The sequence below is a fragment of the Kitasatospora sp. NBC_01560 genome (assembly GCF_045208415.1).
GTDB lineage: Bacteria > Actinomycetota > Actinomycetes > Streptomycetales > Streptomycetaceae > Kitasatospora.
Genome location: NZ_CP109364.1, coordinates 2,519,496 through 2,631,953, shown reverse-complemented (window position 1 = coordinate 2,631,953; position 112,458 = coordinate 2,519,496). Strand labels below are relative to the sequence as shown.

At 73.5% G+C, this 112,458-nt stretch carries 113 protein-coding genes and 1 tRNA gene (2 of these 114 running past the window's edge); 76 read left to right on the top strand and 38 right to left on the bottom strand.

Annotated features, from left to right (window positions below; genetic code table 11):
* On the top strand, positions 1-280 hold the 3' portion of the coding sequence (locus OH807_RS11120) for an EamA family transporter (RefSeq protein WP_406197035.1). 695 nt of this gene lie to the left of the window's left edge; 280 of the gene's 975 nt are visible here — the last part of the coding sequence; its start codon lies beyond the left edge, outside the window; the stop codon is at positions 278-280.
* 30 nt (positions 281-310) lie between these two features.
* On the opposite strand, the gene OH807_RS11115 is transcribed toward OH807_RS11120, so the two are convergent.
* From OH807_RS11115 to OH807_RS11070, 10 genes are all read right to left on the bottom strand, one after another.
* The gene (locus OH807_RS11115; RefSeq protein WP_406197032.1) at positions 311-1,096 is read right to left on the bottom strand and encodes a GNAT family N-acetyltransferase; all 786 of its coding nucleotides are present in this window, start codon (positions 1,094-1,096) and stop codon (positions 311-313) included.
* A gap of 167 nt (positions 1,097-1,263) precedes the next feature.
* Positions 1,264-1,398 (bottom strand): hypothetical protein, encoded by a 135-nt coding sequence (locus tag OH807_RS11110; RefSeq protein ID WP_406197030.1) that lies wholly within the window; start codon positions 1,396-1,398, stop codon positions 1,264-1,266.
* A 207-nt stretch (positions 1,399-1,605) separates the two neighbouring features.
* Complete coding sequence (locus OH807_RS11105) at positions 1,606-2,388, bottom strand: thiopeptide-type bacteriocin biosynthesis protein (RefSeq protein WP_406197028.1); 783 nt, start codon at positions 2,386-2,388, stop codon at positions 1,606-1,608.
* Between the two features lie 334 nt (positions 2,389-2,722).
* Positions 2,723-2,926, bottom strand: coding sequence for a hypothetical protein (locus tag OH807_RS11100; protein WP_406197026.1), 204 nt, complete (start codon positions 2,924-2,926; stop codon positions 2,723-2,725).
* 93 nt (positions 2,927-3,019) lie between these two features.
* The gene (locus OH807_RS11095; protein ID WP_406197023.1) at positions 3,020-3,391 is read right to left on the bottom strand and encodes a helix-turn-helix domain-containing protein; all 372 of its coding nucleotides are present in this window, start codon (positions 3,389-3,391) and stop codon (positions 3,020-3,022) included.
* A gap of 113 nt (positions 3,392-3,504) precedes the next feature.
* Positions 3,505-4,164 carry an HAD-IA family hydrolase gene (locus OH807_RS11090; protein WP_406197020.1) on the bottom strand — a complete coding sequence of 220 codons (660 nt, stop codon included), beginning with the start codon at positions 4,162-4,164 and terminating at the stop codon, positions 3,505-3,507.
* A gap of 340 nt (positions 4,165-4,504) precedes the next feature.
* Positions 4,505-5,038 (bottom strand): GNAT family N-acetyltransferase, encoded by a 534-nt coding sequence (locus OH807_RS11085; RefSeq protein ID WP_406197017.1) that lies wholly within the window; start codon positions 5,036-5,038, stop codon positions 4,505-4,507.
* 93 nt (positions 5,039-5,131) lie between these two features.
* Positions 5,132-6,226 carry a WD40/YVTN/BNR-like repeat-containing protein gene (locus tag OH807_RS11080; RefSeq protein WP_406197015.1) on the bottom strand — a complete coding sequence of 365 codons (1,095 nt, stop codon included), beginning with the start codon at positions 6,224-6,226 and terminating at the stop codon, positions 5,132-5,134.
* Positions 6,227-6,395: 169 nt separating this feature from the next.
* Positions 6,396-7,835 carry a dihydrolipoyl dehydrogenase family protein gene (locus OH807_RS11075; protein ID WP_406197013.1) on the bottom strand — a complete coding sequence of 480 codons (1,440 nt, stop codon included), beginning with the start codon at positions 7,833-7,835 and terminating at the stop codon, positions 6,396-6,398.
* 166 nt (positions 7,836-8,001) lie between these two features.
* A complete protein-coding gene (locus OH807_RS11070) occupies positions 8,002-8,751 on the bottom strand; it encodes an alpha/beta fold hydrolase (RefSeq protein WP_406197010.1) in 750 nt (249 codons plus the stop codon).
* A 123-nt stretch (positions 8,752-8,874) separates the two neighbouring features.
* On the opposite strand from OH807_RS11070, the gene OH807_RS11065 reads away from it, so the two are divergent.
* Positions 8,875-9,837, top strand: a complete 963-nt coding sequence (locus tag OH807_RS11065) for a helix-turn-helix transcriptional regulator (protein WP_406197008.1) — start codon at positions 8,875-8,877, stop codon at positions 9,835-9,837.
* 94 nt (positions 9,838-9,931) lie between these two features.
* On the opposite strand, the gene OH807_RS11060 is transcribed toward OH807_RS11065, so the two are convergent.
* Positions 9,932-11,578, bottom strand: a complete 1,647-nt coding sequence (locus tag OH807_RS11060; RefSeq protein WP_406197006.1) for an APC family permease — start codon at positions 11,576-11,578, stop codon at positions 9,932-9,934.
* Positions 11,579-11,755: 177 nt separating this feature from the next.
* Here OH807_RS11060 and OH807_RS11055 point away from each other — a divergent pair, with 177 nt between their 5' ends.
* The gene (locus tag OH807_RS11055; protein WP_406197003.1) at positions 11,756-12,433 is read left to right on the top strand and encodes a TetR/AcrR family transcriptional regulator C-terminal domain-containing protein; all 678 of its coding nucleotides are present in this window, start codon (positions 11,756-11,758) and stop codon (positions 12,431-12,433) included.
* Positions 12,434-12,650: 217 nt separating this feature from the next.
* Here OH807_RS11055 and OH807_RS11050 read toward each other — a convergent pair whose 3' ends face one another.
* Positions 12,651-13,037, bottom strand: a complete 387-nt coding sequence (locus tag OH807_RS11050) for a thioredoxin family protein (protein ID WP_406197001.1) — start codon at positions 13,035-13,037, stop codon at positions 12,651-12,653.
* A 197-nt stretch (positions 13,038-13,234) separates the two neighbouring features.
* On the opposite strand from OH807_RS11050, the gene OH807_RS11045 reads away from it, so the two are divergent.
* Genes OH807_RS11045 through OH807_RS11035 form a run of 3 tightly spaced genes read left to right on the top strand, consistent with a single transcriptional unit; the run spans position 13,235 to position 15,435 of the window.
* Positions 13,235-13,909, top strand: coding sequence for a hypothetical protein (locus tag OH807_RS11045; RefSeq protein ID WP_406196999.1), 675 nt, complete (start codon positions 13,235-13,237; stop codon positions 13,907-13,909).
* Between the two features lie 21 nt (positions 13,910-13,930).
* Positions 13,931-14,542, top strand: a complete 612-nt coding sequence (locus OH807_RS11040; RefSeq protein WP_406196996.1) for a sigma-70 family RNA polymerase sigma factor — start codon at positions 13,931-13,933, stop codon at positions 14,540-14,542.
* Positions 14,539-15,435: an anti-sigma factor family protein gene (locus OH807_RS11035; RefSeq protein WP_406196993.1), complete on the top strand. Its 897-nt coding sequence runs from the start codon at positions 14,539-14,541 to the stop codon at positions 15,433-15,435. The genes OH807_RS11040 and OH807_RS11035 overlap by 4 nt, the downstream gene beginning before the upstream one ends.
* Before the next feature lie 46 nt (positions 15,436-15,481).
* Here the strand turns inward: OH807_RS11035 and OH807_RS11030 are convergent, their stop codons facing one another.
* The 4 genes from OH807_RS11030 to OH807_RS11015 all read right to left on the bottom strand — a co-directional run bounded on the left by OH807_RS11030 (position 15,482) and on the right by OH807_RS11015 (position 18,619).
* The gene (locus OH807_RS11030) at positions 15,482-16,162 is read right to left on the bottom strand and encodes a hypothetical protein (protein WP_406196991.1); all 681 of its coding nucleotides are present in this window, start codon (positions 16,160-16,162) and stop codon (positions 15,482-15,484) included.
* A gap of 75 nt (positions 16,163-16,237) precedes the next feature.
* Positions 16,238-17,005 carry a hypothetical protein gene (locus OH807_RS11025; RefSeq protein ID WP_406196988.1) on the bottom strand — a complete coding sequence of 256 codons (768 nt, stop codon included), beginning with the start codon at positions 17,003-17,005 and terminating at the stop codon, positions 16,238-16,240.
* A gap of 76 nt (positions 17,006-17,081) precedes the next feature.
* Positions 17,082-17,699 (bottom strand): DUF1990 family protein, encoded by a 618-nt coding sequence (locus tag OH807_RS11020; RefSeq protein ID WP_406196985.1) that lies wholly within the window; start codon positions 17,697-17,699, stop codon positions 17,082-17,084.
* The gene (locus OH807_RS11015) at positions 17,696-18,619 is read right to left on the bottom strand and encodes a YndJ family protein (protein WP_406196983.1); all 924 of its coding nucleotides are present in this window, start codon (positions 18,617-18,619) and stop codon (positions 17,696-17,698) included. Before OH807_RS11015 ends, OH807_RS11020 begins: the two co-directional genes overlap by 4 nt.
* A gap of 191 nt (positions 18,620-18,810) precedes the next feature.
* On the opposite strand from OH807_RS11015, the gene OH807_RS11010 reads away from it, so the two are divergent.
* Positions 18,811-19,080, top strand: coding sequence for a DUF1876 domain-containing protein (locus tag OH807_RS11010; RefSeq protein ID WP_406196980.1), 270 nt, complete (start codon positions 18,811-18,813; stop codon positions 19,078-19,080).
* Entirely contained in the window at positions 19,077-19,295 is a 219-nt protein-coding gene (locus OH807_RS11005) for a hypothetical protein (RefSeq protein ID WP_406196977.1), read from the top strand. The genes OH807_RS11010 and OH807_RS11005 overlap by 4 nt, the downstream gene beginning before the upstream one ends.
* 164 nt (positions 19,296-19,459) lie before the next feature.
* Here the strand turns inward: OH807_RS11005 and OH807_RS11000 are convergent, their stop codons facing one another.
* The 4 genes from OH807_RS11000 to OH807_RS10985 all read right to left on the bottom strand — a co-directional run bounded on the left by OH807_RS11000 (position 19,460) and on the right by OH807_RS10985 (position 23,293).
* Positions 19,460-20,173 (bottom strand): PPOX class F420-dependent oxidoreductase, encoded by a 714-nt coding sequence (locus tag OH807_RS11000; RefSeq protein WP_406196975.1) that lies wholly within the window; start codon positions 20,171-20,173, stop codon positions 19,460-19,462.
* A gap of 191 nt (positions 20,174-20,364) precedes the next feature.
* On the bottom strand, positions 20,365-21,885 hold the full coding sequence (locus OH807_RS10995) for an MFS transporter (RefSeq protein ID WP_406196972.1): 1,521 nt from the start codon (positions 21,883-21,885) through the stop codon (positions 20,365-20,367).
* 172 nt (positions 21,886-22,057) lie between these two features.
* Positions 22,058-22,726 (bottom strand): TetR/AcrR family transcriptional regulator, encoded by a 669-nt coding sequence (locus OH807_RS10990; RefSeq protein WP_406196969.1) that lies wholly within the window; start codon positions 22,724-22,726, stop codon positions 22,058-22,060.
* Between the two features lie 105 nt (positions 22,727-22,831).
* Positions 22,832-23,293 carry a MarR family winged helix-turn-helix transcriptional regulator gene (locus OH807_RS10985; protein ID WP_406196967.1) on the bottom strand — a complete coding sequence of 154 codons (462 nt, stop codon included), beginning with the start codon at positions 23,291-23,293 and terminating at the stop codon, positions 22,832-22,834.
* 161 nt (positions 23,294-23,454) lie between these two features.
* Here OH807_RS10985 and OH807_RS10980 point away from each other — a divergent pair, with 161 nt between their 5' ends.
* Positions 23,455-23,910, top strand: coding sequence for an SRPBCC family protein (locus tag OH807_RS10980; protein WP_406196964.1), 456 nt, complete (start codon positions 23,455-23,457; stop codon positions 23,908-23,910).
* 109 nt (positions 23,911-24,019) lie between these two features.
* On the opposite strand, the gene OH807_RS10975 is transcribed toward OH807_RS10980, so the two are convergent.
* A complete protein-coding gene (locus tag OH807_RS10975; RefSeq protein ID WP_406196962.1) occupies positions 24,020-24,595 on the bottom strand; it encodes a GNAT family N-acetyltransferase in 576 nt (191 codons plus the stop codon).
* A 180-nt stretch (positions 24,596-24,775) separates the two neighbouring features.
* On the opposite strand from OH807_RS10975, the gene OH807_RS10970 reads away from it, so the two are divergent.
* The 7 genes from OH807_RS10970 (at position 24,776) to OH807_RS10940 (ending at position 32,135) form a co-directional block, all read left to right on the top strand.
* A complete protein-coding gene (locus OH807_RS10970) occupies positions 24,776-26,110 on the top strand; it encodes an ATP-grasp domain-containing protein (RefSeq protein ID WP_406196960.1) in 1,335 nt (444 codons plus the stop codon).
* Between the two features lie 98 nt (positions 26,111-26,208).
* The gene (locus OH807_RS10965) at positions 26,209-27,039 is read left to right on the top strand and encodes a Rossmann-like domain-containing protein (protein ID WP_406210891.1); all 831 of its coding nucleotides are present in this window, start codon (positions 26,209-26,211) and stop codon (positions 27,037-27,039) included.
* Positions 27,036-28,187 (top strand): PLP-dependent cysteine synthase family protein, encoded by a 1,152-nt coding sequence (locus OH807_RS10960; RefSeq protein ID WP_406196958.1) that lies wholly within the window; start codon positions 27,036-27,038, stop codon positions 28,185-28,187. The genes OH807_RS10965 and OH807_RS10960 overlap by 4 nt, the downstream gene beginning before the upstream one ends.
* Positions 28,184-29,284 carry a dipeptide epimerase gene (locus tag OH807_RS10955; RefSeq protein ID WP_406196955.1) on the top strand — a complete coding sequence of 367 codons (1,101 nt, stop codon included), beginning with the start codon at positions 28,184-28,186 and terminating at the stop codon, positions 29,282-29,284. The genes OH807_RS10960 and OH807_RS10955 overlap by 4 nt, the downstream gene beginning before the upstream one ends.
* A 14-nt stretch (positions 29,285-29,298) precedes the next feature.
* The gene (locus OH807_RS10950) at positions 29,299-30,120 is read left to right on the top strand and encodes a class I SAM-dependent methyltransferase (protein WP_406196953.1); all 822 of its coding nucleotides are present in this window, start codon (positions 29,299-29,301) and stop codon (positions 30,118-30,120) included.
* Between the two features lie 159 nt (positions 30,121-30,279).
* Entirely contained in the window at positions 30,280-31,068 is a 789-nt protein-coding gene (locus tag OH807_RS10945) for a hypothetical protein (RefSeq protein ID WP_406196951.1), read from the top strand.
* Positions 31,069-31,346: 278 nt separating this feature from the next.
* Positions 31,347-32,135, top strand: coding sequence for a VOC family protein (locus OH807_RS10940; protein ID WP_406196948.1), 789 nt, complete (start codon positions 31,347-31,349; stop codon positions 32,133-32,135).
* A 61-nt stretch (positions 32,136-32,196) separates the two neighbouring features.
* Here OH807_RS10940 and OH807_RS10935 read toward each other — a convergent pair whose 3' ends face one another.
* On the bottom strand, positions 32,197-32,655 hold the full coding sequence (locus OH807_RS10935) for a hemerythrin domain-containing protein (protein WP_406196945.1): 459 nt from the start codon (positions 32,653-32,655) through the stop codon (positions 32,197-32,199).
* A 94-nt stretch (positions 32,656-32,749) separates the two neighbouring features.
* On the bottom strand, positions 32,750-33,379 hold the full coding sequence (locus tag OH807_RS10930; protein ID WP_406196943.1) for a TIGR03086 family metal-binding protein: 630 nt from the start codon (positions 33,377-33,379) through the stop codon (positions 32,750-32,752).
* Positions 33,380-33,625: 246 nt separating this feature from the next.
* Here OH807_RS10930 and OH807_RS10925 point away from each other — a divergent pair, with 246 nt between their 5' ends.
* Both OH807_RS10925 and OH807_RS10920 read left to right on the top strand, forming a co-directional pair.
* Positions 33,626-34,201, top strand: a complete 576-nt coding sequence (locus OH807_RS10925) for a DoxX family membrane protein (RefSeq protein ID WP_406196940.1) — start codon at positions 33,626-33,628, stop codon at positions 34,199-34,201.
* Between the two features lie 479 nt (positions 34,202-34,680).
* Positions 34,681-37,173 (top strand): collagenase, encoded by a 2,493-nt coding sequence (locus OH807_RS10920; protein WP_406210888.1) that lies wholly within the window; start codon positions 34,681-34,683, stop codon positions 37,171-37,173.
* A 169-nt stretch (positions 37,174-37,342) separates the two neighbouring features.
* Here OH807_RS10920 and OH807_RS10915 read toward each other — a convergent pair whose 3' ends face one another.
* Positions 37,343-38,119, bottom strand: a complete 777-nt coding sequence (locus tag OH807_RS10915) for a PP2C family protein-serine/threonine phosphatase (RefSeq protein WP_406196938.1) — start codon at positions 38,117-38,119, stop codon at positions 37,343-37,345.
* A gap of 206 nt (positions 38,120-38,325) precedes the next feature.
* On the opposite strand from OH807_RS10915, the gene OH807_RS10910 reads away from it, so the two are divergent.
* Positions 38,326-39,450, top strand: a complete 1,125-nt coding sequence (locus OH807_RS10910; RefSeq protein ID WP_406196935.1) for an LLM class flavin-dependent oxidoreductase — start codon at positions 38,326-38,328, stop codon at positions 39,448-39,450.
* Positions 39,447-40,070, top strand: a complete 624-nt coding sequence (locus OH807_RS10905) for an FMN reductase (protein WP_406196933.1) — start codon at positions 39,447-39,449, stop codon at positions 40,068-40,070. Before OH807_RS10910 ends, OH807_RS10905 begins: the two co-directional genes overlap by 4 nt.
* Before the next feature lie 67 nt (positions 40,071-40,137).
* Here OH807_RS10905 and OH807_RS10900 read toward each other — a convergent pair whose 3' ends face one another.
* Positions 40,138-40,557 carry a winged helix-turn-helix transcriptional regulator gene (locus OH807_RS10900; RefSeq protein ID WP_406196931.1) on the bottom strand — a complete coding sequence of 140 codons (420 nt, stop codon included), beginning with the start codon at positions 40,555-40,557 and terminating at the stop codon, positions 40,138-40,140.
* A 112-nt stretch (positions 40,558-40,669) separates the two neighbouring features.
* Here OH807_RS10900 and OH807_RS10895 point away from each other — a divergent pair, with 112 nt between their 5' ends.
* From OH807_RS10895 to OH807_RS10875, 5 genes are all read left to right on the top strand, one after another.
* Positions 40,670-42,127 (top strand): MFS transporter, encoded by a 1,458-nt coding sequence (locus OH807_RS10895; protein ID WP_406196929.1) that lies wholly within the window; start codon positions 40,670-40,672, stop codon positions 42,125-42,127.
* A gap of 189 nt (positions 42,128-42,316) precedes the next feature.
* A complete protein-coding gene (locus OH807_RS10890) occupies positions 42,317-43,477 on the top strand; it encodes a Dyp-type peroxidase (RefSeq protein WP_406196927.1) in 1,161 nt (386 codons plus the stop codon).
* Positions 43,474-44,271: a family 1 encapsulin nanocompartment shell protein gene (locus tag OH807_RS10885; RefSeq protein ID WP_406196925.1), complete on the top strand. Its 798-nt coding sequence runs from the start codon at positions 43,474-43,476 to the stop codon at positions 44,269-44,271. Before OH807_RS10890 ends, OH807_RS10885 begins: the two co-directional genes overlap by 4 nt.
* A gap of 224 nt (positions 44,272-44,495) precedes the next feature.
* A complete protein-coding gene (locus tag OH807_RS10880) occupies positions 44,496-45,281 on the top strand; it encodes an electron transfer flavoprotein subunit beta/FixA family protein (protein WP_406196922.1) in 786 nt (261 codons plus the stop codon).
* A 60-nt stretch (positions 45,282-45,341) separates the two neighbouring features.
* Positions 45,342-46,304 (top strand): electron transfer flavoprotein subunit alpha/FixB family protein, encoded by a 963-nt coding sequence (locus tag OH807_RS10875; protein ID WP_406196920.1) that lies wholly within the window; start codon positions 45,342-45,344, stop codon positions 46,302-46,304.
* 102 nt (positions 46,305-46,406) lie between these two features.
* Here OH807_RS10875 and OH807_RS10870 read toward each other — a convergent pair whose 3' ends face one another.
* Complete coding sequence (locus OH807_RS10870; protein WP_406196918.1) at positions 46,407-46,841, bottom strand: hypothetical protein; 435 nt, start codon at positions 46,839-46,841, stop codon at positions 46,407-46,409.
* Between the two features lie 152 nt (positions 46,842-46,993).
* On the opposite strand from OH807_RS10870, the gene OH807_RS10865 reads away from it, so the two are divergent.
* The 3 genes from OH807_RS10865 to OH807_RS10855 all read left to right on the top strand — a co-directional run bounded on the left by OH807_RS10865 (position 46,994) and on the right by OH807_RS10855 (position 50,597).
* On the top strand, positions 46,994-48,145 hold the full coding sequence (locus tag OH807_RS10865) for an acyl-CoA dehydrogenase family protein (RefSeq protein ID WP_406196916.1): 1,152 nt from the start codon (positions 46,994-46,996) through the stop codon (positions 48,143-48,145).
* A 157-nt stretch (positions 48,146-48,302) separates the two neighbouring features.
* The gene (locus OH807_RS10860) at positions 48,303-49,001 is read left to right on the top strand and encodes a TetR family transcriptional regulator (RefSeq protein WP_406210886.1); all 699 of its coding nucleotides are present in this window, start codon (positions 48,303-48,305) and stop codon (positions 48,999-49,001) included.
* Between the two features lie 204 nt (positions 49,002-49,205).
* On the top strand, positions 49,206-50,597 hold the full coding sequence (locus OH807_RS10855; RefSeq protein ID WP_406196914.1) for a chloride channel protein: 1,392 nt from the start codon (positions 49,206-49,208) through the stop codon (positions 50,595-50,597).
* A 132-nt stretch (positions 50,598-50,729) separates the two neighbouring features.
* Here the strand turns inward: OH807_RS10855 and OH807_RS10850 are convergent, their stop codons facing one another.
* Positions 50,730-51,275, bottom strand: a complete 546-nt coding sequence (locus OH807_RS10850; protein WP_406196911.1) for a MarR family winged helix-turn-helix transcriptional regulator — start codon at positions 51,273-51,275, stop codon at positions 50,730-50,732.
* 309 nt (positions 51,276-51,584) lie between these two features.
* On the opposite strand from OH807_RS10850, the gene OH807_RS10845 reads away from it, so the two are divergent.
* From OH807_RS10845 to OH807_RS10835, 3 genes are all read left to right on the top strand, one after another.
* Positions 51,585-52,637, top strand: a complete 1,053-nt coding sequence (locus OH807_RS10845) for a DUF2278 family protein (protein WP_406196909.1) — start codon at positions 51,585-51,587, stop codon at positions 52,635-52,637.
* A 129-nt stretch (positions 52,638-52,766) separates the two neighbouring features.
* On the top strand, positions 52,767-53,021 hold the full coding sequence (locus OH807_RS10840; protein WP_406196907.1) for a hypothetical protein: 255 nt from the start codon (positions 52,767-52,769) through the stop codon (positions 53,019-53,021).
* Between the two features lie 138 nt (positions 53,022-53,159).
* Positions 53,160-53,918 (top strand): methyltransferase domain-containing protein, encoded by a 759-nt coding sequence (locus OH807_RS10835; protein WP_406196905.1) that lies wholly within the window; start codon positions 53,160-53,162, stop codon positions 53,916-53,918.
* Positions 53,919-54,108: 190 nt separating this feature from the next.
* Here the strand turns inward: OH807_RS10835 and OH807_RS10830 are convergent.
* A tRNA-Leu gene (locus OH807_RS10830) sits at positions 54,109-54,196 on the bottom strand.
* 293 nt (positions 54,197-54,489) lie between these two features.
* Here OH807_RS10830 and OH807_RS10825 point away from each other — a divergent pair.
* From OH807_RS10825 to OH807_RS10815, 3 genes are all read left to right on the top strand, one after another.
* Positions 54,490-55,830, top strand: coding sequence for a M20/M25/M40 family metallo-hydrolase (locus OH807_RS10825; protein WP_406196903.1), 1,341 nt, complete (start codon positions 54,490-54,492; stop codon positions 55,828-55,830).
* A gap of 278 nt (positions 55,831-56,108) precedes the next feature.
* Positions 56,109-56,354 carry a chaplin gene (locus OH807_RS10820; protein WP_406196900.1) on the top strand — a complete coding sequence of 82 codons (246 nt, stop codon included), beginning with the start codon at positions 56,109-56,111 and terminating at the stop codon, positions 56,352-56,354.
* 393 nt (positions 56,355-56,747) lie between these two features.
* On the top strand, positions 56,748-57,590 hold the full coding sequence (locus tag OH807_RS10815) for a chaplin (protein WP_406196898.1): 843 nt from the start codon (positions 56,748-56,750) through the stop codon (positions 57,588-57,590).
* A gap of 161 nt (positions 57,591-57,751) precedes the next feature.
* Here OH807_RS10815 and OH807_RS10810 read toward each other — a convergent pair whose 3' ends face one another.
* On the bottom strand, positions 57,752-57,961 hold the full coding sequence (locus tag OH807_RS10810; RefSeq protein ID WP_380578867.1) for a DUF5703 family protein: 210 nt from the start codon (positions 57,959-57,961) through the stop codon (positions 57,752-57,754).
* Between the two features lie 411 nt (positions 57,962-58,372).
* Between OH807_RS10810 and OH807_RS10805 the strand changes: the two genes are divergently transcribed.
* Entirely contained in the window at positions 58,373-58,975 is a 603-nt protein-coding gene (locus OH807_RS10805) for a hypothetical protein (protein ID WP_406196895.1), read from the top strand.
* Between the two features lie 289 nt (positions 58,976-59,264).
* Here the strand turns inward: OH807_RS10805 and OH807_RS10800 are convergent, their stop codons facing one another.
* The 3 genes from OH807_RS10800 to OH807_RS10790 form a co-directional block, all read right to left on the bottom strand.
* A complete protein-coding gene (locus OH807_RS10800; RefSeq protein ID WP_406196892.1) occupies positions 59,265-59,825 on the bottom strand; it encodes an isochorismatase family protein in 561 nt (186 codons plus the stop codon).
* A 162-nt stretch (positions 59,826-59,987) separates the two neighbouring features.
* Positions 59,988-62,306, bottom strand: a complete 2,319-nt coding sequence (locus OH807_RS10795) for an ATP-binding domain-containing protein (RefSeq protein ID WP_406196889.1) — start codon at positions 62,304-62,306, stop codon at positions 59,988-59,990.
* Between the two features lie 336 nt (positions 62,307-62,642).
* On the bottom strand, positions 62,643-63,623 hold the full coding sequence (locus tag OH807_RS10790) for an aldo/keto reductase (RefSeq protein ID WP_406196886.1): 981 nt from the start codon (positions 63,621-63,623) through the stop codon (positions 62,643-62,645).
* A 415-nt stretch (positions 63,624-64,038) separates the two neighbouring features.
* Here OH807_RS10790 and OH807_RS10785 point away from each other — a divergent pair, with 415 nt between their 5' ends.
* From OH807_RS10785 to OH807_RS10755, 7 genes are all read left to right on the top strand, one after another.
* Positions 64,039-65,091, top strand: coding sequence for an LLM class F420-dependent oxidoreductase (locus OH807_RS10785; protein WP_406196883.1), 1,053 nt, complete (start codon positions 64,039-64,041; stop codon positions 65,089-65,091).
* 348 nt (positions 65,092-65,439) lie between these two features.
* Complete coding sequence (locus OH807_RS10780) at positions 65,440-65,661, top strand: hypothetical protein (RefSeq protein ID WP_406196880.1); 222 nt, start codon at positions 65,440-65,442, stop codon at positions 65,659-65,661.
* Positions 65,645-66,166, top strand: a complete 522-nt coding sequence (locus OH807_RS10775; RefSeq protein ID WP_406196878.1) for a DUF6879 family protein — start codon at positions 65,645-65,647, stop codon at positions 66,164-66,166. Before OH807_RS10780 ends, OH807_RS10775 begins: the two co-directional genes overlap by 17 nt.
* Entirely contained in the window at positions 66,156-67,004 is an 849-nt protein-coding gene (locus OH807_RS10770) for a Scr1 family TA system antitoxin-like transcriptional regulator (RefSeq protein ID WP_406196876.1), read from the top strand. The genes OH807_RS10775 and OH807_RS10770 overlap by 11 nt, the downstream gene beginning before the upstream one ends.
* Positions 67,005-67,270: 266 nt before the next feature.
* Positions 67,271-67,690 (top strand): hypothetical protein, encoded by a 420-nt coding sequence (locus OH807_RS10765; RefSeq protein WP_406196874.1) that lies wholly within the window; start codon positions 67,271-67,273, stop codon positions 67,688-67,690.
* 116 nt (positions 67,691-67,806) lie between these two features.
* Positions 67,807-68,259: an NUDIX domain-containing protein gene (locus OH807_RS10760; RefSeq protein WP_406196872.1), complete on the top strand. Its 453-nt coding sequence runs from the start codon at positions 67,807-67,809 to the stop codon at positions 68,257-68,259.
* A gap of 29 nt (positions 68,260-68,288) precedes the next feature.
* Entirely contained in the window at positions 68,289-69,266 is a 978-nt protein-coding gene (locus OH807_RS10755; protein ID WP_406196870.1) for a hypothetical protein, read from the top strand.
* 316 nt (positions 69,267-69,582) lie between these two features.
* Here the strand turns inward: OH807_RS10755 and OH807_RS10750 are convergent, their stop codons facing one another.
* Entirely contained in the window at positions 69,583-70,575 is a 993-nt protein-coding gene (locus OH807_RS10750) for a magnesium and cobalt transport protein CorA (RefSeq protein ID WP_406196868.1), read from the bottom strand.
* 185 nt (positions 70,576-70,760) lie between these two features.
* On the opposite strand from OH807_RS10750, the gene OH807_RS10745 reads away from it, so the two are divergent.
* The 6 genes from OH807_RS10745 (at position 70,761) to mshC (ending at position 76,660) form a co-directional block, all read left to right on the top strand.
* Entirely contained in the window at positions 70,761-71,486 is a 726-nt protein-coding gene (locus OH807_RS10745) for an MSMEG_4193 family putative phosphomutase (protein WP_406196866.1), read from the top strand.
* A gap of 221 nt (positions 71,487-71,707) precedes the next feature.
* On the top strand, positions 71,708-72,277 hold the full coding sequence (locus tag OH807_RS10740; protein WP_406196864.1) for a DUF3090 domain-containing protein: 570 nt from the start codon (positions 71,708-71,710) through the stop codon (positions 72,275-72,277).
* A 44-nt stretch (positions 72,278-72,321) separates the two neighbouring features.
* A complete protein-coding gene (locus tag OH807_RS10735) occupies positions 72,322-73,119 on the top strand; it encodes an SCO1664 family protein (RefSeq protein WP_406210883.1) in 798 nt (265 codons plus the stop codon).
* 171 nt (positions 73,120-73,290) lie between these two features.
* Positions 73,291-74,208 (top strand): AraC family transcriptional regulator, encoded by a 918-nt coding sequence (locus OH807_RS10730; protein ID WP_406196861.1) that lies wholly within the window; start codon positions 73,291-73,293, stop codon positions 74,206-74,208.
* A 131-nt stretch (positions 74,209-74,339) separates the two neighbouring features.
* On the top strand, positions 74,340-75,212 hold the full coding sequence (locus OH807_RS10725; protein WP_406196858.1) for a carbohydrate-binding protein: 873 nt from the start codon (positions 74,340-74,342) through the stop codon (positions 75,210-75,212).
* Between the two features lie 218 nt (positions 75,213-75,430).
* Complete coding sequence (gene mshC / locus OH807_RS10720) at positions 75,431-76,660, top strand: cysteine--1-D-myo-inosityl 2-amino-2-deoxy-alpha-D-glucopyranoside ligase (protein WP_406196856.1); 1,230 nt, start codon at positions 75,431-75,433, stop codon at positions 76,658-76,660.
* A 94-nt stretch (positions 76,661-76,754) separates the two neighbouring features.
* Here the strand turns inward: mshC and OH807_RS10715 are convergent, their stop codons facing one another.
* Complete coding sequence (locus OH807_RS10715) at positions 76,755-77,705, bottom strand: PAC2 family protein (protein WP_406196853.1); 951 nt, start codon at positions 77,703-77,705, stop codon at positions 76,755-76,757.
* A 359-nt stretch (positions 77,706-78,064) separates the two neighbouring features.
* Between OH807_RS10715 and OH807_RS10710 the strand changes: the two genes are divergently transcribed.
* Positions 78,065-78,580 carry an SRPBCC domain-containing protein gene (locus tag OH807_RS10710; RefSeq protein WP_406196850.1) on the top strand — a complete coding sequence of 172 codons (516 nt, stop codon included), beginning with the start codon at positions 78,065-78,067 and terminating at the stop codon, positions 78,578-78,580.
* Positions 78,581-78,610: 30 nt separating this feature from the next.
* Here OH807_RS10710 and OH807_RS10705 read toward each other — a convergent pair whose 3' ends face one another.
* A complete protein-coding gene (locus OH807_RS10705) occupies positions 78,611-79,588 on the bottom strand; it encodes a hypothetical protein (protein WP_406196848.1) in 978 nt (325 codons plus the stop codon).
* 254 nt (positions 79,589-79,842) lie between these two features.
* Here OH807_RS10705 and metH point away from each other — a divergent pair, with 254 nt between their 5' ends.
* The 3 genes from metH to OH807_RS10690 all read left to right on the top strand — a co-directional run bounded on the left by metH (position 79,843) and on the right by OH807_RS10690 (position 86,179).
* Complete coding sequence (gene metH / locus OH807_RS10700) at positions 79,843-83,349, top strand: methionine synthase (protein WP_406196846.1); 3,507 nt, start codon at positions 79,843-79,845, stop codon at positions 83,347-83,349.
* Between the two features lie 158 nt (positions 83,350-83,507).
* Positions 83,508-84,209, top strand: a complete 702-nt coding sequence (locus OH807_RS10695; RefSeq protein WP_406196844.1) for an HAD family hydrolase — start codon at positions 83,508-83,510, stop codon at positions 84,207-84,209.
* Positions 84,210-84,565: 356 nt separating this feature from the next.
* Positions 84,566-86,179 (top strand): ABC transporter substrate-binding protein, encoded by a 1,614-nt coding sequence (locus OH807_RS10690; protein WP_406196841.1) that lies wholly within the window; start codon positions 84,566-84,568, stop codon positions 86,177-86,179.
* A gap of 106 nt (positions 86,180-86,285) precedes the next feature.
* On the opposite strand, the gene OH807_RS10685 is transcribed toward OH807_RS10690, so the two are convergent.
* The gene (locus OH807_RS10685; protein WP_030299918.1) at positions 86,286-86,957 is read right to left on the bottom strand and encodes a response regulator transcription factor; all 672 of its coding nucleotides are present in this window, start codon (positions 86,955-86,957) and stop codon (positions 86,286-86,288) included.
* Positions 86,958-87,875 (bottom strand): RecB family exonuclease, encoded by a 918-nt coding sequence (locus OH807_RS10680; RefSeq protein ID WP_406196839.1) that lies wholly within the window; start codon positions 87,873-87,875, stop codon positions 86,958-86,960.
* A gap of 173 nt (positions 87,876-88,048) precedes the next feature.
* Between OH807_RS10680 and OH807_RS10675 the strand changes: the two genes are divergently transcribed.
* The 3 genes from OH807_RS10675 to OH807_RS10665 all read left to right on the top strand — a co-directional run bounded on the left by OH807_RS10675 (position 88,049) and on the right by OH807_RS10665 (position 91,038).
* Positions 88,049-89,272: a site-2 protease family protein gene (locus OH807_RS10675; RefSeq protein ID WP_406196837.1), complete on the top strand. Its 1,224-nt coding sequence runs from the start codon at positions 88,049-88,051 to the stop codon at positions 89,270-89,272.
* 45 nt (positions 89,273-89,317) lie between these two features.
* Positions 89,318-90,277 (top strand): tRNA (adenine-N1)-methyltransferase, encoded by a 960-nt coding sequence (locus tag OH807_RS10670; RefSeq protein WP_406196834.1) that lies wholly within the window; start codon positions 89,318-89,320, stop codon positions 90,275-90,277.
* Between the two features lie 155 nt (positions 90,278-90,432).
* On the top strand, positions 90,433-91,038 hold the full coding sequence (locus OH807_RS10665; RefSeq protein ID WP_406196832.1) for a hypothetical protein: 606 nt from the start codon (positions 90,433-90,435) through the stop codon (positions 91,036-91,038).
* A 66-nt stretch (positions 91,039-91,104) separates the two neighbouring features.
* Here the strand turns inward: OH807_RS10665 and OH807_RS10660 are convergent, their stop codons facing one another.
* Positions 91,105-91,407, bottom strand: coding sequence for a ferredoxin (locus OH807_RS10660; protein WP_406196828.1), 303 nt, complete (start codon positions 91,405-91,407; stop codon positions 91,105-91,107).
* A 284-nt stretch (positions 91,408-91,691) separates the two neighbouring features.
* Between OH807_RS10660 and arc the strand changes: the two genes are divergently transcribed.
* The 21 genes from arc to OH807_RS10555 form a co-directional block, all read left to right on the top strand.
* On the top strand, positions 91,692-93,458 hold the full coding sequence (gene arc / locus OH807_RS10655; protein ID WP_406196826.1) for a proteasome ATPase: 1,767 nt from the start codon (positions 91,692-91,694) through the stop codon (positions 93,456-93,458).
* Between the two features lie 248 nt (positions 93,459-93,706).
* Entirely contained in the window at positions 93,707-95,218 is a 1,512-nt protein-coding gene (dop, locus tag OH807_RS10650; protein WP_406196822.1) for a depupylase/deamidase Dop, read from the top strand.
* A gap of 176 nt (positions 95,219-95,394) precedes the next feature.
* Positions 95,395-95,613: a ubiquitin-like protein Pup gene (locus tag OH807_RS10645; RefSeq protein ID WP_406196818.1), complete on the top strand. Its 219-nt coding sequence runs from the start codon at positions 95,395-95,397 to the stop codon at positions 95,611-95,613.
* Between the two features lie 161 nt (positions 95,614-95,774).
* Complete coding sequence (gene prcB, locus OH807_RS10640) at positions 95,775-96,617, top strand: proteasome subunit beta (RefSeq protein ID WP_406196816.1); 843 nt, start codon at positions 95,775-95,777, stop codon at positions 96,615-96,617.
* Positions 96,618-96,647: 30 nt separating this feature from the next.
* Complete coding sequence (gene prcA, locus OH807_RS10635) at positions 96,648-97,433, top strand: proteasome subunit alpha (RefSeq protein WP_406196813.1); 786 nt, start codon at positions 96,648-96,650, stop codon at positions 97,431-97,433.
* A gap of 127 nt (positions 97,434-97,560) precedes the next feature.
* The gene (gene pafA / locus OH807_RS10630) at positions 97,561-98,922 is read left to right on the top strand and encodes a Pup--protein ligase (RefSeq protein ID WP_406196810.1); all 1,362 of its coding nucleotides are present in this window, start codon (positions 97,561-97,563) and stop codon (positions 98,920-98,922) included.
* A 150-nt stretch (positions 98,923-99,072) separates the two neighbouring features.
* Positions 99,073-100,059, top strand: a complete 987-nt coding sequence (locus OH807_RS10625) for an FKBP-type peptidyl-prolyl cis-trans isomerase (RefSeq protein ID WP_406196808.1) — start codon at positions 99,073-99,075, stop codon at positions 100,057-100,059.
* Between the two features lie 273 nt (positions 100,060-100,332).
* Positions 100,333-101,640: an FKBP-type peptidyl-prolyl cis-trans isomerase gene (locus OH807_RS10620; protein ID WP_406196806.1), complete on the top strand. Its 1,308-nt coding sequence runs from the start codon at positions 100,333-100,335 to the stop codon at positions 101,638-101,640.
* A 160-nt stretch (positions 101,641-101,800) separates the two neighbouring features.
* On the top strand, positions 101,801-102,175 hold the full coding sequence (locus tag OH807_RS10615; protein WP_406196804.1) for an FKBP-type peptidyl-prolyl cis-trans isomerase: 375 nt from the start codon (positions 101,801-101,803) through the stop codon (positions 102,173-102,175).
* Positions 102,176-102,364: 189 nt separating this feature from the next.
* Entirely contained in the window at positions 102,365-103,381 is a 1,017-nt protein-coding gene (locus OH807_RS10610) for a helix-turn-helix transcriptional regulator (RefSeq protein WP_406196802.1), read from the top strand.
* Positions 103,378-104,352 (top strand): helix-turn-helix transcriptional regulator, encoded by a 975-nt coding sequence (locus tag OH807_RS10605; RefSeq protein WP_406196800.1) that lies wholly within the window; start codon positions 103,378-103,380, stop codon positions 104,350-104,352. Before OH807_RS10610 ends, OH807_RS10605 begins: the two co-directional genes overlap by 4 nt.
* Positions 104,353-104,355: 3 nt before the next feature.
* Complete coding sequence (locus OH807_RS10600; RefSeq protein WP_406196797.1) at positions 104,356-104,586, top strand: hypothetical protein; 231 nt, start codon at positions 104,356-104,358, stop codon at positions 104,584-104,586.
* A 108-nt stretch (positions 104,587-104,694) separates the two neighbouring features.
* Positions 104,695-104,871: a hypothetical protein gene (locus tag OH807_RS10595; protein WP_406196794.1), complete on the top strand. Its 177-nt coding sequence runs from the start codon at positions 104,695-104,697 to the stop codon at positions 104,869-104,871.
* Positions 104,872-105,076: 205 nt separating this feature from the next.
* Complete coding sequence (gene tatA, locus OH807_RS10590; protein WP_406196793.1) at positions 105,077-105,382, top strand: Sec-independent protein translocase subunit TatA; 306 nt, start codon at positions 105,077-105,079, stop codon at positions 105,380-105,382.
* A gap of 150 nt (positions 105,383-105,532) precedes the next feature.
* Entirely contained in the window at positions 105,533-106,423 is an 891-nt protein-coding gene (gene tatC / locus OH807_RS10585) for a twin-arginine translocase subunit TatC (protein WP_406210880.1), read from the top strand.
* Between the two features lie 127 nt (positions 106,424-106,550).
* Positions 106,551-107,744: an NAD(P)/FAD-dependent oxidoreductase gene (locus OH807_RS10580; RefSeq protein WP_406196790.1), complete on the top strand. Its 1,194-nt coding sequence runs from the start codon at positions 106,551-106,553 to the stop codon at positions 107,742-107,744.
* A 94-nt stretch (positions 107,745-107,838) separates the two neighbouring features.
* On the top strand, positions 107,839-108,153 hold the full coding sequence (locus OH807_RS10575) for a (2Fe-2S)-binding protein (protein ID WP_360197601.1): 315 nt from the start codon (positions 107,839-107,841) through the stop codon (positions 108,151-108,153).
* The gene (locus OH807_RS10570; protein WP_406196788.1) at positions 108,134-109,648 is read left to right on the top strand and encodes an NAD(P)/FAD-dependent oxidoreductase; all 1,515 of its coding nucleotides are present in this window, start codon (positions 108,134-108,136) and stop codon (positions 109,646-109,648) included. The genes OH807_RS10575 and OH807_RS10570 overlap by 20 nt, the downstream gene beginning before the upstream one ends.
* 145 nt (positions 109,649-109,793) lie before the next feature.
* Positions 109,794-110,657: a dihydrodipicolinate synthase family protein gene (locus OH807_RS10565; RefSeq protein ID WP_406210877.1), complete on the top strand. Its 864-nt coding sequence runs from the start codon at positions 109,794-109,796 to the stop codon at positions 110,655-110,657.
* A 144-nt stretch (positions 110,658-110,801) separates the two neighbouring features.
* The gene (locus OH807_RS10560) at positions 110,802-111,806 is read left to right on the top strand and encodes a proline racemase family protein (RefSeq protein WP_406210875.1); all 1,005 of its coding nucleotides are present in this window, start codon (positions 110,802-110,804) and stop codon (positions 111,804-111,806) included.
* A 53-nt stretch (positions 111,807-111,859) separates the two neighbouring features.
* Positions 111,860-112,458 carry the start of an aldehyde dehydrogenase family protein gene (locus tag OH807_RS10555; protein ID WP_406196787.1) on the top strand. 766 nt of this gene lie beyond the right edge of the window, so 599 of the gene's 1,365 nt are visible here — the first part of the coding sequence; its start codon is at positions 111,860-111,862; its stop codon lies off the right edge, out of view.

Sequence of the window (112,458 nt, the reverse complement as noted above, 5' to 3'; positions counted from 1 at the left end):
CCGGCTCCGTCGCGGTCCGGGCCTGCTCACCGGTCTCGACGGCTCGGTGGTGCGGGTCGGGATCGTCGGCGGGGTCCTCTCGCTCACCGCCTACGGTCTGGTGGTCTGGGCGCAGTCCCGGGGCAACCTGGCGACGATCGCCGCCCTGCGCGAGACGAGCATCGTCATCGCCGCCCTGATGGCGACGGTGGTCTTCCGCGAGCGGCTCGGCCGGCTGCGGATGACCGCGAGCGCCACGGTGCTGGCCGGAATCGCCGTCCTGGAACTCGCCCGGCCGTGACCGCTGCCGAGGGGCTCAGCACAAGGGGGCTCAGGGGACGATGACCGACAGCGTGGAGTGGTGCAGCCGGAATCCGAGCGCCTCGTAGAGCCGGCGGGCCGGGTTGCCCTCGGTGACGGCCAGGCCGACCCGGGCCGATCCGTGGCCGGCGAGGTCGCCGAGGGTGCGGTGCAGCAGGTCGCGGCCGAGGCCGGGGTAGCCGTGCTCGGAATGCCGGAAGACGTTCGCGATCCAGGGCGTGCCCCGGTGGTCGGTCAGTACGAGCCCGCCGACGACCTGGTCGTCGGCGTCCACGACCAGGGAGCTGGCCGGCAGGACCGGTCCGATGGCCCGCCCGGAGAGGAGGACGTCCAGTCGTTCCCTTATCAACTCGTCGTCCTCCGGGTAGCGGTCGGGGTGGCCGGCGCCGTACGCGGAGAGGCAGGCCGGTACGAGCTCCTCGGCGTCCCGGTCGCAGGGCACCGCCCGGTAGCCCTCCCGCAGGGCGGTCCGCTCCCAGGCGTCCCAGCCGGGCGGAGGCGGATCGCCGGCGAGGTCGCGATACATGGTGTGACCGTGCCGGAGTTCGGTCGCCCCGTGGTCGAGCAGCCGGCGGCCGAGGTCGACGGGGGCGGAGACGACCCAGCCGGCCATCGACGAGAGCACGAACTCCACCGGATCGGTGGTGCTGACGGCCGCTCCGCCGGCGCCGTCCGCCCCGGCCGCCGTGAGCCGTTCGGCCCAGGGCCGGCCCTCCCGCTCACCCCGGACGTACCGCACCACGGGAAGGCCGTCGATGTCGCGTCCGAACTCCCAGTCCGCTTCCGTCGCCGCCACGTTGTCCGTCCGATCGCCGAGGGGAGGCCTGCGACCGCCATTCTCGGCCCCGTCCACCGGGCGATCAAGGAGGCCGCCGTCGGTGCCGCCGGCCCGGCCCTGCCGAGTGGTCGCGCAGGGTCCCGGCCGGCGGACCGGGTGGGCTCCCGGCGTCGGCGGGCCGGGTGTCACCGCGCTCGCGGGCGGATCATCGCCGTCAGCCGGGGCGAGTCCCAGGACGGCGGCTGGGCGTTGAACGCCACGTATCCCCATGTCTCGTAGAGCCGTTGGACTTTGCCGTCGCCGGCGAGCGGGTTGACCATCAGCGTGACCCGGTCCTCGGTGCGGGCGGCCAGCAGGGCGTCGTGGATGCGGCGGGCGGTGCCGGTGCCGCGCCACGGGGTGCGGACGCCTGGCGGGCGCGAGGCTACCCGCCCGGTCCTAGGACGACTTCCCTTGCGGCGGTGGGTGCAGCAGGGCGGCGCCGATCGTCCCCTTCGCCAAGGACTGGCCTCGGTCCTGATCGGTGATCACCGGCGGGTTCCTTCGCGTCGGGCGGTCCACGACAGGGCGGCGGCGCGGGCGAGCCGCTGGCAGGCCCGTTCGGAGTCCTCATCGGGGCCGTGCATCCGGATGTGGTGCATGTGCAGCAGGGACGCGAGGACGGCGTCTGTGGGCAGTGCGGAGGCGGCGACGTGGTCGCGGTAGGCGGCGAGTGCTGTGCAGCGGGCGGCCCACGCGGCGGCGGTCCGGTCGCCGCCCGGCAGGGAGCGCAGGGCAGCGCCGTCTGGGCCGGTGAGGCGGAGCGTCTCGCCGGTCAGGTGCTGATTTGCGGCCGGTACCGGGAGCTTCGGGATTCGGTCGATCAGCCACCGCGCGCCAGCGCCGGTGCCGCCGGTGAACGATGCGGCGATGTCCACGAAGCTCGCCGCCGTGACCGTCTGCGGGTGCGGGTGCGGGTGCGGGTGCGGGTGCGGGGCGCCGGCGGCCGTGAGCGCGAGCTGTGCGAGGGCGGCGGCGGAGTCGGCGGCGAACACGGCTTCTGCCGCCGCCATGGCCGCGCCGGTCCCGTACCGGCCGGTCTCCGGCCGGTAGGTGTCCCACTGCAAGCCGCTGACCAGGCCGGCCCGGCGAAGCCCGTCGGCCCACGCTCCGACCCGGCCGGCGCCGTCCCCGAGGTCGGCCAGCAGCTCGGGCAGGTGGCGCGTCAGGATCGCGGCCTGCCGGTCCGGGTGCCCGTACACCTTCGCGAACGCCCAGCCGGACGCGCCCGGTAGGTGTCCGTGGTCGCGGCCGACCACCGGCCCGCGCACGACCGGCGGCGCGGGTGGCCTGCGGCATGTCCGGATCGAGATGAGTGGTGTCGATCAGCCGCAGCGCTCCCCCGGTGTCGCCGAGCGCCATCGCAACCGACATGGCCTGCGTCGCCGTGTAGGACGGCCCGAACGGCTGCCCCTGGCCGCCTCGGGCATGCTCGCGGCCGATCCGGGCGGCGACGGCGTGAGCCTGGCTCAGGTAGTCGCGGGCCGTTTCCTGACGCGCTCCGCCGCGCGACGCGGCGACGGCGGCGTTCGTGACCAGCTGTCCGTAGACCGACAGCCGGTCCGGGTCGCTCTCGGTCATGCGCGGTTCGATCCGCTCGGCGGCCTACTCGGCGACGTTCACGCCCTTCGCGGTGTGGCCGTCGCGAAGGTAGATCCAGGACAAGGACGCCATCAGGTGAGCCGCCCGCAAGTCGTCCCCGACCTGACCGGCGACGTTGCGGCCATGGGTGATCGCGGCGTATCCGAGATCGCGGGCACCGAGGATGTTCGCCATGACGGCGGCGGTCTGGAACGCGTCGGTCAACACCCCGCCGGCCGCCTCCCGGCGGTCTGGCTCGGTGGCGTCGTACAGGGCGCGGGCCTCCGGCAGTAACCCCGACAGGATCGCGCCGAGCTCCGCCTACCGGCCGGACCAGAACGCGGCGTCAGCGCGCCGTGCGGCGCCTTGAAGCTCTTCGAGCGTCCCCGGCTCCACATCGGTCCCGATTCCGAGGCCGGTGTCATGGACGGCCGCCGACACCGCCCGCAGGGCAGAGCGTTCGTCCAGCTCCATCCCCCGGCGCGGGGACTGCTGGCCGACCAGTACGGACACGTCCGTACCGAGGCCGGCGGCGACCTTCAACAGGTAGGGCAGTGAAAGGTTTCCGCCCTGTTCGAGCTTGCGGATCGTGCCGACGGATACCCCCGACTTCTCCGCCAGCCCTTCCTGCGTCGCGCTGCCGCGCAGGATCTTGGCTCGTTCCGCCGTAGTACGTTCCGCCCACTGCGTCATAGGCTGACTCCATCTCAGGTAGTGACCTTCCGGGGGTGGTACCCCCGCCGGGTGAGGGTGCAACAGACGGTGGTCGTGGCCCGGTTCGCTCGGGGGCACGGCCGCTTCCCGTGTCAGGCCACCGGGGCGGCGAGGCCGAGCAGGGATTCCAGCCGGGCGACGGTGCCGGGCCGGCCGTCGGCGAGAACCGTGGTGATGCCGAGCGCTTCGGCCGGCGGCAAGTTCGCCGGGTGGTCGTCGACGAACACGCACGCCTCGCCGGGCAGGCCCATCCGATCGAGTGTCATCCGGTAGATCGCCGGGTCCGGCTTGGCGATGCCCTCCCGTTCGGAGACCACGGTGACGTCGAACAACTCCCAGACCCCGCAAGCGGCGTACGGGTCGTAGGGATCCAAGCCGAAGCTGTTGGACAGCATCGCGACCGCGTAGCCGGCGTGTCGCGCGGCCCTGGCGAGAGCGACCATGTCCAGGGCCGGCCCGACACCGGCCCATGCCCGGCCCATCAGGTTCACGTGGTCGGTGACGCCGAGGAACGGCGCGGTCTTCTCGTTCCACTCGGCCTGACCGATCCGGCCGGCTTCAAGGTCCGCGTACAGCTTCCGTACGACGGGGTGGGTGTTCAGGGTGCGGCGCCACGCTTCGGGGTCGAGTCCCTGGTTGACGCACCATTCGCGGTGCACCGCCAAGGCATCCACGGTGAGGACGCCGGCGAAGTCCAGGATCAGGCCCCGGTACGTGGACGGGGGCGTGCCGGTGTCGGCGGGTTGGTACATCGTGGGTTCCCTTCCGGTTCGTCGCTGTACCGGGAAGCTACCCCGCACTGTGCGGGGGCGCGAAGGCGGGCGTTCGGCCTGCCAGTTGGCACACGGGGCGGCCTCCTCTCGCGTGAGGTGACCGCCTTGCGGGGTTCGGCCCTTCACGACCCGCAGGCCGCCGGATTCCTCGGTACTGTCCGTCCGATCGCCGAGGGGAGGCCTGCGAGCGCCATTCTCGGCCCCGTCCACCGGGCGATCAAGGAGGCAGTCGTCGGTGCCGCCGGCCCGGCCTGCTGAGTGGTCGCGCAGGGTCCCGGCCGGCGGACCGGGTGGGCTCCCGGCGTCGGCGGGCCGGGTGTCACCGCGCTCGCGGGCGGATCATCGCCGTCAGCCGGGGCGAGTCCGGGGACGGCGGCTGGGCGTTGAACGCCACGTATCCCCATGTCTCGTAGAGCCGTTGGACTTTGCCGTCGCCGGCGAGCGGGTTGACCATCAGCGTGACCCGGTCCTCGGTGCGGGCGGCCAGCAGGGCGTCGTGGATGCGGCGGGCGGTGCCGGTGCCGCGCCAGGCGGTGCGGACGCCGATCTCCCTGAGGGCCAGCACCGGGGTGTCGGTGCAGCCGTCGGGCAGGGGATCGGCCATGCGGCTCCAGTACCGGTCGCCGGCGTCGACGGTGTTGCCGTAGGAGTACCCGGCCGGCGTGTCGCCGTCGAAGGCGAGGACGAGCTCGAAGCCGGGCTCGGTGGCGTGCCGGTCGAGGCGCTCGGCGAACGCCTCGACGCGGTAGTTCGGCAGGTGCAGCAGCGGCGCGCGGACATCGGCGTACACGTCCAGCAAGTCCCGCCGGACGTGGTCGGTCAGGGTGGTGTGGTGGCGCAGCTCGACGGTCACGCGGCGGTCCCCCAGGTGTCGTGGACGTACGCCGTCCCAGTGTGGTCCGCCGCGTTGCTGCCGGCCAGGCCGTCCCGTCGTCGGGCGGCCGCGTCAGCCGACGACTGCCGCGCGGACGCAGAGCACGTCGGGCAGGTGGGAGATGAGCAGGGACCAGGTCTCGCCCTCGTCGGGGCTGCCGTGGACGTCGCCGTTGCGGTTGCCGAAGTAGATGCCGGCCGGGTCGGCGTCGTCGGTGCGGAGGGCGTCGCGCAGCACGACACCGTAGTGGTCGCCCCCAGGGAGGCCCTTGCTGAGCGGGTGCCAGCTGTCGCCGCCGTCGTCGGTGCGGTAGACCCGGCAGCGCCGGCCCGGCGGGATCCGGTCGTCGGCCCCGCCGAGCGGGAAGAGGTAGGCGGTGTCGGCCCGGCGCGGGTGCGCGGCGACGGCGAAGCCGAAGTCGGCGGGCAGGCCGTCGGTGACGAACGTCCACCCGGCGCCCGCGTCGTCGCTGCGGTACACGCCGCCGTGGTTCTGCAGGTAGAGACGGTCGGGGTTGACGGCGTCCCGGGCGATCTTGTGCACGCACTGGCCGAACTCGGGGTACTGGCTCTCCTCGGGGAGGAACTCCGCCCGCAGGCCCTGGTTGGACGGCTCCCAGCTGCCGCCGCCGTCCTTGCTGCGGTAGACGCCGCCGCTGGAGACGGCGACCAGCAGCCGTTCCGCGTCGCGCGGGTCGGTGAGGACGGTGTGCAGGCCCTGGCCGCCGTACCCGGCGCCCCACTGCGGGCGCTGCGGGTGGGCCCAGAGCGACTCGACCAGGGCGAAGGTCCCGCCGCCGTCCTCCGAACGGAACAGCGCGGCCGGCTCGGTGCCCGCGTAGACGACCCCGGGCGCCTCGTCGCCGGCCGGCTGCAGCTGCCAGACCCGGGTGAGCGAGGCGCCGGTGTGCTCGGGGAAGCGGATCGCCGGCACCGGTGGCTCGTACCAGCTCGCGCCGAGGTCGTCCGAGCGCCAGACCGACGGGCCCCAGTGGCTGCTGTCGGCACCGACCAGCAGCCGGACCGACCCGCCGCGGCGGTCGATCGAGACGGAGTAGATCGCGTTCATCGGGAAGTGCGGCCCGCTGAACTCCCAGCTCAGCCGGTCGCGACTGCGGCCGAGAAAGAGGCCTTTCTCGGTCCCGACGGCCAACAGCACCTCGGTCATTGCCCTGCACCACCTGGTCGGTCGGAACGGCCCCGCCCGGACACCCCTCCACCGGCCAGTGTCCCGCCCTCCGGCGGGGAGGACATCTCGCCGCGCCGACGGAGCCGGACGTGCCGGTGGACCCCCGGGGGCTCCGGGAGCTCCCGGAGCCGCCTCGGGAGCTCCCCGGTCAGCCCCGGCAGCCCTCCAGCAGCCGCAGCCAGACCTCGCTGATCGTCGGGTAGGCCGGAACGGCGTGCCAGAGCCGGCCGATCGGCACCTCGCCCACCACCGCGAGGGTGGCCGAGTGCAGCAGCTCGGAGACCCCCGGGCCGACGAAGCAGGCGCCGATCAGGATCTCCCGGTCGAGGTCGAAGACCACCCGCGCCCGGCCCCGGTACCCGTCGGCGTACAGCGAGGCCCCCGCGACGGCGCCGAGGTCGTGGTCGACGGCCTTGACCCGCAGACCGGCCCGTTCGGCGGCGTCCAGGGTGAGGCCGACGGCCGCCACCTCCGGTTCGGTGAAGACGACCTGCGGCGCACCGGCGCTGTCGGCCGAGGCGGCGTGCGCGCCCCAGCGTTCGGAGTCCAGCGGCCGCCCCTGGGCGCGTGCCGCGATCGTCGCGCCGGTGATCCGCGCCTGGTACTTGCCCTGGTGGGTGAGGAGCGCCCGGTGGTTGACGTCCCCGGCCGCGTAGAGCCAGTCACCGTCCACCCCGAGGACGGTGCAGCTGTCGTCCACGTCGAGCCAGGCGCCCGGCTTCAGGCCGACCTGCTCCAGGCCGACGTCGGCGGTGCGCGGTGCCCGGCCGGTGGCGTACAGCACCTCGTCGGCGGCCAGCCGTTCGCCGTCCTCCAGCACCAGGGTGACGCCGGCGCCGTCCACCTTCTCCAGCGCCGCCACCGAGACGCCGAACCGCACGTCCACCCCGGCCGCCCGGAGGCCCTCGGCGACCAGCTCGCCCGCGAACGGCTCCATCCGCGGCAGCAGCCCGTTGCCGCGCACCAGCAGCACCACCTCGGCGCCGAGCGCCCGCCAGGCGGTGGCCATCTCCACGCCGACCACCCCGCCGCCGACCACGGCCAGCCGGCCGGGCACCGTCGGCGAGCCGGTCGCCTCGCGGTTGGTCCACGGGTGGGCCTCGGCCAGTCCGGGCACGCCCTGCGGCAGCACCGGGCGGCTGCCGGTGCAGACGGCGACGGCGTGCCGGGCGGTCAGCACCCGCTCGCTGCCGTCCTCCGACTCGACGGTGACCGTCCGCACGCCGGCCAGCCGGCCGTGGCCGCGGACCAGCTCGATGCCGGTGTCGCGCAGCCACTGCACCTGGCCGTCGTCCTTCCAGTGCGAGGCGAACGCGTCGCGCCGGGCCAGCACGGCGGCCGCGTCCAGCACCGCGTCGCCGACGGCCTCGCGGGATCCGGCCACCGCCCGGGCCGCGGCCAGTGCGGCCACCGGTCGGAGCAGCGCCTTGCTCGGCATGCAGGCCCAGTAGGAGCACTCGCCGCCGACCAGTTCGGCCTCCACGACGACGGTGCGCAGGCCGGCGGCGGCCGTCCGGTCGGCCACGTTCTCACCGGTGGGGCCGGCGCCCACCACGATGACGTCGTACTCCTCGGGGGTGGTCGTCATGCGTCGTCCTCCGTCGTGTCGATGGCCGACCCGGCGCGCGGGGCGCGGGTGGCGGGTGCCCGTGCCCATCCTGCTCCGCCCGCCGCCGTCCGTGCAGGCGTACACGCGGACGCGGGCCCGGCCGGTCGGCCGGGCCCGCCGCCGCCCGGCGTCGGGACCGGTGCCGTCACCGCCCGGGCAGCTCCGCGAGCTTCGCCAGCACCGCCGCGGTGTCCGCCGGGCGGGAGAACATCGGCCAGTGCCCGGTCGTCAGCTCGCGCAGCTCCCACTCGGGCCCGCCGAGTGCGGCGAAGTAGGGGTGCCCGGACGCGATCATGGCACGCACCTGCTCCAACGGGAAGGAGCACGAGACCAGCGCCTTCGCCGTCCCGGCCCCGCCGCCGGTCAGCCGCAGCGGGTCGGTGACCGTCCGGAACGGCTGGTCGGTGGCCCGCTCGCGGAACCGGGCGAGCGCGGCCCCGTCCAGGCCGTCCAGGCTGGTGCCGGCCGCGAGGAACTCCTCGAACGAGGGCAGCGGCAGCCGGTAGCCGTCCACCACCGAGGCCTCCAGCGGGGCCCGGAACCCGGGCTCCCAGAGGTCCCGCAGGGCCAGGCCGTCGGCGATCGGGCCGCTGTCGAGGTAGACCACGCGCCGGATACGCTCGGGCACCCGGTCGGCGGCGCCGGTGACGGCGACGGCCCCGCCGCTGTGCGCGACCAGCACGACGTCCCGGAGGTCCGCACGGACGAGCAGGTCGGTCAGGTCGGTGATGTGGGTCTCCACGCCGACCTCCGGCCCGGCCTCGCCGGACCGCTCGGCCAGGCCGGTGAGGCTCACCGCGTGGACGGTGTGCCCGGCAGCGCGGAGCGGCTCGGCGACCGCCTCCCACGCCCAGGCACCGAGCCAGAGTCCGGGGACGAGTACGAACGTGCTCATGGCGGATCACTCCTTCTCCGGACGGCCCGCTCCCGGGGCCGCCCGCGGGTGGCGCAGACGCTGTCGGTCCCGACCCTAGGATTGGATCCGGACAGTTGTCGCCCGGATTTGTCGGGAGAATCCATGGACCACCCGGTCAGCCGGGTACTCGCCCTGCTGGAGCTGCTCCAGGCCCGGCCCGGCCTCACCGGGGCCGAACTCGCCGACCGGCTGGGCGTGGACGAACGGACCGTCCGCCGCTACGTGGCCAGGCTGGCCGACCTGGGGATCCCGGTCCGCGCCGACCGCGGCCGCTACGGCGGGTACCGCCTGCTGCCCGGCTTCCGGCTGCCGCCGCTGATGCTCACCGGGGACGAGGCCGCGTCCGTGGTGCTCGGTCTGCTGGCAGGGCAGCGGTCGGGGCTGTCCGTCGGCGAGCAGGCCGCGGAGTCGGCGCTCGCCAAGATCCAGCGGGTGCTGCCGCAGCCGCTGCGCGAACGCGTCGACGCGGTGGAGCAGACCCTCGGGCTGACCTCGGCACCGGCCGCCGGCCCGAGCCCGGCGGCCGCCGCGCTGTTCACCCTCGCGGAGGCGGCCCGGCGGCGGCGGCGCGTCCACCTCGCCTACCGGGACCGCCGGGGCGAACCCACCGAGCGCGAGTTCGACCCGTACGGGCTGGTCTTCCACGGGGCCCGCTGGTACACCACCGGGCTGGACCACCGCAGCGGCGAGCAGCGGACGTTCCGGCTGGACCGGATCGGCGCGGCCGAGCTCCGCGAAGCCCGCTTCGATCCGCCGGAGGGCTTCGACCCCGTCCGGCAGGTGGTGGAGTCACTGGCCGCGGCGCCATGGACGCACGAGGTGGAGGTCCTCCTCACCACCACGCTCGCCGAGGCCCGGCAGCGCATCCCGCCGAGTGCCGGGACGGTCACGGCGGCCGCGGACGGCCGTGTGCTGCTGCGGGCCCGGGCGCAGAACCTCGACGGGATGGCGGTGATGCTGGCCGGCCTCGGCCACCCGTTCACCGTGCTGCGCCCGGACGCGCTGCGGGACGAGCTGCGGGCACTCGCCGCACGGCTCACCACGTGGAGCGGGGGCTCCTCCTGAGGTATTGCGGGCGCGTCCGCGGGACCACGCCCGGACCGGCCGGCACCGAATGGTCACTCGCACCGCCGCCCCCACCGGTGCCGCCGGGCGTTCCTCAGTGCACGGCCGGCGCCGGCTCGTCCGCGTCGCCGGTGTGCTTTTCACGCGTGCGCCCGCCGCCCGTGCGCTGCCCGGCGGGCTCCTCGTGGGCCGGCCCGGGGGAGCGCATCAGGCGCTGCGGACGGCGGACGAGGAGGTAGCCGAGACCGGCGAGGGTGACCAGCCCGACGCCGAGGACGGCCGCCCACACCTGGTACCAGGGGGCGCCGGGCGGCGCGAGGATGGTGCGCGGCCAGCAGATGTTGACCACCTCGAAGCCGGTCCAGAGCACCGCGAGGGCGTTGACGACGGTGCCGGTGCGCCCGTACGCGACCGGGCCGGACGGCCGCCAGGTGCCGCGCAGCCGGGCGAGCAGGGCGGCCAGGCTGAGCAGGAAGAACGGGAGGAAGGTCGCGGCGGTGCCGAAGGTGATCAGGCTGCCCATCGCGGTGGACTCCAGCCCGAGCGGCAGCGCGGCGGCGCTGACCAGGGTGGCGGCGACCAGCCCGCCGATCGGTGCCTGGTGCCGGTTGACCCGGCGGACCTTGGCGGCGAAGGGGAAGACGCCGTCGCGGGCCAGCGAGTAGAGGCCGCGGGCGGCGCCGCCCTGCGAGGCCATCAGGCAGGCGGTGAACGAGACCAGGACGACCACCACGAACGGCTTGGCCGACCAGTCGCCGAACGCGGTGGTGACGGCCGTGGTGACGGGGTCGAGGTCCTCGCCGCGGACCACGGCGGCCGGATCCGGGTGGGCGAGTTCGACGGCCAGGGCGTTCAGGACGACGACCACGCCGACGCTGAGCAGCGCCCACCACATGGCCCGCGGCACCTGCCGGCCGGCGTCCTTGGTCTCCTCGGCGGTGGAGACGCAGGCGTCGAAGCCGATGAACGCCCAGCCGCCGACGGCGATCACGGCCAGCAGGGCCCCGCCGGTGGAGACGCCGGCGGTGGCGGGGGCGTCCAGCAGGTCGGTCACCAGGCCGAAGCCGTGCTGCCGGAAGAAGAGCAGCAGCGCGAAGCCGACCAGGACGGAGGCGACCGCCTCGGCGGCGATGCCCAGGGAGACGAACCAGCGCAGCAGGTTGATGCCGTAGGCGTTGACCAGCGTGCAGGCCAGCATGAACGCGGCCGAGACCAGGACGAGTTGCGCGGGTGTCGGGGTCAGCCCGAAGAGGGCGAAGAACCAGGGCGAGGCCAGGTAGGCGACGGTGGTGTTGGCGAACATCACCGCGAACTGCCACATCCAGCCGGTCAGCCAGGCGAAGGTCGGGCCGGCCAGCCGGCGGCTCCACTGGTAGGCGCCGCCGGCCAGCGGCCACTGGGAGGCCAGCTCGGAGTAGACCGCGACGACCAGCATCTGGCCGAGCAGGCAGACCGGGAGAGCCCAGACCCAGGCGCCGCCGGCCACGCCCAGACCGACCTGGCCGACCGCGTAGAGGCCGACCACGGGGGAGACGACGGCGAAGCCCATCGAGATGTTGCCGAGGATGCCGAGGCTGCGGCGCAGTTCCTGTCGGTAGCCGAGGGCGGCGAGCCGGTCGGCGTCGGCGGCGGCGCCCGGGCCGGCCGCGCTGGCCGGGCCGGTGGCGGTCGGGCCGGCCGCGGTGGCCGGACCGGATCCGGGGGCCGGGGCGCTCTGCGGTCTTGGGGCGTGCTCGGTCATGGGGCGTCCACCTTGCCGTCGTCCGCGGCGGGTCCGGAGGGGCCCGCCGCAGAAAACTAACTTTGTTAGTCAGGGACGGTAACCCGCCACCCCGGGGCAGCGGAAGGGCCGAGACCGCCCTGTAATAACGTGAGCCCGACGCCGTGGGTGACGCGGCCGGCAGGGAGGGCGACGAGCGTGGGACGACCGAGCAGGGCGCTGCTGAGCAGGGAGATCATCGCCGGGGCGGCCCTCGACGTGGTCGACGCACACGGCTCGGACGGCCTCACCATGCGCGCGGTGGCCGAGCGGCTGGGCGTGAAGGCCGCCTCGTTGTACAACCACGTGAGCGGCAAGGACGAGCTGATCGACGGGCTGGCCGAGCTGGTCAATGCCGAGATCGACCTGAGCCCGCTGGCGCCGGCCGGCCCGGACTGGCGCTCCGGTGTCGCCCGCTACGCGCGCGGCTACCGCGCGGCCTTCCTGCGCCACCCCCACACCATCGCGCTGCTCGCCCGCCGCCGGGTCGGAGCCGAACGCCAGCTGCTCGGCTACGACACCCTGCTCGCCGCCCTCGGCCGGGCGGGCCTCGCGCCCGCCGACGCCGCCGAGGCGGCGGCCGCGCTCGACTACCTGGTGCTCGGCTCGGCGCTGGAGACCTTCGCCGCGGGCTTCACCAGCCCCTCGGACGACTACCGCCCGCGGTACCCGGCCCTCGCCGGTGCGCTGGTGGCCTCCGCCGAGCGCGGCACCAGCGGCCCGGGTGCGCCCGGGCTCGACGAGCGGGGCTTCGAGCTCGCCCTGGGCCTGCTCCTCGACGGCCTCGCGGCCCGCCTGGCGGGGTCGGCGGAGCCGCCGGAGGCTGCGCGGGCCTGATCGACCGGCGCGGGTCGGCCCTCGGCAGCGCCGGGCCGCCCGGACTGCGCGGGTCGGCCAGGCTGCGCGGGCACGCCGAAGGGCCCGGGGGTTCCGTCACCCCGGGCCCACCGCCGTCGTGGCCCTGCCGTCCCGGCTCTGCCGTTCCGCAGGTTGTTCCGTCGGCCGCTCCGTCAGCCGCCCCGCCTGTCCGAGTGGTGCGCCGTCGGGCGGACCGTCAGACCTCGCCGTCGCCGTTCTGCTCGGCCGCGACCTTGCGCTTCACCTCGGTCATGTCCAGCTTGCGGGCCTGGCCGATCAAGTCCTCGAACACCGTCTCCGGCAGTGCGCCCGCCTGGGAGAAGACGAGCACGCCCTCGCGGATGATCGCCAGCGTCGGGATGGACTGGATGCCGAAGGCGGCGGCCAGCTCCTGCTGCGCCTCGGTGTCGACCTTGGCGAAGACGAGGTCGGGGTGGCGCGCGGCCGCCTTCTCGTACACCGGGGCGAACTGCCGGCACGGGCCGCACCAACCCGCCCAGAAATCGATGAAGACGAAGTCCTCGCCCGCCGGGCCGGGGACGATCTCGTCGAAGTTCTCCTTGGTCAGCTCGACCGTGCTCATCTTGCGGTTCCTGCCCTTCCGGGGGTGGCGGTTCAGGCCATGTGCCCGCGACAACCGCGCCCGCCCGCGCGCTATTCCGAAGAATCCCCGCCGCCCGTTGAGTGCTTCGCGGCTCCCGTCCGTACAGCTGGGTGTCCGCACCAGCGCGGCGCGCCGACCGAGGCACCCGCGCGAGTCCACCGGGGAGAGCACCCACCATGCGCAGCAACAGCCGTACCAGCCGGATCGCCGTACTCGCCGCGTCCGGGATCGCCGCGGCGGCGCTGGTCGCCGGCTGCGGGTCGTCCGGCGGCGGCTCCACGGCCTCGTCGTCCGGCTCCGGGCCGAGCGCCGCCGCCACCGCACCCGCGGCCCCGAGCAGTCCGAGCAGTCCGAGTACGGGCAGTCCGAGCAGCCCGTCCGGCGCCGCCACCCTGAACACCGCCACCGACCCCGAGCTCGGCACCATCGTCACCGACAGTGCCGGCTTCACCCTCTACCGCTTCGACCAGGACACCGCCGATCCGTCGGCCTCCCACTGCAACGGTGCCTGCGCCTCGACCTGGCCGCCCGCCCCGGCCAACGGCACGGTCTCCGTCAAGGGCATCGACAGCAAGCTGGTCGGCACCGTCGTCCGTGCCGACGGCAGCAAGCAGCTCACCCTGAACGGCTGGCCCGCCTACCGTTACGCGCCCGACCAGAAGCCCGGCGACACCAAGGGCCAGGGCGTCGGCGGCACCTGGTTCGCGCTGACCCCGACCGGCGGCAAGGCCGGCGTCCACGCGAGCAGCCCCTCCGGCGGCACGATGCCGAGCAGCCCGAGCAGCCCGTCCGGCGGCATGATGCCAAGCAGCCCCCGAAGCCCCAGCAGCGGCGGCTACGGCGGTTACTGAGCGGGTGGGGCGAGCCTGGCGATGGTCCGGACCGGACGTGGAACTCTCGACCCGGAGGTACGGGTGCGCGAAGATGGCGTGGTGACCGAGGAGCACCCCGGGGGTGCTGCGTCCGCCCCCGGCGGGGTGCCGGACGAGGACCTCATGCGTGCGCTCTACCGGGACCACGCCGGGCCGCTGTTCGGCTTCGTCCTGCACCTGGTCGCGGGCGACCGCCAGCGCGCCGAGGACGTCGTGCAGGAGACGCTCGTCCGGGCCTGGCGCAACATCCACCGGCTCGACCCGGCGGCCGGCTCACTGCGGCCCTGGCTGGTCACGGTGGCGCGGCGGATCGTCATCGACGGCCACCGCAGCAGCCTGGCCCGCCCCCGCGAGGTAGGCCCTTCGCCGCTGGAGCTGCTGCCCGCCGAGGACGAACTCGACCGCGCGTTGCGGCTGATGACGATCTCGGAGGCGCTCGGAGACCTCTCGGAGGCCCACCGCCGGGTGATCGCCGAGACGTACCTGATGGGCCGCACGGTCAACGAGGCGGCCGCCGAACTGGGCATTCCGGCCGGTACCGTACGGTCGCGGGTGTTCTACGCGCTGCGGTCGCTCAGGCTCGCGCTGGAGGAACGGGGAGTGACATCGTGACCACGTCCAGGCCCGGACCGACCGGCCCCGAGCACCACGGTCCCGAGCAGCACGGCCCGGAGCGCCACGGCCCGGAACAGCACGGCCCCGAGCACCACGGTCCCGAGCAGCACAACGCCGACCGGCGCAACGCCGAGCACCGCGACCCCGGGCAACCGGACCCCGGGCACGCCGACCCCGGACACCAGGGCCCCGTCGACCGTACCGACGTCGGCGCCTACGTCCTCGGCCTGCTCGAACCGGCGGACCGCGCCGCGTTCGAGGAGCACCTCGCCGGCTGCCCGCAGTGCGCCGAGCAGGTCCGCGAACTCGGTTTCATGGAGCCGCTGTTGGCCGAGTACGCAGCCTCCGCCGAAGCCGCCGGGCTAGACCCGGCCGCGCCGCCTCCCGAGCCGGACGGGGCGTTGCTGGACCGCTTGGTCGCCGAGGTGGCCGCGCGCCGGCGCCGGGGCCGGATCCGCCGGCTGGTGCTGGTCGGGGCGGCGGCGGCGATGCTGGTGGCCGGGCCGGCGATCACGGCCGCGGTGGTCACGGACTCCGCGCCCGGTGTCGTCGCCGTCGCCCAGCAGTTCTCCGCCACCGACCCGGCCAGCGGCGCCCGCGCCGTCGTCGGTGTCGACGGCAAGCCGTGGGGCACCCAGGTGAGCCTCGAACTCTCCAACGTCCGCGGGCCGTTGAGCTGTGACCTGGTCGCCGTCTCGCACACCGGCGAGCGGCAGACCGTGACCACCTGGAGCGTGCCCGCGGCCGGCTACGGCCCGTCCGGGACGGGCCCGGCCACCCTGCACACGAGCGGCGGCACCGGGCTGAGGCCCGGCGACATCGACCACTTCGAGGTGCGGACCCTGGACGGAGCCACCGTGCTGGTCAGCGTTCCGGCGCGCACCGTCTGAAGCGCGGTACCGGCTCCGGCCGGTACCGCGACTGCTGTCCGGCCCGTCAGCTCTCGGTGCCGGGCCCGGCTGCCGAGGCCCGGAGCCAGTACGGATCCGGGGTGCCCGCATCGGTCATGTGCTCCCGGCGCCAGACCGCGGGCCAGCTCACCCCGGCGACCGGGTCGACGCGGTGCCGCTCCCCGCACGGGCACAGTCGCCGCACCCGCCCGCACCCCGGGCACAGCTCGACGAACCCGTGCCCGGTCGACCGCTGCGCCGCCGGGCGCCCGTCCCCGCAGGCCGGGCAGCCGGGCAGCACCGCACCGTCGAGCAGGGCAGCCTGCCGCCGGACGTACTCCGGCAGTCGCAGCGGCGGGTGGCAGGCCGGGTCGTGCAGCCAGGCGCTGTTCGGCGACTCCGGCCAGTAGGGCCCGTACACGTCCGGGGCCCCGGTGGCCGCCCGCAGCCCGGCGGCCTTCTCCGTACGCCGCCGCGCCACGTAGCGCTCCTGCTGCGCCAGCCACAGCAGCCGTGCCTCGTGCAGCTCCTCGACCGCGCGCACCAGCGCGCCGGGGTCGGCGTCGAGCCGGCGGGGGATCCGGGCGCTCAGCGTCAGGTGGTGGTAGGTGGCCCGCAGTCCGTAGGGCGCGAACAGGGTGAGGCAGGTCCGCAGGGCGGAGTGCCGCCGGTGGACGGGCCGCGCGTCGTCGTGGACGCGCCCGCGGTGGGTGAGGAAGCTGGGCACCCGCCGATGGTGCCGGGCCGGCGGGCCGTGCGTCGACCGGATTCCCGCGGCGCGCAGCCCGGGGGCCGGTCGGTCCTACCGCTCCGCCGACACCTCTGCCGGGCCGAGGCCCAGGGCGCGGGCGAGGGCGGCCGTGAGGAGTGCGCGGTGGTGGGGCGCGTGCCGCGCGGCCCAGACGTCGGCCAGGGCGACGAAGCCGGCGAGGTCGCGTTCGGCCCGCGCGACCAGGCGGCGCAGCTCTTCGACGGGCAGCTCGATCACCGGCCCGCCGGGCACCGCTTCGTCGGGGGTGAGCCGCACGGCCGCGCCCTCGCGGCGGGCGCTCGCGGTGGGGTCGTGACCGAGCCAGACGTAGCCGTCGCCGTCCAGCACCTGCTGCCACTCCCGCCAGTCCTCCAGGCCCGAGCAGCAGCCGGGGAGCAGGGTGACGCCGGTGGCCGTGTCGGTCACGCGGAAGCCGCCGGGCGCGATGACGTCCTCCGCGGTGAGCAGCCCGTGCAGGAAGGCGCCGACGGGATCGGCGGGCCGGGCCGGAGCCTCCGCCATCCCGCTCCCGACCTCCTCGACCTCGCCGTCCTCCTCGTCCTCCCCGACCTCCCCGACCTCGCCGTCCTCCTCGTCCTCGCCCAAGGCATCGTCGCCGGAGTCGCCGGAGTCGCCGGAGTCGTCCGAGTCGTCCCCGGTGTCGTTGCAGACGGCGAGTCGCGCGACCGCCGCGCCGACGTCGGCCGGGCTCATCGCCCCGCCGAGCGGGAGGAAGCCGAACGGCTCGTGCGTGCCGACGGGCCAGAGGGTGAAGTCGTCGGGGGTCAGGATCTCCAGGACGGGCCGCAGTTCGATCACCCGGTGAGTCTGCCGGGCGCGCGGCCCGCTCCGCCGGTGGTTTTCCCCCGCGGGGCGCCGGCCCGGCCGTCGGACGCTACGAGCCTGCGGCTGCGGTGGCGGCCGCGGCGATCCGGGTCAGGGCGCGGGCGCAGAGGCGGGCGAACAGGCGCTGGCCGAGCGGGAGCAGCGGACCGGCCAGGTGGGCGTACCAGCTGCGTGGCCGGCTGAAGGCGTTGACGGTGAACCAGACCGCCTTGTCGGCACCCATCTCGACCAGGAAGGTCTCCTCGCCGACGGCGAGGTGGCCGCGCCGGGTGCCGTACGTGAAGCCGTAGCGGTCGGGGCGGCCGGTGCCGTCGGTGGTGCCGTCGGCGGTGTCGTCGGCCTCGGTGGTCCGGACGACCCGGCAGGGGGCGGCGGCGCGCAGCGGGCCGAGGCCGATCGCGCACCGGACGGCCGCGCCGGGGGTGGCCCGCTCCGCGTCGGTGCTGATCCGGACGCCGGCGGCGCGGTGCATGCGCCAGCCGAGTACGGCCTCCCCGGCCGCGTCCAGGGCGGCGCGGCCGTGGCCGATCAGCGCGCGGTGGCGGAGGTGGTTGTAGCCGGCGGGCAGGGGCTGGCCGGGGGTGGTGCTGGCGCCGACCTCCGCGTAGTTGAGGTCGCCGGGGCCGGCGAGCTGGTGGGGGGCGGCGGCGGGCCGGGGCGAGGTCATCGTGCTGACTCCATCGGGCGGGGCTGCGGGAGGGGCTGCGGGCGGGGCCGAGTGGGCCGGCGCGGGTGGTTGCGGGGGAGCGGGCGGCCGGCCGGGGGCGGCGCGATCCGGCGCCAGGCGAGCAGCGAGCAGAGCGCGAAGCCGAGCGCGTTGCCGACGCCGTGGGTGGCGGCCATCCAGGCGAGGGTGGGGTGCGGGAGCCCGGAGGCCTCGCCGAGCGCCCACCAGAGGGCGAGCAGCATGGTGGCGGCGAGGACGGCGGAGGCGGTGCCGAGCAGGGCGGCGGTGGTCCGGTCGGTGCTGCGCGGGCGCAGGTCCCGCCAGGTGACGAGGCCGGTCAGCCACATGCCGGTGGTGAGGACGACGGCGCCGGCGAGTTCGGCCCAGTCGTCGATGAAGTACCCGGCCAGCACCAGCAGGGTGCCGAGCGGCACACTGAGCGCGGCGAACCGGGCGGCGGCGCTCGTCGGCCGGGCCCGGCAGACCAGCCCGGCGACGAGGGCGGCGGTGAACCCGGCGAAGTGGAAGTGCGGCACGGTGAGGGCCAGGATGTCGAGGTCGAAGCCGAACAGCTGGTGTCCGGAGCGCTCCGCGACCAGGGCCGTTCCGGCCACCGACGGGGTGACGAGCGCGGTCAGGACGGCGGCCTCGGCGGGCGCGAGCGACCGTGTGCGGGCGAGCCGGCGCGGTGCGTGGGCGGCCACGGCGAGGGTGCCGAGCGCGTAGAGGACGGCGCAGCCGGTGGCGAGGCCGCCGCGCGGCAGCCAGAGCGAGAGGGCGCCGGGGACGGCGGCCAGCGGCCAGAACCGGCGGACGCGGGCCAGGCCGGGTTCGCCGATCAGCGCGAGGCCGAGGGGGATCACGGCTCCCATACCGAGCAGGACCAGGAGGTCCACCAGTTCTGTGGTGACCTTGCCCATGGCGGCCGCCCCACTCTCTTGAACGCGTTCAAACCCTTGCGGCGCCGACTGTACGCGCTGGGTTGAACGCGTTCAAGTCAACTCCGGTCAGCTGCGGAACGCCGTCCCGCCGGGCCGCCCCGGCCGTCCGGCCTGGTGTTCGCGCCGGGTGCGGCGCACTCTGGAGGAGTAACCGCCGGAGGTGACCCGCCATGCAGACTCTTGTCGGTTGGCACATCGAGATGGAGTTCCGGGAGGAGGGGGCCCGAACGGCCGCCGCCGCCCTGCTGAGACTCGGCGACGGCTCCGAGCTGCGCGCCCACGGCTACACCAGCCGTCACCCGTCCGATCCGGAACAGCTGCGGGTCGGCGAGGAGATCGCCGCGGCCCGCGCGCTCAACGACCTCGCCTCGCAACTGCTGACCAAGGCCCACGGCGAGATCCAGGACGTGAGCCCGATCCCGACCCACCCGCTGACGTGACGACGCCGGAGCAGGGCGCCGGGAGCGGCGCGGGCCAGCACTTCGCCCAGGAGCACCGCAGCCCGCGCATCCCGCTGCTCTGCCCGCGCTGCGGGCACGAGCAGCAGGTGGTGCCGGGCGGCCCCGGACGGGCGGTGAAGGTCGTGCACGTCGGCACCGGCCAGGAGGCCTGCGAGCCGGCGGACCTCGCGACGGCCCCGGAGGACGGGATCTGAGACCGGCGCCGGCCGGCCCGGTCGGGCCTCCTTCCGGCTGCGGGGCCCGCACCGGTCCGGCCGGCGTCCCCTTCGCGCGCGTCGGGCCTGTCGTGGTCTCCGGCTGCCGCGGTGCGCGCGTGCCCCGGTCCGCGCGTGCCTGGGTGCGAGCGCAGTGCCGTCCGTCAGTTCGGGCAGTACGCCGTGGGTGGTGGCCACTCCGGCCCGATCAGCCGCTGCTCCGGCCCGGTGAGCGTGATCCGGATGCCCACCGTCCCGGCCAGGCCGAGCCGGAGGCGGCTGCGGGCCAGCACGATCAGTGCCGTCATGCCGTACTTGTTGATCAGCGAGATGCGGTAGCGGGCGGTGGCGTCCTCGTCGCAGACCGCCGCCCGGGCCGGGAGCTGCCGTCCGGTCGGGCGCCCGTGCGCGTCGCAGGGGCCGACCAGCACCCGGGGGTGGCGGCGGACGCGTTCGGCCTCGCCCGAGTGCACGGGGGTCCAGATGCCGAGCGCGGCGCCGTCGGCGACCACCCAGCTCGGTGACGCCACCCGGCCGCCGCTCGCGGTGAAGGTGGTGAGCAGGAGGTACCTGCTGTCGGCGAGTTCGTCCGTACGGTGGTGCACGATGTCCTCCCGTTCCGGATCGGTCGGGGCCGGGTCGAGCAGCGGCGGTGCCAGGTCGGTCCGGTGCGGCGAGCGGCCTCGGCGCCTGCCGGTGCCCCTGCGGTGCTCCGCGGTGTCGGGCCCGGTGGTGCGGGAGCCCTCGTCGTACCGCCCGAGGGCCGGCGGCACCCGGGTGCGGGTGGGCGATCCGACCGGGCGGGTGGCTCCATTCTCGTCCACCGCGGCCGGCAGTTCGAGGGGGTGCGGCCACTCGGGTGCGGTGGGCCGGTGCACTTCGGCCGGCGTGAGCGGGGCGCGTACCTCGCCGCACACTTGCCGCACTTGCCGTACTTGCCGCGCTCGCCGCGCGGCAGCCGCTCGGCGACACCGGTCTCCCGGCCGCGCACCCCCGGAACGACGAGCGGCCCGCCCGGTGACGAATCACCGGACGGGCCGCTGTGCACCCTTGTGTGTACCCCCGGGGGTCAGTGCACCAGCACCGGCACCTCGTTGTTGTCCGCCGCGCCCGAGGCGGCCTTCGCGCCGTCGGGGCGGCCGGCGTTGATCAGGACGAAGGCGATCGCGGCCGCCGTCACCAGGATCCCGAAGGACCACCAGATCGCGGTCGAGAAGCCGTGCACCATGCCCTCGAACTGCACCGCCTTGGCCGCGGCGGGGCTGGTCGCGGCGCCCATGTGGGCGGCCAGCCAGGTGGTGGTGGCGCTGGCGGCGATGGTGTTCAGCAGCGCGGTGCCGATGGCGCCGCCGACCTGCTGCGAGGTGTTGACCATGGCGGAGGCCACACCGGCGTCGCGCGGCTCGACGCCGTGCGTGGCCAGGCTCATCGCGGGCATGAAGGCGGTGCCCATGCCCAGGCCCATCAGGATCAGGCCGGGCAGGATCAGCGCCGGGTAGGACGTGTCCAGGCCGATCTGGGTGAGCAGCAGCATGCCGATCGAGGCGACCAGGAAGCCGGGCGCCATCAGGTAGCGCGCCGGGACCCGGGTCATCAGCCGGGCGCCGATCTGGGTCGAGCCGGTGATCATGCCCGCCACCATCGGCAGGAAGGCGACGCCGGTCAGCACCGGGCTGTAGCCGAGCACGATCTGCAGGTAGTAGGTGAGGAACAGGAAGAGTCCGAACATGCCGATCACGGCCAGGCCCAGCGACAGGTAGACCCCGCCGCGGTTGCGGTCCAGGACGACCCGCAGCGGCAGCAGCGGCGCCTTCACCTTGCGCTCGACCACGACGAACGCGGCCAGCAGGACGGCGGCGGCGACGAACAGGCCGATCGTGGTGCCGGAGGACCAGCCGTCCGACTCGGCGCGGGTGAAGCCGTAGACCAGGGCGACCAGGCCGGTGGTGACGAGCAGCACGCCGGGGATGTCCAGGCGGTTGCGGTTGCGGCCCTCGGCGGGCTCGCGGATCACCATCACCGCGCCGATCGCGGCCACGATGGCGAACGGGATGTTGACGAAGAAGGTCCAGCGCCAGTTCATGTACTCGGTCAGCAGGCCGCCGAGGATCAGGCCGATCGCGCCGCCACCGCCGGCGATGGCGCCGTAGATGCCGAACGCCTTGGCGCGCTCCTTGGCCTCGGTGAACGTCACGGCCAGCAGCGAGAGTGCGGCGGGCGCGAGCAGCGCGCCGAACACGCCCTGGAGGGCACGGGCGCCGAGCAGCATGGCGGTGTTGGCGGCGGCGCCGCCCAGGGCGGAGGCCAGCGCGAAGCCGGTCAGGCCGACCACGAAGGTGCGCTTGCGGCCCCACAGGTCGGCCAGCCGGCCGCCGAACAGCAGCAGACCGCCGAAGGCCAGCGCGTAGGCGGTGATCACCCACTGGCGGTTGCCGTCGGTGATGCCGAGGTCCTTCTGGGCGGACGGCAGGGCGATGTTCACGATGGTGGCGTCGAGGACGACCATCAGCTGGGCGAGCCCGATGAATATCAGGGCCTTCCAGCGCCGCGGATCGGGCTGGGTGGCGGGCAGGGCGTCGGTTTTTGGCATGGAGGTACTCACTTCGGGGTGCGTTGCCGATGCGGGTCAGGTGCAGTCGACGGGCGGGAGGCGTACGGCGCCGCGGGCCGGACCGGCACGGACCAGGTCGGGTCGGTGCGGGTCGGGGCCGGTCGGACCGGTTCGGCCGGAGCGGTCGGCGGCGGTCGGTGCGGCCGCGGGGTCAGTGGTCGGTGTGGAAGTCCTCGAAGGTCGCGGCCCGGCCGGGCAGGGTCGAGCGGGCGGGCGCCCGCAGGCCGTCCAGGAACAGCTGCAGGTGCCGGTGGACGAAGTCGTCCAGGATGTGGCAGGAGGTACCGGGGAGCGGACGGGTCAGCTGGCTCATCGCGATGAACAGATCGCCGTGGTCGACGTCGGTCCGCAGTTCGCCGGCCTGTCGGGCCCGCTCCATCAGCTCGCCGACGGCGGCGATGAGGCGGTCCCGGGCGTCGGTGAGCTCCGGGTCGTGCGGGTCGATGCGGTGGGTGAGGATCGGGCACAGGGCGCCGATCTTCTCCGCGACCGTCGCGTGCACGAACCGCTGGAGGGCGTCGAACGGTCCGTCGCTCTCCGCCGGTGTCGTTTCGGCGAGGGCCAGCACGCGGTTCTTGACGAGCAGCGCCACCTCACGGATCAGTGCGGTGCGGTCCGGGAAGTTCCGGTACAGCGTCGCGTTGCCGACGCCCGCCCGCTTCGCGATCTCGTCCAGCGGCGCGTCCGCACCGTACTCGACGAAGGCGTCCCGCGCCGCCAGCACGATCCGCTCACGGTTGCGGGTCGCGTCCGCGCGCAGCTTGGGCGTGCGGACGGGCTCCGCGGTGCGGACCGGCGTGGTGACGGCGGTGCTGCTCACTGCGTGCTCCTCCCAGCATACCGGGGAAGATTTCCCCGCTTAGGCCTACGACAGGGCAAACGGGGATTCTGTCCCCGGAAATTTCACTTCAGACTGTGACCTGCGTCACATTCCTCCGGCCGGGCGGCCGAGGTTCTCCTCCAGTCGGCCCAGCAGCCTGGCCAGCTCGGCCTGTTCGGCCTCGTCCAGCCCGGCGAGGGTGACCCGCTCCAGCTCCTGCCAGGTCTGCGCGACCCGGTCGCGCAGCGCGCAGGCCGCCGCCGTCGCCTCGACCACGACGGCCCGCCGGTCGTCCTCGCTGCGCCGCCGGCGGACGAACCCGGCCTGCTCCAGGCGCTGCACCATGCGCGTGACGGTGGACGCGTCGATGCCCAGCTGTTCGATCAGCTGCGCCTGCGGCTGGGGGCCGCCGTCCCAGAGCAGCATCATCAGCAGCTCCTGTCCGGCGTGCAGGCCGTGCGGGCGGAGCAGCCGCTCGGCGGTGGCCCGGTGCAGCCGGGAGACCCGGGCGATGGCCTGGCTGGTGCCGCCGGCGGCGGTGACGGGCTGGTTCTGGTGAGCGCGCACGCGGTGATTGTACGGGCAAGTGGTGGGTCCGGGTCGGCCCGGATCCCTTCCGGGGTGGCCCTTGCGCAGCAGGGGGTCGAGGCGTTTACTTGGCCGCGCAAGCAAATGCTTGGCCGCGCAAGCAGTACCGAGGCCCGGGCGGGCCGACGAGGGGATCGGACATGCGAGTCATCAGCCAGACCGTGCGCGTCAACGACCCGGCCGAGCCGGTCCGGCTCACCCGGGACGACGTCTGGGCTGCGCTGGAGCGGAAGGCCGCCGACGCGGTGCCGTTCGTCGCCGGGATGGACGCGTGCACGGTGTTGGAGCGGACGGCGGACGGCCTGGTCCGCGAGGTCGTCTTCCACGGCGAGCGGGTCCGCGAGCGGGTGGTGTTCCGGCCGAAGGCGCGGGTCACCTTCACCCGTGACGACGAGCAGGGCGCCTGGGTGATCCACAACGACATCGACGAGGACGAGGACGGCCTGACCCTCACCTTCCGCGCCGAGCGGGACTTCGGCGAGGGCGCGGAGGGGGAGGCGGCCGCCGGGCGGATGCGCGCCGGCTACCTGCTCGCGCTGCGGGCCACCCTGGAGCTGGCCCGCGAGGCGGTCCGGGCGGCCGGGCCGTCCGCCTGACCGTCCCGCACGCCTGCACTCCTGTCCGTCGGGATGCCGGGATGCCCGGGTGTAGGGGCGTAGCGGTGTAGGGGTGCCGGAATGCCCGGACGGCCGGTGCCGGGGCGGCTCAGACCGTGACCGGGCCGCGGACGGCGGCCGGCCGGCGCAGCGGGATCTCGAAGTGGACGGTGGCCACGCCCGGGCCGTGCTCGCCGCTCGGGCGCGCGTCGTGGACCTCCTCGGCCAGGCTGCGCCAGAACGCCTCGGCGCCCGGGACGGTGGTGTTGGTGTGCAGGTAGAGCCGCCGGTAGCCGCCCTCGGTGGCGGCGAAGTCGCAGGCCCGGCGGACGAGTTCGCGGGCCAGCCCGTGCCGGCGGTGCTCGGCCCGGACGTACACCCGGACGAGCTGGGCGGTGCTGCCGGACGGGTAGCGCTCCACCAGCTCGCGCGGGTGCGGCGGGTGGGCCGGGCCGGTGGAGTGCAGCGCGGTGGTGGCGACCACCTCGCCGCGGTGGGTGGCGACCAGCAGCGTGTGCCGGGGGTGGTCGAGGTAGTGGCCCTGGAGGTCGACCACGTCGGCGTGCCACTCGGGGACGTAGCCGTAGCCGAACTCCCGGTAGAAGGTGTCCAGGATCAGCCGGCGTGCGCCCGGGACGTCGACCGGCAGGGCCTTCCTGATGCGGTAAACGGTCTGACGGTTCATCAGAAGAACTCCATCGGTCATGGCGGGACGGTCCGGGCGGCAGCGTACATGAAAATCAGTTTCATCTGACGCTTCGGCAGGCAGACCGTCACGGCGCGTTGAAAATGAAAACGAATACCGTTACGTTCTCCCTCGGCGGGCCGGTCCGGTCCGCCGTCCTTGTCGTCGAGAGGGAGACCCGTGGCGCATCTGCTGGTGATCGAGAGCTGGGTCGGCTCCATGAGCAGGCTGCTGCCGCGGGCACTGGGGGAGGGCGGCCACCGCTTCACGTTCCTCACCCGCGACCTGCACCACTACCTGCGGTCCGCCCCCGCCGACGGCCCGCACCCGCTGCTCGCCGCGGAGAACGTCCTCACCGCCGACACCAACGACCCGGCGGTCCTCCTGCCGTACGCCGAGCGCGCGCACCGGCTGCTGGGCTTCGACGGCGTGCTCTCCTCCTGCGACTACTACCTGCCCCTGGTCGCCCGGGTCGCCCACCGGCTGGGCCTGCCCGGCCCGGCCCCGGAGGCCGTCGAAGCCGCCTGCCGCAAGGACCTCACCCGTCGCGCGCTCGCCGGGGCCGGCGTCCCCGGGCCCGCCCACGCACTCTGCGCCGACCGCGAGCAGGCCCGCGCCGCCGCGCGGACGATCGGCTACCCGCTGGTGGTCAAGCCGGTCGACCTCTGCGCCGGAATGTTCGTCCGCGCCGTCGCCGACGAGGACGGTCTCGACGCCGCGCTACGGGCGCTGGAGGCCTTCCCGGTCAATGCGCGAGGCCAGCGCCGGGCTCCCGTCGTCCTGCTGGAGGAGCTGCTCACCGGGCCCGAGGTGAGCGTCGAGACCGTCTCCGCCGGCGGCGTCGCGCACGTCGTCGGGATCACCGACAAGAGCGTCGGCGGTGCGCCCGCGTTCATCGAGACCGGCCACATGTTCCCCGCCGCGCTCGGCCCCGCCGACGCGGCCGCCGCCGCCGGGACGGCCGTCGCCGCGCTGGCCGCGCTCGGGCTGGACCAGGTCGTGGCGCACACCGAGATCAAGCTGACCCCGGCCGGGCCCCGGGTGGTGGAGGTCAATCCGCGGCCGGCCGGCAACCGGATCACCGAACTCGTCCGGCGGGTCACCGGGATCGACCTCGCGGCCGCCTGTGTGGACGTCGCCCTCGGCCGCCGGCCCGATCTCACGGCCCACCCGACCGGGGTGAGCAGTGCGGCCATCGCCTTCCTCGTCCCGGGGGAGGAGCAGGAAGGCCTGCTCGACGGCTTCGACGGCGAGGCGGCCGTCCGGCGGGACCCGGCCGTGGTCGAACTCGGCCTGGCCGAGGCCGGCTGGGCCGTCCGCCCCGCCACCAGCAACAACGAGTACCTCGGGCATGTGATGACCGCCGACGCCGCCGGGGCCGGGGCCCGCCGCGAGGCCGAGCGGCTGCTCGCCGGGCTGGCACCCCGGTACGCGGTCTCCACGGCCTCCTCGGTCTCCGTGGCCTCCGCAGCGACCGGCCCGGCGGGCGCCGACGCCGGGGCGGTCCGCACGTGACCGCCACCGTTACCGCGACTGCCACCGCCACCGCCACTGCCACCGCCACCGCCGCCGTCCGCGGCGTCGCCCCCGCTCCGGTCGGCACCCCCGCCCCGGTGGAGGCCCCCGGCGCGGCGCTGGAGCTGATCGCCGGGCGGGCCCGCGCCGGCGCCTACGGGCCCGACCCGGCCGGGCAGCGGATCACCCTCGCCTTCACCACCGCCCAGGCCGTCCGCCACCCCGGCCGGGCCCGCGGCTACCGCAACGAGGTGCTCAGCCTGCGGCTCGGCGCCGCCGTCGGCTCCTGCGCCGTCGAGCCCGGGGGCCTGCCCGCCGACACCCTCACCGACTGCGTCGGCGGCACCGTCGCCGAGCTGCTCGACCACCCGCTCGTCCCCGTCCGGGTCGCCGCTCTCGACGCCTACCTGATGCACTGCCGCCCGCACACCCCGGCCCACGGCGCCCGCCCGGTCGCCGTCCCGGCCGGCGGCTCGCTGGAGAAGTCCCGGGCCCGGGCCCGCGCCGTGGCCGGGCTGCTCCCGCTCGGCCGGGTGCGCCGGGTGCTGGTCGTCGGCGTGGTCAACTCGCTGCTGGAGGAGCTGCGTTCGCACGGCGTCGGCTACCTGCCCTGCGACCTCAAGGGCGGCACCACCGAATGGGGCGAGCCGGTGGCGCTCGACGCCCTCGCCGGGCTGCCCGACTGCGACGCCGTCCTCGCCTCCGGCATGACGCTCGGCAACGGCACCCTCGACCCGCTGCTCGCGCACGCCCGGGCCACCGGAAAGCCGCTGGTGCTCTTCGCGCAGACCGGCAGTGCCGTGCTGCCCCGGCTGCTCGGCCACGGGGTGAGCGGCGTCAGTGCCGAGCCCTACCCCTTCTTCTGGCTGGACGGCGGCCCCGGCGTGCTCCACCTCTACGGCGGCCCGGCGGGCGGTGGCGCGCGGTGACGACACTGCTCGCCCCGGCCGCCGTCGGCAACCCCGACCTGCTGCCCCTGCTCGGCCGCACCCCGCTGGCCCGGATCAGCACCCCGCTGCCGCACCCGCAACCCGGCTTCTGGGCCAAGCTGGAGGGGCTCGCGGCCGGCGGCATGAAGGCCCGCTCCGCAGTCGCCATGCTGCGCGGCGCCCACGCCCGCGGCGAACTGCGGCCCGGCGCCACGGTGGTGGAGTCCACCTCGGGCACCCTGGGCATCGGGCTGGCCTTCGCCGGGCAGGCGCTGGGCCACCCGGTCGTGCTGGTCGGCGACGCCGAACTCGAACCGTCCGTGCGGCAGTTGCTGCACGCCTACGGTGCGCGCCTGGAGCTGGCCGACCGGCCGGCCCGGCACGGCGGCTGGCAGGCCGCCCGGCTCGCCCGACTGCGCGCGGTGCTCGCCGAACTGCCCGACGCCTACTGGCCGGACCAGTACAACAACCCCGACAACGCGGCCGGTTACCGGTCCCTGGCGGACGAGCTGACCGCCGAACTCGACCACCTGGACGTACTGGTGTGCAGCGTCGGCACCGGCGGCCACAGCGCCGGGCTGGCCGGGCCGCTGCGGCGGCGCTGGCCGGGGCTGCGGGTCATCGGTGTCGACTCGGTCGGCTCCACCATCTTCGGCCAGCCGGCCCGCCCCCGGCTGATGCGCGGCCTCGGCAGCTCCATCCACCCGCGCAACGTCGCCCACCAGGCCTTCGACGAGATCCACTGGGTCGGCCCGGCCGAGGCGGTGGACGCCTGCCGCCGCCTGGCCCGCGGGGCCTTCGTCAGCGGCGGCTGGAGCACCGGCGCGGTCGCCCTGGTGTCCGCCTGGGCCGCCCGCGCCCAGCCGGGCGCGGCCGTCGCCACCGTCTTCCCCGACGGCCCGCACCGCTACCTGGGCACCGTGTACGACGACGCGTTCTGCGACCGCCACCGGCTCGGGCCCGAGCACGCCGCGGCGCGGCCGGTCGAGATCCCGCACCCGGCCGCGGTCGAAGTCACCGGGTGGGCCCGCTGCCGCACCGACCGCACCGACCGCACCGACCGCACCGACAGGCCCGATCACGCTGTCGGCAGCGCCGCGACCCACCGCGCCGCCCGGCGGGCCGGCCGTCCCGAGGGGGACCGATGAGGCTCGACGTCCGCACCGTCCGACTCCGGTTCGCCGAGCCCCTACGGATCTCCCGCTCGGTCACCCACGAACGGGACGCCGTCCAGCTCGCCCTGCGGCACGACGGGCTGACCGGTCACGGCGAGGCCGTCAGCAGCGGCTACCTGCGGCTGCCCGCCGAGCTGATCCGGCGCACCCTCGACGGACTGCGGCCCGGCCTGGAACGCCACCCGGACCCGGAGACCGCACTGACCGAACTCCGGCTCGGGGCAGCCCCGTTCGAGGCGCTGCCGGCCAGTGTGCTGGCCGCCGTCGAGGCCGCCCTGCTCGACCTGGCCGGCAAGCGGGCCGGCCGGCCCGTCCACCGGCTCCTCGGCCGGCCGGCCCCGGTGGCCGCCGCCACCGCCCGCACCATCGGCATCGAGCCGCCCGCCCGCGCCGCCGCGCAGGCCGCCCGGCTCGCCGCCGCCGGCTTCGCCGTGCTCAAACTCAAGGCCGGGGCGGCCGACCCCGCCGAGGACCTCGCCCGGGTCCGGGCCGTCCGGGAGAGCGCGCCCGGCGCCCGGCTGATGCTCGACCCCAACGGCGCCTGGACGCCGGAGCAGGCGCTCCGGCTGCTGCCGGCGTTCGCCGCGGCCGGGATCGGGGCCGTGGAGCAGCCGATCGCGCCGGGCCGCCCCGCCGACCTCGCCGCCGTCGCCGAACGCTCCCCGGTCCCGGTGATCGCGGACGAGGACGCCGTCGGCTACGAGGACGCCTGCCGGCTCGCCGGGCAGGTGCACGGCGTCAACCTCAAGCTCGCCCAGTGCGGCGGCGTCCACCAGGTGCTGAGGATCCGGGCGGCGCTGCAGGGCAGCGGCACCGAGTTGATGCTCGGCTGCCTGGCCGCCAGCTCGCTCGGCATCGCCCCCGCCGTCCACCTCGCCGACCTGGCCCGCTGGGTCGATCTGGACGGCCACCTGCTGCTCGCCCACGACCCGTGGCAGGGCATCGGCGGCGCCGACGGCACCGTCCGCACCGCCGACCGGGCCGGCCTCGGCGTGCTCCCGGTCGCCGCCGCCGCGGTGCCCGCCCCGGCCCCTGCCGGCCCGCTCCCGCTCCCCGGCGAGGCCCGATGAACGGGCCGGGCCCGATGAACGGCTGCCGCCCCAGCAGCACCGGCAACCTGCTGACCGACACCCCCGAGCTGTACGAACTCCGCTTCCCCGATCCGGGGTTCACCGCCGCCCGGTGGGCCGAGTCGGTCCTGCGCGCGTACGCCGCCGGGCCCGACCTGCTCGACCTCGGCTGCGGGACGGGCCGGGACGCCGGGTGGCTGCACCGCGCCGCCGGACGCACCGTCACCGGCCTCGACAGCTCGGAGGCGATGATCGCGCACGCCCGGGCCCGCCACCCCGGGCCCGCGTACCACGTCGGCGACATGCGGGACTTCCGGCTGGCCGGCCGGTTCGACGCCGCGCTCTGCCTGGACAGCGCGCTGCTCCACTGCCACACCAACGACGACCTGGACGCCGTGCTCGGGCGGCTCCGGCGCCACCTGCGCCCCGGCGGGCTGCTCGTCGCCGAGATGCGCAACGGCGCCTTCTTCCTCGGCCGCACCGAACTCCTCGACGCCCCGCGTACCGACACCGTCGCGCGGGGCGGCACCACCTTCACCTCGCACACCACGCTGCGGATCGACCATGCGGCCCAACTGCTGCGCCGCACCAGGATCTGGACCGGCGACGACGGCGCCCCGGCCGTCGAGCAGCACTCCGCCTGGCGGCTGCTCTTCCCGCAGGAGCTGCGCCACCTGCTCGCGGCCAACGGCTTCACCGTGCTCGCCCTGTACGACCGGCCGGGCCCGCGCACCGAACCGCCCTGGAGCGAGGGCGACCGGCCCGCCGACACCGCCGACGACGACCGGATCCACCTGGTCGCCCGGCTGGACGCCGCGGCCCGCAGGCGGAGTTGACGTCATGACCAGCCCCTCGCCCGACGCCCCCCGCCCCCGCCGACGCCGCCGTCACGGTGACCGGCGTCCCCCTGGGACCGGTCCCGTCCGGACGGGCGGCACCCGGTCGGGCCGCCGCGCCGGCCCCGGCCGTCGGAGGGGTGCTCTAGGGTCGTGCTCATGACCACCGTGACCGACCAGCCCGATCCCGAGGCCCTCGCCACCCTGGTGGACGTCCTGCTCGCCGAGCCCGCCCCCGCCCCCGCCGACACCGCAGCCGACGGCCCGGACCGGGCGGCCCTGGCGGAGGCCGCCCGCCTGGCGTTCGCCGCCGAGCGGCCCGGGCCGCTGCCCGACCACTGGTGGCTGGCCGTGCCCGGCGCCACGTACGAGGCGGCCTTCGAGGTGCTCGGCCTGCACGACCGGATACCCGTCACCGTGCGCTACGGGCTGGCCGCCCAGGAGGAGGACGAGAAGCACACCCCGGAGGAGGTGCACCGGGTCTTCGTGACGCCCGAGTACGCCGGCTGGCGCCTGATCTACGCCGAGAGCCCGCTGCGGGAGACGACCTGGTGGCCGCACGAGGTGGTCGAGCGGCTCAGTGCGGCCTGCGGTTCGGCCCAGGTGTACTTCCAGGATCCGCACGCCGACTCGGTGATCTGGGCCGTCGCCGAGCACGGCGCCCTGGTCCGCGGCTACTGGCGCTACGGCGAGCCCGAATGGACGGGCGAGCCGCTGCCGTGGGAGGAGGTGCTCACGGCAGCCGACTTCGCGGAGCCGGAGGACTACGAGGACGCCTACGCCGAGCCCAACACCTCCGAGGTGCAGAGCATCGGCGCGGCGGCCTCCCGTCTCTCGCTGGACCCCGGGGCGGTCTCCGCCGGGACTCCGGTCCGCGGCCACGGCTGGCTCGCCCTCACGGTGGCCGGCGCCGGGCACGGCGGGTTCGGGCCGACGCCGCAGCTCTGAGGTCGACGCCGCGACTCCGCCCGGGCGCCGCGGCCGCACACGGCCGGCGAGCCCGCCCGCCGGTCCGCCGCGCCCGGGCAGCGCACCCGTTCGCGGGTCCCGGCCGCCCAAGTCCCTCCGGTACCAAGGCGATCCGGGCGCCCGCCCGGCCCGGCGCCGGACGCCGCGCGCTGATCCGACGGGATCGACCGGACAGGGCCTAGGCTGAACCCGCCCGGGCGGCCGGTCGGCCGTGGGAGTCGGGAGGGGCCCGGCGGCCGGGGGCGAGGAGGTGCGCGATGGTCAGCGGTGAGACGGCCAGGGTGCGCTGCGTGGCGGCCGTTCCGTGCTGGGTGAGCCTGATGGCGCGCGATCTCGATGTGGCCAAGGCCTTCTACGGTCCGCTGCTGGGCTGGGAGTTCGAGCCCGGGCCGGACCGCTTCGGCCCGTACGTGCACGCGGTGGCGGGCGGCGAGGCGGTGGCCGGGCTGGGCGTCGCGAGCGGTGGCTTGGCGATCCCGGTGTCCTGGACGGCGTACTTCGGCACGGAGAGCGCCGATGCCGCGGCCGACGCGGTGCGCGAGCGCGGCGCGACGCTGGCGGTCGGCCCGCTGGCCTTCGACGCCGGCCGGGTGGCGTTCGCGGCCGATCCGGTGGGGGCGGTGTTCGGCATCTGGGAGGGCCCGTTGGGCCGGGCCCGGCGGCTGGACCTGCCGGGTGCGCCGGTCTGGATCGAGCTCCGCACGCCGGATCCGTTCGCGGCGGCGCTCTTCTACGGCGAGGTGTTCCGCTGGGACGGCCGCGATCCGGAGCGGTTCGAGGTGCGCTGGGAGCACGACCGCGTGGTGCTGCGGGCCGAGGGGCACAGCGTGGCCGCCCTCGCCCGGGAGCAGGCGGGCGGCCCGACGGGGCTGCCCCCGCACTGGGAGGTGTCGTTCTCGGTGCCGGACACCGACGCGGCGCTGGCCCGGGCCGAGGCACTGGGCGGTGCGGCGCTCGGCCCGGCCTTCGACTCGCCCTACGGACGGGTGGCCCGGCTCCAGGATCCGGAGGGCGGTCGCTTCGCGGTGATCAGCCCGAAGAACTGAGCAGCGCCCTCCCCGGGGCGGCTCCGTGACCGTCGCAACGCGCGGCCGGGCGCCCTGCCCGTCAGGGGGGCTCCGCGGTCGTCGCGCGGTCGGCCCGCAGCCGGTCGCCGAGTGCGGCGCGGGCACCGGCGGGCAGGGCCTTGCGCGCCGCCGGGAAGACCAGCTTCTCCTCCGTCTCCAGATGCCGCCGGACGCGCTCGGCCAGCCCCCGGTAGAGCGTGTCGAAGGCCGGTGAGGCGTCGCCGACGCCCTGGAGGTCGGCGAGGTACTGGCCGATCGCCAGGTGGTCGTGAATGCTCGCGAACACCAGCGCACCGCCGTCCGGCACGTCGTGCTGGACGAGCGGGAAGAGGTGTTCCTCCTCGGCGGCGCAGTGGCTGAACAGCAGGTCGGTCAGCTGTCCGAGGAGCTCGCCCCGCCCGGGTGCGCCGTCCGGGGCGGCGTCGATCCGGTCGAGCAGCTCCGTCACCGCCCGGTGGTCGGCGGTGAACTCCCCGAGGATGTCCGGCCTACGGCTCATGGCGGGTCCGCCTCTCGTCCGGTACGGCCCCCCGACACCTCCAGTATCCGGCGTCGGGTGCGCATGACGGCGGTCGAGGGGTTGTCTTCGCAGGTCAGCGTGGTTTTCCGGGCGCCTCCGGAGTGCTCGGGGAGGGCTCCCGGCGACCGGTGAGGGCGAGCAGCCGGGCCTGCGGCTCCGCGTCGTCCGCCACCGGCAGCGGCGGGTCGAACAGGCCGCTGCCCGAGAGGTCCCCGTACCCGGCGATCTCGCCGAGTGCGAAGCGGACGAGGGCCTCCGGCAGCCGGGCGCGGTGGCCGATGCCCTCGGCGAGGTCCCAGGTGTGCACGACGGCGTCGGTGGTCAGCTGGTCCAGGTAGTACTGCCCGGAGACGTCGCCGAACGAGAGGTGGACGGTCAGCCCGGCCGCGCCGGGCACCTCGAACGCCGTCCGGGCGGCCTCGGCGGCGGCCGTCCAGGCGGCCACCGGGTCGGTGCCGAGCACGTCGCCGTCGAAGCGGCCGCCGACCTCGGAGACGGTCGACCCCATCAGCAGTTCGGGCGCCCAGAGCTGCTCGGAGGTGAGGTGGTTGACCAGGTCGCGGACCGACCAGTCGGTGCACGGTGTCGGTGCGTCCCACTGCCCGGGCGCGACCAGTCGCACCCGCTCGCCGAAGGCGGCCAGCGCCTCGGCGTAGGGCGTGCCGGTCTCCGCGGCCCGCCGGTGTTCGCTGCGATGAGCCATACCTCCACCCTGCCCCCGGCCCCACCGGCCCGCGACCCGCGGGCCGTGCCCCCCTCGCTGCGACCGGCCCGCCACGTCCTGTCCGGGAGAGGCCCGGCGCGGCTCCGGGCCCGCCGACACTCCGTCAGTTGTTCAAATTCGAACTTCCGGGTACGGTCGAAGAGCGCCAGGTTCAAATCTGAACAACCGGGTGCAATCACCCCCCCCCCCCGTACGTCCGACCGACCCCGAATGATGGAGACGCGCATGCCGAGCACCAGCCCGAGCACGACCGCCCCCACCAGCACCGCCGCCGAGCGGGGCCGGCCCACCCCCGGGCCCTCCGCGACGACCTCACCGCACGCCTACGACGCCGGCCTGCTCCTGCTGCGCCTCGCCCTCGGCCTGACCATGGCCGCGCACGGCAGTCAGAAGCTCTTCGGCTGGTTCGGCGGTGGCGGGCTCGACGGCACGGGTCAGTTCTTCACCATGAGCGGCTACCCGGCCGGCGACGCCATGGCCGTGGTGGCCGGTCTCACCGAGACCTTCGGTGGCCTGGCCCTCGCGGCCGGCCTGCTGACCCCGCTGGCCGCCGTGGCGATCCTCGGCACCATGGTCAACGCGCTCGCCGTCACCTGGGGCGGCGGTTTCTTCGCGCCCAAGGGCAGTGAGTACGAGCTGCTGCTCACCGCCGGTGCTGCCGCGCTCGCCCTGACCGGGCCGGGCCGGTACGCCGTGGACCGGTTCCTGCCGGTGCTCCGGGCCCACCGGCTCGCGTACGGAGCGGCGGCCGTCCTGGTCGGCCTGGTGACCGCGGGCGTCATCCTGCTGCTGCGCAAGTGAGCCTGCCGGTGCCGGCGTTGCGGTGAAGCCGCCGCGCCGGGTCCGGGCCCGCCCGTTCGAGGGGCCGGCCGGACTCGCGGGCCCCGGGCCCGCCGATGCGTGAAGGGCCGCCGGTCGTCGACCGGCGGCCCTTTCGTCCGTGTCCGGCCCGGTGGTGCCGGGAGTGGTGCCCACCGTCGTGCGCCCTGGGGCGAGTTGGGAGTCGGCCGGGCTCCGGCGGCGGAGTGGGGAGTGCCGGAAATGGTGCCGTCGCGAGGGTTCCCCCGTCATGTGATGTATGCCATTGTACATGTCACACTCCCCACCGTGTGCTCGACGGAACCGCTGTGCGGCGCCGTCGCAACGGTCCTCACCCCCATGCGGCCGCACCCCCAACGCGGCCGCCGATGGCCGGAGGCCCCCACGTGAGAACCGCTCGCCCTCTGTCTCAACTACCGCACATAGCACGACTGTTGACGATCACGCTGGCCCTGCTCCTGATGGTCGGCCTGTTCGCCCCGCGCAGCCAGGCCGCACCCGTTCCGGCCTCGCCGCCGTCCGACGGCGCAGCCTCCACCGCGCCCACCGACCCGGGCCCGCAGCCCGGCGCCGGCGCCGCCGTGGATCAGCACGGCAAGAACCGGCCGGTGCCCGCTCGCGACCGCGCCCCGCTCTCGGCCACCGCGCCCACCGCCGACGTGCCGGCCGCCGGTTCGGCGAAGGCCGCCAAGCCGGCCGGGCAGTCGGCCGCGGCCGCAACCGCCGCCACCTGCACGGTCGGTGACTTCACCGGGCGCAGCGGCAGCGCACTCGTCACCCAGATCACCTCGGTCGACCTCGGGTGCATCAACGGGCTCTTCAGCCTCACCGGCACCGACGCCGCCGGGGCGTTCCGTGAGGCCCAGATGGTCACGGTGGCCGACGCCCTGCGCGCCTCCGCCGTCAACTACCCGGGCAACAACACCGCCTCGATCGGCCAGTTGGTGCTCTACCTGCGGGCCGGCTACTTCGTGCAGTGGTACCACGCCACCGACGTGGGCACGTACGGCACCGCCCTGCAGACCTCGATCCGCGGAGCGCTGGACGCCTTCTTCGCCAACTCGCACTCCCGTGACGTCACGTCGGACAACGCCGCCACCCTCGGCGAGGCCGTCACCCTGATCGACAGCGCGCAGGAGAACGCCCGCTACCTGTACGTGGTCAAGCGCATGCTGGCCGACTACAACGCCGCCACCCACAACCCGGCCGGGATGGGCAACGCGCTCAACGGCGTCTTCACCGTGCTCTGGCGCGGCCACCAGCTCCCGGCGTTCGTCACCGCGGTGCAGGCCGACCCGAGCGTGCTGGACTCGCTGTACTCCTTCGCCGCCGCCAACAGCGCCCAACTCGGCGGCGACTACACCTTCCTGGTCTACAACGCCGCCCGTGAGCTGGGCCGCTTCGTCCAGTACGCCCCGCTGCAGGCCAAGACCCGCCCGCTGCTCAAGGGCCTGGCCGACCAGTCCTCGCCGTCCGGCCGGACGGCGTACCAGTGGTCCGCCGTCGCCGAGATGGTCGACTCCTACGACGCGGGGAACTGCTCGTACTACGGGACGTGCGACGCCGCCAACCGCCTCAAGACGGCCAACCTGCCGGTGAACTACACCTGCAGCCCGAGCATCCGGATCCTCGCCCAGGCGCTGGACCAGACCCAGCTCGCCACCGCCTGCACCAGCCTGACCGGGCAGGACGCGTTCTTCCACTCCGTGGTCAAGGACTCGGGCCCGGTCGCCAACGACCGGAACACCACCATCGAGGTCGTGGTCTTCCACTCCAGCTTCGACTACGGGGTGTTCGCCGCGATGATCTACGGCATCAACACCAACAACGGCGGCATGTACCTGGAGGGCAACCCGGCCACCGCCGGCAACCAGCCGCGCTTCCTCGCCTACGAGGCCGAGTGGGTGCGCCCGGACTTCCAGGTCTGGAACCTCAACCACGAGTACACCCACTACCTCGACGGCCGGTTCGACATGTACGGCGACTTCAACGCCGGCATGACGACGCCCACCGTCTGGTGGGTCGAGGGCTTCGCCGAGTACGTCTCCTACTCGTACCGCAAGGTGACGTACGACGCGGCGATGGACGCGGCGCGCCTGCACACCTACCGCCTGAGCACCCTGTTCGACACCACCTACAACAACTCCGACACCGAGCGGGTCTACCGCTGGGGGTACCTGGCCGTCCGCTACATGCTGGAGCAGCACCGGGCGGACATGGACGCGGTGCTCGCCAAGTATCGTGCCGGGGACTGGAACGGTGCGCGCAGCTACCTGACCTCCACCATCGGCACCCGCTACGACGCCGACTTCGACACCTGGCTGACGGCCTGCGCCAACGGCTCCTGCGGCACCGGCACCAACCCGCCCGGCAACCGGGCCCCCACGGCCGCCTTCACCACCGCCGTCGGCGAGCTGGGCGTCACCTTCGTCGACCGTTCGACCGACCCGGACGGCACCATCGCCGCCCGTGCCTGGGACTTCGGCGACGGCACCACCTCGACCGCCGCCAACCCGACCAAGTGGTACTCCGCGGCCGGCACCTACACCGTCACCCTCACCGTGACCGACGACAAGGGCGCCACCGCGAGCACCCGGCAGAACGTCACCGTGGCGCGGCTGCCGGAGTGCTCCGCCGCCGACACCCGGGTGCTCGACCGGAACTGCCGCCGCAGCAACGTGGCGGCGACCACCGGCAACTACGCCCACTTCTACCTGTACGTCCCGGCCGGGACGAAGCAGCTGAAGGTGAGCAGCACCGGCGGCACCGGCAACGCGGACCTCTACTACAACGCGAGCAGCTGGGCGTACACCAACGCCTACACCGCCCGCTCGACCAACCAGAGCAACAACACCGAGACCCTGACCGTCACCAACCCGCCCGCGGGCTACGTCTACTTCAGCCTCTACGCCCAGGCGGGCTTCAGCGGGGTGGACATCAAGGCGGAGTACTGATCGAAGCCGAGCAGTGATCGAGCCCGAGGGCTGATCGAGCCGGAGTACTGATCGAGCCCGAGGGCTGATCGAGGCCGAGCACTGATCCCGGCCGCGTACCCGGCCACGACCGGGCACCCCGGCGGAGCGCACCGCGCCCCGCCGGGGTGCCGTGCGTTCCCGGCCCGCGCTACGCGCCGATCCGCACCAGGGCCAGCGTGATGTTGTCCGGCCCGCCGGCCTCGATCGCCGCCTTCCAGAGGTCGAACGCCGCCCGCCCGTCGGCGCGGTCCGCGTCGTCCAGGTCGGCGTCCTCGCGGACGCGCGCCAGCACCCCGGCCAGCTCCTCGTCCGGCACCGGGTCGGTCAGGCCGTCGCTGCACACCAGGTACCGGTCGCCGGGCGCCAGCGGGGCGCTGCGCACGTGCGGTTCGACGAAGGTCAGGCCGAGCGAGCCGCCGAGCGTCTGGGTGACCATCGAGGTGGTGCGCCGCCCCGGCGCGGGGGGCGGGCTGTCGTCCACGCTGACCCGGCGCAGCCCGTCGCCGGTGATCCGGTAGACCCGGCTGTCGCCGACGTTGAACACCACCGCCGCCTCGGGCAGCAGGACGACGCCCGCGACCGTCGTGCCCATCGCGGCGAGCCCCGGATCCCCGGCCGCGGCGGCGTAGACGGCCCGGTTGCAGGTCTGGAGGGCCTCCCGGACGGCCTCCTCGCCGTCCAGCCCCGGCCCGGCGGCCGCCAGCTGCCGGGCGACGAGCGCGCTCGCGATCTCGCCGGCCGGGTGGCCGCCGAGCCCGTCCGCCACCGCGACCACGCAGGGCGGGCCGATCGGGAACAGCAGGGTCTGCGGGTTGGTGGTCACGGTCGCGCAGAGTGTCCACGGCCCGACTGCGAGGCTGTCCTCGTTGTGCTCCCGCACCAGGCCTTCGTGACTCAGCGCGCTCACCGAGATGTACGCCGTCATCGGCTCGCCGCCCTTCCGGAGGTCCGGGCCGGCCGTTTCCCTGTCCCTCCATTGTCGCCGACCGCCGCCGCCCGGGCCCGGGGGAGCACGGTGGGCGGGGCCGGGCCGACCGCGGGGAATACCGCCGGACCGGCCGGTGCTAAGGTGGTTGAAACTTTGACGATCGGATCCTGAGCCCGGGATTCACCTGGAGTGTGGTGAGCAGCATGCAGTTCGGAATCTTCACCGTCGGCGACGTCACCCCCGACCCCACGACCGGCCGCACCCCGACCGAGCACGAGCGGATCAAGGCGATGGTGGCCATCGCGCGCAAGGCCGAGGAGGTGGGCCTGGACGTTTTCGCGACCGGCGAGCACCACAACCCGCCCTTCGTGCCGTCCTCGCCGACGACCATGCTCGGCTACATCGCCGCGCAGACCGACCGCATCATCCTCTCCACCTCCACCACGCTGATCACCACCAACGACCCGGTGAAGATCGCCGAGGACTTCGCGATGCTCCAGCACCTCGCCGAGGGCCGGGTGGACGTCATGATGGGCCGCGGCAACACCGGCCCGGTCTACCCGTGGTTCGGCCAGGACATCCGCCAGGGCATCCCGCTCGCGGTCGAGAACTACGCGCTGCTGCACCAGCTGTGGCGCGAGGACGTGGTGGACTGGCAGGGCCGGTTCCGCACCCCGTTGCAGTCCTTCACCGCCACCCCGCGCCCGCTGGACGGCGTCCCGCCGTTCGTCTGGCACGGCTCGATCCGCAGCCCGGAGATCGCCGAGCAGGCCGCCTACTACGGTGACGGCTTCTTCGCGAACAACATCTTCTGGCCCAAGGAGCACTTCCGGAAGCTGGTCGACCTCTACCGCGAGCGCTACGCCCACTACGGCCACGGCACGCCCGAGCAGGCGTACGTCGGCCTCGGCGGGCAGGTGTTCATGCGGAAGAACTCGCAGGACGCGGTGCGGGAGTTCCGGCCCTACTTCGACAACGCGCCCGTGTACGGGCACGGTCCCTCGCTGGAGGAGTTCACCGAGCAGACCCCGCTCACCGTGGGCAGCCCGCGGGAGGTCGTCGAGAAGACGCTCGCCTTCCGCGAGACCTTCGGCGACTACCAGCGCCAGCTGTTCCTGATGGACCACGCCGGCCTGCCGCTGAAGACCGTGCTGGAGCAGCTGGACCTGCTCGGCGAGGAGGTCGTGCCGGTGCTCCGGGCGGAGTTCGCCAAGGACCGGCCGGCCGGCGTCCCGGACGGGCCGACGCACGCCGCCCGGGTCGCGGCCGGGCTCGCCGCCCAGCAGGAGCAGCAGGAGCAGGAGCGGATCACGGAGGTGGCCAAGTGAGCACGTACCGACTGGTGGTGGTGAGCGCCGGGCTCAGCAAGCCGTCCTCGACCAGGCTGCTGGCCGACCGGCTCGCCGAATCGACGGTCCGTCAACTCGGGGCACAGGGTGGCCCGGTGGACGTCACGGTGATCGAACTGCGGGACCTCGCCACCGAGATCGCGCACAACTTCGTGGCCGGCTTCCCCGGACCGGCGCTGCGCGGGGCGATCGAGGCGGTGACGCAGGCGGACGGCCTGATCGCCGTCACCCCGATCTTCACCGCCTCGTACAGCGGCCTGTTCAAGTCGTTCTTCGACGTGATCGACCACGACGCGCTGGCCGGCAAGCCGGTGCTCATCGCCGCCACCGGCGGTACCCCGCGGCACTCGCTCGCCCTGGAGCACGCCGTCCGCCCGCTCTTCGCCTACCTGCGGGCGGTGGTCGTGCCGACCGCGGTGTACGCGGCCACCGACGACTGGGGCGCGGCGGGGGGCGGACCCGCCGACGGCCTGCCGGGCCGGATCGACCGGGCGGCGGGCGAGCTGGCCGCGTTGTCGGCCGGCCGCGGCCCGGCGCCCGCGGTGCGAGCGCAGGCCGTGGTGCCGTTCGCCGAGCAGCTGGCGGCGCTGCGGGTGTGAGCGCGGGGGAGTGGCGGGAGCGCGGGGGCGGGCCTTCTGGTCCGCCCCCGCGGCATGCCCGGAGGTCTCACGCGCCGCGCGCGTCGTATGCGGCGCGGGCGGCCGCGATCTCCCGCTGGTGCGACTCGGTCCAGTGCACGAGCGACTGGATGGTGGCGTGCAGCGTCCGCCCGAGCGGGGTCAGCGCGTAGTCGACCCGGGGCGGGACGACGGGGTGGACGGTGCGCGAGACGAGCCCGTCGCGCTCCAGCTGGCGCAGGGTGACGGTCAGCATCCGCTGGCTGACCCCGTCGATCGCCCGCCGCAGCTCGGTGAAGCGCAGCGAGCGGTGGTCGAGCAGGGAGATCACCAGCAGCGACCACTTGTCGGCGATCCGGTCGAGGATCTGCCGGACTTCGCAGTCCTCCCGGGAGTCCCACTGGAGCACGTCGTACCCGTCCTCGGTACCCGTGCAGTGCGTCGGTGACTTCAAAGTGCCTTCTTCCACGGTTCCTGATGCTGCCGCAGGATGACGAGTGGTTACAAGAGGGAACCGACCGGCCGCATCGGAACCGACCGGATTCCGCCCCCCTCGCCTCCCTTCCGTGCAGGAGACCTCCGTGTCCGTGTCATCAGCCGTGCCCGAAACCGGGAGCCCGAGCGGCTCCGCCGACCCCCGGTCCGCCGCTCCGGGCACCCCGCCCCGACCGCGCGGCCGCGACGCCGCCCTCCTCCTCGTGCTCTGCGGCGCGATCTTCCTGGAGGGCATCGACGTCGCCATGCTGAACGTGGCGCTGCCGTCCGTCCGCACCGACCTGGGCATGTCCACCGGGGCGCTCAGCTGGGTGCTCAGCGCCTACGTACTGGGCTACGGCGGGTTCATGCTGCTCGGCGGCCGGGTGGCCGACCTGCTGGGCCGGCGGCGGGTGTTCCTGCTCTCGCTCACCGTCTTCGTCCTCTTCTCCGGGCTCGGCGGGCTGGCCGGCGAGGGCTGGGTGCTGATCCTGGCGCGGTTCGTCACCGGCCTCTCCGCCGCCTTCATGACCCCGGCCGGCCTGGCGGTCATCACCACCACCTTCGACGAGGGCCCCCGTCGCAACCGCGCCCTGCTGGTCTACGCGGGGACGGCGGCCGCCGGATTCTCGCTCGGCCTGGTGGCCGGCGGGCTGCTGACGGCGGTCGGCTGGCGCTGGGTGTTCTTCGCGCCGGTGCTGCTGGCCGGCGGGCTGCTGCTGGCGGCGCTGCGGCTCGTCCCCCGCGACGCGGCCCCGGCCGGGCGGTCCGGCGAGCGCTTCGACCTGGCCGGCGCCGTCACCGCGACCGGCGCGATGCTGCTGCTGGTGTACGCCGTGGTCCGGCTCGGCGAGCCGGGCGCCTCGGCGGCGGGGACGGCGGCGGTGGCCGCCGCCGGCCTGGTGCTGCTGGCCGCCTTCGCCGTGATCGAGCGCCGCTCGGCCGCGCCGCTCGTCCGGCTCGGTCTGCTCCGCTCGGGGCCCCTGCTGCGGGCCAACCTCGGGGCGATGCTGTTCGCCGGATCCTTCTTCGGCTTCCAGTTCGTCGTCACCCTCTACCTCCAGGACCTGCGCGGCTGGTCGCCGCTGCAGACCGGTCTGGCGCTGCTCGCGGTCGGCGTCGACGCCGTCCTGGCGCCCACCCTCACGCCGAAGCTCGTCGAGCGGTTCGGCAACGCCCGGGTGATCCTCGGCGGCTTCTGCCTGGCGGCGGTCTCGTACGCGCTGTTCCTGCCGGTCGGACCGGACTGGTCCTACCCGGTGATGTTCCCGACCATGATCCTGACCGGGCTGGCCTTCGCGCTCGCCTACGGGCCGCTGACCATCGCGGCCACCGAGGGGGTCGCCGAGGAGGAGCAGGGCCTGGCCGGCGGACTGCTCAACACCGCGTTCCAGTTCGGTGCGGCGCTCGGCCTCTCGGCGGTGACGACGGTGAATCTGGCCGCCCTCGGAGCGGGGGCGGAGCCGCTGGACGGCTTCCGGGCGGCGCTTGCGGTGCCCGTGGCGGCGGTGCTGCTGGGTGCGCTGGTGACGGCGTCGGGCCTCGGCCGCCGCGCCCGGGTCTGACCGCAGCCACCCGGCCGGCACCCGGCTGCCACCCGGACGGCCCCGGGCGGGACACCGCCCGCCCGGGGCCGTCCGGGCGTGTGTCGGCCGCGCCCGAACGCCGGGTCTGCGGTGTAATCGTACGCATGATCAGATTTGTCCTGATCCGTTGTGCCCGCCCCTCCCGCGAGTCCTGAGCCGGAGCCCGCCATGCCACCCGCATCAGCCGTACCGCCGGCCCCCGACCGGCCGTCCGAGTCCGCCCGGCCCGAGAACGCGCCGCCCGCGAGCGCCGGGGCCGGGAACGCCGCGCCGGGGGAGGCACCGCCGCCGGAGCCGCAGGATGTCCTCACCCCGCTCACCGGCGCCGCCGTCTTCCTGGTGCTGACCATCGACCCCGGCGGCGAGCAGGCGGTCCGCGACCTGCTGCCCGACCTCGCCGGGCTGCGCCGCTCGGTCGGCTTCCGGGCCCCGGACGGCGGGCTGGTCTGCGTCGCCGGGATCGGCTCCGAGGCCTGGGACCGGCTCTTCGGCGGCCCCAGGCCCGCCGGGCTGCACCCCTTCCGGGAGGTGGCCGGCGCCCGCCACCGCGCCCCGGCCACCGCCGGCGACCTGCTGATCCACCTCCGGGCCACCCGGATGGACCTCTGCTTCGAGCTGGCCGGCCTGCTCACCCGGCGGCTGGCCGGCGCGGCCACCGTGGTGGACTCCGCGGAGGGCTTCCGCTACTTCGACAACCGCGACCTGCTGGGCTTCGTCGACGGCACCGAGAACCCCGAGGGCCGGGCGGCCACCGCCGCGGTCACCGTCGGCGCGGAGGACGCGGACTTCGCCGGCGGCAGCTACGTCGTCGTGCAGAAGTACCTGCACGATCTGGACGCCTGGAACGCCCTCGCGGTGGAGCAGCAGGAGCGGGCGGTCGGCCGCACCAAGCTCGCCGACGTCGAACTGGACGACGACGCGAAGCCCGCCGACTCGCACGTCGCCCTCACCACCGTCACCGGCCCGGACGGCGAGGAGCGGCAGATCATGCGCTACAACATGCCGTTCGGCTCCTTCGGGGGAGACGGTGAGTTCGGCACCTACTTCATCGGCTACGCCGCGACCCCCGAGGTGACGGAGGAGATGCTGCGCAACATGTTCGTCGGGCGCCCGCCGGGCCGCCACGACCGGCTGCTCGACTTCTCCACGGCCGTCACCGGATCCCTGTACTACGTGCCGACCGCGGACTTCCTGGACGACCCGCCGCCCGCGCCGGCCGCCGCCCCCGCGTCCGCCGCGCTGCCCGCGCCCGCCGCCCTGCCCGCCGTTCCCGTCACCTCCGATGGCTCGCTCGCCATCGGCAGTCTGAAGAGGACCCCCGCACGATGAGCAATCTGCACCGCGACCTGGCCCCCGTCTCCGCCGCCGCCTGGGCGGAGATCGAAGAGGAGGCCCGGCAGACCTTCACGCTCCACGTCGCCGGCCGCCGCGTGGTCGACCTGACCGGCCCCGAGGGCACCGCGCTCGCCGCCGTCGGCACCGGTCACCTGACCCCGATCGACCCGCCGGCCGCGGGCGTCCTCGCGCACGCCCGCGAGGCCCGGCCGCTGGTCGAACTCCGGGTGCCCTTCACCGTCTCCCGGGCCGCGGTGGACGACGTCGAGCGCGGATCCCGGGACTCCGACTGGCAGCCGGTCAAGGACGCCGCCCGCACCCTCGCCCTCGCCGAGGACGGCGCGGTCTTCGAGGGTTACCGGGCGGCGGCCGTCGAGGGCATCCGGTCCGGCGCCACCAACCCGCCGATCCCGCTGCCGGAGGACGTCCGGGACTACCCGACCACGGTCAGCCAGGCCCTCACCGCGCTGCGCCTGGCCGGGGTCGGCGGCCCGTACTCGCTGCTCCTCGGCGCCGACCCCTACACGGCGGTCAGCGAGACCAGCGACCACGGCTACCCCGTCGCCGCGCACATCGCCCGGCTGCTGGACGGCGAGATCATCTGGGCCCCGGCGATCCGGGGCGCCTTCCTGCTCTCCACCCGGGGCGGCGACTTCGAGCTCGTCCTCGGCCAGGACGTCTCGGTCGGCTACCTCGCGCACGACGCCGAGTCGGTCTCGCTCTACCTCCAGGAGTCGCTGACCTTCCGGGTCTGCACCGGCGAGGCGGCCGTCGCCCTCGGCGGCTGAGGCGCCCTCCGGAGGCCGAAGGGTACTGAGTTCCTTTACGAGGGGTACTGAGTGCCGTATCCTCTCCGGAGAGCCTCTGACGCCAGTCAAGGAGAGCCGACACGGCATGCCGGCCCAGGTGGTGCCTGCTGCGCGCAGGTCACGGCCGGGCCGGACTTGGCACTCAGTACCCTCGGCAGAACCTGAGGCCATGGCCCAGTGCACCCGTAACAGGAGAACCGCTCATGAGCTTGAGGATCGTTGTCTGTGTGAAGCACGTGCCGGACGCGACGGGTGACCGTCGTTTCGCGGACGACCACACCACCGACCGGGAGGGCGTGGACGGCCTCCTGTCGGAGCTGGACGAGTACGGCGTGGAGCAGGCGCTGCGGATCGCGGAGGCGCACGGTGACGCCGAGGTGACGGTGCTGACGGTGGGTCCGGACGATGCGAAGGACGCGCTGCGCAAGGCGTTGTCGATGGGTGCGGACAAGGCCGTGCACGTGAACGACGACGACATTCACGGGTCGGACGTGATCGCGACGTCGGCGGTGCTGGCGAAGGCGCTGGAGAAGACCGGTTTCGATCTGGTGATCGGTGGTATGGCGTCGACGGACGGGACGACGGGTGTGCTGCCGGCGTTGCTGGCGGAGCGGCTGGGTGTGCCGCAGGTGACGCTGCTGTCCGAGGTGTCGGTCGAGGGTGGTGTGGTGAAGGGCCGTCGTGACGGTGACGCGGCGACGGAGCTGGTGGAGGCGTCGCTGCCGGCGGTGGTGTCGGTGACGGACCAGTCGGGTGAGGCCCGGTACCCGTCGTTCAAGGGGATCATGGCGGCGAAGAAGAAGCCGGTCGAGTCGCTGGACCTGGACGATCTGGGGATCGGGGCGGGCGAGGTCGGTCTGGCCGGGTCGTGGACGGCGGTGGAGTCGGTGACGGCGCGTCCGGCGCGTACCGCGGGCACGGTCGTGAAGGACGAGGGTGAGGGCGGCAAGCAGCTCGCCGGGTTCCTCGCCGACCAGAAGTTCATCTGAGCCGGCCCCGGCCGGTCCACCCCCACCCCGATCCACAGCGAAGTACGGAGACATAGAGCAATGGCTGAGATTCTCGTCCTGGTGGACCACGCCGACGGTGTGGTGCGCAAGCCGGCCCTGGAGCTGCTGACCCTGGCCCGTCGGATCGGCGAGCCGTCGGCCGTCGTCCTGGGTGCGGGTGATGCCGCGGCCGGTATCGCGGCGAAGGTCGCCGAGTTCGGTGCGGCGAAGGTGTACGTCGCGGACGGTGCGGAGTTCGCGGACCGGCTGGTCGTCCCGAAGGTGGACGCGCTGGCGCAGATCGCGAAGGCCGTGGACGCGGCCGCGGTGCTGGTCACGTCCTCGGGTGAGGGCAAGGAGGTCGCGGCGCGGGTGGCGCTGCGGATCGGTTCGGGCATCATCACCGATGCGGTGGACGTGGAGGCGGGTGCGGACGGTCCGGTCGCGACGCAGTCGGTGTTCGCGGCGTCGTTCCAGGTGAAGGCGAAGGTGTCGCACGGTGCGCCGGTCATCACGGTGAAGCCGAACGCGGTGGCGCCGGAGGCCGTGGCGGCCGCGGGCGTGGTGGAGAACGTGTCGGTGGCGTTCACGGGCAACGCGGCGACGGTGACCTCGCGGACGCCGCGGGTGTCCAGTGGTCGTCCGGAGCTGACGGAGGCCGCGGTCGTGGTCTCGGGTGGTCGTGGTGTGGGTGCGGCCGAGGGCTTTGGCGTGGTCGAGGAGCTCGCGGACGCGCTGGGCGCGGCCGTCGGTGCCTCGCGTGCGGCCGTCGACGCGGGTTGGTACCCGCACAGCAGCCAGGTCGGCCAGACCGGCAAGCAGGTCTCCCCGCAGCTCTATGTGGCCAACGGCATCTCCGGTGCGATCCAGCACCGCGCGGGCATGCAGACCTCGAAGACCATCGTGGCCGTCAACAAGGACCCGGAGGCCCCGATCTTCGAGCTGGTCGACTACGGCGTCGTCGGCGACCTCTTCGCCGTGCTGCCGCAGCTCACCGCCGAGGTGAAGGCCCGCAAGGCCTGATCGCCCGCTCGGGCCCGCCCCGAGCGGGCCGGTACGGCGGAGGGCGTGGCACCGAGTACCCGGTGCCACGCCCTCCGCCGTACCGGCGTCCCCCCGGCCGGCCTACTCCGCGAACGCCGCCAGGTGCTGCGTGAAACCGCCCTGGGCCGGCGGCAGCGGGCGCGGCTCGGCCGGCTGGACGCGCTCGGCCTCCTCCTGGGGGATCAGCGTCAGCTCGGGCTGGTCGGAGCCCGGTGCGGGCGTCAGCCGGACCCTGGTGCCCACCGGGACGGTGCTGCGCAGGCCGTTCACGATGCACCAGACGTCGAAGCCCTCGGCCATCCGGATCAGTGACTTCTGGCGGGCCAGCGGCGTCCGGGCCTGTTCGACCGCACAGCGGCGCACCACGCCGGTGCCCTCGCTGACCTCCAGGCGCAGCTCGGTGGAGCCGCAGGTCGGGCAGAGCAGGCGCTGGAACGTCGGGTTGTTGCACCACGTGCAGCGCTGGAAGTAGAGCGGGATGCCCTCGGTGTCGGCGTCGATGGCTGAGTGGACCACGGTGTCATCTCCCTGCGCTCGGACCTGGCTGCCGCAACTGGAAAAAGGATAGGGAACTCAGTACCGCCCTGGGAAGGCACTGAGTTCCCTTTTTGCTGCACGCATGCATAATGAAGGGTACTGAGTGCCGTCGCGACACAGGAGTGCCGATCATGAGCCAGGACTTCGATCTCTTCCGGATCTCCGAGGAGCACGGGATGCTCCGTGAGGCGGTGCGTTCGCTGTCCGAGGCGAAGATCGCTCCGTTCGCGGCGGAGGTGGACGAGCTGGGGCGGTTCCCGCAGGAGGCGTTGGACGCGTTGCAGGGCAATGACCTGCATGCGGTGCATGTGCCGGAGGAGTTCGGTGGTGCGGGGGCGGATGCGCTGGCGACGGTGATCGTGATCGAGGAGGTGGCGCGGGTGTGCGCCTCGTCGTCGTTGATCCCGGCGGTGAACAAGCTGGGTTCGCTGCCGGTGCAGTTGTCGGGGTCGCAGGAGTTGAAGGCGAAGTACCTGGGGGCGTTGGCGCGGGGTGAGGGGATGTTCTCGTACTGCCTGTCGGAGCCGGAGGCGGGTTCGGACGCGGCGGGGATGCGGACCCGGGCGGTGCGGGACGGGGATTTCTGGGTGCTGAACGGTGTGAAGCGCTGGATCACCAATGCGGGGGTGTCGGAGTTCTACACGGTGATGGCGGTGACGGATCCGGAGCTGCGGTCGAAGGGGATCTCGGCGTTCGTGGTGGAGAAGGGCGATGCGGGGGTGTCGTTCGGTGCGCCGGAGCGGAAGTTGGGGATCAAGGGGTCGCCGACGCGTGAGGTGTATTTCGACAATGTGCGGATTCCGGCGGACCGGATGATCGGTGCGGAGGGGACGGGGTTCGCGACGGCGATGCGGACGTTGGACCACACGCGGGTGACGATCGCGGCGCAGGCGTTGGGGATCGCGCAGGGGGCGTTGGACTATGCGAAGGGGTATGTGCGGGAGCGCAAGCAGTTCGGTAGGCCGATCGGTGATTTCCAGGGTGTGCAGTTCATGTTGGCGGACATGGCGATGAAGTTGGAGGCGGCGCGTCAGCTGACGTATGCGGCGGCGGCGAAGTCGCAGCGTGGGGACGGGGATCTGACGTTCTTCGGGGCGGCGGCGAAGTGCTACGCGTCGGATGCGGCGATGGAGATCACGACGGATGCGGTGCAGTTGCTGGGTGGGTACGGGTACACGCGGGACTATCCGGTGGAGCGGATGATGCGGGACGCGAAGATCACGCAGATCTACGAGGGCACCAACCAGATCCAGCGCATCGTGATGGCCCGCAACCTGCCGTAACGGCACGCCCGCAACGGGCCGCGCCACGGTGCACCCGACCCCCGGGTGCACCGCGGCGCACGCACGACCGGCTGTTCGAGGCCGGTGCTATGTTCCGGGAATGAGCGAGCAGGAAGAACAGGACCAGCCCATGAACGACGGGCCGCCGAAGCCGGCGATGCGCGAGGCGCTGGTCGCCGCCGCCTTCGAACTCTTCCTGGAACGCGGTTTCGAACAGACCACGATCGACGACATCGTCTCGCTCGCCGGGGTCGGCCGCCGCTCCTTCTTCCGCTACTTCCCGGCCAAGGAGGACGTGGTCTTCCCCGACCACGAACGCAGCCTCGCCGAGATGACGGAGTTCCTGGAGTCCGGCAGCGGGGACGAGGACCCGGTCCGGCACGCCTGCGACGCCGCCCGGCTCGTCCTGCAGATGTACGCCGAACAGCCCTCCTTCTCCGTACAGCGCTACCGGCTCACCCGCAAGGTGCCCGGCCTGCGCGCGTACGAGCTGTCGGTGGTCTGGCGCTACGAGCACACGCTCGCGCACTACCTGCGCGGGCGGTTCGCCGACCGGGCGGACGGCGCGCTGCGCGCGGACGTGATCGCGGCCGCCGTGGTCTCCGCGCACAACCACGCGCTGCGGACGTGGCTGCGCTCCGGGGGCGAGAGCGACTGGGTCACCGAGGTGGACGCGGCGATGGCCTTCGTCACCGGCACCTGGAGCGACCGGCCGGCCGACGCCGGGGCGGCCGGCGAGGCGGACCCGGACGACGTGGTGGTGCTGGTCGCCAGCCGCCGGGCACCGCTCTGGCGGATGGTGCAGGGCATCGAGAGCGCACTCGGGGAGTCCCGCCAGGTCCCGCAGGAGTCCTGACCCTCCGGCACCGCGCGCTGCGCTGTGCCCCGCCGGCCCCGCGCGGTGTGCCCCGGGGCGAGGCCTCACCCGTCCTGCGCAACCCGGTCGCGGCGCGCCGTGCGGTGCGCGTCCGCCGCCGTGCGAGCCCCCGGGGCGCGGGCGAGACTCGGTCGCAGGACGGGGCCCGGCGGTGGCCACCCCGGGGAGCGCCAAGGAGCAGGCATGCCCGAGCAGACCCGGTCGGCGAGCGGGAGCCCCACGCTGCGCGAGGTGCTGCTGAAGAAGGGGTACATCGGGCTGCTGCTGATCGCGGCGCTCGTCGGCGCCCCGGTGTCGCTGGCCGCGTTCGGCTTCGTCAGCCTGGAGCACGAACTCCAGCACTGGGTCTGGGAGAGCCTGCCGACGGCTCTCGGCATGGACCGCGCGCCCTGGTGGTGGCCGCTGCCCGCGCTGCTGCTCGCCGGCCTGCTGGTGGCGCCCGTCGTCACCCGGCTGCCCGGACGCGGCGGCCACATCCCCGTGGACGGCCTCGGCGGGCCGCCCATGCCACCGGTGAGCGTTCCGGGTGTGGTGCTGGCGGCCCTGGCCTGCCTGCCGCTCGGTGCGGTGCTCGGGCCCGAGGCGCCGCTGATGGCGATGGGCAGCGGCCTGGCCCTGCTCGCGGTCAGCTCGGCGAAGCGCTCCGCCCAGCCCCAGCTCTCACCGGTGCTGGGTGCGGCCGGTTCGGCGGCGGCGATCTCCACCATCTTCGGCAGCCCGCTGGTCGCCGCCGTGATGATCATCGAGGCGGCCGGGCTCGGCGGCCCGAAGCTGACCCTGCTGATCCTCCCGTGCCTGCTGGCCAGCGGCGTCGGCGCGCTGGTGTTCACCGGCTTCGGCAACTGGACCGGTCTGTCGATCGGCGCGCTGTCGCTGCCCTCCGTGCCGAAGACGGCCGTGCCCGACCTCGCCGACTTCGTCTGGGGCATCCCGCTCGCGGTGGTGGTGGCCCTGATCTGCGTGTGTGGCCAGAGCGTCGGCCGGCGGGTCAAGGCTTACACCAACGGCGACCCGACCGGCTCCGCGCCACCACCGACCGCCCGGGTGACGGCCGTCCGGACGGTGGTCTGCGCGGTCGCTGTCGGCGTCTGCATCTGCGCGTACGCCCTCCTCACCGGGCGCTCGCCGGAGGAGGCCGCACTCTCCGGTCAGCTGACCCTCGGGGCCTTGGCCGCGCAGCCGGCCTCCTGGTCGATCGGCGCCCTGATCGCCCTGACGCTCTGCAAGGCGGCCGGCTGGGGCATCTCGCTCGGCAGCCTGCGCGGTGGCCCGATCTTCCCGGCGATCCTGATCGGTGCCGCCACCGGGGTCGTCTTCGGGCCGCTGCCCGGCCTCGGCATCGCGCAGGGCCTGGCGGCCGGGATCGCCGCCTCCGCTGCCGCCGTCACCCGGCTGCCCGTCACCAGCGCCGTGCTCGCGGCGGAACTGCTCGGCTCGGAAGCCACCGACGCGCTGCCGCTGGTGATCGTCGCGGCGGTCACCGCGTTCGTGTCGGGCGAGCTGTTCCGCAGCCTCGCCCGCCGCCGGTCCGCCGCGTCACCGGACGGACCGAGCCCGGTGGCGGAGGCGGGCTGACGCCTGCTCCGGGGGCGTCTGCTCCGGGGGAGCGGGGGCGCGGGCCTCTTGACGTCGGTCGGTCCGGTCCGGGCCGGTCCGGGACGGTGCGGTGGGTGTCGGGTCGGTCGGTCGGTCGCGGTCGCCGCTCCGCTACGGCTGCGGTCGGCCGAGGTACTGCTCGATGCGTTGCTGGTTCTCCACCAGCCGCAGGCAGAGGTGGCGCAGCTGGCCCAGCTCCTCCGGTGAGAAGCCGTGGAAGACCGCGGCCATCGCGCGCTCGGTGGGCTCCCGGAACTCCTCCAGCCAGGCTCGCCCGTCCGCCGTGACGGCGACCAGGACGGCCCGGCGGTCGCGCGGGTCGGGCAGCCGTCGGGCGAGGCCTTCGCGCTCCAGGGTGTCGACCAGTCCGGTGACGTTGCGCGAGCTCACCCCGCCGGCCCTGGCCAGCTCGCCGACGGTGAGCCCGGCCGGGGCGGCGGGGTCGGTGCGGTCGGTCCGGTCCGCGGTGCCGGGCTCGGCCGGGCCCGGCACCCCGGCGGCCGCGTTCAGCCGGATCAACACGTCCAGAGCGCCGGAGCTGAGCCCACGGCCCTGGGTGCCGTGCGTCCGCAGCCGTTCCACGGCATGGAAGGCCGAGCGGGCGGCGGCCGCCGCCTCCAGCGCGAGGGTGTCCCCGTTGTGGGTGAACCCGGTCATGGCGGCCCGCACCCGGGTGTCGTACAGCCGCCCTTCGGCATCGCGGTCCAGTGGTCCTGAGGCCGGTTCCTGAGAAGTATGTACGTCCTTCATAATGAAGTCATTCTCAAGATGGCCGGGGTCGTGTGTCAATCCCCGCGCGGTCAATGACCGCGCGTCAATGACCGTGGGCCGATGGCTCGTTCGGCGGACAGTCGGTGAACATCCGTCGATTCGCCGGACCGGGCACCACTCCGTGCGCCATAACGGAGGGGCTCCCGCCCCGTGCGACCGGGCGGAGCCCACCGGACCGGCCGAAGGACCTCACCGATGCCCCTGAAGAACTACGGCGTGCTCGCCGCCACCGCCGTCGACCGGCGCCGTGAAGGCGCCACCGACACCCCGCACTACCAGATCCACCTGCGCGACGCGCAGGGCACCCACTACCGGGCGGCGGTCAACGTCCAGTCCCAGCAGGCTCCTTCGGAGCTCCTCTACGTCGTGGCCGACGACTTCCGGCACCCGGTCACCGCGCTGCTGCCCGCCGCCGGCAGCGGCTGGACCAGCCTGCCCTCGAAGGCCGGCACGGCGAGCCTGGACTTCGTCCGAGGCAACCTCTTCGACCCCGCCGCCCTGCGGATCCTGCCGCCCGACCTGCCCGGCGCGGACAACGACCTCGCCGACCTGCTCGACCACTACGTGCAGCGTGCGATCAACGACCCGGGCGCCGCCGTCTACCTGATCGGCCAGCGCTTCGGGCCCGAGCCGACCGTCCCGGACAAGGTCTTCGGCTTCAAGCCCGGCAACGGCGTCCACGACATCCACATGAACCAGGGCAACAGTGGCCGGTTCCGCGCCGACGACGGCGTGTACCAGGACGGCGGCCTGCTGATCCACCTGGCCGCCGAGGACCGCTGGGTCGCGGTCTTCCTCGCCTTCCAGTCGCAGGCCTGGCACACCGACGACGCGACCGGGCACACCCTCCCGGGCACCCCGCCGCGCCCGACCGACCCGACCGTGCCGACGGTGCCGACCGACCCGACCGTGCCGACCGGTCACGACGGCGCGCTGCGCATCGTCGCCGCCCTGGTCAACCCGGCCGGCCCGGCGCCCGAGGACGAGACCGTCACGGTGCTCAACACCTCCGCCGCACCGATCGACCTGACCGGCTGGCAGCTCGCCGACCGCTCCAAGCACCGGCTCGCCCTGCCCGCGGGGCCGCTGGCCGCCGGCGCCGCGCTCACCGTGCACGGGGGCGGCGGGTTCGAACTCGGCAACCACGGCGGGGCGATCACCCTGCTCGACCCCGCCGGCCTCAAGGTCCACGGCGTCGCCTACACCGAACGCCAGGCCGCGGCCGAAGGCCGGACGATCACCTTCTGACCCCCGGGACTGCCGCCCCGCCCCGCCGCCCTGCCCCGGCGGCGGGGCGCGCTCCGTCGTCCGGTCCAGTGCGTCCCTCGTCCGGGTGAGCCGGGATTCCCCGGGCCCCGGCCGGGGCAGTCTCGCCCCGTGACCACCTCCACGCCCCGCCGCCGTCGGCGTCGTCGCCCGGCCGTTCCGAACCGCCCGGCGGTGCCGGCCCAGGCCGCCGCCCGCGCCCAGGCTCCGACCCCGACCGGGCCGCCCGTCCAGACGGCCCGCCGGCCCGGGGCCCGCCCCCCGAGCTGCTGCGACGTCTCCACCACGGAGCGCTGCTCCCTCGGCGGCACCATCATCCGTACCTACCGCCACCACGTCACCTGCCCCGTCTGGACGGCCCGCTGACGCGGCGGCGGTCCGCAGGCCGTCTCCGCGGAGCCTGTCGAGCGCGCCCTGCTTCCGGGCGAAAATCAAGGGCCTGCACCCCGACCTGCCCGGCATGATGGGGCTTCTCATCCCCTCGGGCACGGAAAGCAGGCGGGCATGTCGGACGCGGACGAGCCGATCCACGAGCACCTGGTCGAACTGGCCGCCCTGCCGGCAGGCGGCCGTGCCGTCGATCTCGGCTGCGGAGCCGGCCCCACCCTCGCCGCGTTCGCACGGGTGGACCCGAAGAGCACTCTGGTCGGGCTCGACCGCTCCGAACAGGCCCTGCGGGAGGCCGCCCGACTCCTCGCCGGGCACGACGGCGAGGTCGTCCTCGCCCTGGCGGACCTGCGGGAGCGGCTCCCGCTCCCGCAGGCCCGGGCGGACGCGGTGGTCTCCTACAACGTCCTGGAGTGCGTGCCGGAGCCCGAACGGCTGGTGTCCGAGGCGGCCCGGCTCCTCCGCCCGGGCGGGCGCGCGGTGTTCGCCCACGTCGACTTCGACTCGGTCATGCTGGCCGGTGCGGACCAGACGCTCGACCGGCGGATCTGCCACGCCTTCGCGGACGACCAGCAATCGTGGATGGATCACGTGGACGGCCGGATCGGCCGCAAACTCCCGGGCCTGGTCCACACGTCGGACCTGGTACTCGACGAGGTCGTCCCCAGGGTCGCCTCCTCACGAGAGCTGACCGGCCTCGCCGCCCGCCGCGTCGAGTCCATCCGCACGACGGTCGCCCAGGCCTGCCGCCGGGGCTCGACCGACCTCACCGAGTCCGACGTCGACCAGTGGTACGCCGCCCTCCAGCACGCCGCCGCGACCGGCCGCTTCTTCTTCGCCGAGACAACCGTGACCGTCGCCGCCCACCGCCCCTGAACCCGGTCGGGCCCCGCCGGCCCCTCATGTGCCGCGCCGCCGGCTGGGGCCGGCCGGGGTTGCCTCGCAGGCTGGGGCGGGGTGGATCTGCGGACCTCGGCCCGACGTTCCCGGAGCTCCGCCGGGGAACGCAGAATGCGGGCCAGGATTTCTCCTGACCCGCATCTGGTCGCCTGCTCTCGCAAGCGGTTGGTGTCCGAGGGGGGACTTGAACCCCCACGCCCGATAAAGGGCACTAGCACCTCAAGCTAGCGCGTCTGCCATTCCGCCACCCGGACCGGGTGTTGTCTTCGCGGCCGTCTCGGTCGCGCTGACAGATGTAACTGTAGCAAAGATCGGCTTGCGCTCCCAAAACGGCTCCGGGCCGGGGTGCGGGGGTGGTGACAGCGGCAAGGGGTGGCCTGTGGCCGGGGTGTGACCAGGGGGTTTCCTGCGGTTGCGGCCGGGGTGCGCGGGGTGGATCCGGTCGGAGGGCTGGGGGAGGATGGGCGGACGTGCTCGTACGGCCCGGGTGCAGGTCCTGGGAGTGGCGCGACGGCGTGCCGGTGCGGGGCAGAGACGAGGAGTGACCGTGAGCGAGCGGAGCGAGTCGGCGGGGCGGGCGGCGGCGAAGGTGACGGCCGAGTCGGAGGTCGCCGAGATCTGTCGCGATCTGATCCGGATCGACACCAGCAACTACGGCGACGGCTCCGGCCCGGGGGAGCGGAAGGCCGCCGAGTACGTGGCGGAGCAACTCGCGGAGTTCGGCCTCGAACCGCAGATCATCGAGTCGGCCAAGGGGCGGGCCTCCACCGTGGTGCGGATCGAGGGCGAGGACCGGTCACGGCCGGGCCTGCTGATCCACGGGCACACCGACGTGGTGCCGGCCAACGCCGCGGACTGGACGTACGACCCGTTCGCCGGCGAGATCGCGGACGGCTGCGTCTGGGGGCGCGGCGCGGTCGACATGAAGGACATGGACGCGATGACGCTGGCCGTCGTCCGCGACCGGCTGCGGACCGGGCGCAAGCCCCCGCGTGACCTGGTGCTGGCCTTCCTTGCCGACGAGGAGGCGGGTGGCACCTACGGGGCGCGGTACCTGGTGGACAAGCACCCGGACCTGTTCGAGGGGGTGACCGAGGCCATCGGCGAGGTGGGCGGCTTCTCGTTCACCGTCAACGACAAGGCCCGGCTGTACCTGGTGGAGACGGCCGAGAAGGGCATGCACTGGATGCGGCTCACGGTCGACGGCCGGGCCGGGCACGGGTCGATGGAGAACGACGACAACGCGATCACCGAGCTCTGCGAGGCGGTGGCGCGGCTGGGGCGGCACAAGTTCCCGCTGCGGATCACCAAGACCGTCCGGGCCTTCCTGGACGAGCTGTCCGACGCGCTCGGCGTCGAACTCGACCCGGAGAACATGGACGAGACGCTCCGGGTGCTGGGCGGCATCGCCAAGATGATCGGCACCACGCTGCGCAACACCGCCCAGCCGACCATGCTCGGCGCCGGCTACAAGGTGAACGTGATCCCGGGGCAGGCCTCGGCGCACGTGGACGGGCGGTTCCTGCCCGGCTACGAGGAGGAGTTCCTGGCCGAGCTGGACAGCGTGCTCGGCCCGCGCGTGAAGCGGGAGAGCCTGCACTCGGACAAGGCGATCGAGACGAGCTTCGACGGGGCGCTGGTCGAGGCGATGCAGACCGCGCTGCGCGCCGAGGACCCGATCGCCCGTGCCGTGCCGTACTGCCTCTCGGGGGGGACGGACGCCAAGTCGTTCCAGGACCTCGGCATCCGCTGCTTCGGGTTCGCGCCGCTGCAGCTGCCGCCGGAGCTGGACTTCGCGGGGATGTTCCACGGGGTGGACGAGCGGGTGCCGGTGGACGGGCTGAAGTTCGGCGCGCGGGTGCTGGACAGGTTCATCGACCTCAGCTGACCGGCGGTCGTCCGGCGGCCGTCCGACGGTCCGCCGGTGGCGGGCGCGGCCCGTTCCCGAAGTCTCGGGGACGGGCCGTCCGCATTGTCGGAGCTAATGATTTGGGCGGGCGGAAAAGTGATCGACAGAAACGTTTTTCCTTGGCGTTTCGTGTCGAGCATGCGTGCGACTCATCACCGTTGCGGGTGAATAGGTGCAGAGCTCCGTACCCCGTTTGCCACACCCTCGTTCATCCCTGTGCAGCCCGCCGAACGGGTTGCGTTGTCCATACAGGAGGAATGATGAAGGTCAAGAAGATCGCCGCCGTGACCGCCGCCACCAGCGGGCTGGTGCTCGCCGCCGCCGGTGTCGCGTCCGCCCACGGCGGTGCCGCCGCGGACGGTGTGGCGGCCGGCTCCCCGGGCGTGGTTTCGGGCAACCAGATCCAGATCCCGGTGCACATCCCCGTGAACCTCTGCGGCAACACCGTCAGCGTGATCGGCGTGCTGAACCCGGCCTTCGGCAACCACTGCGCCAACTTCTGAGCGCGTGGTTGACCGCGTGACCGCCTGACCGGCGGATCACCGGGTCGACTCACTTGGCCCCCGGGTGGCGGACGCGCCGCACCGGGGGCGCTTCGCTGTCCGGGGCCGGACCGGGGCCGGGGTCGGGTCGCGGCAGGGGGCAGGAAAAGGGGTGGGGGAAGGGGCGGGGAAAAGGGGGCGGGAGGGGCGTGCGGAGTGGGCCGGGGGCGGCCGGAATGCGGTGATGTGGCGGTCCGGGAGATCCACTCACTCGATCGAGTGAAGTGGGTTCGTTCGGCTCAACCTCGCCGCTTGCGCCTCGTTGTGCCCTGTGCACTCGAAGACCTCGCCAGTTATTCGGAAAGTCCGACTTTCTGTAGGTCATCACGTCGTCTCGATACGTCAGGGGAAAATATGAGGAATGTAGCCAAGAAGGGGCTCCTCACGGCCGTGGCCACCGGCAGTGTCCTGGCCTCGACCGCCGGCTACGCCTACGCGGGCGCCGACGCACAGGGCGGTGCGGCCGGTTCGCCGGGCGTGGCCTCGGGGAACTCGGTGCAGGTGCCGGTCGAGGTCCCGATCAACGCCTGCGGCAACACCGTGGACGTCGTCGGCGTGCTGAACCCGGCGTACGGCAACCACTGCGCCAACGTCGCCGGGCACCCCGGCGGCAGCGGCCACAGCGGCCACAGCGCTGCGGGGTCGTCCGCCGCCGGTACGGCGGCCGGATCGCCCGGCGTGGCCGCCGGCAACAGCGTCCAGGTGCCCGTTCACGCGCCGGTCAACGCCTGCGGCAACTCGGTCGACGTCGTCGGCGTCGGCAACCCGGCCTTCGGGAACGGCTGCGGCAACGAGAGCTCCCCGGCGCCCGTCCCGCCGAGCAAGCCGGACGACGACTGCCCCGAGGACCACACCCCGCACAACCCGCCCCCGCCCGGCCAGCCGTCCACGCCGCCCTCGCAGACCCCGGGCAGTGGTGAGACCACGCCGGGCATCCCCAGGACGGGCACCCCGACCGCCACCCCCGGCACGCCCTCGACGGGCACCGCCACCACGCCGGCCGGCGGCAGCGCGACCGGCCAGGCCGTTCCGGCCTCGGCCCGTACCGCGAGCCCCCACGCCACGGCTCCGGCGGCCGCGGACAGCCAGCTGGCCTCGACCGGTGCGGGCGGGACGGAGCTGCTGGGTGCGGCCGGTCTGGCGCTGCTGCTCGGCGGCGGCGTCCTCTACCGCCGGGCGCGCGCCGGCGCGCGCTGAGCCCCAGAAGCCGCCCGCGGTCGTCGGCCTGGCCGGCGACCGCGGGCACGCGAACAGCCCGCAGGGCGGAGCAGTAGGCCGGTGGCCGGGCGTCACGGGGTGCCGGGCCGGTACGGCGGCTGCCCTGCCGTACGCGCGGCCGCCCTACCGCGTGGCGGCCGTCACCAGCTCCGGACCTGCCGGATGATTCGTCGCCGCAGCAGGACCGTCCGGCTGCCGTCGGGGAACAGACGGAGTCTGTCCAGCTCCCAGTGCCCGTACTCGGCGTGTTCGGTGAGCAGTTGGCGTGCCGCGTTGCGCGAGGTGCCGCGCGGCATGCGCAGCGACTGGTACTCGTACTCCGGCTGCCGGACCGGCTTGGCTGGGGTCAAAACGCTCCTCCTGAGGACAGCTCCGGGCAAGCCTACGGCCTGCCTACGACAACGGGCCCGGGTATTTTCGGCCGCACTCCCGGCAGGCCCTCGACCCGCGTTCCTGCCCGGAGGCCACCCGCGCCCCCGCTCGCACACCGCCGCCGCCGGCCGGGGTGCCCCGTAGGGCGCCCGCGGCCTGCTCCTGACAGTGCATCAGTTCTGTTTCTCCTCCTGACGGAATACCCCGGTCACGCCCCCGCAAGCGGCACCCGGACGGCCCAGCCGTGCCGGTCCGGAGCCCTGTGCGCGGGGCGTACGCGGGGACAGAACCACGCGGATCGGACATCGGGGGGGAAGTTGCGGTGAAATCGCGGGTGTAGGTGACAACCGCTGTGCGTACCGGCACCGCGGGGAGATAGCGTCTGCACCATGTCTGATGCCGCGCAGCCCACCATTGCCGAGGTACGCGCCGCCGCCGAGGCGGTCAAGGCCGCCATCGACCGTCATCTGGAAGCGGTGTCGAGCCCCAACGCAGCGGACGATCCCGCTGTGTCCGCCGCCTACGAGCAGCTCGCGACGGCGGCCATCGCGTACGACCAACTCCTCTACGAGGTCTACGACGAGGTCACCCCCTTCGAGGTGCCCGGGGACGAAGGCCCCGGCGGGTACCACGGCCCCGAGCAGCCCGAGGCGATCAGCGTGCTGATCCGCCGCGACTACCACGTCGCGGACCCGAAGCGGCTGCGCTCGCAGGCCGAGCGGCTGGACGAATCGCTGACCCCCGGCGGGGGCGGCACGGGCGGGCTGAACGCCGCGATCGGCGTGCTGTTCGGCGAGTACGAGCCGGACGAGATCGCGGCCCGCAGCGAGGAGTTCGGCCTGGAGGAGGCCGACTCGACGCTCTGGGTCGCGGCGGCCGAGCCGACCGAGCCGGGGGAGTGGCTGCCGGAGCCGTTCGAGCACGCCGACCCGCAGCTGCTGATCTGCCGGTTCGACGTCAGCGAGGTCTACGACGAGGACCCGGAGGACTGAGACCTGCCCGGCGTGGCTGCGGACGGGACGGCTCTCCCGCCCGCAGCCCCCGCCCCGGGCGGCGGCATGGGTGCTGCGGGCGGCGCGGAACCGCTTCGGCGAGCGCATGATTTCGGACGTTCCTCCCACGGGCGGTACGCCGTGGTGCGGGGCGGTGCGGTACGGGCGGGGCGCGTACGGGTGCGCGGGGCTCGGAGCCGGCGGAGCGCGCCGTCGACGGGCGGGCGGGCGGGTGACCGGACCGCCCGACCCGACCTGGCCGGCTACCCGCGCGCACCCGCCCGGGGCTTCAGGAAGCGCTGCCGAAGTCCACGTTCTCGGTCTCGACGGTGCCGGCCGTCCGCCCGGGCGCCTTCTGGCCGGACCAGTAGAAGTTGGTGTGCGCGATGACCTGCTCCGGGCCGGGCGCCCCGAAGGCGGAGAGGTCCACGGTGGTGTGGCCGTCGCTCACCAGCAGGGCGTCGTAGCCCCTGGCCAGCGCGCCGTGCAGCGTCGAGCGGACGCAGAAGTCGGTCTGGGCGCCGCTGACGACGAGGCGGCCGACCGCCAGGGCCGCCAGTTCGGCCGCCAGGGTGGTGTCCTCGAACGAGTCGCGGAAGCGCTTGTCGACGATGGGCTCGCCGTCTGCCGGGACGAGCTCGGGGACGATCTGCCAGGTGTCACTGCCCGGGACGAGCTCCTCGTCGGCGTGCCGGACCCAGACCACCGGGACGTCCTCCCGCCGGGCCTTCTCGACCAGGCTGCCGATGTTGGCGACGACCGCGTCGCGCTCGAACGCGTTCTCGACCACGCCGTTCTGTACATCGATCACCAGGAAGGCGCTGTTCGGACGGTTGTCGAGCGTGGTCATGATCTTCCCTTGTTCGCGACGGGCCCTGCCACCCCGCACGCTAGACCCATCGACCGACAGCGCGGCCCCCGGCCCTCGGACGCCGCCCGGGCCGGCCGCCCGCCGGAGCGGGCGGCCGGGAGGCACGGGGCAGGTCCGACGGCCGGGGGCCGGGCGGTGCGGTCAGTACGCCTGGGCGGCGTTCTCGGCCAGGATCGCGCGCAGGCGGGTGGTGCGGGGGCGGGCCGGACGCTCGGTGACGGCCTGGGGGAGGGCCGGCCCCGCGGAGTGGACCACCGAGAGGTGCCGCTCGCCGCGGCCGAACGCGGTGTAGACCCACTGGCGGGTGAGCACCGGGCCCGCGTCCTCGGGGACGACCACGACGGCGCCCGGCCAGCGGTGGCCGGCCGCCTGGTGGACGGTCAGCGCCCAGCCGTGCCGCAGCCGGCCCGCCTCGGCGGGCGGGACGGTGCGGCGCGCGCCGTCCGGGTACTCCAGGTGCAGGCCGGTGGCGTCGCCGTCGGTCACCCGGGCGATGCGGGTGATGCCGGGAGCGGGGGATTCGACCACCCGGTCGCCCGGGTCGAAGCCGGCGAACCGGCCCGGGCCGGGGTTCAGCCGGGCCTTGGCGGCGGCGTTCAGTGCCCGGGTGCCGCCCGGCCCGCCGTGGCCGGGGGTGAGCAGCACCACCTGCTCGGCGGGGATGCCGAGGGCGCGCGGGATGGAGTCGGTGAGCAGCTGGACGGCGCGGTGGACGGCCTCGGCGCCGTCCTTGGCCGCCAGGATGACCACCTCCTTGTCGGGGGCCTCGACGGGCTGGAGCTCGCCGATGCCGACGCCCGAGACCAGCTCGCCGATCGGACCGAAGTCGGGGGTGCGGGAGGCCACCGTCGGGCAGGCCTTGGCGGCCAGCAGGTCGGCGAAGAACCGGCCGGGGCCGGCCGACCAGAGCTGGCCCGGGTCGCCGCTGAGCACCAGCCGGGTGCCGTCGGCGAGCGACTCCAGCAGGGTGGCGGCCAGTTCGACGTCCAGCAGCGGGGCGTCCAGCACCACCAGGACGTCCAGGGCGAGGGTGCCGTCGGCGGAACGGCCCGGGCCGGCCGTCCCCGCCAGCAGGCCGGCGACGGTGGCGACGGGCAGCGGGCCGTCGGCGAGGGCCGCGAGGCTCTCCCCGCCCTGGTCGGTCCAGGTGGCGGCCCAGGCACGGAGGCCGAGGCCGGCGGCGGCGCGTACCAGTGCGGCCGGCTCGGCCCGGGCGGCCTCGCCGCCGGTGTGGGTGACCAGGGCGCTCTCGGCGGCGGCCCGGATCAGCGCGGTCGCCGAGGAGGACGGGGCGGCCGCGGCGGCCGCCTCCCAGGCGGCCGGGCCGGGGTCGGCGGGCGCGTCGGCCTCGGCCGGGGCGCCTTCGGTGGGGGCGCCCTCGGTGGGCGTGCCCTCGACCGCGTCCTCGCCCGCGTCGTCCGAGCTCTCGCCGGTGGCGTCGTCGGCGCTCTCGTCGGTGCCCTCGTTGTCGCTCTCGTCGAGGCCCTCGACCGGGTCCTCGCCGGGCGCGAAGGTGGACATCAGCCGGACGAGACCGTCCGCGAGGCTCTCCTCCGCCAGGGCCAGCCGCTCCAGCGCGAGCACCGTCCGGGTCGGCGGCTCGTCGTCCTCGCCGCCGGCCGCGTGCGCCTCGGGGCCGGTCAGCTCCTCCTGGAACGGCATCGCCCGGCCGTCGACCACGGCCGCCTGGAGCGCCGCGGCGGCGTCCGGCAGGCCGAGCCGGTCGAGCCCGGCGGTCACCTCGGTGATCTCCACGGCGGAGTCGCCGCGCAGCGCGGCCTGCTCCAGGAGCCACGGCACCAGCGCCCGGGCGCGGCGCTGGTCGCCGGGCCCGGCCTCGGGGCCGAGGAGTCCGCGGGCGAAACCGTCGGCGTGCTCGGGCCGGACGCCCGGCAGGGTCAGGACGGCCCACGGGTCGGCGCGCAGTTCTTCGGCGGCGCCGTCGCCGAACGCGGCCACGGCGGCGGTGGCGAGGTCGGTGGGCGCGCCGCCGGCGGCCAGCACCTCGGCGGTGTCCTTGAGCGCCTGGAGCCGCTGCTCGTCCGTCCCGGGGGCGGTGCGGGGCGGCCGGCCGGCCGGCGGGGCTGCGGCCGGCGCCGCGGCACCGGCCGCGGAGGTGCCGCCCGGGGCGGTACCGGGGCCGTCGGCGGCCGTACCTGGGCCGGCGGCGGCAGGCTCCCGGTCGGCGGGGGCCGCGGGCGGGGACGGGGCGGGCCTCGGCGTCGGGCCGGTCGACTGCAGGCCGACCAGCCGGATCCGCTCGGCGATCGCCGCTACGGCGGCCGCCTTGTCCGCGGCACTGCTGCCGGCGGGGGCGTCGGGACCGTCGGTCCGCCCGGTGCCGGCGGTAGCGCCGACCGTGGTGCCGGACGCGGTGCCGGTGGCCGCCTCGGTCGTGTCGCCGCCGCCGCCCGGGGCCGCCGCGGTCTCCTCCGGAGCGCCGTTCTCCGTGTCACTCATCGTTCGCTCCACACAAGGTCACTCCACTGCTGGGCGCCGGCCCGCACCGGGGGCGGGGCAGCGGGCCGCGGGCGGCCGCCCCGCCGCGGAGAGCGCGGTCGGCATGGTCGGGACGGCGCGGCCGCGCGAAGCGGCGGCACCGGTCGGGTCGGTCGGGTCCTGTCGAGTCCGGTCCGTGGGCCGGCCGGGCAGGTCACGTCGTCACCCATCAGGTCAGGTCGGCCCCGGCCCGGTCAAGCCGGGCCCGTCGAGGTCCGCCCGGGCCGGGTCGTGCGGGGGCGGACCGCCCCCGGCCGGCCGGACCGGAACCGCCCCGGACCACCCGGCGGCGCGGGCCTACAACTCGCTCCACCCCTGGTCCGGGTAGCGGTGCACCGGCGACGAGATGTCGTCGAGCGCACCGCGGATCTCACTCGGAAGGGTAAGTGCCTCCACTGACAGCGACGCCTGCAGCTGCGCCAGGGTGCGTGCCCCGACCAGTGCGCTCGCCACGCCCGGGCGGTCCCGGACCCAGGCGAGGGCCACCGCGAGCGGGCTGCTGGCCAGGCCGTCGGCGGCGGTGGCGACGGCGTCCACGATCCGCCGCGAGCGCTCCCCCAGGTAGGGCTGGACGAAGCCGGAGAGGTACGGGGAGGCGCCGCGCGAGTCCTGCGGGACGGCGTGCCGGTACTTGCCGGTGAGCACGCCGCGCCCGAGCGGGGAGGCGGCGAGCAGCCCGACCCCGGCGTCCTGGGCCGCGGGCACGGCCTCGCGTTCGATGCCGCGCTGGAGCAGCGAGTACTCCAGCTGTGCGCCGGCCAGCGGCACCCGGCCGTGGTGGGCGTGCTGCCAGGTGGCGGCGCGGGCGAGCTGCCAGCCGCTGAAGTCGCAGACCCCGACGTACCGGGCGCGCCCGGAGGTGACGGCGATGTCCAGCGCGCTCAGTGTCTCCTCGACCGGCGTGGCCGGGTCGAAGGCGTGCACCTGCCAGAGGTCGACGTAGTCGGTGCCGAGCCGGCGCAGCGAGGCGTCGAGGGCGGCGAGCAGGTGGCCGCGCGAGCCGTCGAAGCGGCGGGCGGACTCCGGGACGCTGCCGGCCTTGGTGGCGATGACGAGGTCGGAGCGCGGGATCAGGCTGTCGGTGAGCCGGGAGATCAGGTACTCGGCGCCGCCGTCCCCGTAGACGTCGGCGGTGTCGACGAGGTTGCCGCCGGCGTCGACGAACTCCTTGAGCTGCTCGGCGGCTTCGTGCTCGTCGGTGTCGCGGCCCCAGGTCATGGTGCCGAGGCCGAGCCGGGAGACCTCCAGCCCGGTACGGCCGAGGTGACGCTTTTCCATCGGACGGGCCCTCCACTGGCCGGGTGGGCGGGCACCGGCCTGGCCGGCCCGCCTGGCAAACGCGCAGGTGGGGAGAGGCGTCCCCACGTCGGCTGAGCGTAGCGGCCGGTGCCCGGGCCGGGGTGGCGACCCGCAGGACGATCGGGGCGGTGCGGGCGGGACGCCGCGGCCCGGCCGGCCGGCGGGCGCGCGGGAGCCGCCGCGGCACCGCCGGGGGCGGCCGCAGCGGTCCAGCAATGCCGCGGCGGCAGCGCCGGAGTGCCGCCGCGGCACCGCCGGAACACCGCCGCGGCGCTGCGGGAACGGGGCCCCGGATGTGTTCCGGCCCGCACCTACCGGCCAGTAGCATGACCGCGGAGCGCGCGGCCACCCCCTCGCGCACCCTCGCGAACAACCCGACGGGAAGGCTTGGCAGATGCGACTCGGTATCAACCTCGGTTACTGGGGACTCGGCATGGACGCCGACAACATCGCCGTCGCCCAGGAGGCGGACCGGCTGGGCTACTCGGTCTGCTGGGCCGCCGAGGCCTACGGCTCGGACGCGGCGACCGTGCTGTCGTTCGTCGCCGCCCGGACGGAGCGGATCGACGTCGGCTCGGCCATCTTCCAGATCCCGGCCCGGACCCCGGCGATGACGGCGATGACGGCGGCCACCCTGGACACCCTCTCCGGCGGCCGGTTCCGGCTCGGCCTCGGCGTCTCCGGGCCGCAGGTCTCCGAGGGCTGGTACGGCGTGAAGTTCGACAAGCCGCTGGCCCGCACGCGGGAGTACGTGGAGATCATCCGCAAGGCGATGTCCCGCGAGCGGCTGGTCCACGAGGGCGCCAACTGGACGCTGCCGCTGCCCGGCGGCCCGGGCAAGCCGATCAAGCTCACCGTCCATCCCGTGCGCGAGCACATCCCGCTGTACATCGCCGCGATCGGCCCGAAGAACCTGGAGCAGACCGGCGAGATCGCCGACGGCTGGCTGGGCATCTTCTTCTCGCCCGAGCACGCCGCGCTCTCGCTCGACCCGCTGAAGGCCGGGCGGGCCACGACCGGGCAGACCCTGGACGGCTTCGACCTCTGCCCGACCGTCACCATCGCGGTCGGCGAGGACGTCAAGGCCGGTGTCGACGCGCAGCGTTCCTACGCGGCGCTCTACATCGGCGGCATGGGCAGCAAGGAGAAGAACTTCTACAACCAGCTCGCCCGGCGGATGGGCTACGAGCAGGCGGCGGACGAGGTCCAGGAGAAGTACCTGGCCAAGGACTACGCGGGTGCCGCGGCCGCCGTCCCGCACGACCTGATCGACGCCACCTCGCTGGTCGGCGACACCGCGCGGATCGCCGACCGGATGCAGGCGTACGCCGACGCGGGCGTCACCACGCTCACCCTGGCCCCCGGCGGAATCGACTATTCGCTGGAAGGCAGGATCAACGCTCTCCGTGTGGGTGTGGAGGCGCTGGAACTGGCCGGGCTCGCCTAACGGCGTCGCTCACCCGCTGATCGCCGAGGCTCGCCAGCTCCGCGCCGAAGCGGGCCGCCTGATAGCACGCGTCCGCCTCCCCGGCGACGAGCCCCCGGCGGGCCGTTCCAACGCCGCCCGCAGCCTTGCCGCGCACCGCTGGGGCAACCGCATCTGACCGCCCGAGCGCACTGGCCCCGGCTGCCCAACGAACTGGGCAGCCGGGGCCTTTCGTGCGTTCTGGGCCGCTCCATCATGATCCTTAGTCCAACACGGGAATATTTCTGTCCTGTCATAGACACGTGTCGAAGGGTTCTCTAGCGTCATTGCCGGGCGGTCCAAGCGGGGCCGCAGTTCCAGGGGGTCGAGGTGGACGACAGGTCGGGTCTCACGCGGCTGACCAATACGGGCAACGGCAGCGGCTCGGGGGAGTGCAACCAGAACGACTGCCCCAACGTGTACCGCACCGAGCGAGGGACCTTCGTGGTTCAGGGGAATGTGTCCAACGCCTTCACGCCGCCCAACGGCGAAGGGCTCGTCGAGATCCCCGAGAGCGTGCTTCGGGAGGCCGTCCGTGCGCTTGGATGGTGATGCTTGGCAGGCCAGGTTCCGGGATTTCAAGACGGAGGCATGGCGCCTGGAAACTCTTCCGGCCTACAACGTGCCGCAGGAGATCGAGGAGCTGCGAGCGTTCCGGGCGGGCGAGCGAATCGACCCGCGTGCGCACTCCAACGATTACACGGACGACCTCAAGCGGGTGTGCCGAGAGGGGAAGTCCAAGGGGCGCGTTCATATTGTCACACGACCGCTCTCCGAGTACTTGCGCTACGAGTTCATGTACTACCTGCCGCATGCCTGGGCGGGGGAAGACATTCGGATCATGGACGTCACGGATCGCCCTAACCCGCTGGCCGGCGTTTCGGACTACTGGATGTTCGACAAAAGGGAGGTGGTGCTGATGAACTACCTGCCCGACGGAACGCAGATCGACCGCACCGTGTTCGAGGGCGATATGAGCCCCTTCGTCGAGTATCAGCGGATTGCAATCGCTGAATCGGTGCCTTTTGAGGAGTACGTGAAGGGCATTGGCGCTTGATCCACAAGAGCTAGGTCAATCGAATTCAGATCTGGCGGCAATCCTTCAAGAGCTTCGCAAGCGAGCTGGACTCTCCGGGGTCCGGCTCGCTCGGCGTGTCAACATGTCGCAGTCCAAAATTTCCAAGATCGAGACCGGCAAGGTCACGCCGTCGCTGGTTGACGTCGAACTGATCCTGCGGGCGTTGGATGCGCCACCCGATCTCATCGCCCATGTCACGGCGCTTGCCCGCATCGCCAACACGGAGTGGCAGGATGCGAGGGCCCTGCGCAGGAAGGGGCTCGAAAAGAAGCAAGTCGAGTTGGCGACGCTTGAACGTACCACCGGCGAGTTTCGATACTTTCTGCCAACCATGATCACCGGTCTTCTTGCGACTCCTGAGTACATCCGGGCCAGTCTCGCCCCGTTCCCCGGAGATCACTCGAAGGCTATTGCCAAAAAACTTGAACGGCAGGCCGTCCTCTACGAGCCGGCTAAGCGCTTCGACTTCATTCTGACTGAACAGGCTTGCCGCTGGCCTCTTGTTCCCGCGCAGGCCATGGCGATGCAGATTGACCGGTTGGTCTCTGTGTCCCGGTTGCCCAATGTGCGCCTCGGGATTATCCCGATGGCTGGTCACATGCCGTGGGCGCCATTGAACGTATTCACCGTCTACGACGAGGCTCTAGCAACTGTCGAGGTCTCCACGGGCGCGCTTGTGTTCCGTGACCCCCGAGACATTCAGGGGTACCTGGACGAGTTCCGGACCTTCGAGGGCTATTCGCTGTGGGGTGAGGATGCTCGGGTCAAGCTGGCGGAGTGGGCCGACCACTATCGAGGGACATCTCAAGATCTTTAGTCGATAGCGGGAATATCGTTGAGTCCCTATCTGGAATTCCCCTAGCCTGGCATCTCATTCCACGAAGCCGAGCGAAAAGGAGCCAGGTGTGTCCGTTGCCGTGAGGTCCGCCGGTTCGCACCGGAGTAGGGAGAAGGCCAGTCCGCAGGCGATGGCCGCGTTGAGGGAGCAGTACCGGGCAGCGAACCCGACCGGTCGTGCGTTGACCTACCCGCTCGACCCGGAGTGCCCGTGCCCGAGGTGCACGGAGTTGAGGTTGGGCCGCAATGCCGCCGCTTGAACTGGTGGCGGCGCCCGGAGAGCCGAAGCCGGGCATGGTCATGCGCTATGAGGTGGTGGCGGCGGGCTCCCATGTCCTGCGGGATGTGCTCCTGGGCGAGTTCTGCACCCTCCCGGACCTCTCCGGCAAGCCCGTGTTGCTCGCCTTCCCCGACGCCTACCACGCGCGTCTGTGGCTGATGACGGCCGACACCCGTAAGCAGTACGCGGTGAACGCCACCCGCATCCGCGCCGAGCGGGGCAAGAAGCCGTTGCAGGAGCACGCCGGATGGCTGCGGTTCGACCTCTATGCCCCCGCGCCGGCCGACCCGTCCAACGCCTCGGGCGGGGCCGATCCGGTGGCTGCCGAGGTGGCCCGACAGGCAACCCTGCATTCGGATCGCCTGCGGTACCGGCATCAGCACTGACGCACCCCAATTGGTCTGATCATCACGGGATTTGGTGTCCCGGGGGTGGGGTGCGGGATCGTGGGCCGACCGCGCGAGCGGCGCGCGGGAGAGGCCACCAATGAAGGGGCGAACCCATGAAGAAGATCGCTGCGAAGCTCTGGCGGATCATCCGGGGCCCGATGCAGTGGCGCGTTCTGTGGCTGTGGCACGCGAAGTTCATGGTCGGGGTCACGGGCATCGCTCGCGACGACGAAGGCCGGGTGTTGCTCCTCAAACACCGGATGTGGCCGGAGGGTCGGCAGTGGGGGCTACCGACCGGCTACGCGAACAAGGGCGAGAGCTTCGAAGAGACGATCATCCGTGAGGTCAAGGAGGAGACCGGACTCACGGTGAAGGTGTGCGAGCTGGCGCACCTGAAGAGCGGATACAAGCTGCGCGTCGAAGTCGCCTACGAGGCGCTGTACGTCAGCGGACGGATCAAGGTCGCTTCGTTCGAGATCTTGGAGGCCCGATGGTTCTCACCGGACAAGCTCCCCGAGGGAGTGCAGGAGTCGCACCGACAGCTGATCAGCCGTCAGCGCTTCTGACCCTCGGTCGCTCGCTCACCCCCTCGTGCTTGGGGCCGAACGAGCACCTGGCCGGAGACGTGGCCGGGCGCGCCGAGCTGGCGCACCTGCTGGCCGCGCGCCGGGCGACGGCCGCCCTGGACCAGGCGCACCCGCACGTGACGTTCTCGCTGCTGCACTGGGTGCTGGACACCTGGGCGGACGAGTCGGCGCGGGAGGTGTTCCGGCAGGGGGCGGCGCTCCTGGCCGACCGCTACCGGGAGCTGGGATTGAACCAGCTCCTGCCGATCGATCGGGTGTGGGTCGGGGTGCGCTCGACGCAGCCCGACGCGTTCGGCGGGTTCCATCACCCGAACCAGGGCTACCGGCACGAGCAGATGGCCTCCGTGATCACGAGGTACGGGCGGCTGAGCGACCCCCGGCTGACCTCGCCCGAACTGGTGGCGCTGGACCTGCTCCGGTCCTACGCGCATGACTGCCTCCACTGGGGGTCGTTCCGGGAGTACCGGTTCCAGGACGGGCACGTGGTCCGGAGCCGGTACGGGATCAACCGGCGTGACCCGCAGGGGCGCACCTACTCGGCGCGGGACCAGGAGGACGCCGTCTCGACTCGGAATCTCGGGATCGTGATGGAGGGGGCGACCGATCGGGAGGCCCGGACGATCGCCGCCACGGTGGCCGATCGGCTCGACCTGGCCGAGCGGATCGCACTGCCCGATCGGCTGGCCTTCCGTGACACCACCGGCCGCCTGGAGCCTTCCGACTTCGACCAGGCGGAGCCCGGCATCGCGACCCGCTTCCACCTGGCGATGGCCGGATACGAACACGGGGTCGGGGCGCGGTATCAGCGCTTCCTGACCGAAACGGGCGGGGCCGACTCGGACACTCTGCACGGCCTGATAGTGGCCGCGACGATCGGCGGGGACCTGTCCGGCCTGACCGGGTGGCTCGACCAGCGGCACGGTTCCCGGGCATTCCCGCGCATCTTCCGCTCATCGGCCTACACCGGGCCGGACCCCGGCCAGTAGCCGCCCCTGGGCTGCCCGTCCGTGCGCCGTTCCCCCGTGGCGCACGGGCGGGCGTACGGTCGGAGTCCGGCCGCAACGAGGGCGCTGTCCTTCCAGGTGATAAACGAATCCGGCCCCGGCCGGCTTCACGCTGGACGAGCGGATCCAGGCACTGCGGACCGGTGTCGAGGCCCTGGAGCGCGCCGGACTGGCCTGACCCCGACGTGCCCCGCGGCCCGCCGCGCGGCTCCCGCCCGTCCACCCGGTACGAACCCGGGCGGACGGGCGGGCGGCCGGACTCGGGGCGAACAGACGGAAGCGCGACGCCCCTGCGCGGCTACAGCCAGTCGTGCCGCTTGAACACCCGGTGCAGACCCAGGCAGACCACCACCATCAGTCCCACCGCCGCCGGATACCCCCAGGGTTGGTGCAGCTCGGGCATGTGGTCGAAGTTCATGCCGTACACGCCCGCGATCATGGTCGGCACCGCGGCCAGGGCCGCCCAGGCGGAGATCTTCCGCATGTCGTTGTTCTGCTGCACGCTGACCTGCGCCAGGTTGGCGCTGAGGATGTCCGAGAGCAGCCGGTCCATGCCCTCCACCTGGTCGTTGGCCCGGGCCAGGTGGTCGGCGACGTCGCGCAGGTACGGCACCGCCTCGGCGCGGACGAACGGCACGCCACCGTGCTCCAGGCGCATCATCGGGTCCAGCAGCGGTGCGGTGGCACGGCGGACGGTCACCAGCTGGCGCTTGTAGCCGTAGATCCGGCCGGCGGTGTCGCGGCCGGGGCGGCCGGGGGCGAACACGTCCGCCTCCAGTTCGTCGAGGTCCGCCTGGAGCGCCACGACCACGTCCACGTAGCCGTCCACCACCAGGTCGCAGACCGAGTGCAGGACGGCGCTCGGCCCGTACTTCAGCACCTCGGGCCGGCCCTCCAGCTCCTTCCGGAGCCCGCCGAGCGGGCCGTCCTCGCCGTGCCGGACCGTCATCACGAAGTCCTCGCCGACGAAGACCATCACCTCGCCGCCGGTCACCGTGTGGCCGCCGGGGTGGTAGCCGAGGGTCTTGAGCGCCACGAACAGGGAGCCCTCGTAGGCCTCCACCTTCGGGCGCTGGTGCGCGCCGACGGCGTCCTCGACCGCCAGCGGGTGGAGCCCGAACTCCTCGCTGACCTGGTCCAGTTCCTCGGCGCTCGGCTCGAACAGGCCTATCCAGACGAAACTGCCCCGGCCGGCGGCCCGCGCGGCGGCGAGGGCACCGGCGTGGTCCTGGTGGCCCTCGACCCGGTGGCCGTCGCGGTAGATGGCGCAGTGGACGATCATGCGGGCCATTGTCGCCCCTGGGCGACCCTGCCGGTGGCACATCGGCGCTCCACACCGACCCTTCACACGGCCTCCCGGTCCGCCGGAACGGCCCCGCCCCCCGCCTCTCCCGGCGCGCAGCTCCGTTCCGCCGTCGGGCCCGCCCCGCCCGGCCTCCTGCCCGGGCCCCGCCGGTGAGGCCGTAGGCTAGGCCCATGCCCACCCTGTTGCTCGTCCGCCACGGCCGCTCCACCGCGAACACCGCCGGAATCCTGGCCGGTTGGACACCCGGAGTGGACCTCGACGACGCCGGGCGCGCGCAGGCCGCCGCGCTGGCGGGCCGGCTGGCCGGGGTCCCGCTGGTGCAAGCCGTCAGCAGCCCGCTGGAGCGCTGCCGGCAGACCCTGGAGCCGCTGCTCGCCGTCCGGCCCGAGCTCGGCACACCCGCCCAGGACGAGCGGCTCGGCGAGTGCCACTACGGCGAGTGGACCGGCCGGCCGCTGGCCGAGCTGGCCAAGGAGCCGCTCTGGCGGACCGTCCAGGACCACGCGGCGGCGGCCGCGTTCCCCGGCGGCGAGTCCCTGCGTGAGCTGAGCCACCGCACGGTCAGTGCGGTTCGCGAGTGGAACGGCAAGATCGCCGCCGAGCACGGCGAGGACGCGGTCTGGATCGCGTGCTCGCACGGCGACGTGATCAAGGCGGTGGTGGCCGACGCGCTCGGCCTGCACCTCGACCACTTCCAGCGGATCAGCGTCGAGCCGTGCTCGGTGACGGCGATCCGCTACACCCCGCAGCGGCCGTTCGTCCTGAGGATGGGCGACACCGGCGACCTCTCCTCGCTCGCCCCGAGGCCGCACGCCGGCCGGGGCGGCGACGGCGGCGGCCAGGACGGCACCCCCGCCGGCGACGCGGTGGTGGGCGGAGCCACCGGCGCGGTCTGACCGTGCCGGACGCCGCCGGAGCCGGGTTCGGCTCCCCCGGCCGGGCCGGGAGGTCGTAGGGTTGCTGACGAGCCCCACCCGACCGAGCCCCGACCACCCGACTGCGACCACCCGACTGCCCGTCCCACCGCCCGTCCCACCGGGCACCCCGGGCACCCCGGCCGGCCGACCGGCCCCCACGACCGACCCCTACCACGATCGACACGATCCGGAGCGAGAGCGTGCCCCGTCAGGTCTTCTTCTACGACCAGCCCGAACGGTTCGTGGCCGGCACCGTCGGCCAGCCCGGCGCCCGGGCGTTCTACCTGCAGGCCAGCGCCCGGGGGCGGATCACCAGCGTGCTCCTGGAGAAGACCCAGGTCGCCGCGCTCGCCGAGCGGATCGAGGAGGTGCTGGACGAGGCGCTGCGGCGCAGCGGCGGCGACACCTCGATCCCCGCGAGCGCGCCGGTCGACCTGCTCGACACCGCGCCGCTGGACCTGCCGCTGGAGCAGGAGTTCCGGGTCGGCACGATGGCGCTGGCGTGGGACAGCATCGACAGCTGTCTGGTCGTCGAGGCGCAGGCGGTGATCGAGGACGAGGAGGACGAGGACGCCGCCGAGGCCGTCTTCGAGGACGACGAGAACGGCCCGGACATGCTGCGGGTGCGGCTCACCGGTGCGATGGCCCGGGTCTTCGCCAAGCGGGCGCTGGATCTCGTCGCGGCCGGCCGCAAGCCCTGCCCGTTCTGCAACCTGCCGCTCGACCCGGAGGGCCACCTGTGCCCGCGCGCGAACGGTTACCGGCGCTGAACACCGAGACTCCTCCGCAGGCGGACCCGGTGGCCGGTGCCGCCCTGGCCGCCGACCCGCCCACCGCGTTGCACCTGCTGCGCGAGGGCGCGCTGACCGTCCACGGCCGGCTCACCGACGCCTCCAACGCCGCGCTGTACTGCAGCATCACGCTGGACGGCCGGACGGCGCAGGCCGTCTACAAGCCGGTGGCCGGCGAGCGCCCGCTCTGGGACTTCCCGGACGGCACGCTGGCGGGCCGCGAGGTGGCCGCGTACGAGCTGGCCGCCGCCACCGGCTGGGCGCCGGTCCCGCCCACCGTGCTGCGGGACGGCCCGCACGGGCCCGGCATGGTGCAGCTCTGGGTCGAGCCCGACCCCGACGCCGCTCCGCTGCTCGCGCTGCAGGACCCGCAGGGGCCGGAGGAGGGCTGGCTGCCGATCGTGCACGCGGAGGTCGGTGAGGGGCGCACCGCGCTGCTCGTCCACCCGGACGACCCGAGGCTGCGCCGGCTGGCGGTGCTGGACGCCGTGCTCAACAACGCCGACCGCAAGGGCGGCCACCTGATCCCGGCCGCGGACGGCCGGATCTACGGCATCGACCACGGCGTGACGTTCAACGCCGAGGGCAAGCTGCGCACCCTGCTCTGGGGCTGGGCCGGGCAGCCGCTGCCGGACGAGGCGCTGGAGGTGCTGGCCGCGCTGGCCGGGCAGTTGGACGGCGCGCTCGGCGAGCGGCTGGCGCCGCACCTGACGGCGGCCGAACTCGCCGCCCTGCGGGCGCGGGTGGACGGGTTGCGGGCGACGGGCCTGCACCCGCTGCCGTCCGAGGACTGGCCGTCGATCCCGTGGCCGCCGATCTGACCGCGGCGGCCCGCGCAGCCTGACCGGGGCTCCCGGCGACCCCGCCCACGGACCCCGGCGTCCCGGAACCCCACGGACCCCGGCCGCCCCCGGTGGCTCACGGGCCCCAGGGGCCACCCGTGGGCGGCATTGGTCTGGACCGGTGCCGCGGCCCGGCCGCAGACTGCTCCGATGGACGAGCGACGGACCACCCCCCAACTGGACCTGCCGCTGCATCGCTTACAGGTCCCGCGGCCGCACCTGCTGCCGTTCGCGATCGGCAGCTTCGACACCATCGGCCCGCTCTCCCGCGCGGGCTTCCCCCACCGGCACGCCTTCTTCGAGATCGTCTACGTCACCGGCGGCGCCGGTGCACACGTCGTGGACCTGGTCCACCGGCCGATCCGGCCACCGCAGTTGTGCGTGGTCGCGCCGGGCCAGGTGCACTACTGGACGGAGCCGGAAGGCCTCACCGGCCAGGTCGTGCTCTTCAACGAGGACTTCCTGCTCGGCCACCCCCAGGACCTCGCCGCGCTGCGCACCCTGGCCGCCCGTCCGGTGCTGCCGCTCGGCGACCGGGCCCGGGCGGTGGGCGCGCTGCTGGCCGACATGGAGCACGAGTACGAGGTCAGACCGGCCGGCTATCCGGGCGTGCTGCGGGCCAGTCTGCACATCCTGATCGTCCGCGCGCTGCGCGCCCGGGCCCCCGGTGAGACCGGTGCGGCGCCCGGCCGGCGGACCGAACTGGCCTCCGCGTTCACCCGGTTGATCGCGGACCCGGGCGGGGTCCAGCTCTCGGTGGCCTCCTGCGCCCAGGAGTTGGGCGTCTCGACCGGGCACCTGCAGACCCTGGTCAAGCAGGCCACCGGCCGCACGCCCGGCCGGCTGATCCGCCAGCAGCAGACCCTGGAGGCCAAACGGCTGCTGGCCGGCACGAGTCTGACGATCCGCCAGGTCTCCCGGGAGGCCGGTTTCGGTGATCCGGCGTACTTCTGCCGCTTCTTCCGCCGGGAGACCGGGATGACTCCGGGGCAGTTCCGGGCGGGGGTCGGAGGAAATCACCATGATCCCCGGATCACGTCCATCGCGGCGGCCCCGGGCGGCCCGTAGGTTGACTGCTGGCCACCGGCGGCCCGCCCGGAGCGACCGGTCGGGTGGCCGGTTCGGCCCTTGTCATGCCCCCACCATGGCAAGGGCCTTGCCACCCCCCACACGTACCCGCACACCGAAGGAGTCGGCGCATGCCCGCGTCCGAAGAGCCCACCGGGCCGGAGGGCCTGATCGACCGCCGGATCAGCCGCAAGTCCGTCCTGAAGGCCGCCGCCGTGCTCGGCACCGTCCCGCTGCTGGTCGGCGGCGGGGTCGCCCTGGCCCGCGACCGCGTCGGCACCGGTGAGACCCCCGGCCTCACCCCTGCCTGCCACGACGGCGACGAGCCCACCGTCGAGCAGACCGAGGGCCCCTACTTCAAGCCCAACTCCCCGCTGCGCACGTCACTGATCACCGACAGCACCCCCGGTACCCGGCTCACCGTGAGCGGGTACGTGTTCGGCCGGGCCTGCCTGCCGATCTCCGGCGTACTGCTGGACTTCTGGCAGGCGGACGTGAACGGCGCCTACGACAACTCCGGCTTCACCTTCCGCGGCCACCAGTTCACCAATGCCCAGGGCGCGTTCACCCTGACCACGATCGTGCCCGGCCTCTACCCGGGCCGCACCCGGCACATCCACGTCAAGCTCCAGGCGCCCGGCCGGCCGGTGCTCACCACCCAGCTGTACTTCCCCGGCGAGCCGCGCAACAGCACGGACACCATCTACGACGCACGGCTGCTGATGAACGTGCGCCAGGTCGGTTCGGCCAAGGAGGGCACCTACGACTTCGTCCTGAACGTGCCGCAGACCCCCACCCCGAGCGGCAGCCCGACCCCGACCCCGACCGCGACGCCCACCGGGACCCCGACCGGCCAGCCCGGCGGCACCTGGGCGGCCGGCACGGCCTACACCGCGGGCGACCGCGTCACCTACGCCGGCGCCTCCTACCAGTGCCTCCAGGGGCACACCGCCATCACCGGCTGGGAGCCGCCGAACGTGCCGGCCCTCTGGCGGCGGTTGTAGCGGCTCCGGCCGCCTCCCCGGAGAGGCCGGGCGCCCGGTCGGCGGCAGGGCCGGCCGGGCGCTCACCCCTGCCCGCGCGCGGCGTCCGGCCCCGCCGGGACCGGTCGGGCACCGGTCACTATCAGTCGGGAAGCGCTCAGGCAACGAAAGCAGACGAATCCAGTCGATCTTGCGTACTGGTTAGGCTTTCAAATGTTCGCCCGGTTAAAGTCATTCCCATGCATGCCTGGCCCGCCTCCGAGGTTCCCGCCCTGCCTGGTCAGGGGCTCCCCCTCCGTATCCACGACACCGCAGCGGGCAGCGTCCGGGAGGTCGTGCCGCAGGACGGCACCGCCCGGATCTACGTCTGCGGCATTACTCCCTACGACGCGACCCACATGGGCCACGCCGCCACCTACAACGCGTTCGACCTGGTGCAGCGAGTGTGGAAGGACGCCGGCCACGACGTCCTGTACGTGCAGAACGTCACCGACGTGGACGACCCGCTGCTGGAGCGGGCCGTCGCCACCGGGCAGGACTGGACGGAGCTGGCCGAGCGCGAGACCGCGCTGTTCCGCGAGGACATGACCGCCCTGCGGATGCTCCCGCCGGCCCATTACGTCGGTGCCGTCGAGTCGATCCCGTGGATCGTCCCGCTGGTCCAGAAGCTCCTGGCCGACGGCGCCGCCTACGACCTGGACGGCGACATCTACTTCTCCGTCGAGTCCGACCCGCGCTTCGGCGAGGTCTCCGGCCTCACCCGCGAGGCCATGCACCCGGTCTTCGCCGAGCGCGGCGGCGACCCGGACCGCCCGGGCAAGCGCCACCCGCTCGACGCCCTGCTCTGGCTCGCCGCCCGTCCGGGCGAGCCCGCCTGGGACACCGAGCTGGGCCACGGCCGCCCCGGCTGGCACATCGAGTGCGTCGCGATCGCCCTGCAGTACCTGGGCATGTCCTTCGACATCCAGGGCGGCGGCAGCGACCTCTCCTTCCCGCACCACGAGATGGGCGCCGCCCACGCCCAGGTGGCGACCGGTACCCACCCCTACGCCCAGGCGTACGTGCACGCCGGCATGGTCGCGCTGGACGGGCACAAGATGTCCAAGTCCCGCGGCAACCTGGTCTTCGTCTCGGCGCTGCGCCGCGAGGGCGTCGACCCGGCGGCGATCCGGCTCGCCCTGCTCTCGCACCACTACCGCGAGGACTGGGAGTGGACCAAGGCCACCCTGGACGAGGCCCTGGAGCGCCTCGCCCGGTGGCGCGCCGCGGTCTCCCGCCCGGACGGCCCGTCGGCCGAGGGCCTGCTCGCCGAGGTCCGCGAAGCGCTCGCGAACGACCTCGACGCGCCCGCCGCGCTGGCCGCCGTCGACCGCTGGGCGGACCGGCAGACCACCGGGGGCGGCACCGACATCGGCGCGCCCGGCCTGGTCTCGCGCACCGTCGACGCCCTGCTCGGCGTCGCGCTCTAGAGCGCCCGGCGGGCCCGCGGGCCCGCCCGTACGGAGAGGGGGCACCAGGACGGTTCGTCCTGGTGCCCCCTCTCCGTACGACCCGCGACGGAGGTCACTCCTCCTCGGAGCCGTCCTGGCTCTCCCGCGCGGCCGGCGGCTCGGGCTCGCTGGGCCGCTCCGCCGTGGCGTGCCCGGCGACCGGCTTCTCGCCGCCCGGCCCGACGTTCTCCCGGCGGCGCAGGTAGCGCTCGAACTCGCGGGCGATCGCGTCGCCCGAGGCCTCCGGCAGCTCGGCGGTGTCCTGGGCCTCCTCCAGCTGCTGCACGTACTCGGAGACCTCGCTGTCCTCGGCGGCCAGCTGGTCCACGCCGAGCTGCCAGGCCCGGGCGTCCTCGCCCAGCTCGCCCGGCGGGATGCGCAGGTCGAGCAGGTCCTCCAGCTTGTTGACCAGCGCGAGCGTGGCCTTGGGGTTCGGCGGCTGCGCGACGTAGTGCGGCACCGCCGCCCAGAGCGTCACGGCCGGCACCCCGGCGTGCGTGCAGGCCTCCTGCAGCACGCCGACGATCCCGGTCGGGCCCTCGTAGCGGCTCTCCTCCAGGTCCAGCCGCTGGGCCAGCTCGGGGTCGGAGGTGACCCCGCTGACCGGTACCGGGCGGCTGTGCGGGGTGTCGCCGAGCAGCGCGCCCAGGATCACCACCAGCTCGACGCCCAGCTCGTGCGCGAAGCCCAGCAGCTCGTTGCAGAACGAGCGCCAGCGCATGCTGGGCTCGATCCCGCGGACCAGGACGAGGTCCCGCGTCGCCGGCTCGGTCACCCGGACCACCGAGAGCCGGGTGGTCGGCCAGGTGATCCGGCGGACGCCGCCGTCCAGCCAGACCGTGGGCCGGTTGACCTGGAAGTCGTAGTAGTCCTCCGCGTCCAGGGCGGCGAACACCTTGCCGCCCCAGGTCTCGTCCAGATGCGCGAGGGCAGCCGAGGCGGCGTCGCCCGCGTCGTTCCAGCCCTCGAAGGCGCAGACCATCACCGGGTCGATCAACTCGGGAACATCTTCCAGCTCGATCACCCAGCGTCTCCCTCCGGTCGGCGGGCGGCCGCACCCCGTCCCGGCTGGATTGCCGGGGCGCCGGCGGTCCGGCTGCCGACTGTCGAACCTCTCGTCACCCATGGAACGCCTCGCCCCATGGTCCCTACCTGCCCAGCCTACGGGCTTTGAAGCACCCCGCGGCCGGGCACCGGGACAGTCTGGGGGAGCGGGCCGCCGCGATCCAGCGGTTATCCGGACGGCGCCCGCCGGCCCCGTCCGCCGCGGTGCCGCAGGCCCTGCCGGCGCCGGCCGGGGCCCGGCCCGCCGTCGTGCCCCCGGCCCCCGGCAGCGCGATGATGGAGGGGTGGGGCCGGGCGGCGGGTGTGAGGAGCCGGCGGATGAACGGATGGCTGTGGACCGGGGCCGCACTGGTGGTGGTGGCCGGTGCCGGGGCGGTGCTGGCGGCCCGGGCCGCCGGGCGCAGGCTGCCGGTGGAGCACGTGACCGAGGGCGGCCTCGACCTCTCCCAGCCGCCGGGCGCGGTCTGGGACGTACTGACCGACATCGACCTCTACCCGGCCTGGCGGCCGGGTCTGTCGCACGTCGAACGGCTCCCCGCGGCGGCGGGCGGCCGCCCGCGCTGGCGCGAGTACGACCGGCACGGGCACACCACCTACGAAGTTGTGCAGAGCGAGGCCCCGTACCGCCTGGTGACCGGCATCGCCGACCCGGACCTGCCCTACGGCGGCACCTGGACGTACGTGCTGACGCCGGCCGGCGAGGGCTGCACGCTCACCGTGACCGAGCGCGGCGAGGTGTACGAGCCGTTCTACCGCGCGATCGGGCACTACGTGACGGGCGAGGATGCCGCCGTCCACCGCTACTTGGGCGCGCTGGCCCACCGGCTGGAGTAGCGGCCGGCGCGGCGGCCCGGGCGGCCGGGCTCAGCGCACCCAGCCGCTGCGGTAGTCCGCCCAGTTCTGCTCGGTGGCCGCGAAGTCGACGTACAGGCCGACGCCGAAGTTCTGCCGGTCGAGGTCGTGGCGGCCGAGCCCGAGCCGGATGCCGCGGATGCCGGCGCTGACCGTCTCGGCGTGGGCCCAGTGGCCCCACTTGTCCTCCCGGAAGAACGGCAGGCCCATCAGCAGGTCGACGTCCTCCGGGGTGGCCTCCAGGGCCAGCTCGGTCTGGTAGGCGTTGTAGCCGCCGTACAGCGACTCGGTGGGCATGCTGGAGTCGTAGGTCATCACCGCGATCTGGTCCACCCGGCGGGCGGTCTCGCCGAAGTAGGCCTGGTCCCACCACTTGCCGTGGCCGGTGAACGCGATGCCGACGTTGTGCTGGTACGGCAGCGGGTCGATCTGCGGGGCGGCCACCGACAGCCGGGCGCCGCGGCCGGCCGTCACCGGGCGCACCTGGTCGAGCAGGGCCAGCCAGCCCGCGGAGCCGGGGCGGATCGGCTCCATGTCGAAGTGCACCCCGTCGAAGCCGAGGTCCAGCACCTGGCGGGCGGAGGCGGTGATCCGGTCGCGGGTCGGCGCGTCCTCCAGGTCCAGCGCGTCCTTCTCCGGCTTCACCTCGTCGCCCAGCCAGCTCTGCACCCGGATGCCGGGCAGCGCCCGGTGCGCGGCCTCGGTGAACCAGCCGGCCTTCGGGTGGACGCCGGGCGGCAGCGTGCCGTCGTGCTCCAGCGGTCCGGTGTGGACGTAGAGGTCGCGGATGCCGGTGCCGGCGAGCCGCTGGGCGAGCGCGGCCACGTCGGCGTCACTCTTCCGGCCGTCCACCCAGGCGTGACCCAGCCAGACGGCGTCCCGGCCGCGGGTGCGGGCCTCGGGGGAGGGATCCCCGGCGTACTGGAGCCGCAGCGCGAGCGCCCCGGCACCGAGCGGCGTCACCAGGACGGCCAGCACCAGCCCCACCACGGCCAGCGATTTCCGCCATCGGGACCATCCCCGCCAGCGGGTCCGCAGGGACCGCAGCGGCCTCCCCAGGGCCCCCGTGATCCGTCGTGCCCGTCCACCGATCGACGCCATGCCGTCGCTCCCCCCTCGCGGCCGAGCGCTCAGGATACGAAACACATCACCTGGTCCCGTCGTCGGCCGGATACCCTGGCGACGTGCGACCCCGAATCAGCGGGGACGCAAAGCCGACAGCCGTCGCACCAGGGAGAAGCCCCATGGCCACTGCAGCCGAACCGTCCATCACCCAGCAGAGTCGCGCGAACGCACTGCGTGAAGCCCTCGCCACCCGTGTCGTGGTGGCGGACGGCGCGATGGGCACCATGCTCCAGGCGCAGGACCCGACGCTGGAGGACTTCCAGAACCTGGAAGGCTGCAACGAAGTCCTCAACGTCACCCGCCCCGACATCGTCCGCTCCGTCCACGACGCGTACTTCGCGGTGGGCGTGGACTGCGTCGAGACCAACACCTTCGGCGCCAACTTCTCGGCGCTCGGCGAGTACGACATCGCCGACCGCATCGTCGAGCTCTCCGAGTCCGGCGCCCGGATCGCCCGCGAGGCCGCCGACGCGCTCGCGGCCGACGGCCGGGTCCGCTGGGTGCTCGGCTCGATCGGCCCCGGTACCAAGCTGCCCACCCTCGGCCACGCGCCGTACGAGGTGCTGCGCGACGGGTTCCAGAAGAACGCGGCCGGCCTGATCGCCGGCGGCGCGGACGCCCTGCTGGTGGAGACCAGCCAGGACCTCCTGCAGACCAAGGCGGCCATCCTGGGCAGCAAGCGGGCCCTCGCCGAGGCCGGCCTGGACCTCCCGGTGCTGGTCCAGGTGACCGTCGAGACCACCGGCACCATGCTGCTCGGCTCGGAGATCGGCGCCGCGCTCACCGCCCTGGAGCCGCTCGGGGTCGACTACATCGGCCTGAACTGCGCGACCGGCCCGGCCGAGATGAGCGAGCACCTGCGCTACCTGGCCAAGAACGCGAAGATCGGCCTCTCCTGCATGCCGAACGCGGGCCTGCCGGTGCTGGGCAAGGACGGCGCGCACTACCCGCTGTCCCCGGCCGAGCTGGCCGAGGCGCACGACGTGTTCACCCGCGAGTACGGCCTCTCCCTGGTCGGCGGCTGCTGCGGCACCACCCCCGAGCACCTGCGCCAGGTGGTCGAGCGGGTGCAGGGCCGCCCGATCGCCGGCCGCGACCCGCGCCCGGAGCCGTCGGCCGCCTCGCTGTACCAGGCGGTGCCGTTCCGCCAGGACACCTCCTACCTGGCGATCGGCGAGCGCACCAACGCCAACGGTTCGAAGAAGTTCCGCGACTCGATGCTGGCCGGCGACTGGCAGGCCTGCGTGGAGATCGCCCGTGACCAGATCCGGGACGGCTCGCACCTGCTCGACCTCTGCGTGGACTACGTCGGCCGCGACGGCGTCGCCGACATGAAGGAGGTCGCCGGCCGGCTGGCCACCGCCTCCACGCTGCCGATCGTGCTGGACTCCACCGAGCCGGACGTGCTGCGGGCCGGCCTGGAGGCGCTCGGCGGCCGCGCGGTGCTCAACTCGGTCAACTACGAGGACGGCGACGGGCCGGACACCCGGTTCGGGCGGATCGCCTCGCTGGCCCGCGAGCACGGTGCCGGGCTGATCGCCCTGACCATCGACGAGGAGGGCCAGGCCCGCACCGCCGACGCCAAGGTCGCCATCGCCGAGCGGCTGATCGCCCAGCTCACCACGGAGTACGGCATCGACGAGGGCTCGATCCTGGTCGACTGCCTGGCCTTCACCCTGGGCACCGGCCAGGAGGAGTCCCGCCGGGACGGCATCGAGACCATCGAGGCGATCCGCGAGCTCAAGCGCCGGCACCCGAACGTGCAGACCACGCTGGGCCTGTCCAACATCTCCTTCGGCCTCAGCCCGGCGGCCCGGATGGTGATCAACTCGGTCTTCCTGAACGAGTGCGTCGAGGCGGGCCTGGACTCGGCGATCGTGCACGCCTCCAAGATCGTGCCGGTGGCGCGGATCCCCGAGGAGCAGCGCGAGGTGGCGCTCGACCTGGTCTACGACCGCCGGGCGGAGGGCTACGACCCGCTGCAGAAGCTGCTCCAGCTGTTCGAGGGCGTCTCCTCGGCGTCGGTCCGGGCGTCCAAGGCGGAGGAGCTGGCCGCGCTGCCGCTGGACGAGCGCCTGCAACGGCGGATCATCGACGGCGAGCGCAACGGCCTGGAGGCCGACCTCGACGAGGCGCTGACGGAGCGCCCGGCGCTGGAGATCGTCAACAGCACGCTGCTGGCCGGCATGAAGGTGGTCGGCGAGCTGTTCGGCTCCGGCCAGATGCAGCTGCCGTTCGTGCTGCAGTCCGCCGAGGTGATGAAGACCGCGGTGGCCCACCTGGAGCCGCACATGGAGAAGTCCGACGACGAGGGCAAGGGCACCATCGTGCTCGCCACCGTCAAGGGCGACGTCCACGACATCGGCAAGAACCTGGTCGACATCATCCTGTCCAACAACGGCTACAACGTCGTCAACCTGGGCATCAAGCAGCCGGTCTCGGCGATCCTGGACGCCGCGCAGGAGCACCGGGCGGACGTGATCGGGATGTCCGGTCTGCTGGTCAAGTCCACCGTGATCATGAAGGAGAACCTGCAGGAGCTGAACCAGCGCAAGCTGGCGGCGGACTTCCCGGTGATCCTCGGCGGCGCCGCGCTCACCCGCGCCTACGTCGAGCAGGACCTCTACGAGATCTACGAGGGCGAGGTCCGCTACGCCCGGGACGCCTTCGAGGGCCTTCGGCTGATGGACGCGCTGATCGCGGTCAAGCGCGGCGTGCCCGGTGCCGTCCTGCCGGAGCTCAAGCAGCGCCGCCACGCCCGGGTCGAGGTGACGGAGCCGGAGGAGGTCAACCTCGGCCAGATCCGCTCCGACGTGTCCGTCGACAACCCGGTGCCCGCCCCGCCGTTCTGGGGCGACCGGATCGTCAAGGGCGTGCCGTTCGCCGACTACGCGTCCTGGCTGGACGAGGACGCGCTGTTCAAGGGCCAGTGGGGCCTGAAGGCCGCCCGCACCGGTGAGGGCCCCTCGTACGAGGAGCTGGTGGAGACCGAGGGCCGCCCGCGGCTGCGGATGTGGCTGGACCGGTTGCAGACCGAGGGCTGGCTGGAGGCGGCCGTGGTCTACGGCTACTACCCGGCCAACTCCAAGGGCGACGACCTGATCGTCCTCAACGAGGACGGCACCGAGCGGACCCGCTTCACCTTCCCGCGCCAGCGCCGCGGCCGCCGGCTCTGCCTGGCGGACTTCTTCCGCCCGGAGGAGTCGGGCGTGCAGGACGTGCTGGGCCTCCAGGTGGTCACCATGGGCAACCGGATCTCCGAGGCGGCCAACGAGCTGTTCGCCAACAACTCCTACCGCGACTACCTGGAGCTGCACGGCCTCTCGGTGCAGCTGGCCGAGGCGCTGGCGGAGTTCTGGCACGCGCGGGTCCGCTACGAGCTGGGCTTCTCCGGCGAGGACCCGCAGGACGTCAAGGACATGTTCGCGCTGAAGTACCGGGGCGCCCGGTTCTCGCTCGGCTACGGGGCCTGCCCGGAGCTGGAGGACCGCGCGAAGATCGCCGAGCTGCTGCGGCCCGAGCGGATCGGCGTGGTGCTCTCCGAGGAGTTCCAGCTGCACCCCGAGCAGTCCACCGACGCGATCGTGATCCACCACCCGGAGGCCAAGTACTTCAACGCCCGGTAACTCCGGCGTCGCGCCCCGTTCGCCCTTTTCGGGCGGACGGGGCGTATCCTGGATCATCCTGAACGGGCCGGTCCGCTCACAGCAGCGGGCCGGCCCGTGCCATCCCCGGGGGCCGGCGCCGGTCGCGCCGCCGGGGGTACCGACGGAAGGACCCCACCATGACCACCACCGCCGCCACCCGCGTTCTCGACCACGGCGACGGCCGGGGCCTGCAGGCGGTGCTGCTGGACATGGACGGGACCCTGGTGGACACCGAGGACTTCTGGTGGCAGGCGGAGGCCTCGCTCTTCGCCGAGCTGGGCCACGTGCTGGACGAGAAGGACCGCGCCCAGGTGGTGGGCGGTCCGATGAGCCGGGTGATCGACTACCTGCTCGCCGCCACCGGGGTGGACCTCGCGCCGGCCGACCTGACCGTGCTGATCAACCAGCGCTTCGTGGACCTGCTGGCCGGTGGCGTGCCGCTCATGCCGGGTGCCGAACGGCTCCTCAACACCCTGGCCGCGCACGGGGTCCCGGCGGCCCTGGTGTCCGCCTCGCACCGGCACGTGATCGACATCGTGCTGCAGTCGCTGGGCGCCCACCACTTCGCCTTCTCGGTCGCCGGTGACGAGGTGCCGCGGACCAAGCCGCACCCGGACCCGTACCTGGAGGCGGCGCGCCGGCTGGGCGCCGAGCCGGGCCGCTGCGTGGTGGTGGAGGACGCGCCGACCGGCGTCCGCTCGGCCGAGGCGGCCGGCTGCCCGGTGATCGCGGTGCCGTCGGTGGCGGTGATCGAGCCGGCCCCCGGCCGGCTGGTGCTGCCCTCGCTGGAACAGGTCGATCTTGAGCTGCTCCGCTCGCTGGTCGCCTCGCGAGTGTGATTGTCGTCTCATTGCGCAGGGCTCCTACCGACCGGTAAGCGACCGCGGTCGTCCGCTGCCGAGGTCCGTCCGGGGAGAAAACGGGCATTGACTGACAACTCGTAGGATGGCCGGATCCTCACCACACCCTTGTGTCCCAACTGTCACCTTTACGGGTATCGGTGGTGCGTGTTCGATATGGCACGCTACTTCAGTTCGTTCCCCACACCCCGCGCGTGCCGCCGCCGCTGACGGTCAACCCCGTCCTGCCCGCGGTCGCACCGCAATCGGCCCGCGCGCGCCCCGCTACCCCGTAGGCGCAGCGAAGCGCGGACCACCGGCCCCCCGGCCGGCCCGCACCCAGAAGGACGCGACCCGTGAAGACTTCAGCTGAACGACTGGCAGCGCTCGGCTGCGCCGGCCTGGTGGCCGTCTCGGTGGCCGGCTGCGGCTCGGTCACCGACGCCGTCAAGGGGGACGGCGGCAAGGCGATCACGATGGGGACCACCTCGGTCACCAACGTGCTGGACCCGGCCGGTGCCTACGACGCCGGCTCGTGGCTGCTGCTGCGCAACACCTTCCAGTCGCTGCTGTCCTACCCCGCCGCCTCCAGCGCGCCCGGCCCGGACGCCGCGCAGTCCTGCGAGTTCACCGGCGGCGACGCCACCCAGTACCACTGCACCCTCAAGGCCGGCCTGAAGTTCTCCAACGGCCACCCGCTCACCGCCGCCGACGTGGTCCACTCCGTCGAGCGGACCAAGAAGATCAACGACCAGAACGGCCCGGCCGGCCTGCTGGAGTCGATCAAGTCGGTCGAGGCCAAGGGCGACACCGAGGTGATCTTCCACCTCTCCCAGCCCGACGCCACGCTCCCGGCGAAGCTGGCCGGCCCGGCCGGCGCCATCGTCGACCACCAGGTCTTCCCGGCCGACAAGCTGCTGTCCAACGACAAGCTGGTCGGCTCCGGCCCGTACAAGATCGACTCGATCGAGGCGATGGACGTCGAGGGCGGCGCGAAGGTCCCCGGCAAGGTCGTGCTGTCGCCGAACGACAAGTACACCGGTGAGGCCAAGCTCCGGAACAAGAAGTTCGTCCTCCGGTACTTCGACAAGGCCGCCGCGCTGAAGTCCGCGCTCGACGACGGCTCGATCGACCTCGCCGACAACGGCCTGGAGCCCAACACCGCGGCGCAGATCCGCTCCGAGCAGCAGGGCGGCAAGACCGACCTGCAGGTGGTCGAGGGCGACAGCAACGACACCCGGTACATGGTCTTCAACACCAAGGACGCGACCGGCGCCAACGTCGCCGTCCGGCAGGCCGCGGCCCAGCTGATCGACCGCAAGACGCTCGCCCGTGACATCTTCGCGCGCACCGTCCAGCCGCTGTACTCGATGGTCCCGGCCGGCGTCACCGGCCACAGCACCTCCTTCTTCGACAAGTACGGCGACCAGGACCCGGCCAAGGCCAAGGCGATCCTGACCGCCGCCAAGGTCCAGACGCCGGTCAAGCTCAACCTCAGCTGGTCCCGCTCGCGCGCCGAGGGCGCCGAGGCCGACATGCTGAAGAAGCAGCTGGAGGCGGGCGGCCTGTTCCAGGTGACGGTCCAGCACGAGGCCGACTGGGACGTCTACAAGAAGGGCTGGACCGAGGGCAAGTACCAGGCGTACCTGATCGGTTGGTTCGCTGACTACCCGGACGCGGACAACTACGTCGCGCCGCTGGTGGTCGACGGCGGTGCCTACCACCACGGCTGGGACGACCCGCGGATCAGCCAGAAGCTGGTGCCCGAGAGCCTCAAGCAGGCCGACCGGGGCGCCGCCTCCTCGACGTACGGGCAGATCCAGAACATCGTCGCCGAGAACGCGCCGCTGATCCCGCTGTTCCAGAACAAGTCGTTCTACGTCTCGAAGTCGTACATCACCGGCGTCGAGTCCACCGTCGACACCACCGGCGTCTTCCGCTTCTGGGAGATCGGCCGGATCGGCAAGTAACCGGCGCGCGCGCCGGGACCCGGGCGACCGGGACCCTCAGCACGGTGGCCCGTCCGATCCCCCCAGGGTGCAAGGGGATCGGACGGGCCACCGTCATGTCCGGGTCCTACAGGGCGCCCGGGCGCACCAGACCGCTCTCGTAGGCGTACACCGCCGCCTGCACGCGGTCGCGCAGCTGCAGCTTGGTCAGCACGTGGCCGACGTGCGTCTTCACCGTCGTCTCGCTGACGAACAGCTCCGCCGCGATCTCCGCGTTCGACAGGCCGCGCGCCACCAGCTTCAGCACCTCCAGCTCGCGCTCGGTCAGCGCGTTCAGCGCCTGCGGCGGAGCCTCCTCGCCCGAGGGCAGCTTGGTGGCGTACATGTCCAGCAGTCGTCTGGTGATGCTCGGCGCCAGCATCGCCGCGCCGTCCGCGACCACCCGGATCGCCTGCACCAGCTCCTCGGCCGGCACGTCCTTCAGCAGGAAGCCGCTGGCCCCGGCGCGCAGCGCCTCCACCACGTACTCGTCCAGGTCGAAGGTGGTCAGCACCAGCACCTTGGCCGGGCCGTCGCGCCCCGGGCCGGCGATCCGGCGGGTCGCCTCCACGCCGTCCATCCTGGGCATCCGGATGTCCATCAGCACCACGTCGGGCTGCAGCGCCCGCACCTGGTCCAGCGCCTGCTGACCGTCGCCGGCCTCACCGACCACCACCAGGTCGGACTCGGCCTCCAGGATCATCCGGAAACCGGTGCGCAGCAGTGGCTGGTCGTCGACCAGCAGCACTCGGATCGTCACCTAGGACTCCTTGTTCATCGGATCCCCCGTGGGATCGTCGTCGACGGACGTGCGCGCCCGGGCGGGCCCGGGCAGCGGGTACGGCGGGGGAGTGCCGCCGAACTCCGGGCAGCTCGCCCGGTGGTCGCACCAGTCGCAGAGGCGGTTGCGGGTGGCCGGGAAGTCCCCGGTGGCCACCGCCTCGGTGATCCGCTCCCAGAGCGCCTGCAGCTTGCGCTCCACCGCCAGCAGGTCCGCCTCGTCCGGGTCGTAGCTGACCACGTCCCCGCCCCCGCCGAGGTAGACCAGCTGGAGCCGCTTGGGGATCACGCCCTTCCAGCGCCACACCACCAGGGCGTAGAACTTCATCTGGAACATCGCCTTGCCCTCGAAGTCCCGCGAGGGCGCCCGGCCGGTCTTGTAGTCCACCAGCCGGACCTCGCCGCTCGGGGCGACGTCCACCCGGTCGATGTAGCCGCGCAGCAGCAGCCCGGACTCCAGGGCCGTCTCGACGTACAGCTCCCGCTCCACCGGGTGCAGCCGGGTCGGGTCCTCCAGCCGGAACCACCGGGTGACCAGCTTCTCGGCGTCCGCCAGCCAGGTCGTCAGGGCCGTGCCGTCCGGGTCCTCCGGGAAGAGCGAGACCAGCTCCGGCCGCTCGCCGAGCAGCCGCTCCCACTGCGGGCGCAGCAGGCCCAGCGCACGGTCGGGCGTCCGCTCGGCCGCCGGGCTGTCGAACAGCCGCTCCAGCACCGCGTGCACCAGGGTGCCGCGGGTCGCCGCCGGGCTGGGCGGCTCCGGCAGCCGGTCGATCACCCGCAGCCGGTACAGCAGCGGGCAGGTCAGGAAGTCCCCCGCGCGGGACGGGGACAGGCCGGTCGGAGGTGCCGCCGGGCGGGCCGCGGCCACGGGGGCACTACTGGTGTCGGTCTGCTGCATACCCCGACCCTATTGCCCCGTGCTGTCATCCCGCTGCCACGCTGCTGCCAGACAGCCTCCGCAGTGGGTATGAAGCCTGGCAGAGGGGCGCGCGCCGCCCTGCGGCCACGATCACGTAGCGTGGGCGCACCGGCGCACGGCGCACGCCGGGGGAACCGACCGAAGGGATCACGGTGAGCGACAGCAGGGGCCGGCAGGCCTCCGAACAGCCACCGCACGACGACGACGGCGACCGCCGGCCCGGCCCGCCGCCGGAGGAGCCGGAGCGCCGCACCGGCATCCTGATGGGCCGCCCGTTCGGCGTGCCGATCTACGTCACCCCCTCGTGGTTCGTCATCGCCGCCCTGATCACCTGGGTCTTCGGCGGGCAGCTCGACCGCGTGCTGCCCGGCCTCGGCGCGACCCGCTACCTGGTCGCGTTCTCCTTCGCCGTCGCCTTCTACGGCTCGGTGCTGGTGCACGAGCTCGCCCACACCCTCGTCGCGCTCCGCTACCGGCTCGGGGTGCGCCGGATCCAGCTCCAGTTCTTCGGCGGCGTCTCCGAGATCGAGAACGAGGCCGAGACCCCCTGGCGGGAGTTCTGGCTGGCCTTCGTCGGCCCGCTGCTCTCGCTGCTGCTGGGCGGCCTCTTCTACCTCGCCATGCAGGCCGTCGAGCTCTCCACCGTGCCCGGCGTGCTGCTCACCGGCCTGATGGTCTCCAACGTCGTCGTCGCCGCCTTCAACCTGCTGCCCGGCCTCCCGCTGGACGGCGGACGGATGCTGCGGGCCGTGGTCTGGGCCGTCACCGGCCGGCCGATGGCCGGCACGGTCGCCGCCGCCTGGGTCGGCCGGGGCCTGGCCGTCGCCGTCCTGGTCGGCCTGCCGCTGATCAGCTCGGCCCGCGGGGTCGAGCGCACCACCACCGACACGCTGGTCGACGCGGTGCTCGCGGCCGTCCTGGCCGCGATCATCTGGAACGGCGCCGGCGCCAGCCTGCGCAACGCCCGGCTCAAGGAGGCGCTGCCCGGCCTGCGGCTGCGCGACCTGGCCCGGCGCACCGTCGAGGTCACCGCCGACACCCCGCTCGGCGAGGCCATGCGCCGCGCCCGGGAGGCCGAGGCCGGCGCCGTCGTGGTGATCGACGGCCGGGGCGAGCCGATCGGCATCGTCAGCGAGGCCCAGGTCCGCGCGGTGCCCGAGCACCGCCGCCCGTGGATCGCCGCCGGCGCGCTCTCCCGCGACCTCGAAGCCGGCCTGCGGCTCTCCGCCGACCTCACCGGCGAGGACCTGCTGCGGGCGGTGCGCACCACCCCGGCCGGCGAGTACCTGGTGCTGGAGGCGGACGGCCGGGTGTACGGCGTCGCCGCGCTCACCGACATCGAGCAGCGCCTGACGGCGGCCGTCACCGGCAGATGATCACCGTGGTCGGCCGGAGCGGCTGCTTCCCTTAGGATTGTCCGCATGTCCGAACCGACCGGTGCCACCCGCCGACGCGGGCCCTTCCAGGTCGGGGACCAGGTCCAGCTGACCGACCCGAAGGGCCGCCACTACACGTTCACGCTCCAGGCCGGGAACCAGTTCCACACCCACAAGGGTGCGTTCCCGCACGACGAGCTGATCGGCGCCCCCGAGGGCACGGTCGTGCGCACCACGGGTAACGTCCCGTACCTCGCGCTGCGCCCCCTGCTCCCCGACTACGTCCTGTCCATGCCCCGCGGCGCCGCCGTGATCTACCCCAAGGACGCGGGGCAGATCCTGGCGATGGCCGACATCTTCGCCGGTGCCCGCGTGGTCGAGGCCGGCGTCGGCTCCGGCGCGCTCTCCAGCTACCTGCTGCGCGCCGTCGGTGACACCGGCATGCTGGCCTCCTACGAGCGTCGGCAGGACTTCGCCGACATCGCCAGGAGCAACGTCGAGCGGTACTTCGGCGGACCGCACCCGGCGTGGAAGCTCACCGTCGGCGACCTCCAGGACAACCTGGTCGAGGCCGACGTCGACCGCGTCATCCTCGACATGCTCGCCCCCTGGGAGTGCCTGGACGTCGCCTCCAAGGCGCTCGTCCCCGGCGGCCTCATCTGCTGCTACGTGGCCACCACCACGCAGATGTCCAAGACCGTCGAGGCGCTGCGCGAGCACGGGACCTACACCGAGCCGCAGGCCTGGGAGACCATGGTCCGCACCTGGCACCTGGAGGGCCTCGCCGTCCGCCCGGACCACCGGATGATCGGCCACACCGGCTTCCTGCTCACCGCCCGGCGCCTCGCCGACGGCGTCGAGCCGCCGCTGCGCCGCCGCCGCCCCGCCAAGGGCGCGTACGGCGAGGACTACGACAACGGCACCCCGGAGCGCAGCCTCCAGGAGCGCGCCGCGGCCCGTGCCGCCGCCCGCACCGACGAGGACGGCCCGACCGACCTCGGCTGACCCTACGCGCCGCAGGGGGTGGTACACCGGGCTTTCCCGCCCGTGTACCACCCCTTCGCGTTACCCGCGCACCCGGGCCACACCGCGGCCGCCCCCGTGTGGGACGATGCTCGCTCACACCCCAAGCGCAGACAGCCCACTGGAGGGGACGCCTGGTGGAGACCGCGGTCGAGGCGACGCCCGAGCAGCAGACACCGCAGGGCCGCGGCGGGCCGGCACACGCCCGCTCCGCCCCCTGGCACTGGGCCCTCGCGATCGCCGGCAGTGCCGCCGTGGTCGCCACGGCGCTCGCGGCCGGCCCGGCCACCGGCACCCCGGTGCCCGCCCGGGGCACGCCCAGAGCCCTCCCGGCGGCCGCGGCCCCCGACCCGGCCAAGGCCGAACTCCCGCTGGACTGCGGCCCGTTCCCGGTGAAGATATCCGTCAGTTTCGCCGCCGACCTCGGCGACGGACGCCCCGGCACGGTCGCGGCCGCCCACTGCGCGGCCGAGAACGGCACCCCGCCGGACGCCGTCTTCCTGCTGGGCCCCGGCACCGCCGGCCGGCCCGCGGTGCTCGCCACCCTGGTATCCGAGCGCGAGAACCTCACCGTCAGCCGGCTCGGCCTGCGCAGCGACGGCGTCATCACCGGCCACGCGCAGGGGTATTCCGGCGACGACGTGCCGCGGTTCAGCCCGGACATCTCACTGGACCTCACCTGGACGCACAAGAGCGGTGGCTGGGAACGCTCCCAGGCCACCGCCCCGCTCAGCCGGACCTGAGCCGGGATCTGAGCCCCGTTCCGCCCGCCGCGCCCGCCCGGGCCGGTACGCCCGGGCCCGGCGTGCCTACTCGGCGTCCGGCCCGTACACCTCGACCCGGTCCGTGACCCGGCGCACGTGGATGCAGTCGCCGGGGCACTCCTTCGCCGAGTCCACCACGTCCTGAAGCAGCGTCAGCGGCACCGGTGCGGTCTCGCCGGGCTGCTGGCGCAGCTCGTCGTCCGCTCCCTTGACGTAGGCCAGCCCGTCGATGTCGAGCTCGAAGACCTCGGGCGCGTACTGCACACAGATGCCGTCGCCGGTGCACAGATCCTGGTCGATCCACACCTCCAGCGGCTCGCCGGCCTTCGCCTCTTCGGTCACCGACATGGTCCCCTGCCGTTTCTGTCCCGGGTCGCCCCTTATCGGAGGCAATCCCGCCATTCGTACAACGATCGGACCGGAAGTCTCGGTCCCGATCGGATATCGACTCGCTCGACGATACATCTGGTCCGCTTTGGGTGGTGCGCGGTGGGTATCTCCTTAGCAGAGGGGAAGCACGCTGGGGCGAAGATCGGACACGCCCGTTCCATCTTTCTTGATCTAGGGGTTTACGGACCCCTGGTCCCAGGTAGGGTCTGGAAGCGTCCAGCTCCCCGGAGGAGGTGAGGACCGTGGCAGCCCACGATGACGACTACAACCGCAGCACCGGCAGGCCCGCTCGTGGTTCCGACGAGGCCGCTCAGGTCTCGTACCTTGAGCAGGAAATCGCCGTGTTGCGCCGCAAGCTCGCCGACTCGCCGCGCAATTCGAGAATCCTCGAAGAGCGGATCGTCGAGCTCCAGACCAACCTGGCCGGCGTGACCGCCCAGAACGAACGGCTCGCCTCCACCCTGCGTGAGGCCCGCGACCAGATCGTGGCCCTCAAGGAGGAAGTGGACCGGCTGGCACAGCCCCCGGCCGGATTCGGCACCTTCCTCAGCCAGAACGAGGACGGCACCGCCGACATCTTCACCGGCGGGCGCAAGCTCCGCGTCAACGTCAGCCCCAGCGTCGACCTCGACGAGCTGCGGCGCGGCCAGGAAGTGATGCTCAACGAGGCCCTCAACATCGTGGACGCGATGGCCTTCGAGAGCATCGGCGACATCGTCACCCTCAAGGAGATCCTTGAGGACGGCGAACGCGCCCTGGTCGTCGGCCACACCGACGAGGAGCGGGTGGTGCGCCTCGCCGAACCGCTGCGCGAGATCACCATCCGGCCGGGGGACGCCCTCCTGCTGGAGCCGCGGTCCGGCTACGTGTACGAGGTCGTGCCCAAGTCCGAGGTCGAGGAGCTCGTCCTCGAAGAGGTCCCGGACATCGACTACCGCCAGATCGGCGGCCTCAGCAACCAGATCGAGCAGATCCGCGACGCGGTCGAGCTGCCGTACCTGCACGCCGACCTCTTCAAGGAGTACGAGCTGCGCCCGCCCAAGGGCGTGCTGCTCTACGGCCCGCCCGGCTGCGGCAAGACGCTGATCGCCAAGGCGGTGGCCAACTCGCTCGCGAAGAAGGTCGCCGAGGTGACCGGCCGGCCCCAGGGGAAGAGCTACTTCCTCAACATCAAGGGCCCCGAGCTGCTCAACAAGTACGTGGGCGAGACCGAGCGGCAGATCCGCCTGGTCTTCCAGCGCGCCCGCGAGAAGGCGAGCGAGGGCACTCCCGTCATCGTCTTCTTCGACGAGATGGAGTCGCTCTTCCGCACCCGTGGTTCCGGTGTCAGCTCGGACGTGGAGAACACCATCGTCCCGCAGCTGCTCGCCGAGATCGACGGCGTGGAGGGCCTGGAGAACGTCATCGTGATCGGCGCCTCGAACCGCGAGGACATGATCGACCCGGCGATCCTGCGGCCCGGCCGCCTGGACGTCAAGATCAAGATCGAGCGCCCGGACGCCGAGGCCGCGAAGGACATCTTCTCCAAGTACCTCAAGGACTCGCTGCCCTTCCACCCGGACGACCTCAAGGAGCACGACAGCTCCGTCGACGCCACGGTGGCGGCGATGATCCAGGCGGTCGTCGAGCGGATGTACACCGAGACCGAGGAGAACCGCTTCCTGGAGGTCACCTACGCCAACGGTGACAAGGAGGTCCTGTACTTCAAGGACTTCAACTCCGGCGCGATGATCCAGAACATCGTCGACCGTGCCAAGAAGATGGCCATCAAGGACTTCCTGGACCACGGTCAGCGCGGTCTGCGCGTCTCCCACCTGCTCGCCGCCTGCGTGGACGAGTTCAAGGAGAACGAGGACCTGCCGAACACCACCAACCCGGACGACTGGGCCCGGATCTCCGGCAAGAAGGGCGAGCGGATCGTCTTCATCCGCACGCTCGTCACCGGGAAGCAGGGCGCCGAGTCCGGCCGCTCCATCGACACCGTCGCCAACACCGGGCAGTACCTGTAACCGCGTGGTTCCCGGACCCGCGGCAACCGGGACCGGCACCCGCCGGTCCCGGAACGGCACGCACCCCGTCCGGCTGTGGCGCCTCGCGGCCCCGCAGCCGGACGGCGCGTCTCGGGACCCGCCCGCCGGTGGCGCGTTCTAGGCTCGACCCACCGTGCGCGGGCACATCGCCGGCCTCGGTGTTGTTCAGCGGTACGTCAGCGTGTGTTCCGCCCGTGGGGGGCGGCGCACCGGGCAAGGAGGGCCGCATGACCGTACGGCGCGTGATGGGCATCGAGACCGAGTACGGGATCTCCGTACCCGGGCACCCCAACGCCAACGCCATGCTCACCTCGTCCCAGATCGTCAACGCGTACGCGGCGGCGATGCACCGGGCCCGTCGGGCCCGCTGGGACTTCGAGGAGGAGAATCCGCTGCGCGACGCCCGGGGCTTCGACCTCGCGCGCGACGTCGCGGACGCCAGCCAGCTGACCGACGAGGACATCGGCCTCGCCAACGTCATCCTGACCAACGGCGCGCGGTTCTACGTCGACCACGCGCACCCCGAGTACAGCTCGCCCGAGGTGACCAACCCGCGCGACGCCGTGCTCTGGGACAAGGCCGGCGAGCGGATCATGGCGGCTGCCGCCCAGCGCGCCCTGGAACTGCCCAACGGGCAGACCATCCACCTCTACAAGAACAACACCGACAACAAGGGCGCCTCCTACGGCACCCACGAGAACTACCTGATGAAGCGGGCGACACCGTTCGCCGACATCGTCCGCCACCTCACCCCGTTCTTCGTCTCCCGCCAGGTGGTCACCGGCGCCGGCCGGGTCGGCATCGGCCAGGACGGCTCCGCCCACGGCTTCCAGATCAGCCAGCGGGCCGACTACTTCGAGGTGGAGGTCGGCCTGGAGACCACCCTCAAGCGGCCGATCATCAACACCCGGGACGAACCGCACGCCGACGCCGAGAAGTACCGCCGGCTGCATGTGATCATCGGCGACGCCAACCTCTCCGAGATCTCCACCTACCTCAAGCTCGGCACCACCTCGCTGGTGCTGGCGATGATCGAGGACTCCTTCATCGCCTCCGACCTCGCGGTCGACCAGCCGGTGCGGACCCTGCACCGGGTCTCCCACGACCCGACGCTCAAGCACCTCATCACGCTGCGCAACGGGCGCAAGCTGACCGCCGTCCAGCTCCAGCTGGAGTACTTCGAGCTGGCCCGCAAGTACGTCGAGGACCGCTTCGGCACCGACGCCGACGAGCAGACGGTGGACGTGCTGGCCCGCTGGGAGGACGTGCTGGGCCGGCTGGAGCGCGACCCGATGTCGCTCTCCCGGCAGCTGGACTGGATCGCCAAGCGGGAGATCCTGGAGGGCTACCGCAGCCGCGACGCCCTGGAGTGGGACAACTCCCGGCTCCAGCTGGTCGACCTCCAGTACAGCGACGTGCGGCCCGAGAAGGGCCTCTACAACCGCCTGGTGGCGCGCGGCCGGTTCGAGCGGCTGCTCACCGAGGAGGAGGTGCAGCGGGCCGTCTCCAAGCCCCCGGACGACACCAGGGCGTACTTCCGCGGGCGTTGTCTGGAGCAGTACGCCGACCACGTCGCCGCGGCCTCCTGGGACTCGGTGATCTTCGACCTCCCGGGCCGCGACTCGCTCCAGCGGGTCCCGACCCTGGAGCCATTGCGCGGCACCCGCAACCACGTCAAGGAGCTGCTGGACCGCTGCCGCACGGCGGAGGACCTGCTCCGGGTGCTCTCCGGCGGGTAACTTTTCGATCACCACGGGTGAACACCCGCCGAAATGGGAATCATCCGGGGTGACAGCGGGTGTGGGACGGGAAGCGCCACCGGCAAACCGGAAGCGGGTAGTCGCACCTTGTGTATAGGGTCGGTGCAGCAAGCAGCGACCAAACCGTGCCAGACGGATCGAGCGGGGTGAGGGAAATGGCGAGCAAGGACACCGGCGGCGGCCAGCAGCGGGCGAACCGCTCCTCCGAGGAGGTCGAGGAAGAGGCTGCGGAAGCGCAGAATTCCGAGGACCTCAAGGAGCGCCAGGAAAAGCTGAGCGACGACGTCGACGCGGTTCTCGACGAAATCGACGAGGTACTCGAGTCGAATGCCGAGGATTTCGTGCGGCAGTTTGTCCAAAAGGGCGGCCAGTAGCCCCGTCCGGGCATTCAGGGAATTCACGGTCGCGACCGCCGAGGGCGGGCGGACGGCAACGGCCGTCCGCCCGCTCCGGTCCGGCCCTCCACGCGTTGGCGGTGATCGTCGGGCGGGTAGGGTGCCGGGCAGCGCGCTTCAAGCTACCTGGAAGGAATCGTGTGGAAGCCAACACTCGTGGCACCGGGCGTCTACCGGCTGCCTTCCTGACCCCGGGGTCCTCGTCGTTCCTCGACTTCCTGGCGGACCACCAGCCCGAGCTGATCCCGGGCCGCCGCGCCCTGCCCGAGGGAGCGGTGATCGAGGCCCCGCACGGGACGACGATCGTCTCGGCGGTGTTCGACGGCGGCGTGGTGATCGCGGGCGACCGACGGGCCACCATGGGCAACGTGATCGCCCAGCGCGACATCGAGAAGGTCTTCCCGGCCGACGAGTACAGCGCGGTCGGCATCGCCGGCACGGCCGGCCTCGCGGTCGAGATGGTCCGGCTCTTCCAGCTGGAGCTGGAGCACTACGAGAAGATCGAGGGCACCGTGCTCTCCCTGGAGGGCAAGGCCAACCGCCTCACCACCATGATCCGGGGCAACCTCGGCATGGCGATGCAGGGCCTCGCGGTCGTCCCGCTCTTCGCCGGCTACGACCTGGACCTCGGCCGCGGCCGGATCTTCACCTACGACGTCACCGGCGGTCGCTCCGAGGAGCGCGGCTTCGCCGCCACCGGCTCCGGCTCGGTCTTCGCCCGCGGTTCGATGAAGAAGCTCTACCGCGCCGGCCTGTCAGCCGAGCAGGCCTCCACCCTGGTCGTCCAGGCCCTCTACGACGCGGCCGACGACGACTCCGCCACCGGCGGGCCGGACCTCGCCCGCAAGATCTTCCCGATCGTCTCGCTGATCACCGAGGACGGCTTCCGCCGGCTCACCGACGCCGAGGTCTCCGAGATCGCCGTCTCGATCACCGACGAGCGCCTGATCCACCCCAACGGCCCGCAGGCCCCGCTGCTCTAGCCACACCTACCAAGGAAGGGACGGCCACCGGTGTCGACACCGTTCTACGTCTCGCCCCAGCAGGCCATGGCGGACCGCGCGGAGTACGCCCGCAAGGGCATCGCGCGCGGTCGCAGCGTGGTCGTGCTCACCTACACCGACGGCATCGTCTTCGTCGCGGAGAACACCTCGCGGGCGCTGCACAAGGTCTCGGAGATCTACGACAAGATCGCCTTCGCGGCGGTCGGCCGCTACAACGAGTTCGAGAACCTGCGCATCGGCGGCGTCCGCTACGCCGACCTGCGCGGCTACTCCTACGACCGGGCCGACGTCACCGCCCGCGGCCTGGCCAACGTCTACGCCCAGACGCTCGGCACCATCTTCTCCTCGGTCGGCGAGAAGCCCTACGAGGTGGAGCTGATCGTGGCCGAGGTCGGCCGCACCACCGAAGAGGACCAGATCTACCGGCTCACCCCGGACGGCTCGGTCGTCGACGAGAAGAACTACGTGGTGGTGGGCGGCAACGCCGACTCGATCGGCAACTACCTGGGCCAGCGCCACCGCAGCGGGCTCTCGCTCACCGAGGCGGTCAAGGTCGCCGTGGACTCCCTCGCCCGGGACCCCAACGGCGGCAGCCCGCGCGCCCTCACCCCCGAGCAGCTGGAGGTGGCGGTCCTGGACCGCCAGCGCTTCCAGCAGCGCAAGTTCAAGCGCATCCTGGGCAGTCAGCTCGCCCGGCTGCTCGACGGCGACCAGACCGCCGAGACGGACGACGACGAGAAGCCGGCGGCCACCCCGCCGCCGGCCGGGAAGGACCGGTCGGACGCGTCCGACTGAGCAGTGCCAGGGAGCCCCGTACGGCGGCCGCCACCCGCCGTCGTGCGGGACTGCCGTGCCCCTGCGGCGGCCGGTTCGGCGCCGCGGAGGCGGTTTCGGACAGCTCCAATCAGAGAATGGATGCCTCATGGACCGCCGAATTTTCGGGCTGGAGAACGAGTACGGCGTCACCTGCACGTTCCGCGGGCAGCGACGGCTGTCACCGGACGAAGTGGCCCGGTACCTCTTCCGCCGCGTTGTCTCGTGGGGCCGCAGCAGCAACGTCTTCCTGCGCAACGGAGCCCGGCTGTACCTCGACGTCGGCTCCCACCCCGAGTACGCCACCCCCGAGTGCGACGAGGTCACCGAGCTGGTGACGCACGACAAGGCGGGCGAGCGCATCCTCGAAGGGCTCCTGGTGGACGCCGAGCGGCGGCTGCACGAGGAGGGCATCGCGGGCGACGTCTACCTCTTCAAGAACAACACCGACTCGGCCGGCAACTCCTACGGCTGCCACGAGAACTACCTGGTGGCCCGGCACGGCGAGTTCTCCCGGCTGGCGGACGTGCTGATCCCGTTCCTGGTCACCCGCCAGCTGATCTGCGGCGCGGGCAAGGTGCTGCAGACCCCGCGCGGCGCGGTGTACTGCGTCAGCCAGCGGGCCGAGCACATCTGGGAGGGCGTCAGCTCGGCGACGACCCGGTCCCGCCCGATCATCAACACCAGGGACGAGCCGCACGCCGACGCCGAGCGCTACCGCCGCCTCCACGTCATCGTCGGCGACTCCAACATGTCCGAGACCACCACGCTGCTCAAGGTCGGTGCCACGGACCTGGTGCTGCGGCTGATCGAGGCCGGCGTGGTGATGCGCGACCTCACCCTGGAGAACCCGATCCGGGCGATCCGGGAGGTCAGCCACGACCTCACCGGCACCCACCAGGTCCGGCTGGCCAACGGCCGGGAGGCCAGCGCGCTGGACATCCAGGAGGAGTACTACACCAAGGCACTGGAGTTCGCCGACCGCAAGGGCATCAACACCGGCACCATCGCGAGGGTCCTCGACCTCTGGGGCCGGACGCTGGAGGCGGTCCGCAGCGAGCAGCTGGACAGCGTGGCCACCGAGATCGACTGGATCATGAAGTACAAGCTCATCGAGCGGTACCGCGAGAAGCACCAGATGACCATGTCCAACCCGCGGGTCGCCCAGATCGACCTCGCGTACCACGACATCCACCGCCGGCGCGGCCTGTTCTACCTGCTCCAGGCGAAGAACCAGGCCCTGCGGGTGACCACCGACCTCAAGACCTTCGAGGCCAAGTCGATCCCGCCGCAGACCACCCGGGCCCGGCTGCGCGGGGACTTCATCCGCCGCGCCCAGGAGCAGCGCCGGGACTTCACGGTGGACTGGGTGCACCTCAAGCTGAACGACCAGGCGCAGCGGACGGTGCTCTGCAAGGACCCGTTCCGTTCGGTCGACGAGCGGGTGGAGAAGCTGATCGCGGGGATGTGACCTGCACCGGGGCCGCCGTGCGGCGGGCGGCCCCCGGTGTGATCTTCGTGGCGTCCGGCCCCGGTGGTGTCTACCGGGGCCGGACGCGGTCGGGGCATACGCTGTCCGTCGAGTCCGGAGAGCCGACTCTGACCGACAGTTAGGATCGCCGTGCGCCGCACCGCCGGTTTGCTTCTCACCCTGCCCCTGCTGCTGGTGGTCGCCTGCAGCAGCTCCACCAAGGCGACCAGCCCGGCGACGCCCACGGCGTCCAGCGCCGCCCCCACCGTGCCCGCACCGGTGACGGAGGCCGCGCCGATGCCGACCCTGTCGGGCGGCGGGTTCGGGAGCAAGGCCACCATCACCATCCCCGAGGGCGCGCCCAGCGGCCAGTTCGTCGTCAACACGGTGAGCGAGGGTGACCGCTCCACGGTGAACAAGGGCGACTGGGTGACGGTGAACTACAGCGCCAAGGACTGGACGACCGGCAAGGACCTGCCGAGCTCCTACGACGCGGGCGGCAAGCCGCAGCTCTACCAGGCCGGCAGTGGCCAGCTGGTGCCCGCCTTCGACCAGAGCGTGATCGGCAAGAAGGTCGGCAGCCGGCTCCTGGTGGTGGCGCCGCCGGCCGCCGCGTTCGGCAGCCAGGGCAACACGCAGCTCGGCGTGGCCCCCGGGGACACCGTCGTGTTCGTGCTGGACATCATGGAGAGCCTGCCGCAGGACTCCACCCTCTCCGGCGCCATGACCCAGCCGCCGGCCACCCTGCCGCAGGTGAAGGACAACGGGAAGGCCGCCGTCACGATCACCATCCCGCCCGGGCAGGCCCCGCCGGCCGACCTCCAGCAGGCCGTGCTGATCAAGGGCGAGGGCAAGCAGGTGAAGTCCGGGCAGACCCTGGTCGTGCAGTACACCGGGGTGCTCTGGAGCAACGGGCAGCAGTTCGACTCCTCCTGGAGCCACGGCGGCGCCCAGGCGTTGCAGATCGGCACCGGCAGTGTCATCGAGGGCTGGGACAAGGGCCTCGTCGGGCAGACCGTCGGCAGCCGGGTCGAGCTGGTGGTGCCGCCGGCCCTGGGCTACAAGGACCAGGCGCAGGGCGCGGTGCCGGCCAACTCGACGCTGGTGTTCGTGATCGACATCCTTGAGGCCGTCTAGCCGGGCCGTCCAGCCGGAGCTGCCCGGTCCGGGCCGTCCCGCCGCAACGCTGCGGCGCGGACACGCTCTAGGAGAGACGGGTGGGATTCCGTACGCTTGGGCGGGCGCTCGCACAAGGAAGCGTCCGCCCTCATCTTGACCTGTCATACTGCCCTCGCACTGTGGTAGGCGCCGCCGGCGTCCGGGTAACGGGCGGTACGTGCGACAGCACCCCGGCGCTCACCACGCCGGCCGTAGACCTCGAAGACCTCGTGGCGAGATGGATGGGGAGTCATGTCTGAGAAAGAGTCGAGCCCGGGCGGGGCCGCGAACGGGAACTCCGCCGGCGACCCGGCCGACTCGCGGCCCGGCGGCCCGCTGCCCGGCGACGGCGAGTCGATCGTCGTTCCGCCGTCGATCCTGAAGCAGCAGGCCGGCTGGGCGGCGCCCGGCGAGGCCCAGCGGCGCACCGGCGGCACGAAGACCGACGCCGCCCCGCAGATCTTCGCCTCCAACGTGCGGCGCGAGGACACCTCGGAGGCCGGGTACGACGAGAACCCGCCCGGGGTGGGCAGGCTCGGTGTGATCCTCGGCACCGTGCTGGCCCTGCTGCTGGTCGGCAGCGCCGTCACGCTGTACGTCGTGAACAAGGACGACGGCAAGAAGGACACCGCGGCGGCCCAGCCGGACGCGACGAAGAGCGCCCCGGCCACGCCGAGCGCCGAACCGGTGCCGCCGATCAAGGACACCGCCAAGGTGCTGCCGACGGTCACCGGCGAGTTCGGCAAGAAGGCCTCCATCGAGGTGCCCGGCGAGCAGGCCGACGGGTCCTTCGTGGTCAAGGTCCTCTCCGAGGGCAGCGGCGCCAAGATCGAGAAGAACTCCTGGACCTCGGTCGACTACACAGCCAAGGACTGGACGACCGGCAAGGACATCCCCAGCTCGTACGACGAGTCGGGCAAGCCGCAGATCTTCCAGGCCGGCACCGATGCGCTGATCCCGGCGCTCGACCAGGCCGTGGTCGGCAAGAAGGCCGGCAGCCGCGTCATGGTGGTGGCCCCGCCGGCCGCCGCGTTCGGCGCCCAGGGCAACCCGAACATGTCGATCGGGGCCAAGGACAACCTGGTGTTCGTGATCGACATCCGCAACGTCAGCGCGCCCGACGCGACCGTCAGCGGCACCGTCACCCCGCCGCCCGCGGACTTCCCCCAGGTGAAGGACAACGGCAAGAAGCCCGCCGAGATCACCCCGGTGAAGGGCGCCGCCGACCCGACCGAGCTGAAGAGCCACGTCCTGATCAAGGGCACCGGCCCGAAGGTCGAGAAGGGCGAGAAGGTCGTCGTCCAGTACACCGGCGCGCTGTTCAAGGACGGCAAGGTCTTCGACTCCTCGCTGAGCAAGGGCCAGGCGTTCGCCTTCCCGGTCGGCGGCGGCCAGGTCATCGCGGGCTGGGACCAGGGTCTGGAGGGCCAGACCGTGGGCAGCCGGGTCGAGCTGGTGATCCCCGCCTCGCTCGGCTACAAGGACCAGGCGCAGGGCGACATCCCGGCCAACTCGACCCTGGTGTTCGTGGTCGACATCCTGGACGCGGGTCAGGGCTGATCCACTTTCGGGTGACAATGGTGTACGTGTGACCTTCGGGTGGGCCGCGTGCCCTGCACCCGAACGGGCGGCGGGCGCCCGTACCGTGGTCCGGGAACGGACCGGGTGCGGGCGCCCGTCGCTTGGTCATGAATGGACCCAACCGTGAGAAGAGGCAGTTGTGAGCAACAAGACGAAGCCGGAGATCGACTTCCCGATCGGTGACGCGCCGACCGAGCTCAAGATCCGCGACATCGAGGTCGGCACCGGCGACGAGGCCAAGCCCGGTCAGGTCGTCGAGGTCCACTACGCCGGTGTGACCTTCGAGTCCGGCGAGGAGTTCGACGCCAGCTGGAACCGCGGGTCCACCTTCAAGTTCCCGCTCGGCGCCGGCCGCGTCATCAAGGGCTGGGACCAGGGCGTTGTCGGCATGAAGGTCGGCGGCCGCCGCGAGCTGACCATCCCGGCGCACCTCGCGTACGGCAACCAGTCGCCGTCGCCGCTCATCCCGGCGGGCTCGACCCTGATCTTCGTGGTCGACCTGATCTCGGTCTGATCCCGGTCCGGTCCGCTCGGTACCGGCGCTGACCGAGGGCCGCACCCCCGCACCGGGGGTGCGGCCCCACGCGTTTGTACCCTCGGCTTTTGCACTGCGTACTGCTACCGGTACGGTCGGTCCCGCCGGGTCGACGACCACCCGGCGGGCGCACCCCGCGCACGGCGCGGCACACCGGAAGGGTCAGCGATGGCGATCGCCAAGGCAGAGCGGCTGATGAATCTCGCCCTGTGCCTGATGAACACCAGACGTCCGCTCTCCAAGAAGGAGCTGCGGGAATCCATCGAGGCGTACCGCGAGGCCTGGCAGAACAGCAGCGAGGACGCCTTCAACCGGATGTTCGAGCGGGACAAGGACGACCTGCGCGAACTCGGTCTGGTGATCGACGTGGACGAGAACGCCCTCGACGGCGAGCTCGGCTACCTGGCCCGCGCCGACCGCAACCGCCTGCCGGAGATCGCCCTCGACGCCGAGGAGGCCGCCGCGCTCACCCTTGCCGCCCGGGTCTGGCAGCAGGCCAAGATGTCCGGTGCGGCCAGCGGCGCGCTGCAGAAGCTCCGCGCCGCCGGCGTCCCGTTCGGCGAGACCGAGGGCCGCACCGCCCTGGAGCCGCGCATCCCGGCCCGCGAGAGCGCCTTCGAACCGCTGCTCACCGCCGCCCGTGACCGCCGCCCGGTCACCTTCGAGTACCGCAAGGCCGGCGCCGCCGCCGTCGAGCAGCGCACCGTGGAGCCCTGGGCGCTGGAGTGCTGGCGCGGCCACTGGTACCTGGCCGGCTGGGACCGCGACCGCGGCGACGCCCGGGTCTTCCGGCTCAGCCGGATCACCGGCAAGGTCCGCTCCCGCTCCGGCGCCTTCCTCGGCGCCGTGCCGGAGCACGTCGACGTCCGCGCCACGGTCGCCAAGTTCGCCGGTGAGGGGGCCACCGCGACCGCCACCGTGCGGGTCCGCCGCGGGGCCGGCTTCCCGCTGCGGACCAAGGCGCTGAGCACCCGGCGGGCCGACGAGGGCTGGGACGAGCTGGAGATCCCGTACGGGAACGGGCTCGGCGCCGACCTCGCGGAGTTCGGGCCGGACGTGCTGGTGCTCGGGCCGGAGGAGCTGCGCGCGGACGTGATCGACCGGCTGCGCGCGGTGGCCGGCGTCGGTGCCGCCGCCGGTGCCGGTGCCGGTGCTGTGGAGAGTGTTGAGGGAGTGCGGGCATGAGCAACGCGATCGACCAGACCCGGCGGATGCTCTCGCTGGTCACCTACCTGCGCGAGCGCCCCGGCGCCGAGGTGGCCGAGGTGGCCCGCGCCTTCGGGATCACCGAGCGCGAGCTGATCGGCGACCTCAACGTGCTGCCGATGTGCGGCACCAGCTTCCGCGGCGGCGACCTGCTCGACATCGACACCGACGGCGAGCGGATCTGGTGGCACAACGTCGACGACGTCGCCCAGCCGCTGCGCCTCGCCGCCGACGAGGCGACCGCGCTGCTGGTCGCCGCCCGCGCGGTGGCGGGCCTGCCCGGTCTGCGGGCCGGTGACCGGGAGGCGCTCACCCGGGCCGTCGCCAAGATCGAGAACGCCGCCGGGGACAGCGCGGAGGGCAGCGCCCGGGTCGGCGTCACCTTCGAGGCCGAGAGCCACGTGTTCGCCGACATCGACCGCGCGCTCAGCGAGGGCCGCCGGGTCTGGCTGCGCTACTACTCGCACGGCCGCGGCGGCATGACCGAGCGCGAGGTCGACCCGATCCGGCTGCTCACCGAGGGGCACACCTACCTGGAGGCCTGGTGCCGGACCTCGGAGGACCACCGGATGTTCCGGCTGGACCGGGTCGCCGAGATCCGCGTGCTGGACACCCCCTCCGACCCGCCGAGGCGTGAGCCCCGGGACCTCTCCGGCGGGCTGGTCAACCCGTCCGCGGACGACCCCGAGGTGGTGGTCGAGGTCACCTCCGGCGGCCGCTGGGTCGCCGAGTACTACACCCACGACCGCGCCGAGGAGCTGCCGGACGGCGGGCTCCGGATCACCCTGCGCAGCGCCGACCCGTCGCAGCTGCGCCCGCTGGCGCTGCGGCTCGGCCGGGACGGCCGGATCGTCTCGCCGCCGGAGCTGGTCGAGCAGGCGCGCTCGGCCGCGGCCGACGCGCTGGCCGCCTACGACGAGAAGGCGGTCGGCGGGGCGGGGCTGGTCTGAGCCGTGGAGCCCGGTACCAGATTCAAGGTCTACTGCTCGCAGTGCCGGGAGAAGGTGGAGCTGCCGGCCGAGGAGTTCCGCCTCACCCTGGGGCGGACGCCGGCCCAGGCCCACTACAGCTTCGGCTGCCCGCTCTGCGGGGCCTCGGTGCGCAAGGCGGCCGGGGAGAAGATCGTCACGGCGCTGACCGGCGCCGGGGTCCGGACGATGCGACTGGTACCGGTCGAGGGCTGAGCCCCGCCGGCCGGGCTGGCCCGACCTGCCGAGCGGCGCCGGCCGGGCGCCGCGGCCCGAGCCGGTGGGGCGCCGGCCGGCCGGTCCGCGGTCGGTAGGCTGGTGCGCATGTCCTGGATGCTCGTCGCCGCCGTTCTGCTCGTCACCGCCGGTCTGCTGGTCCTCGGTGTCCTCGCGATCCGGCTCTGGCTGGACGTCCGGGCCCTGGCCGAGGGGGTGGACACCGCCTCGCGCGCGCTGGCCGAGGCGGCCGGCGACCTCGCGGCGGCGGTACCCGGGCGCTGAGTGTCCTCGGGCACGTCGGAGCATCGGTGGGTACCGGGGGCTGCTGCGCCGGGGTGTGGGCGGGTTACGCTCTCGGAAGGCTCCCGCCTCAGGACGGGGAGCCGCTGTCCTGTTCGGGCGGCCGTCGTCAGGGCGTCATCCGCAGCGGTTACCATCCCCGCAGCGGGCGGCCCACCGGTGCCGCCATGACTGAAGGTGGTCGGGCATGCGTCCCTCGATGACCGCGATTCTCGTGGTCGCCGTCTTTGCCATTCTGCTGTTCGGCGCCAAGCGGCTGCCCGATCTGGCGCGCTCGCTCGGCCAGTCGATGCGGATCCTGAAGAGCGAGGCCAAGGCGATGAAGTCGGACGGCGCGCAGGACGGCGCCGAGTCCGTGCCGCCGGCCGCCCCCGCGGTGACCGACTCCGGTGCGGCGAGGACCATCCAGGCCGCGCCTGGAGCGTCCGCGACCGCCCGGCCGGTGGCCGACCGGGCCGCGCAGCCGCCGGCGGACGGCGGCGGCGCGCACTGAGCCGCGCGCGCCGCGCCGGCGCCGACCTGTGCGTCGGCGCTCGCGACCACTGGAGGCCCGTCGACCGGCGGGCCTCGACGCACGAGTTGAGGACCGGGGTTGAGCAAGCTCGCCAAGGCGTCGAAGGCGCCCAAGGATCCTGAGGGGCGGATGGCCCTTGCCGACCACCTGCGGGAACTGCGGAACCGCGTGGTCAAGTCGGTCCTGGTGATCGTGGTGTTCACGATCGTCGCGCTGGTGTACCACAAGAAGCTGGAGCACTTCCTGCTCCAGCCGCTGCCGCAGTGCAACGACGCGAACTCGGGGGACTACCACGGCCGGTGCGCGCAGGTCTCCAACATCGGCCTCACCGCGGGCTTCAACTGGATGCTCAAGGTCGCGCTGACGGCCGGTGTGGTCGCCGCCGTCCCGGTCTGGCTCTACCAGGTCTGGGCCTTCGTCGCGCCCGGTCTGCACAAGCACGAGCGCAAGTACACCGTGATCTTCGTGATCTGCGGCGCCCCGCTGTTCCTGGCCGGCGCGGCCTGTGCCTTCCTGGTGATGCCGACCACGGTCGAGGTGCTGATCTCGTTCACCCCGAGCGAGACCGTGCCGATCCTGCCGCCCGAGGACTACTTCGACATCGCGACCCGGATGGTGCTGGTCTTCGGCCTCGCCTTCGAGTTCCCGCTGCTGCTGGTGATGCTGAACCTGGTCGGGATCGTCTCCGGCAAGCGGCTGCTGGGCTGGTGGCGCGGCATGGTGATGGCGATCACCGTCTTCGCGGCCTTCGCCACGCCGAGCGCGGATCCGGTCAGCATGCTGGTGCTGGCAGCGCCGATCTGGGCGCTGTACTTCATCGCCGTCGCCATCGCGCTGTTCAACGACCGCCGCCGGGCCCGCCGCAACCCCGACCTCGCGCTGGACGACGAGGAGGCCTCGCAGCTGGACCTCTCGGTGCAGCCGGTGGCCGGGGTGGAGTCCGTGGAGGCCTCGGGCACGCCGCTGGCCGGGGCGCCGGTGCCGGCCGCCCGTCACGAGCAGATGGACGACATCACGTAGGCCGTCGAGCTCGGAGAACCACTCCGAGAGCTCCGAGAACCCTGAGAGCCCCGGTCCGCCGATCCCCGGCGGGCCGGGGCTTTTCGCATGGATTCGGCCGTTCTGCGGGGCACTCTTGGCAGGTTCGATGGCATGTGACATATTACTGGGCGTGGACCAGCATCAGAGCCCCCTCCTGGACGTCGTCGTGGTCGGCGCCGGTGTCGTCGGCGCCGCCTGCGCCTACTACGCCGCCCGTGCCGGGCTGGCCGTCGCCGTGGTCGATCGCGGCCCGGTCGCCGGCGGCACCACCGGCGCCGGCGAGGGCAACCTGCTGGTCTCCGACAAGGAGCCCGGGCCGGAGCTCGACCTCGCCATGCTCTCCACCCGGCTCTGGCAGGAGCTCGCCGAGGAGCTCGGCGAGGCCGTCGAGTACGAGCCCAAGGGCGGACTGGTGGTCGCCGCCACCCCCGGCAGGCAGGACGCCCTGCGCGCCTTCGCCGCCGCCCAGGCCGCCGTCGGCGTCACCGCCGAGGAGATCCCCGGTGACCGGCTGCGCGAGCTCGAACCGCACCTGGCCCCCGGGCTGGCCGGCGGCTTCCTCTACCCGCAGGACGCCCAGGTCCAGCCCGCCCTGGCCGCCGCCCACCTGCTGCGCGCGGCCCGCCGCGACGGCGCCGTGCTGTACACCGGCGAGACCGTCCGCGAGCTGGCCCTCGGCCCGGACGGCGCGGTGCGCGCGGTGGTGACCGACCGGCGGCGGCTGGCGGCGCCCGCCGTGGTCAACGCGGCCGGCACCTGGGGCGGCGAGCTGGCCGCGCTGGCCGGAGTGCACCTGCCGGTGCTGCCCCGGCGCGGCTTCGTCCTGGTCACCGAACCGCTGCCGAGGATCGTCCGGCGCAAGGTCTACGCCGCCGACTACGTCGCGGACGTGGCCAGCGGCTCGGCCGCGCTGCAGACCTCCGCGGTGGTCGAGGGCACGCCCGGCGGACCGGTGCTGATCGGCGCGAGCCGGGAGCGGGTCGGCTTCGACCGGACCCTCTCCACCGAGGTGCTGCACCGGCTGGCCGCCCAGGCCGCGGCGCTGTTCCCCGTCCTCGCCGACGTCAGCGTGCTGCGCGCCTACCGCGGCTTCCGGCCGTACCTGCCGGACCACCTGCCCGCGATCGGCGCCGACCCCCGGGTGTCCGGGCTGTACCACGCCTGCGGGCACGAGGGCGCGGGGATCGGGCTGGCCCCGGCCACCGGGCTGCTGATCAGCGAGCAGCTCACCGGCAAGGCCCCGGAGCTGGACCTCGCACCGTTCCGGGCCGACCGCTTCGGGGCCGACGACACCTCGTGAACCCCGCCGCGCGGTGAACCCCGCCGCGCGCCCGCCCGCGGCCGTGCGGCCCGCCCGTCGCCCGAGCCCCCCACCGGAACGGAGAACCCCCCTCATGCGCCGAACCCCCGCCGACCTGGTCGGGGCGGAGCCGGAGCCCGCCCACACCATCGAGTTCGACGGCCGGGCCGTGCCCGCGCTGCCCGGACAGTCGATCGCGGCCGCGCTCTGGGCCGACGGCGTGCTGGCCTGGCGCACCACCCGGGTCGGCGGCCGGCCGCGCGGGGCGTTCTGCGGGATCGGCGTCTGCTTCGACTGCCTGGCCACCGTCGACGGACGGCCCAACCAGCGCACCTGCCTGCTTCCGGCCGAGCCCGGTACCACCGTCACCACCCAGGAGGGCAACGGCCGTGCCGACCTCGCCGTCTGAAACCCCGGCCCGCCCCGCCGCCGGGCACCGCGGACCGTACGACCTCGCGGTGGTCGGCGCCGGCCCGGCCGGCCTCGCCGCCGCCGTGGCGGCCGCCGATCTCGGGCTGCACTGCGCCCTCGTGGACGCGGGCCCGCAGACCGGGGGGCAGTACTACCGCCACCCCGCGCCCGGCCTCGGCGCCGCCCGGCCGGACCGGCTGCACCACGGCTGGTCCGTCTACACCGGCCTGGCCGACCGGCTCGCCGCACACCGGCGGGCCGGCCGGATCGACCACCTGTCCGGGCACCAGGTCTGGGCGCTGGAGCGGCCGGCCGGCCCGGCTGCGGCGCCGGGCACGACCGACGGCGGCGACACCGCCTGGTCGCTGCACGCGACCCTCGGGCCGGCGGCCGCCGACCGGGCGACCGTCCGGGCCGTCGCCGTCCTGCTGGCCACCGGCGCGTACGAGCGGCAGCTGCCGTTCCCCGGCTGGACGCTGCCCGGGGTGGTCACCGCCGGCGGCGCCCAGGCGATGCTCAAGTCCGGCCTGGTGCTCCCCGGCCGGCGGATCGTGGTCGCCGGCAGCGGGCCGCTGCTGCTCGCGGCGGCGTCCTCGCTGGTCACGGCCGGCGCCCGGGTGCCCGCCGTGGTCGAGGCCACCGACTACCTGGGCTACGCCCGGCGCCCCGGCGTGCTGGCCGCCGTCCCGGCCAAGCTGGTCGAGGGGGCCGGGCACGGCGCGGCGCTGCTGCGGCACGGCGTCCGGCTGCGCCGGCGCAGCGCCGTCGTCGAGGCGCACGGCACCGACCGGGTCACCGCCGTCACGGTGGCCCGGCTCGATGCCGACTGGCGGCCGGTGCCGGGGACGGAGCGGCGGATCGCCTGCGACGCGCTCGCGGTGGGGCACGGACTGCTGCCGCAGATCGAGCTGGCCACCGAGCTGGGCGCGGGGACCAGGACCACCGCGGACGGTGCGGTCGCGCTCGCGGTCGACGCCCGGATGCGGACCACTCTCCCCGGGCTCTGGGCGGCCGGCGAGACCTGCGGTGTCGGCGGTGCGGATCTGGCGATCGCCGAGGGCGAGCTGGCCGCGCTCGCGGTGGCCGGGGCCCCGGCGGGCTCCGCGCTGCTGCGCCGGCGCTCGCGGCTGCGGGCCTTCGCCGAGCTGATGGCCGCGGCGCACCGGCCCGGCCCGGGCTGGCCGCAGTGGCTGCGCCCGGACACCGACGTCTGCCGTTGCGAGGAGGTCCCGGCCGCCCGGATCACGGAGGCGGTGGAGGAGCTGGGCGCCGGCGACGCGCGGACCGTCAAGCTGCTCACCCGGGCCGGGATGGGCTGGTGCCAGGGCCGGATGTGCGGTCCTGCGGTGGCCTGCCTCGCGGGCGGCGGCGAGGCGCGGGCGGACAGCCGTCCGCTCTCCTGCCCGGTGCCGCTCTCCCAGCTCGCGGCCGGCCCGCCGGCCGGGCGGACGCCTGTCGGGGGCCCTTCGGCGGAGGGGCTCCCGACAGGCTGACCACCGGGCCGGGCCCGGCGGTCGGAACCTGCACGGCGGGGGCCCTTGTCTCCACCGCGCGCCATCTAATAAAATGTCACACCTCACCAAGGAGCTACCTGTGTCCTACACCCAGCACGACACCACCCGGCCCTGGCGCGGCATCATGGTCGCCACCACGATCCCGCTGCGCCCGGACCACTCCGTCGACTACGACGCCTACGCCGACCACGTCCGCTGGCTCATCGAGTCGGGCTGCGACGGCGTCGTCCCCAACGGCTCGCTGGGGGAGTACCAGACCCTCACCGCCGAGGAGCGCGCCCGGATCGTCGAGGTCGCCGTCGAGGCCGCCGGCGACGGCTCCCGGGTGATGCCCGGCGTCGCCGCGTACGGCAGCGCCGAGTCCCGCCGCTGGGCCGAGCAGGCCGCCGAGGCCGGGGCCGGCTCCGTCCTGCTGCTGCCGCCGAACGCCTACCGCGCCGACCGCGCGGCCGTCCGCGGCCACTACGCGGAGGTCGCGAAGGCCGGCCTGCCGATCGTCGCCTACAACAACCCGATCGACACCAAGGTCGACCTCGTCCCCGAGCTGCTCGCCGAGCTGCACGCCGCGGGCTCCATCGTCGCCGTCAAGGAGTTCAGCGGCGACGTCCGCCGGGCGTACGAGATCGCCGAGCTGGCCCCCGGGCTGGACCTGCTGATCGGCGCCGACGACGTGCTGCTGGAGCTCGCGCTGGCCGGCGCCGTCGGCTGGATCGCCGGCTACCCGAACGCGCTTCCCGAGGCGAGCGTCGCCCTCTACCGGGCCGCCGTCGCGCACGAGCTGGAGACCGCGCTGCCGCTCTACAAGGCGCTGCACTCGCTGCTGCGCTGGGACTCCAAGACCGAGTTCGTGCAGGCGATCAAGCTCTCGATGGACATCGCCGGCCGCCCCGGCGGCCCGACCCGCGCACCGCGGCTGCCGCTGACCCCGGAGATCGAGGCGGCCGTCCGCGCCGCCACCGAGAAGGCGCTGGCCGAGGGCCTGGCGTAACGCCCGGCCCATCCGGTGCGGCCGGCTGCCCAGGGGGCGGCAGCCGGCCCGGCCGACCCACCACCGCGTCACCCACCACCGCGTCACCCACCACCGCGTCACCCACCACCCATGACCACGCCACCCGACGGGAGCCGCAAGCAGATGCGCAGCCGCCACGTGTTCCACGCCGTCGACTCGCACACCGAGGGCATGCCGACCCGGGTCATCACCGGTGGATTCGGCGTCATCCCCGGCGCCACCATGGCCGAGCGCCGGGCGCACTTCCAGCAGCACCTGGACCACTTCCGCACGCTGCTGATGTACGAGCCGCGCGGTCACGCCGCGATGAGCGGCGCGATCCTCCAGCCGCCGACCCGGCCGGACGCCGACTTCGGCGTGCTCTACATCGAGGTGTCCGGACTGCTGCCGATGTGCGGCCACGGCACCATCGGCGTCGCCACCGTGCTGGTCGAGACCGGCATGGTGCCGGTGGTCGAGCCGGTCACCACCGTCCGGCTGGACACCCCCGCCGGCCTGGTGGTCGCCGAGGTGCACGTCGAGGACGGCGCCGCCAAGGCGGTGACCATTCGCAACGTTCCCTCCTACTCCGTCGCGCTGGACCGTAAGATCGACGTGCCCGGGTACGGCACCGTCGGCTACGACCTCGCGTACGGCGGGAACTTCTACGCCGTCCTGCCGCTCGCCGAGTTCGGGCTCCCGTTCGAGCGCGAGCGCAAGGAGGAGATCCTGGCCGCCGGCCTGGCCCTGATGGACGTGATCAACGCCGGCCCGGACCGCCCGGTGCACCCGGAGGACCCGTCCATCCACAGCTGCCACCACGTCCAGCTGCTCGCCCCGGGCTCCACCGCCGAGCACTCCCGGCACGCGATGGCCATCCACCCCGGCTGGTTCGACCGTTCGCCCTGCGGCACCGGTACGTCCGCGCGGATGGCCCAGCTGCACGCGCGCGGCGAGCTGCCGCTCGGGCGGGACTTCCGCAACGACTCCTTCATCGGGACGACCTTCACCGGGCGCCTGGTCGAGGAGACCGAGGTGGCCGGGCGGCCCGCCGTCGTCCCCACCGTCACCGGACGCGCCTGGATCACCGGCACCGCCCAGTACTTCCTCGACCCGAGCGACCCGTTCCCGGCCGGCTTCCTGCTCTGACCGCTCCGAAGCCGGCGCCGCCCCCCGCTGATCTCCGCTAAGGACTAGCTGCTGTGACGATCCGTTCGTACAACCCCGCCGATCCCACGGACCTCGTCGCCGAGGCGCCCGCGCCCGGTGCCGAAGCCGTGCGGGCCACCGTCGGCCGTGCCCGGACGGCACAGTCCGGCTGGCTCGCCGCCGGCGCCGGCGCCCGCTCCGCCGCGCTCACCCGGATCGCCGAGCTGGTCGAGGCGCACGCGGACGAGCTGGCCGCGCTGGTCGTCCGCGAGGTCGGCAAGCCGCTCGCCGAGGCACGCGGCGAGGTCGCCCGCACCGCCGCGATCTGGCGCTACTACGCCCAGGCGCCGTTCGCGGCCTCCGGCGCCGTGCACGAGACCGCCGCCGGCCCCGGGCTGCTGCTCACCCGCCGCCGCCCGTACGGGGTGGCCGGGCTGATCACGCCGTGGAACTTCCCCCTCGCGATCCCCACCTGGAAGGCCGCCCCGGCGCTGGCCGTCGGCAACTCCGTGGTGCTCAAGCCCTCCTCGGAGGCGATCGGCTGCGCGCTGCGGCTCGGCGAGCTGGTGGCCGAGGCCGGGCTGCCGGCCGACGTCTTCACCGTGCTGCCGGGCGGCGGCGCCGAGGGCGGCGAGCTGGTCGGCATCGCCGA

Bases quoted from the DNA above. Each gene is read 5' to 3' on its own strand.
- OH807_RS11110 (WP_406197030.1), bottom strand. From the start codon at position 1,398: ATGGTCAACCCGCTCGCCGGCGACGGCAAAGTCCAACGGCTCTACGAG.
- OH807_RS10800 (WP_406196892.1), bottom strand. From the start codon at position 59,825: ATGACCACGCTCGACAACCGTCCGAACAGCGCCTTCCTGGTGATCGAT.
- OH807_RS10610 (WP_406196802.1), top strand. From the start codon at position 102,365: ATGGCGATCGCCAAGGCAGAGCGGCTGATGAATCTCGCCCTGTGCCTG.
- OH807_RS10560 (WP_406210875.1), top strand. From the start codon at position 110,802: ATGCGCAGCCGCCACGTGTTCCACGCCGTCGACTCGCACACCGAGGGC.
- OH807_RS10710 (WP_406196850.1), top strand. From the start codon at position 78,065: ATGAACGGATGGCTGTGGACCGGGGCCGCACTGGTGGTGGTGGCCGGT.
- OH807_RS10845 (WP_406196909.1), top strand. From the start codon at position 51,585: ATGCCCCTGAAGAACTACGGCGTGCTCGCCGCCACCGCCGTCGACCGG.
- OH807_RS10850 (WP_406196911.1), bottom strand. From the start codon at position 51,275: ATGACCGGGTTCACCCACAACGGGGACACCCTCGCGCTGGAGGCGGCG.
- OH807_RS10930 (WP_406196943.1), bottom strand. From the start codon at position 33,379: ATGGCTCATCGCAGCGAACACCGGCGGGCCGCGGAGACCGGCACGCCC.
- OH807_RS11070 (WP_406197010.1), bottom strand. From the start codon at position 8,751: ATGAGCACGTTCGTACTCGTCCCCGGACTCTGGCTCGGTGCCTGGGCG.
- mshC (WP_406196856.1), top strand. From the start codon at position 75,431: ATGCATGCCTGGCCCGCCTCCGAGGTTCCCGCCCTGCCTGGTCAGGGG.
- OH807_RS10860 (WP_406210886.1), top strand. From the start codon at position 48,303: ATGCGCGAGGCGCTGGTCGCCGCCGCCTTCGAACTCTTCCTGGAACGC.
- OH807_RS11040 (WP_406196996.1), top strand. From the start codon at position 13,931: ATGGTCCGGACCGGACGTGGAACTCTCGACCCGGAGGTACGGGTGCGC.
- OH807_RS10745 (WP_406196866.1), top strand. From the start codon at position 70,761: ATGCCCACCCTGTTGCTCGTCCGCCACGGCCGCTCCACCGCGAACACC.
- OH807_RS10875 (WP_406196920.1), top strand. From the start codon at position 45,342: ATGGCTGAGATTCTCGTCCTGGTGGACCACGCCGACGGTGTGGTGCGC.
- OH807_RS11045 (WP_406196999.1), top strand. From the start codon at position 13,235: ATGCGCAGCAACAGCCGTACCAGCCGGATCGCCGTACTCGCCGCGTCC.
- OH807_RS10725 (WP_406196858.1), top strand. From the start codon at position 74,340: ATGCCCGCGTCCGAAGAGCCCACCGGGCCGGAGGGCCTGATCGACCGC.
- OH807_RS10925 (WP_406196940.1), top strand. From the start codon at position 33,626: ATGCCGAGCACCAGCCCGAGCACGACCGCCCCCACCAGCACCGCCGCC.
- OH807_RS10580 (WP_406196790.1), top strand. From the start codon at position 106,551: ATGGCATGTGACATATTACTGGGCGTGGACCAGCATCAGAGCCCCCTC.
- OH807_RS10695 (WP_406196844.1), top strand. From the start codon at position 83,508: ATGACCACCACCGCCGCCACCCGCGTTCTCGACCACGGCGACGGCCGG.
- metH (WP_406196846.1), top strand. From the start codon at position 79,843: ATGGCCACTGCAGCCGAACCGTCCATCACCCAGCAGAGTCGCGCGAAC.
- OH807_RS11080 (WP_406197015.1), bottom strand. From the start codon at position 6,226: ATGACCGAGGTGCTGTTGGCCGTCGGGACCGAGAAAGGCCTCTTTCTC.
- OH807_RS11095 (WP_406197023.1), bottom strand. From the start codon at position 3,391: ATGACGCAGTGGGCGGAACGTACTACGGCGGAACGAGCCAAGATCCTG.
- OH807_RS10885 (WP_406196925.1), top strand. From the start codon at position 43,474: ATGAGCAATCTGCACCGCGACCTGGCCCCCGTCTCCGCCGCCGCCTGG.
- OH807_RS10920 (WP_406210888.1), top strand. From the start codon at position 34,681: ATGGTCGGCCTGTTCGCCCCGCGCAGCCAGGCCGCACCCGTTCCGGCC.
- tatC (WP_406210880.1), top strand. From the start codon at position 105,533: ATGGCCCTTGCCGACCACCTGCGGGAACTGCGGAACCGCGTGGTCAAG.
- OH807_RS10795 (WP_406196889.1), bottom strand. From the start codon at position 62,306: ATGAGTGACACGGAGAACGGCGCTCCGGAGGAGACCGCGGCGGCCCCG.
- dop (WP_406196822.1), top strand. From the start codon at position 93,707: ATGACCGTACGGCGCGTGATGGGCATCGAGACCGAGTACGGGATCTCC.
- OH807_RS10855 (WP_406196914.1), top strand. From the start codon at position 49,206: ATGCCCGAGCAGACCCGGTCGGCGAGCGGGAGCCCCACGCTGCGCGAG.
- OH807_RS10890 (WP_406196927.1), top strand. From the start codon at position 42,317: ATGCCACCCGCATCAGCCGTACCGCCGGCCCCCGACCGGCCGTCCGAG.
- OH807_RS11010 (WP_406196980.1), top strand. From the start codon at position 18,811: ATGCAGACTCTTGTCGGTTGGCACATCGAGATGGAGTTCCGGGAGGAG.
- OH807_RS11050 (WP_406197001.1), bottom strand. From the start codon at position 13,037: ATGAGCACGGTCGAGCTGACCAAGGAGAACTTCGACGAGATCGTCCCC.
- OH807_RS10910 (WP_406196935.1), top strand. From the start codon at position 38,326: ATGCAGTTCGGAATCTTCACCGTCGGCGACGTCACCCCCGACCCCACG.
- tatA (WP_406196793.1), top strand. From the start codon at position 105,077: ATGCGTCCCTCGATGACCGCGATTCTCGTGGTCGCCGTCTTTGCCATT.
- OH807_RS11065 (WP_406197008.1), top strand. From the start codon at position 8,875: ATGGACCACCCGGTCAGCCGGGTACTCGCCCTGCTGGAGCTGCTCCAG.
- OH807_RS10660 (WP_406196828.1), bottom strand. From the start codon at position 91,407: ATGTCGGTGACCGAAGAGGCGAAGGCCGGCGAGCCGCTGGAGGTGTGG.
- OH807_RS10975 (WP_406196962.1), bottom strand. From the start codon at position 24,595: ATGAACCGTCAGACCGTTTACCGCATCAGGAAGGCCCTGCCGGTCGAC.
- OH807_RS10645 (WP_406196818.1), top strand. From the start codon at position 95,395: ATGGCGAGCAAGGACACCGGCGGCGGCCAGCAGCGGGCGAACCGCTCC.
- OH807_RS10605 (WP_406196800.1), top strand. From the start codon at position 103,378: ATGAGCAACGCGATCGACCAGACCCGGCGGATGCTCTCGCTGGTCACC.
- OH807_RS10950 (WP_406196953.1), top strand. From the start codon at position 29,299: ATGAACGGCTGCCGCCCCAGCAGCACCGGCAACCTGCTGACCGACACC.
- OH807_RS10815 (WP_406196898.1), top strand. From the start codon at position 56,748: ATGAGGAATGTAGCCAAGAAGGGGCTCCTCACGGCCGTGGCCACCGGC.
- OH807_RS10935 (WP_406196945.1), bottom strand. From the start codon at position 32,655: ATGAGCCGTAGGCCGGACATCCTCGGGGAGTTCACCGCCGACCACCGG.
- OH807_RS10820 (WP_406196900.1), top strand. From the start codon at position 56,109: ATGATGAAGGTCAAGAAGATCGCCGCCGTGACCGCCGCCACCAGCGGG.
- OH807_RS10945 (WP_406196951.1), top strand. From the start codon at position 30,280: ATGACCACCGTGACCGACCAGCCCGATCCCGAGGCCCTCGCCACCCTG.
- OH807_RS10680 (WP_406196839.1), bottom strand. From the start codon at position 87,875: ATGCAGCAGACCGACACCAGTAGTGCCCCCGTGGCCGCGGCCCGCCCG.
- OH807_RS10765 (WP_406196874.1), top strand. From the start codon at position 67,271: ATGCCGCCGCTTGAACTGGTGGCGGCGCCCGGAGAGCCGAAGCCGGGC.
- OH807_RS11060 (WP_406197006.1), bottom strand. From the start codon at position 11,578: ATGACCGAGCACGCCCCAAGACCGCAGAGCGCCCCGGCCCCCGGATCC.
- OH807_RS10575 (WP_360197601.1), top strand. From the start codon at position 107,839: ATGCGCCGAACCCCCGCCGACCTGGTCGGGGCGGAGCCGGAGCCCGCC.
- OH807_RS11075 (WP_406197013.1), bottom strand. From the start codon at position 7,835: ATGACGACCACCCCCGAGGAGTACGACGTCATCGTGGTGGGCGCCGGC.
- OH807_RS11015 (WP_406196983.1), bottom strand. From the start codon at position 18,619: ATGGGCAAGGTCACCACAGAACTGGTGGACCTCCTGGTCCTGCTCGGT.
- OH807_RS10620 (WP_406196806.1), top strand. From the start codon at position 100,333: ATGTCTGAGAAAGAGTCGAGCCCGGGCGGGGCCGCGAACGGGAACTCC.
- OH807_RS10880 (WP_406196922.1), top strand. From the start codon at position 44,496: ATGAGCTTGAGGATCGTTGTCTGTGTGAAGCACGTGCCGGACGCGACG.
- OH807_RS11090 (WP_406197020.1), bottom strand. From the start codon at position 4,164: ATGTACCAACCCGCCGACACCGGCACGCCCCCGTCCACGTACCGGGGC.
- OH807_RS10565 (WP_406210877.1), top strand. From the start codon at position 109,794: ATGGTCGCCACCACGATCCCGCTGCGCCCGGACCACTCCGTCGACTAC.
- OH807_RS10670 (WP_406196834.1), top strand. From the start codon at position 89,318: ATGTCCGAACCGACCGGTGCCACCCGCCGACGCGGGCCCTTCCAGGTC.
- OH807_RS10790 (WP_406196886.1), bottom strand. From the start codon at position 63,623: ATGGAAAAGCGTCACCTCGGCCGTACCGGGCTGGAGGTCTCCCGGCTC.
- OH807_RS10750 (WP_406196868.1), bottom strand. From the start codon at position 70,575: ATGGCCCGCATGATCGTCCACTGCGCCATCTACCGCGACGGCCACCGG.
- OH807_RS10955 (WP_406196955.1), top strand. From the start codon at position 28,184: ATGAGGCTCGACGTCCGCACCGTCCGACTCCGGTTCGCCGAGCCCCTA.
- OH807_RS10805 (WP_406196895.1), top strand. From the start codon at position 58,373: ATGTCTGATGCCGCGCAGCCCACCATTGCCGAGGTACGCGCCGCCGCC.
- OH807_RS10980 (WP_406196964.1), top strand. From the start codon at position 23,455: ATGCGAGTCATCAGCCAGACCGTGCGCGTCAACGACCCGGCCGAGCCG.
- OH807_RS10730 (WP_406196861.1), top strand. From the start codon at position 73,291: ATGGACGAGCGACGGACCACCCCCCAACTGGACCTGCCGCTGCATCGC.
- OH807_RS10760 (WP_406196872.1), top strand. From the start codon at position 67,807: ATGAAGAAGATCGCTGCGAAGCTCTGGCGGATCATCCGGGGCCCGATG.
- OH807_RS10865 (WP_406196916.1), top strand. From the start codon at position 46,994: ATGAGCCAGGACTTCGATCTCTTCCGGATCTCCGAGGAGCACGGGATG.
- OH807_RS10915 (WP_406196938.1), bottom strand. From the start codon at position 38,119: ATGACGGCGTACATCTCGGTGAGCGCGCTGAGTCACGAAGGCCTGGTG.
- OH807_RS10785 (WP_406196883.1), top strand. From the start codon at position 64,039: ATGCGACTCGGTATCAACCTCGGTTACTGGGGACTCGGCATGGACGCC.
- OH807_RS10595 (WP_406196794.1), top strand. From the start codon at position 104,695: ATGTCCTGGATGCTCGTCGCCGCCGTTCTGCTCGTCACCGCCGGTCTG.
- OH807_RS10835 (WP_406196905.1), top strand. From the start codon at position 53,160: ATGTCGGACGCGGACGAGCCGATCCACGAGCACCTGGTCGAACTGGCC.
- pafA (WP_406196810.1), top strand. From the start codon at position 97,561: ATGGACCGCCGAATTTTCGGGCTGGAGAACGAGTACGGCGTCACCTGC.
- OH807_RS11020 (WP_406196985.1), bottom strand. From the start codon at position 17,699: ATGACCTCGCCCCGGCCCGCCGCCGCCCCCCACCAGCTCGCCGGCCCC.
- OH807_RS10995 (WP_406196972.1), bottom strand. From the start codon at position 21,885: ATGCCAAAAACCGACGCCCTGCCCGCCACCCAGCCCGATCCGCGGCGC.
- OH807_RS10940 (WP_406196948.1), top strand. From the start codon at position 31,347: ATGGTCAGCGGTGAGACGGCCAGGGTGCGCTGCGTGGCGGCCGTTCCG.